The following is an 84,341-nucleotide window of genomic DNA, read 5'->3' as shown; positions in this document are numbered from 1 at the left end:
TTTCTTATTCAAGTTATCTACCATTCTATCTAGTGGGCTTTGTATTTTATCAACGGCTGTTTTGGTCAAATGCGTGTAAATAGTAGTGGTTTTTATACTTGAGTGTCCCAAAAACTGCTGTATGTAGCGTATATCGGTACCGTTTTCTAATAAATGCGTGGCAAACGAATGACGAAGCGTATGCACAGTTGCTTTCTTTTCCAATCCTGCTTTTTTTAAAGCTATTTTCATTACCTCTTGCACGCTTCTAGTGCTGTAGGGTTCAGCGGCAAACTGCCCTTCAAAAACATAGTGTTTGCCTTTGTACAAGTCTTTATAAATTTTCAAAGATTGTACTATTGAATAGGGCAACATCACAAAACGGTCTTTCATTCCCTTGCCATTTTTGATATGAATTTTATGCTCCTCAAATAATATGTCTAGCCATTTCAGGTTCACTATTTCGCTTACTCGCAATCCGGCGCCATAGCCCACCAGCAGTAACATTTTATGCTTTGGGTTATCTATCACTCTAAAAATTTGTAAACATTCGTCCATGGTCAATACAGTGGGTAGTTTTTTTTCTTTTTTTGGTCGAGGCAGTTTAAATTCATACTCCTTTTTGTCCATTACTTGGTAAAAATAAAACTGCAACGCATTGACCATAGTATGTCCAGAAGCTGCAGATAATCCTCTTTCCATGAGCGATGCCAAGTAGGAAATAATTTCTTTTTGGCTAATACTTTCAGGATTTCGATACTCAAAATACATCAAAAACTGAACAAATGCCTGCGTATAGTTTTGCATAGTAGAAGCACTATAGTTGTTTGCCATTAGCCTATTTATAATGTCTTGAACTGCTACTTTTCCTTTTTCGGGCGTTTTGGAGAGCAAACTTTCTTTGGCAGTAGTCAAAGCTTGTTTCTTTTTGTTGGGCAAATGTTTCGCCTGTAAATAGCCTTTGGGCAATTCATTCAAAACCAAAACTTCTAAAGTCTCCATTTCTAAAAGAATTGCTTCAAGTACCAATGGAGCAGCTGGTAGCATGTAGCAATCGTTAGTTTTGCTATATCGAGCCATCGAAAATCGTTTCAATTTTTCATGAATCTGCACTACTCTAGGCACATGAACTTCCATCCAAGTTGCATCTTCTAGATGTGGCAAAACCTGAATTTCTTGACCTTTGAAGCTTTTGTCTTTTTCCAAAAAATCAGTACCAAAAAAAGGCTTCGTTTCTAGCAAGGTTTCTATAGCATCTTTCACTTTTGGGTGTCGCAATGCCATGTAACATTTGTAATTCTTGTTCCAATAAACTCCTTTGATTTGCAAAAGAGATTTGCTAATTTGGAAATGATAATTGAGCTTAAAAACCCAATATTTCCCTAGGTTATCCAACAAGGTAAGGTGCAGTTTTTGAGCAAGAGTAACTTCTTTTGCTCTATGTTCAGGATTATTTGCCGTGGGCAAATCTAACTGATGGTTGCTTGTAGCTATGGGTGAAATGTCACGAGTAGTCTCGGTCACCGTTGGCGCTAGTGTTGAATCTTTGGTACTAATAGTAAAAGTAGTAAATGTATTTTTAAAATGTTGATAATTCTCTGCAGAATAATCTAAATACCAGCAGCGATGCGTTTTGCTAAAAACACCTCCAATATATTTAACTTTTTTTACAATTGAAGCATCATAGTCAAAAAAAATGCCTATTCGAAATGCTTCTTTATGCCAAATCTTTTTTATTGTCATTTTTTCAAAATCTTTGAGTAGTAAAGGTATAAAAAAAACCATCCTTAACTCGAAATCTAAAATCTAAAATCTAAAACCCTATATTTGCTTAAAAATAGGTAATATGCAACACCTCATCGACCGTTTTATCAGCTACGTTATCATCGATACCGAATCGGATGCTGACTCTACAACAACGCCAAGTACCAAGAAACAATTGGTTTTAGCCAAGAAACTAGTAGCCGAGCTAAAAGCTATTGGGATGACAGAAGTTACCATTGACAAAAACGGTTATTTAATGGCAACTTTGCCTGCTACTATAGATGAGGCTGTGCCAACCATTGGGTTTGTATCGCACTATGATACCACTCCCGATTTTACGGGTAAGGATGTAAAACCTCAAATAATTTCTAATTATGATGGTAAAGATATTGTGCTCAACGAAGAGCATAATATTGTGTTGTCGCCATCTTATTTCAAAGATTTATTGATATATAAAGGACAAACCTTGATTACAACGGATGGTTTAACGCTGCTTGGCGCCGATGATAAAGCCGGAATTACAGAGATTGTCACCGCCATGGAATATTTAATAAACAATCCGCAAATCAAACACGGAAAAATTCGTGTAGGGTTTACACCCGATGAAGAAATAGGTCGCGGTGCCGATTTATTTGATGTTGAAAAATTTGGTGCCAACTGGGCTTACACCATGGACGGCAGTCAGATAGGTGAACTAGAGTATGAAAATTTTAATGCGGCAGGCGTAAAAATTACCTTCAAAGGCAAAAGCGTGCATCCTGGTTATGCTAAAGGCAAAATGATAAATTCTATGCTCATTGCCAATGATTTTATCAACGAATTGCCAAAGCACGAAACACCGCAAGAAACAAAAGGTTACGAAGGGTTCTTTCATGTTACACAATTACAAGGAAGCATTGAAGAAACTAAATTGGAATTAATCATTCGAGATCATGATCGAAAAAAATTCAAAAAGCGTAAAGAGTTAATTCACAAAATTACAAAGAAGTTCAACAGGAAATTTGCAAAACAATTTGGCGAGGCTATAGTAATCACGACCATCAAAGACCAATATTACAACATGAAAGAAAAGGTTGAACCGGTACTATTTATTGTCGATTTGGCAGAAAAAGCTATGAAATCTTTAGGCATCAAACCGCTGATAAAACCTATCCGTGGCGGAACTGACGGTTGCCGATTATCTTATATGGGATTGCCATGTCCCAATATTTTTGCTGGCGGACATAATTTTCATGGTAAGTATGAGTACGTTCCGGTAGAAAGTATGCAAAAAGCTGTAGATGTCATTGTGAGAATTGCAGAACTTACGGCAACGACTGATTTTTCTAAAAAGAAAGAGAAGAAAAAAAAAAGTAATAGTAAGTCAAAACTAAAAGAATAAAACCGCAATTTCATAGATTAAAATTACTTAAAGTAATAAAATCATCTTAAAATTTGCGGTTTTTTTTTGATGTAAACACTATACTTTATTATTTAAAGCTGCGGTAAGTTCTAACGAAATGGCGGAACGTTCAATTTTTAGTTTTCCAGACATGGTTTCAATAATTGCAGATGCCTCTGATAATTCACTTATTTTTCCATGAAAACCACTTTTGGTAATAATTTTATCGCCCACTTTCAAGGCTGATTCGAATTCTTTTTCTTGTTTAACTTTCTTTTGTTGTGGTCTGATCATGAAAAAATAGATGACCACAAACATTAATAAAAACGGCAAAAACTGACTTATTTGTCCCATAATAAATTATTTTAATTTTGAATTAATCCTCTTCCTGTTTTTTGGATTTTATTTTCGTGTTGAAATTCTTTTACTAAATTATCTAAAATTCCATTGATAAAAAGACTGCTTTTTGGAGTAGAGTACTCTTTGGCAATTTCAAGATACTCGTTGATGGTTACTTTTACAGGAATAGATGGGAATTTTAAAAATTCACAGATAGCCATTTTTAAAATAATCGTATCTATTTCGGCAATTCTTTCGGCATCCCAATTGGGTGTTTTATCAATATATTCTTTGGCTAAATCTATTTCGTTGAGAACTGTTTTTTTAAACAACAAACTCACAAACTCTTTGTCTTCGTCGTCTTTATACAATTTAGTGACTCTGAAATCTTGTGTGTCGGTGACTTGTTTAAGCTGCTTTAAAATTTGTGTATTAACCAGCGGAATATCATCAACCCAGGTAAGTTTATGATCTTCAAGATATTCGTATAATTTGTCGTTTGGCGCAATCAATTCGGTAAACATGTCTATTACAAAATCTTTATCCTCCTCAAAAGATGATTTTTTGTTCATCATATATTTTGCATACAGGGAACTTTGTTTGATTTCGTGTAGTAAAATCAAAATATAATCATCGTTCAACTCCCAATTATTGATTTTTCTTTTCGCAATAGCACTGCGCACAGTTGCGCTATCCTCTAATAATAGTAGAACAGCATTGTTGGCAAACTTTTGGTTGGGGTTTTTTTCTTCGGTTGTGGCCAAATGTTTTTTGCTCGAAGTTTCCAGGAAGATTACTTCTTTCTTTCTGATTTCTATCAAACACGAGACCATGATTAAATACAAATCTTGAATGCTATCGATGCTGTGAAGCAAAAACTTCTCTTCTTTTTCAATATCATCAGAACTTTTTTGATGTAATGCATAAATAGATTGCATTACTTTTACACGAATATGTCTTCTGTTTAACACCTGAAAGAACTTTTAAAATTAACAAAGCGAAAGAATTTCTTTCGCTTTGCAAAAATAGGAATTATTTTATTTTGAAACGGCTTTATTTTGCAGCGTTTTCTTTTTTTCTTTGGTTAATTCTGTTTTCTGCAATTTGCATGGCAGCTTGTTGTGTGGTCAAATTATTTTTATCAGCAAAACTAAAAATTTCAAGTGTAGTGTTATAGATGTTTTCTGTTTTTCTGATTGCCTCACCGTCAGTATATTTATATAATTCGCCATACACATTGATGATTCCCCCAGCATTAATCAAGAAATCTGGTGCATAAGTAATGCCTCGTGCTTTTAAAATTGATCCGTGAAAGGCTTCAACGGCTAGTTGATTATTGGCTGCACCAGCAATAACTTTAGCTTTGATTTTATAAACAGTATCGTCATTGATGGTGGCTCCCAAAGCGCAAGGCGAATAAATATCAACATCTGCACTGTATATATCTGCACCTGTGAAAATTTTGGCACCGTATTTTGAAACCATATTCTCCATTTTATCCTGATGAATATCCGATACAAAAACAATGGCACCTTCCTTTACCAAATGACTGATTAACGTTTCGCCCACATGACCGGTTCCCTGTACCAAAACTTTCTTACCCTCTAAATTATCAGAACCATATTGATGCTTGGCTGCTGCTTTCATTCCCATAAAAACCCCATAAGCTGTTACGGGAGAAGGATTGCCTGAACCTCCTTTTTCTATAGAAATTCCAGTAACAAATTTGGTAACTTCATGAATTCTGTCCATGTCTTCTGTTGTGGTTCCTACATCTTCGGCAGTAATGTATTTTCCACTTAATGAGTTGACAAACTGACCAAAACGGGTTATCATTTCCGGAGTTTTATCTGCTTTAGCATCGCCCATAATCACTGCTTTTCCACCACCAAGATTCAATCCTGTAATGGCTGACTTATAAGTCATGCCACGTGAAAGTCGCAAAACATCGTTCAATGCTTCCCATTCGTTAGCATAATTCCACATTCTTGTTCCGCCCAGTGCAGGTCCCATCACTGTATTGTGAATTCCAATAATCGCTTTTAATCCTGTATCTTTGTCATTACAAAAAACAATTTGTTCGTGATTATCAAAAGATAGCTGACCAAAAACTGGATCCATTTTTTTAAGCTCAAGTGGTGTGATGATTTCAGATGTCATAATGTAAATTATTAAGTAAGGTTATCTTAAGAAGTTCAAACAAAATTAAAATTATATTCAATAAAATTTACTAAAAGTAATAAAAATTAGTAATTTGTCACTAAAATCAGTTTTAATAGAGAATATGATAATTAAACAATGTTCAGCTTTTTAACAACAATTTGATTTTAAAATCTAATTCTATTAAATTTCTATGAAAGAACTTCAGTATTTAAACAAATACTTTGTTAAATATAAATTCCATTTTTTATTAGGAATTGGTATCACTATTATAGCACAAATTTTTGCATTATTCACACCTAAACTCATTAGTAAATCGTTCAAGGCCATTGAAGATTTTCATAAAAATAACTTGAGTATTGAACTCATTAAAAATGAATTAATTCATAATATTTTTTGGATTATTGGCACCACACTTATTGCTGGTGTTTTAACATTTTTGATGCGGCAAACCCTGATTGTAATGTCGCGGAACATAGAGTTTGATTTAAAAAACGAAGTCTTTAAACATTATGAAGTTTTAGACCAAAATTTTTATAAGCGCAACCGCACGGGCGATTTGATGAACCGTATTAGTGAAGACACTGCAAAAGTTAGAATGTATGTTGGACCAGCGGTAATGTATACCATTAATACGTTCATAAGATTTACAGTGGTTATAGTATATATGTATGACGTATCACCACGATTGACATTGTACACTATTTTGCCGTTGCCAATATTATCTTTCATCATTTTCAAATTGAGTAAAGAAATTAACAAACGCAGTACTATTTTTCAACAATACTTGTCGAAAGTTTCCAGCTTTACACAGGAAATTTTTTCAGGAATTCGTGTCGTGAAAGCCTACGCTCTGGAAAAACAATATCAAAATAATTTGAATGATTTGGCGCACGAAAGTAAAACTAAAAGTATGAGTTTGGCAGGTGTACAATCGCTGTTTGGCCCGTTAATGATAGCATTAATTGGTGTAAGTAACTTAATTGTTATTTATTTTGGTGGAATGATGTACATAAATGGAACCATAAAAAGTATTGGAACCATTGCTGAATTTATTTTATATGTCAATATGTTGACTTGGCCCGTAGCATCAATTGGTTGGGTTTCGTCTTTAGTTCAAGAGGCAGAAGCATCACAAAAACGAATTAATGAGTTTTTAAAAATAGAACCCGAGATTAAAAATAAAGCAATAGGAAACACCACTATTTTTGGAGATATTGAATTCAAAAACGTCACTTTTACGTATCAAGACACAGGTATTGTTGCTTTACAAAATATTTCGTTTGAAGTAAAAAAAGGAGAAACGTTGGCTATTTTGGGCAAAACAGGTTCAGGAAAATCAAGTATTCTTTCGTTGCTTACTAGAATGCACGACATCAAACAGGGTAGCATCACGATTGACGGCAAAAAGATTGATGAAATCAATTTATACGATTTGAGAAAATGTATTGGCATTGTACCTCAAGATGCTTTTCTTTTTTCGGATACCATAAAGAATAACATCAAATTTGGCAAAGAAAATGCTACAGATGAAGAAGTAAAATTTGCAGCAAAAAATGCAGTGGTTCACGATAATATTATGAACTTCAATACACAATATGAAACTATTTTGGGCGAAAGAGGTATTACACTTTCGGGTGGACAAAAGCAACGAGTTTCTATTGCTCGGGCGATTATCAAAAAACCAAAAATATTACTTTTTGACGATTGTCTTTCAGCTGTGGATACTGAAACCGAGGAGCAAATTTTGAATAATTTTCTAGAAATATCTAAAGATACGACCACGATTATTGTAAGTCATAGAGTTTCTTCGGCAAAAAATGCAGACAAAATTATTATTATTGACGAAGGTCAAATCATCCAAGAAGGTTCTCACAATCAGTTACTAAACCAAGATGGTTATTATGCCAAATTGTATGCAAAACAACTTTCGGAAAAAGAATTAAACTAAATGTTGTTTAGTAACAAAAAAATTACCATTTTTGAACTGATTAGAAATAATATTAATTGACTTAAATAATTATGAGAGAAAATGATATGTTAGAAAAAGATGAGATTTTTTCTAAAGTTTTAAGAGCAGGAAGAAGAACCTACTTTTTCGATGTGAGAGCTACCAAAGCAGATGATTACTACATTACCATTACCGAAAGTAAAAAGTTTACCGAAGAAGATGGTTCATTTCATTTCAAAAAACATAAAATTTATTTATACAAGGAAGACTTTGTTGCTTTCTCTGAAATTTTAGAAGAAATGACGGCTTATGTTTTAAACCACAAAGGCGAAGAAGTAATCTCTGAAAGACATCAAAAAGATTTCAAAAAAGAATTTAACCCGGATACTGCTGAAGAAAAACCAGCTTCAGAAAAAAGTTTCACGGATATAAATTTTGAAGATATTTAAAGCAATAAGAATTGAGCTTAACAGATTATGTCCAAAAATCGAATAGATTTTTGGACTTTTTTTTATAAATTATAATTGAAAATAAACAAAAAGCAAATTTCACCACAAGTGTTAAAACTACTTTTCAAAGTATTACAATAAAATGCTTTACGTAAACTTAAAAGAACCTTCACGGCAAAAAAATTAAAATAAAAAAACTCCGAGTGAATTTCGGAGTTATTATTAGAAACTAAGATAAAAACTACACTTTCACTGTCCAACCAAAAGTGTCTTCTGCCAGTTTATATTGAATTTTGGTTAACGTGTCTTTTAGCAGTAAGGCAATAGAATTTTGTATAATTGGTAATTCATAATACTGTTCTTGGTACTGAAATCCAACAATTGGACTAACTACGGCAGCAGTACCTACCCCGAAAATTTCTTTTAAAGTACCGTCTTTAGCACCTGAAACAATTTCATCAACCAGTACTGTTCGTTCTTCTACTTTTATTCCGTCACGTTTTGCAATAGCAATCAAACTTTTGCGTGTAACACCGTCCAAGATTCTTTCACTAGTTGGCGCAGTATATATGGTATCATTAATTCTAAAGAAAACATTCATAGTGCCCGCTTCTTCGAGTTTCGTATGCGTAGCATCATCTGTCCAAATGATTTGTTGGAAACCTTTTTCCTGTGCCAATTTTTGGGGATAAAACTGCGATGAATAATTACCTGCCGCTTTCGCTGCGCCAATTCCGCCATTAGCAGCTCGACTGTAGTGTTCCGCAATAATTACTTTCACTTCGCCTGAATAATAAGAACGGGCTGGTGATAGAATAATCATAAACTTATATTGTGTGGAGGGTTGGGCAATAACACCAGAACCAATAGCAATCATAAACGGTCTAATATATAAAGTGTTACCCAAACCTTTTTTTACCCAATTGCGTTCAAGATCAACAATAGTTTTTAAACCACCAATGAAGATGTCTTCAGTAATCTCGGGCATTGCCATTCGCACCGCAGATTTGTTAAAGCGATCCAAGTTTTGGTCGGGTCTAAAAAGCCAAATAGCATCATTTTCGTCACGATACGCTTTCATACCCTCAAAAATGGCTTGACCATAATGGAAAACTTTTGCCGAAGGATCTATTAAAAAGGGTTCGTATGGTTTAATAATTGGTTTTTGCCATTGCCCGTCTTTAAAATCGCAAACCAACATATGATCCGTAAATACATTTCCAAAGGCAAGATTTTCAAAATCGATTTCATTAATTTTAGAGGCTTTAACTCTTACTATATCGATTTCGGAAGTAGTTTTTAACATCATGTATTGATAAATTTAATTTAGAAAACAATTCAAAACTCTGATAATTAGTATTTTATAGTTTGTTTTCTAAAAATTATAGCAGTGCCATTCATTTTTGTAAAACTAATAAAAATATGTTTCCTTTTTGCATCAGGAAAAGAAATTGAATACTTTTTTTGAAAAGTTAATTTTTGTCTCACTTTAAGAATTAATTCAGCAATAAAAATTAAAAAAAGATGTCATTTCAACACCTATATTTACTATTCTTTTTACATTTGCATTTCAATAAAAAACACATGAAAAAAATAAATTGTACTCTAATTATGCTATTATTATTTGTTGTAACAACAATAATGGCGCAGTCTGGAAAGAAATTCAATACTTCATATTATACCTTGTTTGGTGAAAAGTTTAATGTTACTAAAATCTTAACTAAAGATGAAATGCTCAAAAAGTATAAAAACCTAAAAAAAGGAGATACCATCGTAGTGCAGTTTCAGTCAACAATCAAATCGGTTTGTAAAAAGAAGGGCTGTTGGATGAAAATGGAACTAAAAGATGATGATAATTCCTTTGTACGCTTCAAGGATTATGGTTTCTTCGTTCCGTTGAATGCTGATCATAGTTTGGCAATCGTAAACGGAAAAGCGTTTGTAGATGTAGTTTCCGTTGAAGAATTAAAACATTACGCAAAAGATGGCGGAAAATCAGCTTCTGAAATAGCAAAAATTACCAAACCAGAAACGACGTATGCCTTTACTGCAAATGGTGTTTACATCAAAAAGTAAGACACGGAATTAATTTAAAATCAATGAAAAAAACAATTCTTTTGTTTCTTGTTTTTAGTTTGTTGAATTTATTTAGTTCGCTTACACTTGTGTCTTGTCAAAAAAAGGAAGCTAAAAAAGTAGAAGAAAAAAAATGCATTCCTAAAAAGAAACTAGAAATGTATCAATTGTCAGAAATGGCAGCTTTAATGGAACAAATGTATATTGAGAATCAACGTTTAAAAGAGCGTATTACAACAGGAGATACTCTTGGTGATTTTCCAAAACATTTTTTAAATATTTACACCGCCAAATTCACAGACGAAACCGATAACGATTTATATTTTAAAACGAAAGTCAAAGAATTTATTACAGCACAACAATTGATATACAGTGACCAAAAAAATGAAAAAAAGCACTTTAAAGCATCTATTGACGCTTGTATAGCCTGCCATCAGGAAAAATGTGGCGGACCAATTCAGAGAATAAAAAAACTTTATATAAAAGAATAAATTTGAAACGTGAAATTATTAAAACCAATGATGGTTCAACAACAATTTATTTACCCGAACATAACGAAAGTTATCACTCTAAACATGGCGCAATTCAAGAAGCGTATCACGTTTTTATAAAAAATGGTTTATCACTTTTTGAAGCAGAATCCATTGCTATTTTAGAAATAGGTTTTGGTACGGGCTTGAACGCTTTTATCACTTTCGTTGAAGCTAAAAAAGTGAATCAAACCATTACTTATACTGCGCTAGAAGCCTACCCAATAGTTTTAGAAGAAGCTTTGCAAATGAATTATGCCGCAGAAATTGATAGTGATCAAACTGACCTGTATCAACAATTGCATGAATGTACTTGGGAACATGAAAATACATTATCGGATAACTTCAAATTAACCAAACGTAAGCAGTTTTTTCAGGATATTAAAGATGAAAATGCTTTTGATTTGATATATTTTGATGTCTTTGGTTTCAGAGTGCAACCAGAGTTATGGTCGGACGAAATTTTTGAATCTATGTTTAAAGCTTTGAAACCAAAAGGAGTTTTGGTAACCTACGCTTGTCGAACAACTATAATCAAATCGATGTTATCAGCAGGATTTTCTGTAGAAAAATTATCTGGTGCACCTGGCAAACGAGAAATGTTGCGCGCCACCAAAGCAATCTGAAAAAATTAACTTTTTGTGTAGTTATATTTAACGTACAAAAAGTGCCTTCTAAGAAGAAATAATTTTACTTTTGAGATATTAAAAACGTTCTTATCTAATCATTTAATTCTAACTAATTACATTTTATGTCAAAGTCAATGTTAGACTACACCAAGTCTGTATTGAAAAGAGTAAGTTTTGATGTGTCACTTTTTACCAAAGAACTCGAAAAAGCGTGCAGAGTTTTATTACCTTATGAATTGGAAGAATTGGTTGTATGGCTTACTAAATTTATAAAAGAAAAACCAGAACTGCAGCATTGTATGTTGCTTATTAGTAATAAATAAAGCTAAAGGAACTTAAAAGGTTCCTTTTTTTTATGACCTTTAATTATAAGTACGTAATTACTTATTAAAATTGTTAATAAATGTATATTATCGATAAAATACGCGCTTAAACGATGTAGTTTATCGATTTTATTTGGTAGAAGTTTTTAATTGACATATTTTTACAACACGTTCTTACAATAAGATAACCCCAAATCTTAACCATTATGCCTAGAATGATATACGATTACACAAAATCAGTGCTCGAAAGAGTAAGTTTCGATCCAATTCTTTTTGCTAAAGAGTTGAAAAAAGCAATAAAAAATTTATTGCCGTACGAAGTAGAACAATTAAAAAGATGGTTGCAATTCTTCACGAGTGAGCATCCCGAGTTAAAGCAATGTTTATCTGTAGTTAGTTAGCAGAAGAAAATAAGGAGTTGGTGCAACAACTCCTTATTTTTTTTGCTGCAACGGACTTATTATTTGCACGTTTTGAAATACAATTGCACCTTTAACGACGCCAGAAATTGTAGTTCTCAAAGCATCAATAATATGAATTTTCAATTCGTTTTTTGGAAAGATAAGACTCACTTCTCGTGCTGGTTTTGGCTCTTTGAAATGACGAAGTTTTGGCTGGTCTTTTTCTTTTAAATCTAGGGTATGTAAATAGGGCAGGAGTGTAGTTCCTAAACCTTCATCTGCTAATTTTATTAATGTTTCGAAACTTCCACTTTGTATTTGGAAATGATTTTTATCCTCGGATTTTAAATTTTTGCAAAGATTCAAAATACCATCTCTAAAACAATGACCATCTTGAAGTAGCAGAATTTCATTGATATTTAAATCGCTGATTTCAATTTCCTTTTTTTCAAAATGCTGATGCTTTTCAGGTATGTAGGCTACAAATGGCTCAAAGTATAATACAATTTCTTTAATTTTTTCTTCTTCAAGCGGTGTTACTGCGATTGCGGCATCTAAATGACCATTTTTTAGCTTTTCTATAATATCAACGGTATTGAGTTCTTCAATAATGAGTTGTACTTTAGGATATTTTTTTATAAAATTATTTAAGAACATTGGCAAAAGCGTTGGCATGACAGTTGGAATAATTGCCAGTCTAAATTCGCCACCAATAAACCCTTTTTCTTGATCTACAATGTCCTGAATTCTATCGGCTTCTATGACTATATTTTTGGATTGATTGACAATTTTTTGACCGATTTCTGTGAGTTGAATAGGTTTTTTTGTTCTATCAAAAATTTGAATTCCAAGTTCTTCTTCTACTTTTTGAATTTGCATACTCAATGTAGGTTGAGTGACAAAGCATTTCTCGGCAGCTAAAGTAAAATTTTTATTTTCGGCGACAGCCAAAACATATTTGAGTTGCGTAATGGTCATATATAGTATATTTTGATGCAAATATAAAAACTATAATTTTATCTTATAATATTTGGATTTAATTATTTTCAATTTTAGTTTCTTATTATTTTATGAGGGTTTGGTGCAAATAGTTACTTTTTATTTAAGTTTTTGTTTGATTCTACTATTCTGTTAAGTGCCTATTTTGCTCGTTCGGATGCCTTATTTACTTTGGCGGTTGCATTATTTACTTTGGCGGAAGATCAGCTATTGATTTTTCTAATTTCGTTTTGTGTTTCGGGATCAAAATTTTCTTCTTGAGCTCGGTATAATCGGTCATTAAGGCTTATTCCGACTCCTTTTTCTGGAAATTTTTCAGCTATAATTAAGTCAAATCCTGCAGCATCAAGGTGATGCATTGCGGCATACAAGTTTTGGGCTGCTTCGTTTAAATTTTCGGTTATTGTCAGTTGGATTATTTTTTGAGATTTTTCATAATTTATGTTTGAAAAAACAAGAAATCCTACTGCTTGATTTTTGCATTTTTCGATATCAGCAGAAATGTTATTTGAAACTATGAATTTTGTACTTGGGGAATAGTGTTTGGTGAGCATTCCTGGCGCATCTGGTGTTGCGGTGGCTCTTGTTTTTTGTTTAATTTTTCCTATTAGGTTTTCGATTTCTTCTTTTGAAATAGCACCAACTCTATAAAGCATAGGTTCATTATTTTCGAAGCCAATTATGGTTGATTCAATTCCTTTTTCGCAGTTGCCGCCCTCTAAAATATATGGAATTTTGTCGCCCAATTGTTTTTGAACATGTGCCACACAAGTTGGGCTAATGTACCCAAAAAGATTTGCGCTGGGTGCTGCCAATGGAAAATCTAGTTGTTCCAACAGTTTTAAAGTTACGGGATGCGACGGAACACGGACGCCAACGGTATTTTTGCCAGCGGTTACACTATTTGGAACAATATCTTTTTTTGGTAGTACTAGTGTTAGAGCGCCGGGCCAAAAATGGCGGGCTAAAATCATCGCTTTTGCTGGTATTTTTGTTGCTACTTTTTGTAAATCATCAACAGATTTGATATGTATTATAAGTGGATTGAATCGTGGTCTTTGTTTGATTTCAAATATCTGGCTAACGGCATTTTCATCAAAAGCATTTGCCGCTAATCCGTAGACCGTTTCGGTGGGAATGGCAACTACTTTTCCTTGTTGTAATAAAGCGGCAGCTTTTAATATTTCTAAATCCATTGTTTATGGGTTACAATGATCACAATACATTGGGTCTTCTGTTTTCTTGTCATTGGGATACATTTTTTCTTGCTCAAAAGTACATTTTTGACATCGATAGGTGTGGGATTTTGTGGAATTTGTTGGCGAACCACACCATTCGCAGGGTAAACCTAGATTGGTTCTTACGACACCAAAACCTGGAGTGTTGCATTGTGGGCAACAGGATTTTATTTTTTCAACCAGTTTTTGAGTAGCTTTCTTAATAACTTTCATGCGTGTAGGATTGTACAGGGCACGCATATCGGTTTCTGCAACAACTGGGGAATTATTAGTTGCTAGTTTATTGTAACTTTCTTCTAATAATTCCCAGGATTGGATACCTTTTACAGTAAAATTGGAATTTGCATCAGCATTTTTTAAAATTATTGCATGTTCTGGAAATCCGATCCTATTTACCAAATTAACCAAATTTTGAAAACAGTTTATAGTTGTTGCATTAAAGTTTGTATCGAGACTTAATTCTCGTACTATTATTTCTAAATTATTTTTTTTATCAATAAAAACTAAAAATTCATCATCAGCATGTGCCATAAAAATGGTTGGGTGAGGTCCAAAAGAACCTTCACTGGCGATGCCCAAATCACAACTTGTTTTTTGCATTGCCAGAAGACATTTTTGCCTAGCAGTTGATAAGGCATCTTCTTTTCTATTTATTTCGCCTGTAAAAGTGCCCAATGCATCTGTATCAAAATCATTTGGCACAAAACATTGAACACCCAAATTTTGCTCAAGTAATGGGGCGATTACGGCTTCTTTTTGATGCTTTGTGGCTATGACTAATTTTCTTCCTTCAAAAATTTCCAAATGTTTTTGACTTAAATTAATTCGATTATGATATCACTTTTAATATTTAATTTCATACCATTTTTTTCAGCTTCTGCTATTAGTTTGATGATATTTTCTCGTGTTTGCGTAAGTGCTTCTATTCTAGATTTTGAAGTGTTTATTCCCGAATTATTTCTGATACCATCACTAAAAGCATTCAAGTTGTGAAAATCAATTTTACTATTGATTAAAGACATAATAATTTTTTTTGCCTCATCAGTCGAAAACACACCATTAACTAATTTAAATTCGTTCATAATTTGATTAAAATGTAATAGTGCACGAAACAGCAATCAGCTCGTCTTTAAGTACAAGATATTTTCTAGCTTGTCCTAGTTCGCCTTGAAGAAATTTTATTTTATTTTCTCTCATTTTTATATCTTCTTCGTTGTGAGAACTCATAATCTTGTCTTCGTGAAATTTTATTCTCATTTCAAACATTTGAGTTACCATGTCCAAAGTTTCTATTTTGCTAAATTCTCCAGTTACTAATTGTACAGTCATATCTTTCTATTTTATTGTCCTTGTCCAAGTGAAAATCCCATTTTGCCATCAAAAAGATATAAATTTTCAGTCTTTATGGTATCAATTTCGTTTTGAATGCACTGCTGAAGCAGCATGATAATTTCGTCTTTGTTGATTGTCTTTCCTTCTTCGGCTTTAAATCTGCATCGCCAATGATCGGTACAAAATGTTTGCGAAAATCCTTCGGGCCACACTTTTATACCTCGGTTGGTTATCATGTTTAGCTTTACATTGTGAGTGCCAATTTTTGACATTTTTGCAGCCAATTCGTTTGGATTCGTTCCATTCCAATGTACAAAGACATCGTGACCAATAAGCTCTTTTTTTGCTTGAGGTTTCTTTTTATATTTAGGTAACTTTAAAGCTTGACCATTTTCATAATTTACAGAAGCTAAAGTTTTTGGTTTTTGACCTAAATTAGCAATAACTGCTTGAGCAAATTCTTTTGTTCCCACTTTTTGAGTACTGCTGCCTTCTATGAAAATGTCATAGGTATGAATGCCGTCTTCGAGTGTTTTTAACCAAGCGTTATGCACTTTTGTAGCAATAACATTTTGTCCTAAATGGTTTAGCATCATCACTGCACCTTGTAATAAACCAGATGGATTTGCTAAATTTTGCCCAGCCCTTCTAGGTGCCGATCCATGAATGGCTTCAAACATAGCACACTCCTCGCCAATATTTGCCGAGCCAGCTAAACCAACGGAACCAGCGATTTGTGCGGCAATATCAGAGAGTACGTCGCCATATAAATTTAATGTGACGATTACATCAAAAGCTTCGGGTGTGTCACTCATTTTTGCAGCACCAATATCAATAATCCAATGTTCGTTTTCAATTTGTGGATATTCTGCCGCAATTTCATCAAACACTTGATGGAATAATCCATCGGTTTGTTTCATAATATTGTCTTTGGTAAAACAAGTTACTTTTTTTCTGCCGTATTGTTTGGCAAACTCAAAAGCATAACGAACAATCTTTTCACAACCTGGACGGCTGATGATTTTCAAACATTGCACTACTTCGTCTGTTTGTTGGTGTTCGATTCCGGCATATAAGTCTTCTTCGTTTTCTCTTATAATCACCATATCCATTTTAGGATGTTTGGTTTTTACAAAAGGATGTAAACTCATACATGGTCTGACATTGGAATACAAACCTAGAAATTTTCTTGTGGTTACGTTTAAACTTTTATAACCGCCCCCTTGTGGGGTTGTGATTGGGGCTTTTAGAAATACTTTATTTTTAATAATAGTATCCCAAGATGATTTGGCAATGCCGGAGGTGTTTCCTGATAAATAAACTTTTTCACCTACTTCAATTTCGTCATACTCTAGTTGTGCACCAGCTGCTTTAATAATTTCTAGTGTAGCGTCCATGATTTCCGGACCTATTCCGTCTCCTTTAGCGATAGTTATTCTTTGCATAATTTTTTTGGTTAATTTGTATGACAAATCTAGGCGGTTGTATTTATATATTTTTATTTATATTTGTTATCATTTACATTAAATATATTTATGCATTGTACGCTACATCAATTACAGATATTTTTAAAAATAGTAGAAACGAAGAGTATTACTAAAGCAGCAGAGGAATTGAATTTAACGCAACCTGCTGTTTCAATTCAGTTAAAAAAACTACAAGATCAATTTGATATTCCGTTGACCGAAGTAATAGGAAGGCAACTTTACATTACTCATTTTGGTGCTGATATTGCTCTTACAGCTCAAAAAGTATTAGATGAAGTTGCGACGATTACTTATAAATCTATGACTTTTAGAGGTAAATTATCAGGTAAATTGACCTTGTCAGTAGTATCTACAGGAAAATATGTTGTTCCCTATTTTCTGACTGATTTTCTTAAACTCAATAAAGGAATTGATCTTGAAATGGATGTTACCAATAAATCCAAAGTAGTTAAAAGTTTAGAAAATAACGAAGTTGATTTTGCATTAGTTTCTATTTTACCCAATGATTTGAAAATTCATTCTGAAATTTTACTTGAAAACAAGTTGTATCTGGTAGGAAATCAAAACGCAACAACAGAAATTGAAAATAAAAACACTGATTTATTTTCAGAATATCCATTAATTTTTAGAGAAGAAGGTTCCGCTACGCGATTAGTGATGGAGAATTACCTGCATAGAAATAGTTTACAATCTGTAAAAAAAATTCAGCTTACTTCAAACGAAGCCGTCAAACAAGCTGTTATTGCTGGCATAGGTTGTTCTATCATGCCTATCATTGGATTAAAGAACGAACTTGAAAGTGGCGAACTGAAAATTATACCCATGAAAGGTTTTCCCATAATATCCAATTGGTATCTTGTATGGTTAAAAAATAAATCTTTAAGTCCCGTTGCCGATTCATATTTGAAATATGTTAGAAACGAAAAAAATAATCTGAAAAACATCTTTTTTTCATGGATTGATAACTACTGAAATTAAATAATGTAAATTAGCTTCGCTAAAATTTTTTGCAAATGCCTGATTTTTATAAAAAAATAATTGAAAACAATAGGGAATGGGTCGAAAAAACCTTAGAAAATGACCCTAATTATTTCAAAGATTTAGCCAAAGGACAAACGCCGCCACTCTTATGGATTGGTTGTTCAGACAGCCGTGTTCCTGCTAATGAAATTATTGGTGCCAAACCAGGAGAAGTATTTGTACACAGAAACATAGCCAATATGGTGGTTCATTCCGACATGAATATGTTGAGCGTTTTAGATTATGCAGTTAACGTATTGAAAGTAAAACACGTTATTGTTTGCGGACATTATGGTTGTGGTGGCGTGAAAGCTGCGATGGGAAATGATTCTATTGGGATTATAGACAATTGGATACGACATATTAAAGATGTGTATCGTTTGCATCATGCTTTTTTGAATGCTATTCAAAATGAAGACGATCGTTTCAATGCTTTTGTAGAACTCAATGTAAAAGAGCAAGTTTTTGATTTGGCTAAAACATCTATTGTGCAATCAGCATGGAGAAGTGGTCAAGAAGTAACTTTGCATGGTTGGGTTTACGGTTTAAATTCGGGTTTTGTAACCGATTTGGATGTGAATATTAGTTCGAACACCGATTTGGACGAGGTCTATCAATTGAAGTTTTAAAAATAAATTTTTTCTTTTTTTATTCTCTTTCTTCATTTTCGTTAAATGAAGAGGGCAATAATTTTGGAATAAATTTTATCAAAATGGGTAATAATAAACTTCCACCAGGCAAAAGAAATATGGTCAAAGAAGGTACGGTTTTACAAATATCGAGTAATTGTTTTTTTATTTTTTTCTTTTCCTCTTTGTCTAAATCTTTATGAGTAGATTTTGCTAAAAGTTGCATCAATTCTTTGCTTTCGCTGATTTCTTTTATGAATCTATTTTTATTTCTTTTGATAAGAACAGCAACGTTATCTGTGGTGTGTTCATAGAAGTTTTTTACTGGATTGGAATTATTAAAATAAGGGATTTCGGTTTTGTATTTGAAAATAAAATCATTGATAAAACCAATACTATTTTTGATAAAAATTTCAGATACATTCAGTTTTTCTCCCAATTTAAATAAGAAATAGCGTTCTTCATTTTCTACTTTTTCATCGCTCCACAAACTAATTCCAGCCAAATCAATCATATAAAATCTTTCTAAATTATTGCTCAAATTACTCACATCTAATTCATCTATAGACGTAATTCCGTTGTAAGAAAACTTGTTATAGCGTACCGATGATTCAAAAAGTTTTTGAAGCAAATCATCATGAATTGAAATTCCGGTTTTAGACTTTAGCGAAAGCGACACAATACTGGTTACAATATGTTCAATTCGGTTAAAATATTTATCAGGAAGTGAGCCATTTTCCAAGTGTTTTTTAAATGCCAAAACATCTACAAAAAGCAAGGCATTGGTAATGACATGAGAGAAATTTTTGCTAAACAAGTCTTCATTCGTTTGCACTCTGTCATGAATAATTTTCTCAAGTTTAGTAGCATCAGAACTTGTGGGAAGCATTTTTTGCAAAGGATTAAAACCTTTGGGCGACAGTAAATTGTAAAAAGCAACAGCTTCTTTTATAAAGTTATTGGTATCTTGGTTGGTCAAACAATACATTTGATACAAGGTATTGAGTAGCCCAATTTTTGAAATTTCTTGCGGAAGTCTACCGGTTATTGGTATAGGAATTACTGAATCAAAACTAACGATGTGTCCAAAAATAAAACCTGTTTTTCTTGTTTGCAGATAAAACTCTTCATTTGAAACTACAGAAAATGGTTCGTTTGTTTTTTGATCGATAAAAAACTTATCAATCCAACCTGATGCAGAAGGATTTATCATAACATAAATTTGAATTACAAAACTATGTATTTTTACAGATAATTCTAATCAGGATTTGCCATTACTTTAAATAGTTCTGCATTTGAAATGAGAAACCTATTTTCTAACGCAATTTTTACTAGTTGAGAATTAACCAAATTGTTTTCGCGAGTATTTATTAAAAAAATGGAACTTTCGCCAAACGAAAAAAGACGCTCCTCCGAGTTGAGCATGGTTGCATAATCTGTAACCAATTCTGCAACAAGTTTTCGTTGTTTATCTAACGAAAGAATTTCGGTTTGCTGGGCAATTATTTTATTTTTTAATTGAACTTTTTCTAAATCTAAAGCAAATTGTGTGTCCTGAATTTTGAATTTAGCTAGTTTTAAACTGCCTCTTTCTTTTCGTAAAAAGATGGGAAAATAAAAATTGACGCCTAGTCTATAATTTTTGGCGTTAGAATCTTTAAAAGCGTTGGATTCTGATAAATAATGATAACCAACATCCATTTTAGGCAATATTTGATTGGCTTTTAATTTTCGTTCGACATCCAAAATGGCAATTTTATTTTGCAGTGCATTAATTTTTGGATGAGTATCTATAGACAGTTTCGTTGTTAAAAAATCATTGGTTTTTAGAACGTCCTGAATGGAATTAGCAATGTTTTCTTGGGGCAAAACTGTATCTTGAAGTTCCAATGGAATATTGTTTTCCAACCATAAAAAATTAGATAACTCAAGTTTTGCTTTTGCTAATTTTAATGTAAAATCTTCCAGAGAAAGTTTCCGGTTTCTAACAATTATTCCAGCTTCTACGCTATCAATAGCGGGTTTATCACCATTTAAGATTAAACTAGCAACGCCTTTGTATCGTGTTTCGGCATTTTGTAAATAAGAATTATAGAGTTGGACTTCGTCATAATTTTTCTTCCAATTAAAATAACTTACTGCAGCATCGTACAAAACCATAATGGCTTGAAGTTTTCTTTCTGATTGGCTTAACTGAAGTTGAATTTTTGCTTTTCGCAAATCTGTCATACGTTGATTTATAAAAAGCCCTTGACCTACAGGAACTGTAATTCCAAGTGAGGTTAATCCTTTATTGGGCGTCGTATTTTCTGGATTTATAAAAAATCCTTCGCTGTTATCAAAACCAGCTTTAACTTCAATACCATACCAAGTTGGAATTTTAAAACTGCTTTTTAAAATAGAATAGTATTCTTGGTCTTTGAATTGTTTTTTGTTGTAATCAATTTCAATTTTTGGATCAAATCCGCCACGAGCTATCATCAAATTGGCTTGTGCATTACTTATTTCTAGGTTGGCACTTTTTACCATGGGATGGTATTTTTTCACATAACCCAAATATTCTGTAAAAGTCAGTTCTTTTAAATTGGTATTTTGACCGCAAACAGTTGCACCGAAAAAGAGCATTAAAAGGTACTTTTTCATTATTTTTTTACTTTTGTTGCAGTATTTTTAGGTTGGTAATAATTAGGCGGAAATCCGTTGAGTGTTCGCCAAATTTCAAACCATACGGGAACATTTTCTAACAAAGCTAATGTTTGCGCACCCGAACCCATACTAACTTGTTTCGGCCAAGGCGATTCGTCTTTATCGGGAGAAATCAAAACTCTAAATTTACCGTTGTCGCTTATAAAGTTTTCGATAGCTACAATTTTACCACCAAAAGTTCCGTAACTCATATTGGGCCAACCCGAAAAAACTATTGTGGGCCAACCATCAAACCATACGCGTACTTTTTCGCCTTTGTGAACTAGCGGTAAGTCGTTTGGACTTACATAGGTTTCTACCGCAATGTCATATTTTGATGGCATGATGCTCACAATTTGAGTTCCTTCTTTAATAGTTTCTCCAATTCCCGATTGCAATGCACGGTTTACATAGCCACTTTGAGGTGCTTTTATGTAATACATTCCATTTCTGATTTTATAATTATTGTATTGATTTTCCAGTTTTGTAACTTGAGCTTTAGTGTCATACTGATTGCTAATTGCCGTAAACTGATCGCTTCGTGCTTTCGAATCTTTCTCGGCATATTCAGCAGCAATTCTGTTGATTTCTACTTTTGCATTTATTAATTCGTTTTCGCTAGTAATAAATTTGTTTTCTTGTGTAATGATTTTTGCTTCACATTCTTGCAACTTTAAACGCTTTTCTTCCACATCGGTGAGTGGTTTTAAACCTTCTTTATTGAGTGTTAACGAACGATTGAACTGTGTAGTGGCAATTTTTACTTGCGTTTTTACCGCAATTAAATCAATGCTATCGCTTTTTACTTTTAGGAAAGCTTGTCTGATTTTATTTTTAGCTTGTTTAAGTTTTAAATTTCTTTCGTTCTCAATGGCTTGAATTTGTCCCGAAAGCGAAGTTACTTTTCCACCATAAGATTGTTGCGCCATTTTTTTTGCATCAACTTGGTTTTTGGTGTTTTCCATCAAATTGGGGTCAAGATAATCTTCTTTTATTTCGGAAATAAAGAGAATAGTGTCTCCTTTATTTACAAAATCACCTTCCTTTACAAACCATTTTTCTATTCTTCCCGCTATTGCTGTTTGAACGGTTTGGGGTCTTTGGTCTGGTTTTAAAGTAGTAACTGAACCTGAACCTGAAATATTTTGTGTCCAAGGAAAAAAAAGTATGATCAGTCCAGTAATAGAAACTCCGAGAATAATTTTATTCAATATTTTATAATGAGGTCTTGTGCTCAAATCCCTGATAGTACTGAACTGATCAATATTCTCGATAATTGGATTTTTTTTGGAAATGTTTAGCATGACTATTGTATTTTAGTATTTGAAACTATTTTCCCTTGGTTCATAGTAATAATTCTTTGACATTTTTGTTTCCAATATGCATTTTTGGATGATACAATAACAGACCACTTATTGTTAGGATTAGTAATGAAATCAATGATTTCATTAGCAATTTTTTCATCCATTTTACTCAAAGGATCTTCATAAAATAATAATTTTGGTTTGTTAATAATGCTACGAGCCAATACTATTTTTTGAGCATTTGACGAAGATAATTGCCTTCCTTCTGGAAAAATTTTGGTATCCAATCCTTCAGGAAGTGATTTTATGAATTCGCCCAATTTTACATTTTCAATAGCCCATTTAATGTCATCTTGGCTCACCGAAGGATTATTGAAAGTGATATTTTCTAAAATAGTTCCTTCAAAAGGAGTTTCGCCCTGTATGATTGTGCCAATATGAGAACGGTAGTGGGTCAAGTCAATTTTTCTGTACGTATCATCATTTATAAAGAATGAGCCTGATGTGGGCTGCAGAAGTCCTGATAATATTCTGATTAAAGTTGTTTTGCCAGAACCGTTTTCTCCTTCTAAAAATATTTTTTCAGCGGGTAATACTTGTAAATTAATTTTTTCTAAAACATAATCAGTAGCGTCGGGAAATTTAAACCTTAAATTTTCGGTTTCTAAACTGATGTTAGTAAAGCAATAATCAGCTTCTTTACTATTAAAATCTTCGGTTTTTAAATCTGATATTTGACCTATTTTTTCTATGGCAGTAATAACATCATAAAAAGTTTCTAGACCAACAATTATTTTTTCAACAGAATTTATGACCAATAAAATTATAATTTCGGCAGCCACAAATTGTCCGATATTCATTTGTTGATTTAGCACTAAAAAGCCTCCAATAAGCAACAATCCCGCGGTGATAATGACTTTAAAAATAATTAATTGAATAAACTGTCTTTTTATAACTGCAAAATGCTTTTCTCGATAAGTTAAATATTGACTAACCAAATCGTTGTTTTTTGATAAAGCAAATTCAAAATTATCTTTTTTGCGAAAGCTAAAATTATTTCGGGCTATTTCTTGTAACCAGCTTACTACTTTATACTTGTATTTTGACTCTTTTAAACTTGTTGATAATCCAGAATTATAAGAAAATTTAAAAATAGAGTAGAGTAGTACTAAAAGCGCAAATCCGAAGAAGATAAAAAACGGATGGTACAAGGATAATAAGACTATTCCGAAAATAATTTGTAAAAAAGCTGTCGAGAAGTCTATTAATAATTTTGAGGTACCCTTTTGAATGGTTAACGTGTCAAAAAACCGGTTGGCTAATTCCGGAGGATATTGGTTGTAAAGTTCTTCAAATTTAATTTTTGGCAATCGGTAACTAAACTCGAACGAGGAGCGAACAAATATTTTTTGCTGCAAATTTTCAGTAATTCGTAACTGCATTAAGGAAAGAATACCAACTAGAGCAACTCCAAGAACCACGACTAAAACTAACACAATCCATGAAACACTGACTCTTCCTGATTGTATCAAATTGATAATAGCTTGGATGCCTAACGGCAATGATAAACTCACCAAACCAGCAAAAATGGCATAAAAAAATACTTGTAAAATATCTTTTCTATCGAGTTTTAAAAAACTAAAAAAGCGTTGTAATGGCGTATCATTCATACTATTTTATCTTAAAATGTTTTCAATCATATTAATATAAAAAGCTGTCGGCGAGATATTTTCGTCACAGTTGGTAATGCTTTTTAAATGTTCCTTTAAAAAATGCTGATGCAGGGAACCTTCAACAATTGAAGATGCTAAACTTTTAGCAAATGGATAATTAGAATTTAAATTACTAATCAGATCGATAATCCGATTAATCACTCTTTTATAGACTTTGAAAAAACCAATTTTGTTTTCATCATCTATTTCTTTGGTCAACAAGGTTTTGGTAAATTCCGCAATAATAATTTTGTTTAATATAGCTTCGTTAATATGAAGTGTTAAGGAATCGTCTTCTACTTTTGCTGTAACAATGGTAATGGCTTGTTTTAATTTTTCTTTTGGATTTGTGATATTGGCAGTACCAAAAACCAGTTTGTATTCTACCCAACTCCAGTACCAAGATGAAAGATACAAAAGTAGTTTGTGCTTGCTTTCAAAATAGCGGTAAATAGAGCTTTCATTAGATCCAATGAGTTCACCTAATTTTTTGAAAGTAAAGTTTTCAAACCCAATTTCATCTATCAATAAGATACTATGTTCAATGATTTTCTTCCCTAATTCTGAAGATTCAGGGTTTTTTACATATAAATTTTCATTTACAGTTATAGTTAAATTGGAAAGTATGTCTTGCATAAATTAATAATATTTTATGCAAATATAATAGTATTACTATTATAAATGAAATTTTAACTTTTATTTACAAAAAATAATTTTTAAAAATTGGAATTATGTGATTGAGCTTCTCAAAATGTGCCTCTTGATTTAATGTTTTGCTCACAAAGATTTATGATTTCAACAATCCTATCTTGTCTCGTTTGCTGTCTTTTAGCTTGATTCAGCCAGTAGAGATAGTTTTTTCTGTAGGATGGACTAAAACTGTTATAATTAGTAAATGCAGTTTTATTATTGAAAAATGCAACTTCTAAATCTAAAGGTATTTCGAGGTTTTCAACCGCATCCAAGCTTTCCCAAGAACCGTTTAGTTTGGCAGTTTCAATTTTCTTGAAGCCGCTTTGGTGCATTAAATTATCTGAAATCAATTTTTGGATGTACGTTTTATTGAGTTTACTCCAAACGCTTTTATCTTTTCTGGGAGAAAACATTTGACGTCTACGTTCATCATCCAATTTTTTTACAGTAGAATCTATCCAACCGAAGCAAATAGCTACTTGAACGGCTTCTTCCCAGCGCATACTTTCGAAAGAACTATCTACGCGATAAAAAATTAAATAAACTCCCGTTGAGATTAAATGATTTTCATGCAACCATTCTGTCCATTCTTGGGCATTCTTGAAGTATAAATGTTCCTTTTCTTCCAATTAACCATTTATTTTATGATTGCAGAACAAGCAACTCTAGCACCAGCTGCACCTGTTGGTTGTGTTACAAAATCATCTGCTTTATCATGAACGATTAATCCTTTTCCTAAAATATCTTTCGTAGCATCACCACAACCAATGCACCATTCATCTGTTTTTAGAGTTATGGTTCCGTTTCCGTTTTCATCGGCTGTAAAATTGCCAATATCGCCTTTGTGATGTTCGACATCTGTCCATTTACCATGTTTTTTGAATGTTGGGTTCCAGTGACCACCTGCTGATGCAGCATCTGCGGCAGAACAATCTGCTTTTTCATGAATATGAATGCCATGAATTCCTGGTTTTAGTCCAGTGAGTTTTGCAGTTAAGGTTACCATTCCATCGTTCTCTACAAAAACCGCTGTACCTTTAACGAAACTTCCACTTTTGGATTCGAAATTAAGTTCTATTTTTTTTTCATTAGTATTGGTGTTAAAGCTTTTGCAACTTAAAATCACCACAATCAATAATGCTATGCCTAAAATTATTTTTTTCATATTTATAAAATTTATTTTGAAATATAAAAGTAAACAATTGGTAAATGAAACTGCCTGTATTTTAGTTAAAATTTATTTTGTTTTCTCTCCAACAAAATAATCAGTCTGTGATTTGAATAACACATTGAAAGTAGTCAAACTGCCATAAATACGGGTAATGTACTGCTGCAATTCTACTTTTTCAATTTCTTCAATATTACTGGTATTAATTTTTTGTTCCATTACTCTTAAACGGTCTCGGAGCATAACTATTTTATGAAAAAACACATCAATAGGCACATCTTTACTTGCTAAACCTGCTAGTCCGGGTTCAAGTTTGATATTGCCGCCTTTCCATTTATCACCAATAGCAACAGGTGCACCTATTCCATTCCATTTTTTTAAGATGGATAATAAACTTTGTTCAACATCGTAGAAACTTATAGTATCTACTTCATTTTCGGAAGCTTCGATAACTTCAAAGTTGCTATCGATTGCAATTGTTTCTAATCCGCTCTCAATAAAGGTAACCCAATATTCTTTAGATGAAACATTGGTAACTACACCTTTACCATATTCTACATGATTAATTCGAGAGCCAATTCCTAATAATTTCATAGTTATATATTTTGACTACTAAAATAGGAATTTGGATGATATAAACAAATTTTTTGGTCTTTCTACCACAATTACAGATTAGGATACCAATTGACTTTGGTTTCTAAACACCAATTGACTATCAAAAGCATCGAGCAAAATAATACTATCTGTAGTTACTTTTCCAGCTAATATTTCTTTAGATAATTGATTAAGAACCTCTCTTTGAATAACTCTTTTTACTGGTCGCGCACCATATTGCGGATCGTAGCCTTTGTGTGCCAAATATTCTATTGCTTCTGTTGTAGCATCCATAGTGATGTTTTGTTGTGCCAGCATTTTGGTTACACTTTTTAATTGTAAGCTTACAATTTGCTTAATATTAGCGGCTGTCAATGGTGTAAACATTACAATTTCGTCAATTCTATTGATAAACTCCGGACGAACAATTTGTTTTAGCAAACCAAGCACTTCTATTTTTGCTGCTTCGGTAGCGGCATCTATACTTACTTTTAGGTTTTCAAATTTCTCTTGTATAATAGCACTTCCCATATTAGAAGTCATGATGATAATAGTGTTTTTAAAATCGGCAACGCGACCTTTGTTATCCGTCAATCGTCCTTCATCCAATACTTGTAACAAAATATTAAAAGTATCAGGATGTGCTTTTTCAATTTCGTCTAACAAGATTACAGAATAGGGTTTTCTTCGTACGGCTTCTGTTAATTGTCCGCCTTCATCATAACCTACATAACCTGGAGGTGCACCAACTAATCGGCTTACACTATGGCGTTCTTGGTATTCGCTCATGTCAATTCTTGTCATGGCATTTTCATCGTCAAATAGATATTCGGCTAATGCTTTTGCTAATTCGGTTTTACCAACACCTGTTGTTCCTAGAAATAAGAATGTGCCAATAGGTTTTTTCATATCTTGCAATCCGGCACGGCTTCTGCGCACAGCATCGCTCACTGCCTCGATAGCTTCTTCCTGACCCACGACTCTGTGATGCAAATCATCTTCTAGTTTTAGTAATTTTTCTCGTTCACCTTGAAGCATTTTCATTACAGGAATTCCAGTCCACTTGGCTACAACTTCGGCAATATCTTCTCGAGTTACTTCTTCTTTAATTAAGGAAGTTCCATCTTGATTTTGGGCTAATTGCGTTTGTAAAGCATCTAATTGCCCTTGGGCTTCTTTGATTTTTCCGTAACGAATTTCGGCTACTTTTCCGTAATCGCCATTGCGTTCCGCTTGTTCGGCCTCTGTTTTGAAATCTTCAATTTCTTGTTTGATGTTTTGAATGTTATCTATCACATCTTTTTCAGATTTCCATTTGGTAAAAATTTTGTTGCGTTCTTCTTTTAAGTTCGCCAAATCCATGCCGAGACCTTTCAATTTGCTTTCGTCATTTTCTCTTTTGATAGCTTCTATTTCTATTTCCAATTGCATAATTTTTCTATCCAAAACATCTAATTCTTCGGGTTTTGAATTGATTTCCATTCGTAGTTTAGAAGCCGCTTCGTCCATCAAGTCAATGGCTTTATCAGGCAAGAAACGATTGGTAATATACCGTTGCGATAACTCAACAGCTGCAATAATTGCATCGTCTTTAATTCGTACTTTATGATGAGTTTCATATTTTTCTTTGATACCGCGAAGGATGGAAATGGCGCTTTCGGTATCAGGTTCATCGACCATAATTTTCTGAAAACGTCTTTCGAGTGCTTTATCTTTCTCGAAATATTTTTGATATTCGTCTAATGTTGTTGCACCAATTGCAAGCAGTTCACCACGAGCTAAAGCAGGTTTTAAAATATTCGCCGCATCCATAGCGCCTTCGCCACCACCAGCACCAACCAAAGTATGTATTTCGTCAATGAACAAAACAATATCACCTTCGGCAGAAGTTACTTCTTTTACTACTGATTTTAATCGTTCTTCAAATTCACCTTTGTATTTCGCTCCGGCAATTAACGCACCCATATCTAGCGAATACACTACTTTATCTTTTAAATTTTCGGGCACATCGCCGTCAACAATTCTATGTGCTAAACCTTCTGCAATAGCAGTTTTACCAACACCTGGTTCACCAACTAACATTGGGTTGTTTTTTGTTCTTCGCGTTAGAATTTGCAATACGCGACGAATTTCTTCATCACGACCAATTACTGGATCGAGTTTGCCATTTTTAGCTAGTTCGTTTAGGTTTTTAGCATATTTATTTAAAGCATTATAGGTTTCTTCAGCCGAAGCAGAAGTTACTCTTTCGCCTTTGCGTATTTCGTCAATCGCTGCTTGTAAACCTTTTTCCGTAACGCCTTGATCTTTTAAAATTTGTGCGACTTTGCTTTTCGATTTGAAAATGGCTAAAATTAAATGCTCGATAGAAACAAATTCGTCGTTCATTTTTTTGGCGATAATTTCAGCTTCGTTTACTGTTATTGAAGCATCGCGAGAAAACATAATTTCGGTTCCCGAAACTTTAGGAAAACTTTGAATGGTGCCGTCTAAAATCTTTTTGAAAAGCTCCACATTTACATTGAGTTTTTTCAAAATAAAAGGTGTTACGTTTTCATCGACTTCTAATATGCCCTTGAAAATGTGCTCGTTCTCGAGCTGTTGCTGTCCAAAATTTTGTGCAATTTGCTGTGCTTGTTGCAATGCTTCTTGCGATTTGATGGTGAATTTATTGATGTTCATAGTGTATGTTTTTAATAGTCGAGTTTTTAAACTTCACTTGTATTTGGCAACTTGTGTTCCACTTCAAAAATGGAGACAAAATGGCTTTTAACAAATATTTTTTTAATTAAAATAAGACAATATGTCTTAAAATAAGATTGTTAGTTTTCATTCTGGAAAAATAGCAGCAGTTTGAAATAAAAGTTTTAAAACAGTAATGCTATCAAAATAATCTGTGAATTATTATTGAGTAGATTTTTAATAATTAAAATATTAACTTCCTTAAAAGAGTAAAACTTTTATTACTTCTTTTTTTATTATAATGGTTTGGTCGTAACTTGTTTTGTGGCTATGGCTGACACTTTGTTATCGGAATTAATAGTTACCCTTAATTCTCTTTTAAAAAGTTTTTTTTCGTAGTCAATAGTATAATGAAAAATGTAATCCTTCTTCGATTTACTGTAGGTGACGTCAATGAGGTTTAAACCTAAAAACCTTCCGTTTCGCTGATTAATTTTTTTACAGATGATTGCTATTTTTTCTGGAGTGGCGTTTTGTCTTACTTTATCAGTAGCTTCACTAGCAGAAAAAGCTTTAAACCGCGATGTGTTGCAGGATTCTAACAATCTTTTTCCGAGATCGTAAGCTCTATTTTTCTTGGTAAGATTTAAATCTTCTAGTTTAACAAATACCGTTGTTTTCTCAACAGCTACGGCTTTTTTACTTTTACAAGAAAAAATCAATCCAAGGCATAAAAAAAAAATTATTTTTCTCATTGCGATGTTCTGAATTATAAATGAACTGCAATTTACCGCTTTTCATTGGTTTTTACTAGTAGATTAACGTTTAGTAAAACAATTGAAATAATTCATTTTTTTTTCTTAATGGTTTTCACAACCGAATTTGTATTTTTGAAAAGCAAAAAAAAAATTCAATGAAAATAGTACTATCACCTGCCAAATCCTTGAATTTTGATAAACAGTTGCCCACTTATAATTACAGTGAACCGCGGTTTTTGAAACAAGCAACTACTATTCAAAATACGTTAAAAAAGAAAAATCCAAAAGCATTATCACAACTTATGGATATTTCAGATAAGTTGGCTGAACTTAACTGGCAGCGCAATCAACAATGGATAACTCCGTTTACGCTCGATAATGCCAGACAAGCTATTTTTGCTTTTGATGGCGATGTATATGCAGGTTTGGATGTTTACAGTTTGCCCCTTGAAAAATTACCCTCGTTGCAGGATAAACTCTATATTTTATCAGGTTTGTATGGTTTATTAAAACCATTAGATTTGATGCAGGCTTATCGTTTAGAAATGGGAACTTCACTAGCTATTGGTAAAAACAAAAACTTATATGAGTTTTGGAAAAAAACGATTACCAAAACTTTAAATGAAGAATTACAAAAAGAAGAATTATTTATCAATTTAGCCAGTAATGAATATTTTAGCGCTGTTGATACCAAAAAATTAAAAGTTCCTGTAATCACTCCTGAGTTTAGAGATTATAAAGATGGTAAACTGAAAATGATAAGTTTTTTTGCAAAAAAGGCGAGAGGTATGATGGTTCGTTACATTATAGATGCCAATGTTGAAACGATTGATGATTTAAAAGAATTTAATTATGAGGGTTATGCTTTTGATGCTAATTTAAGTAAAGGAAATACATTGGTTTTTACGAGATAATAGTTTTTATTGTCGATGATTTTTATTTCATATAAAAGTATTCTTCATACTCCATACGAGTTTCGCTTGACATTTTTCTTTGATCACGCGCTAATTCTCTCATAGCTTCGACACCTTTTTTGGCACAGCGCTTCACTTTGTTCAACCTACTAGAAAAATCAATTAATTTAACGGCATCTTCGGGACTTAATTTAGTTTTAAGCTCCTCTACAAAATTTGAAAATTCTTGCACAACTTCTTGGTTTTCATCGTAATCTGTTTTTAAATCGTCGAGCAAATCAGCTATTTCTTTGCTGATTTCTTTACAATGATTTTCATTTTTTTTATGAAGTTCCTCAATGATTTTTTTTTCTTTATTACCAAAAAGTCCCATAATGTTTTGATTTAAAGTTGTATTTAATCAAATTTATGGAATTGTTTTCTAAATACACACAAAATGTTAATAACTTGTAAATTAGTTAATTAATGTATGGCTTCAGGAATAGCTGCATTCTTTTTACCTTTTTTAACCAATAGAATAAACGGAATGCAAACCAAGAATAAAAGGCCGAGATAAAGAAAAATATCCATGAATGCTAGAACCGAGCTTTGTTTGGTTACCCCAAAATCTAAAATTTTATACGCTTTCTGCAATGCTGTTTCTGCGCTAAAACCTTTTGACATAAAACCTTTTTGCAGGACATGAATTCTGTTTTGTACATTGACTTTGGTACTGTCTAAATGGGCAATCAAGTTGACACGATGCGTTTGACTGAATCGGGCGATAAAAGTTGTTATAATTGCAATACCAAATGACCCTCCTAATTGTCGCATCATTCCGGTAAAAGCCGCACCTTCACCGATACTTTTTCCTTTTAAAGCCGATAGCGAAAGTGTTGTAATGGGCACAAATAATAATCCCAGTCCTAAACCACGAACAATTAACGGCCAAAAAAGATGCTCTGTGCCGGTATCGGGCGTCATTACGTTATGCATCCAATACGTAAAAACAAAGAAGGCTAAAAATCCTATTGCCACCAAATAGGTTTGTGGTACGCCACGTTGTATCAGTTTACCAATCATTGGCATCATAAAAGCTACCGTTATTGAACTCGGAACTAAAAGTAAACCAGCATCTGTGGCTGTCCAACCAAGAATAGATTGGGTGTAAATAGGAACAATAAATGTTGTGCCATACAAACCAAACCCCATAATGAAGCTCATTACTACGCCAACTTTAAGATTGCTATCTTTAAGAACATTTAAGTTTACAATAGGATACTTATAAGTAAGTTCGCGCCAAATAAAGAAGAATAATCCAAACAAACTGATAACCGATAAAGTAAAAATAGTGACATCGTTAAACCAATCGTCTTGCTGCCCATGTTCTAAAATGTATTGCAACGAACCAATAAATGCAGCCAATAATACGATTCCCAACCAATCTACCTGATGGGCTTTTAGTTTCTCACCATATTTTGGACTTCTCACAAAAGATAATGTTAATAAGGCAGCAATAATTCCGATGGGTAAATTGATGTAAAAAATATAAGGCCAAGAAAAATGGTCAACGATATATCCACCTAATGGGGGGCCGAGCGTGGGTCCTACAATTACGCCCATACCATAAATAGCTTGCGCCATGCCACGTTTTTCCATAGGATAACTTTCGGTTATTATGGTTTGTGCAGTTACTAATAATGCACCACCACCAAGCCCTTGTATGAATCGAAAGGCTACTAATTCCCATATCGTAGAAGCATTGCCACACATAAAAGAAGCAACCGTAAAAATGATAATCGAAGCAGCAAAATAATTCCGCCGTCCAAATTGCTGTGAAAGCCAACTCGTCATGGGAATCACAATAACATTCGCAATAGCATAAGCGGTGATTACCCATGCAACATCTGTAAGCGAAGCGCCAAGACTGCCACGCATATTGTTTAACGCTACGTTTACAATAGTGGTATCTACAATTTCCAGTAAAGCACAAAGCACTGCCGTAATGGTAATGATGGTGCGTCGAAAACCATATTCTACTAAATCTTCTTGAACTATTGGTGTTTTAGCCATTTTTTAATTTTGAATGGTAAATTGTGAATTATTTTAAGATTACGTCAACATCAGCATTCATTCCAGAGCGTAACATTTGTAATTTGTCTTTCGGATTGTTGTTTGTAAAGTTTATTCTAACGGGGAGTCTTTGAACGGTTTTTACAAAATTTCCGCTGGCATTATCAGGAGGCAAAAGAGAAAATTTAGAACCTGTCGCTGGCGAAAAAGAACTTACTTCGCCTTCAAAATCGGTATCGGGAAAGGCGTCTATTTTGAGTTTTACTTTTTGACCCGCATGCATTTTGTCTAATTGCGTTTCTTTAAAATTAGCCACAACCCAAGTTTCGGTATTGTTGATGATATAAAATAGCGATTGTCCGGCTTGCACCAATTGTCCTGGCTGCATATCAATGGTAGAAACTTGTCCGTCAATAGAAGCAGTGACGATGGTATAACTCAAATTCAAATTGGCAGCATCCAAAGCCGCTTGAGCTTTTTTTACATTGGCAACAGCCACTTGAACCTGTTTGCTACTCACATTGTTTCTTGCAGTAGCAACATTTCGCTGAAAAGCAGATGCTTTTTGTTGGTCTTGAATTATTTGCAGCTGACTTTGAGCTTCTTGTTTAGTAGCTTCGGCTTGTTCAAATTGTTGTTTGGTAATTGAATGATTTTTATACAAATTGTTATAACGCTCAAAATCGGAAGATGCTCGGCGCAATCTAATTTTAGCCGTTTCGATGGTTCCATTTGCGGATTGCACATTGGCATCAGAAACAGAGACATTGGCTTGCGAAGTTCCAATATCTGCTTTTGAAACTTCTACACTGTTTTCTGCTGCCGCTAAATTTGCTTTTGCCTCTTCCACACGAACCAAATAATCACTTTTATCTATCACGAAAAGCGTATCTCCTTTTTTTACAGCAGCATTATCTTTTACCAAAACTTTGTTAATATATCCTGAAACTCTAGAAATAATTGGGCTCATTTTTTTCGCTACTTGAGCGTCATCTGTCGTTTCGTGTGACAACGAATGGATGTATTTGTATCCACCATATACTATTCCTATTGTTGCCAAAGCAATAAATATTAGCGAAAATTTTTTATTTGTTTTTTTAGCTTCCATGGTTTTTAAAATTTAGTTTTTTTGAGTGCTGTTTAATGATGAGGTCAATGTTCCTTTGGCAAATTGCAATTCGTAATATTTTTGTGCTACATCTGCTTTTGATAATGCTTGATTGATTTTGGCTTGTAATTGTTGAAAATCCGCTTCCAATAAATCATTAGTATCCGAAAGATTGTTTTCGTATTTATCTTTTACAATTCGATAATTTTCGTTGGCTTGTTCAACAGCGCTCTCATATACTAAACTTTGTTTGACAGAAAGTTTATAATTTTCCTGCGCTTGAAACACTTCTTCTTTAATTTGATTTGTCATCAATGTTAAAACAATTGCTGTTTCTTTGGTTTTGTTTTGCGCTAATTTGACTTGCTTTCCATTTTTGAAAAAACTTGATAAATCATACGAAAATCCCAAGCCAACATTTAAAGCGTTGGTAACCGTCAGCGCGTTGTGTAAATCAAAGGCAATGTAACCGCCGGTTAAAGATAAAGAGGGATAATAATTGGCTTTAGCTATTTTAATACTGCTTTCGGCAGCTTGTTTTTTGAGTTCTAGTGCTTTCAAATCGTTTCTTTCGCCTTGTTCACTATTTCCTTGATTGGTAACCATATCTCTTTTTATGGCTTCAATATCAATGTCAACTTTTGTGTTTTCGGGTAATTTGAGAAGTGTAATCAGTTTATAATTTGCAATGGCAGTATTTTTATTTGCGTTATCCAATGACAATTGAACATTAGATTGCTGCAATTGCGCTTTTAACAAATCATTTCGAGCTATCAAACCATTTGCTTCCATGGCGGTGAAATCTTTTACACGTTGCTCCGCGGTTTTTACATTGTCTTGAATCAAATCTGTCATTTGCTGGGCTTTGTATAAAGTGGCAAATAATTCTACGACTTCAAGACCAATTTGTTCTTTGGAATGCTTTTCGTTAAAAGCTTCTGCTTTATACATATTTTCGGAAGCAACGATGCTGTTTTTTAATTTAAATCCATTAAAAATGGGCACAGACGCAGTGACTTGACCTAAAAGTAACTGATCAATTTTCAGAGGAGCTGCATTTGCAGAAGAATTAGAAGTTTGCAAATTCGAAACCACATGGGCAGTCGATAAACGTAAATATTGTCCCGATGCTTTGACATTGGGATAACGGTTGTTTTTAGTGATTTCTAGTTCCAGTTTTGACGTTTCGACTTTGGTTTTCGCTAACGAAGCTGCATCACTATTGGTAGCGGCTATTTCAACAGCTTCTTTTAAAGTCAGCAGTTTTTTTTCTTGAGCGTAGTTTTTGGTGACAACCAAAAGAAAAAATGCGAGAAGCTTAATTTTATTAATTTGCATATATTAAAAGTGCTTTTATGGTTTTTTGAATGTGAATGGTTAAATCATTTAAAATATACTGTTCAAATGCTGTATCATTTTTCAAATTTAAAATTTGTTGATAGTATTTTTTGTTCATGTGAAAGTGTATAAAACTTCCAATAATAATTGGAGGGAGCAATGCCACATTAATATTAGGTTGGAACAATCCTTGACTTTGTCCTTCTTTAATAATATTTTCAATGAGTTTAAGGTTGTTGTTTTTTACTTGGGTAAAAGCATCAAGGTTGATTTCTCTTTTTTTGCTCGAAAGTTCAAAATGCAGAATTTGATACATACAACGATTAGTATTTATACGTTGAATATAATACGCAATTAACTTTTCAATTTTTTCAATAGGAGCGATGTTTTCGTGATATAGATTTTCGAGATCTAAACTCATTCCAGAAATACGATGCAATACCAAAGCTTCTAGAAGTTTTTCTTTGGATCCAAAATAGTACGAAATCATGGCGATGTTGATAGCTGCTTTTTTGGCGATAGTTCTGATAGTAGTTCCATCAAAACCAACTTCAGCAAATAGCTGTTCGGCAACTTGTAGAATTTCAATTTGCTTTTCATTAAAGTCGGTCATCGATACACTCTTTTAAATAAGTCACAAAATTAAACGATTGTTTAAATTAAACATTTGTTTGATTTAATTTTAACGTTTATTTAACTCAAAAAGTCATGATAGATAAATTCTATATTGAATAATTTAAATATTGATTATCAATACTATAAATTTTATTAACTAAAGTATATTTCGGATAAAATTAGAAATAGATGTTATTTCATTTTTGCTGATAAATTCGATAAAACTACTGCCAATGATCGCTCCTTTTTGAAAATTTGTAGCTTGTTGGAAGGTAGTTTTGTTGCTAATTCCGAAGCCAACTATCTGTGGGTTTTTCAAATTCATCGAAGCAATTCTTTCATAGTAGTTCATCTGATTTTGGTCAAAAGTATCTTTGCTTCCTGTTACACTAGCACTACTAACCATATAAATAAACGAGTGGGAATTGTCGTCAATTAATTTAATTCTTTCATCAGAAGTTTGCGGTGTAATTAAAAAAATCATCGCAATACCGAGGCTTTCAAAAAGTTTTTTATATTCTAAAAGGTAAATTTCAAGCGGCAAATCGGGAATAATCAATCCATCTATACCTGTTTCTTGACATTTCTTAAGAAAATTTTCAATTCCAAATTGTAGCATCGGATTAAAATAACCCATAATTATGAGCGGAATTTCCACTGTTTTACGAATATCTTTCAGCTGTTCAAACAAAATTTTAGTGGTCATTCCGTTCTTCAACGCTTGAGTCGAACTTGCTTGAATAACAGGACCATCTGCTAAAGGATCGCTAAATGGCAAACCAATTTCTATCATATCAACACCTTTTTTTGTTAAATTTTCTATTAAACTTTTGGTATCGTTTAAATTAGGAAAACCTGCTGAAAAATAGATAGATAATATTTTTTTATTTTCTGATAATTTAGATCGAATTCGACTCATTTTTATAAGTTAAAATAATTTATATACGTATTCAAATCCTTGTCGCCACGACCAGATAAATTAATGACTACAACATCATTTGGTTTAAATTTTTTATATTTCAAAACCGCAAATGCATGAGCCGTTTCTATCGCAGGAATAATCCCTTCGGTTTGCGCTAATTCAATACCAGCTTGCATGGCATCTTCATCAGTAATGGCAATGAATTCGGCTCTTTGCATTTGATGTAAATTGGCATGCATAGGTCCCACACCAGGATAATCTAATCCTGCAGAAATAGAATAGGGCTCCGTAATTTGTCCATCACTGGTTTGCATCAACAATGTTTTACTGCCATGAATAATTCCAATTTTTCCCAAAATAGAAGTTGCCGCACTTTCGCCCGAATCAATTCCTTTTCCAGCTGCTTCAACAGCAATTAATTGTACGTTTTCATCATCCAAAAAATGATAGAATGCACCAGCAGCATTGCTGCCGCCACCAACGCATGCAATGACGTAATCAGGATTGGAGCGATTTTCTTTTTCTAGTAGTTGGATTTTGATTTCTTCCGAAATCACACTTTGAAATCGTGCTACCATATCAGGATAGGGATGAGGTCCAACCACAGAACCTATAATGTAAAAAGTATCTTCGGGATTGCTAATCCAATCACGGATGGCTTCATTAGTAGCATCTTTCAAGGTTTTTGAACCCGAATGTGCCGGACGAACTTCGGCGCCCAGCATTTTCATTCGGGCAACATTTGGAGCTTGACGTTCAATATCAACTTCGCCCATGTAAACGATGCATTGCATACCCATGAGCGCACAGACGGTTGCCGTAGCTACGCCGTGTTGACCGGCACCCGTTTCAGCGATAATTCTAGTTTTTCCTAATCTTTTTGCAAGTAAAATTTGCCCAATGGTATTATTAATTTTATGTGCACCGGTATGACATAAATCTTCACGTTTCAAATAAATTTTAGTATTGAACTGCTCTGACAAACGTTTTGCGAAATACAAAGGCGTAGGTCTACCAACATAATCTTTTAAAAGCGCTTTAAATTCTTTTTGAAAAGAAGGTTCTGCGCTTATGGTTAAGTATTGTTGACGCAAGGTTTCCACGTTTGGATATAGCATTTCTGGAATGAATGCGCCACCAAAGTCTCCATAAAAGCCATTATTATCTACGTTATATTTTGAGATCATAACTATTGTTTTAAGTTTTGAATAAATTCATTTAATATTTTTACGTTTTTTATTCCAGGTGCGTTTTCAAATTTACTGTTGAGGTCAATGGCAAAACAATTTTTAGCATATTCTTTTTTTATAAAAACTTTCACTTGGTCAACGTTTTCTAAACCAATTCCGCCGCTCAAAAAATAAGGTTTGTCTAAAGTATACTTTTCTAAAATGGTCCAGTCAAAAAGTACTCCATTACCACCATATTGATTTCCTTTAGTGTCAAATAAAAAATAAGAACAAAAATTTTTATAATTATCTAAATCATTAAAATTAAATTTATTATCTACCGAAAATGCCTTAATAACATTAACTAAATTACCTTCAATTTTAGCGCATAATTCCGGATTTTCCTCACCATGCAATTGCACTAAATTTAAGTGATATTGTTGTACTTTTTTTTCAATTTCTTCAAAAGAAGCATTTACAAAGACACCTACTTTTTGAATGGATGAATCTACATTTTGAATATCATTATTACAATATCGCTCTGATTTTTCATAAAAAATAAAGCCTAAATAATCAGGATTTAAAAGTGAGATTTCAGCAATATTTTCTGAAAATTTCATTCCACATATTTTAATTTTTAGTGGCATCATGATTTCAATTGATTAATAAAATGGAACAAACTATCTCCGGGATTTTCAGTTTTCATAAAATATTCACCAATTAAAAATCCTTGAAAACCATAGCTTTTTAGCAGTTTAACATGTTCAGCAGTATTTAATCCGCTTTCTGAAATTTTAACAAAATCGTTAGGTATTTGGTCAACTAGATCAATACTGTTGCTCAAGTTCAGTTCAAAAGTTTTAAGGTTTCTATTGTTTACACCAATAATATCAAGGCTTGGCATAATACTTTTTTCTAACTCTTCCTGATTGTGAACCTCTAATAAAACTTCCAAGTTAATAGAATGTGCCAACTCCGAAAGCGATTTGATTTCATCTTTTGTTAATACCGATGCAATCAATAAAATTGCATCCGCTCCAAAAGCTTTGGCTTCTAAAATTTGATAATCATCAATAATAAATTCTTTGCGTAATAAAGGCGTTTTTACACAAGCTCTGGCCAAAATCAAATCATCCAAACTTCCACCAAAATACTGATTATTGGTAAGTAAAGATAGTCCACTTGCACCTGCATTTTCATATCCTTTTACCACTTCTTCCACAGATAAACTATGATTAATATTCGTTTTTGAAGGCGAACGACGTTTATGTTCAGCAATTATTCCGAAAGGTGAATTGAGAATAGATTTACTTAATGAGATGGTTTGTGAATTGAATAAATCAGTGTTTTCCAATTGTTTTAGGGAAACTACTTTTTTCTTCAACGCTACTTCTCTTTTTTTACTAGCAATTATTTGATTTAAAATGCTCATTAGGCTTGGCTTATTTGTTGTAATTTATTTAATTTTTCTAAAGCTTTTCCTGATTTTAAACTTTCTTTGGCTTTTGCAAAAGCTTGTAATACAGTGCTATTTTCAACCAATGAAATGGCTAAAGCTGCATTAGCGCAAACCACGTTTTCTTGCGCTTCGGTTCCGTTTCCTGATATAATGTTCATAAAAATATTTGCGGATTTCGCTACAGTTTCTCCACCTTTAATTTCGTTAAAACGAAGTTTTGAAAGTTGAAAATCATTTGCAGACACTATATTTTCAGTGTCTCTACTAATGACTTTTGCATCAGCGGTTAATGAAATTTCATCATAACCATCCAAAGCGTGTAGAATCGTATAATTTATTTCGGTATGTTGATATAAATAAGCATATATTCTGGCTAGCTCCAAGCTAAATACACCAACCAATTGATTTTTGGGAAACGATGGATTCACCATGGGGCCAAGCATGTTGAAAAATGTTTTAACGCCTAATTCTTTCCGAATTGGACCTACATTTTTCATTGCAGGATGGAACAGCGGTGCATGTAAAATGGCAATATTGGCTTCTTCGATACATTTAATTAAAAAACTACTGTCATTACTGAATTTTACTCCCAATGTTTCCATTACATTACTAGAACCTGAAATAGATGAAACCCCATAATTTCCGTGCTTGGCAACGTGAATTCCCGTTCCGGCAGTTACAAATGACGCTAAAGTAGAAATGTTAAAAGTATCTTTTCCGTCGCCGCCAGTACCACATAAATCTATCGTATTGTAAGCAGAAAAATCGAGAGGAATACAAAGTTCTAGTAACCCTTCTCTAAAGCCCGTAAGCTCTTCGATAGTAATGTTTCGCATCATAAAAACAGTCAAAAATGAACTAATCTGACTTGGATTGTATTGCCCTGTAGAAATGTTAATCAAGACTTCTTTGGCGGCTGCTTTTGAAAGCGTTTCGTGATTTATTAATCTGTTTAAAATTGTTTTCATGAGTTAATCCAGTTTTCTATAATTTGTTTTCCTAATGGCGTCAAAACACTTTCAGGATGAAATTGAACACCTTTTATATCTAATATTTTGTGCCTTAATGACATTATTTGTCCGTTTTCATCTGTCGAAGTAATTTCTAAAACTTCAGGAAATCCTTCATTGGCAACAACCCATGAATGATAACGTCCCACTTCAAAGTCAATGGGTAAACCTTTAAAAAGTATTTCATCAGTCACCGATTGTGTGATTTTTGATGCAACGCCATGATATACTTTGTCTAAATTAATTAAGCTTCCGCCAAAAACTTCGCCAATAGCTTGTTGACCCAAACAAACTCCTAAAATGCTTTTGCTCCCGGCGTATTTTGAAATAACGGCTTTCAATAATCCTGCTTCATCGGGAATTCCGGGTCCAGGCGAAAGCAAAATTTTATCAAAAGATTGTAATTCTTCTAGTTCAAATTCATCGTTTCTAAAAACGGTAACTTCAGCATTCAAATCTTCTAAATAATGAACCAAATTATAAGTAAAACTGTCGTAATTGTCGATGACTACTATTTTTTTCATGATTTTTATATTTTTTCGGCTAATTCTAGTGCTTTATTTAGTGCGCCTAATTTGTTATATACTTCTTGTAATTCATTATTTTCTTCCGAACTTTCTACTATTCCTGCTCCAGCTTGGTAGTGTAATTGATGATTTTTGGATAAAAAGGTTCTAATGATAATGGCATGATTATAATTACCTTCGAAATCCATGAAGCCAATAGCACCTCCATAAAATGTTCGGTTTCTGTTTTCTATATTTTCTATTAATTGCATCGCTTTGTGTTTAGGAGCCCCGCTTAAAGTTCCGGCTGGAAAAGTATTAGCAACTAAATTCATAGAACTTTCTGTTAATTTTCCGGTAACTTTGGAAACCAAATGAATGACATGTGAAAAGAACTGAACTTCTTTGTATTTCTCTACTTTTACTCTTGTACAATTTCTACTTAAATCATTTCGAGCTAAATCGACCAACATTACGTGTTCACTGTTTTCTTTGCTATCTTGGGATAATTTTTTTGCTAATTCGGCGTCCTGCTCGTCGTTGCCTGTTCGTTTAAAAGTTCCAGCAATTGGATGAATTTCGGCATTTTTATCTTTGATAACGAGCTGTGCTTCGGGTGAAGACCCAAATATTTTGAAATTTCCGTAATCAAAATAAAACAAGTATGGCGACGGATTAATATTGCGCAAAGCTCTATAAACATTAAATTCATCGCCTTTAAACGCCTGCGAAAATCGTCGGGATAATACGAGTTGAAATACATCGCCACGATGACAGTGTTTTTTGGCTAAAGTCACGTTGGTTTTAAACTCGTCGTCGGTCAAATTGGAAATCGCATTTCCTTCAGCAGTAAAATTATAACTCGCAAAGGTTTTAGTTTGTAATAATTGTTCAATTTCTTTGATATTATTGGCATCATCAATGCTATTACAAAAAAGGTAGGCTTCGTTTTTGAAATGATTTATGGCAATAATATTTTGGTAAACGGCATAAAAAAGTTCGGGAATGGATAAATCTTTTTCTTTTTTTGAAATTGCAATTTTCTCAAAATAGCGCACTGCATCATAACTTGTATAGCCAAAAAGTCCGTTGTTAATGAATTTGAAATTTGTTTTTTCGGGCTTGAATTGAGCCGCAAATTCTTCAATTAATTTTGGAACATTTGAAGTTGACAAAATTGTTGTTTCTTCCAAAATTCCATCGGGGTAACTTTTTGAGAGTATTCCGTTTTCAATTTTTATACTAGCAATAGGATTGCAACAGATGTAAGAAAAACTATTATCGGCAGTGTGGTAATCGCTACTTTCGAGCAAAATACTGTTAGGAAACTTATCTCTAATTTTGAGATAAATGCTCACTGGCGTTATGGTATCGGCCAAGATTTGCTTGTAATGAGTATGTAATTGATATGTTTTCATAATTAAATTTTTAGCATAAAAAAAAGACTTGTCGTGAATGACAAGCCTTTATTTGATATTTTGATTTTTAAAATATACTTACAGCAGACTAACTCACGACGATTGACGTAAACTGTTCCACCACCAAGTATTGTTTAATATGGTTAACATTGTTGCTTTAATAATTAACAAATATAGCAAGTGTTTTTGATTTAAAAACAAAAACAGCAAAAAAAACAAGAAATATTTTCTCTAAAATTTTTAACAAACCTACAAGTGTTGAAATTTGGTTACACCAAAAAAACTTTTTTATTTCTGTTACTTTTCTTTTGATATTAAAGAAAAATGACACTTCCGTTATGACTAGGCTAACTATTTTAACTGCAAAATTAACATTTAAAAATTTTGTCAATATCCTATTGATAACTTCTGATTTTTGAACTTTAATTTTCACTACAATTCGACTATATTAGCACCAATTCGATAATTTTCAAATGCAAGAACAAAATCAATATACAGAAGACAATATCCGTTCGTTAGACTGGAAGGAGCACATTCGTATGCGTCCCGGAATGTACATCGGAAAACTGGGTGACGGTTCTTCGCCCGATGATGGAATTTACATTCTACTTAAGGAAACTATAGACAACTGTATCGATGAGTTTGTCATGGGAGCAGGAAAGGTGATTGAAGTGACAATCAAGGACAAGCTTGTTACTGTACGCGATTATGGTCGTGGCATTCCGTTAGGAAAAGTGGTCGATGTGGTTTCTAAAATGAATACAGGTGGGAAATATGACTCGAAAGCATTTAAGAAATCAGTCGGTCTGAACGGAGTTGGAACAAAAGCTGTAAATGCATTGTCGTATTATTTTCGTGTGGAATCGGTTAGAGATAACCAACAAAAAGCGGCTGAATTCTGCGCCGGAAATTTAACTATAGAAGAAGATATTATAGAATCAACCAAGCGAAGAGGAACAAAAGTATCTTTCGTTGCCGATGAGACTATTTTCAAAAACTACAAATACCGTAATGAGTACATCATCAAGATGCTCAAGAATTACTGTTATTTGAATACAGGCTTAACGATTTATTACAATGGTGAAAAGTATTATTCGGATAATGGGTTAAAAGATTTATTGGAAGAAACCATTGCCAAAGAAGATACCGTTTATCCAATCATCCATTTGTTAGGAGATGATATAGAAGTGGCGTTAACACACAGCAAATCACAATATTCAGAAGAATATCATTCGTTTGTCAACGGTCAAAACACCACACAAGGTGGAACGCATTTAGGAGCTTTCCGGGAAGCGATTGTCAAAACCATCAAAGAGTTTTACAACAAACCGTTTGAGGCTTCTGATATTCGTAAATCAATTGTTTCGGCAATTGCCGTAAAAGTAGAAGAACCAGTTTTTGAATCACAGACTAAAACCAAATTGGGTTCTACTGATATTGGTCCGAAAGGTCCATCGGTTCGAACCTTTGTAAATGATTTCATCAAAACAAAACTTGATAATTTTTTGCATAAAAATCCAGAAGTTGCTGATTTGCTTTTGCGTAAAATTCTTCAGGCAGAACGCGAGCGAAAAGAACTTTCGGGCATTAGAAAACTAGCTAAGGAAAGAGCCAAAAAATCAAGTCTGCACAATAAAAAATTACGCGATTGCCGAGTACATTTAACCGATGCTAAAAACCCAAGAAGTTTAGAAAGCACGCTTTTTATTACTGAGGGAGATTCGGCATCGGGTTCTATTACTAAAAGCCGTGATGTGAATACGCAAGCGGTTTTCAGTTTACGTGGAAAGCCTCTGAATTCGTACGGAATGTCAAAGAAAATTGTTTACGAAAACGAAGAATTCAATCTACTTCAGGCAGCTTTGGATATTGAGGAAGACATGGGTGATTTGCGCTACAACAATATCGTAATCGCTACAGATGCCGATGTGGATGGGATGCACATTCGATTGTTATTGATTACATTCTTTTTGCAGTTTTTCCCCGAGTTAATCAAGGACGGACATCTATACATTTTGCAAACGCCATTATTTCGTGTGCGAAATAAAAAAGAAACCATCTATTGTTACAGCGACCAAGAACGTGTTGATGCCATTGAAAAACTAAAGCCAAAACCAGAAATTACACGATTTAAAGGATTAGGAGAAATATCGCCCGATGAATTCAAAAATTTTATTGGCGAAAGCATACGATTGGACCCTGTAATGTTGGATAAAGCTACGTCAATAGAAACTTTGCTCGAATTTTATATGGGTAAAAATACGCCTGATAGACAGACTTTCATTATCAATAATTTGAAAGTGGAATTGGATGTGGTGGAGAAAAATTAAATAGTTGATTTATGAAAGAGAAAATAAAAGTAATAGAATTGTTTGCTGGTGTTGGTGGTTTCAGACTTGGACTTGAAGGATGGGAAAATAAATCTGCAACATCAAATTATAAAGACAATTTCGAAAGCGCATATGAAGTTGTCTGGAGCAATCAATGGGAACCATCAACTAAAACTCAATATGCTTCTGCCGTTTATGAAAGAAGATGGGGAATGGACAATCATTCTAATCAAGATATTTCAATTGTCCCTACGGAGATTATTCCTGACCATGATTTATTGGTAGGAGGATTTCCTTGTCAAGACTATTCAGTTGCCACCTCTTTAAAAAACTCAAAAGGTTTGATTGGCAAAAAGGGAGTTTTGTGGTGGTCAATTCATAAAATTTTGAGTGAAAAAGAAAGAAAACCCAAGTATTTATTTTTAGAAAATGTTGATAGACTATTAATATCTCCATCAACTCAACGAGGTAGAGATTTTGCAATTATACTCAAAAGTTTAAATGATTTAGGTTATGCAGTTGAATGGAGAATTATTAATGCTGCAGATTATGGAATGCCGCAAAGAAGAAGAAGAGTTTTTATACTAGCATATCATAATGAATCTAATATCTATACTCAAATTAAAAATAATTCAAGTATTGAATGGATTTTAAAGGATGGAACTCTCGCTGATGCTTTTTCAATTGTAAATGAAAGTGTTGTTATACCAACTGTTTTTGAACTAGAAAACGATTTAGTTGAAGTTTCGATAAATTTTAATAAAAAAGGAAATAAGTCTTTATTCGAGAATACTGGGATTATGATTGATGGAGTTGTTACAACTTTAAAAACAAAACCAGATTATGAAGGAAATTATACAATACTAGGAGATATTATTCAAAATGGAGAAGTAACGGAGGAGTTTTTCATAGATGATATAGATTTAGATAAATGGTTTTACTTCAAAGGAGCTAAAAAAGAAATTAGGAAAAATGCTGATGGTTTTGAATATAATTATAGTGAAGGAGGAATGATATTTCCAGACCCACTTGATAAGTCCTCGAGAACAATAATAACAGGAGAGGGTGGAAAGTCTCCATCTCGATTTAAACATGTTATTAAAACATCGAAAGGATTAAGAAGACTTTCTCCAGTTGAATTAGAAAGGTTAAATATGTTTCCTGATAATCATACTGAAATGACAGGAATTACAGATGCTAAACGTGCTTTTTTTATGGGTAATGCTTTAGTGGTTGGGGTTATTGAAAAAATTGGGCTTGCTTTAAAGTATAAAATAAATTCAAATGACACAACAAGAAAAAGAGAATTGGTCTAATACGACTAGTGTAAATTTATTTGTAACAAAAGAGTATTTTCATCACCATGCTTTTGAAATAATTAATGCGTATACGGAGTTAAAAAATAAATTTTTATCTTCATTATCTAACAAAATTAGGATTTCACCCAGAGTAAAAATGACTAGAGGTTATGAAAGTCGTGCTATTGAAGCAGGTGAATTAAATATTGTTATTAGAGAACTACTTCAAAGAATAAAAGACATTGAAATAAAATTTGAAGTATATGAAGAAAATGGAGTCTTCTACTTTAGTTCTGAAAAAAGTTCAATTGGAGGTTTTGATTTTGCAATTTTAAATCATTACAATAATATTTTAGCATTAAGAAACTTATGTTTTGGTAATTTACAGTATTCTGATGGAGAGATTAGATGGGAAAATTTTTTAAAGAAAAATCCAGACTTAATTGAAATTGCTAATCATTTGAAAAATAGTGAAGGAAGAGGAAAGAATATTTCCGTTACTCATGAAGAAAACTCGACACCATTGATAGTAGGAGAAATTCAGTTTGGAAATTGGGCATTGGCATATAGAGATTTTTTTAAAGTACTTAAAGCCGATGTTCAAAATTCTGTTGATTGTTTAATTTACATAGTGCCAACAGGAAATCTGGAAAAAATGTTAAGTGATGGTATTGTAACTTTTGATAAGACTAAAAGAATAATGGAAGAATTTTCAAAAGTAATTTCTGTGCCAGTTTGGTTAATAGGTATAGATGTAGAATAACGAATAAATTATGAACAACGAAGAAGAAGACGATATAATTCCAAACGAAGACGAGCAGAAGAACAGCGAATCGTTAGATGAAATTACCGACGAAGGTTTTGAGGATATCAAAGCTTCGGGAGGAAATCATTTTTACGAAAACGTAGAAAATCCCGAAGACACCATTACTAAAGTTACAGGAATGTACAAGGATTGGTTTCTTGATTATGCTTCCTATGTAATTCTTGAGCGTGCCGTTCCTGCGATTGAAGACGGTTTTAAACCAGTACAACGTAGAATCATGCACTCGATGAAAGAGTTGGATGATGGACGTTACAACAAAGTGGCGAACATCGTTGGTCATACGATGCAGTATCATCCTCACGGTGATGCGAGTATTGGTGATGCGATGGTGCAAATTGGTCAGAAAGATTTGATTATCGACATGCAGGGAAACTGGGGAAATATCCTCACTGGCGACAGTGCTGCGGCTTCGCGTTATATTGAGGCTCGTATTTCAAAGCTTGGTCACGATATTTTATTCTCTCCAAAAATTACCCAATGGGGAATGTCCTATGACGGTCGACGTGCTGAACCGATTAATCTTCCGGTAAAGTTTCCGTTGTTATTGGCGCAAGGTGCAGAAGGAATTGCAGTTGGTTTATCCACGAAAGTGTTGCCTCATAATTTCATCGAGCTTATAGATGCTTCGATTAAGATTTTAAAGAATAAACCATTTACATTATTTCCTGATTTTCCAACAGCGGGTATTGCCGATGTTTCTAATTACAATGACGGACTGCGTGGCGGACGTGTTCGTGTTCGTGCCAAAATAGCACAATTGGATAAACAAACGTTGGTCATTACCCAAATTCCTTTCTCAACCAATACTTCAACCTTGATTGATAGTATCCTGAAGGCGAATGAGAAAGGAAAGATTAAAGTCAAAAAAATAGAAGACAACACGGCTGCCGAAGTGGAAATTCTAATCCATCTTCCACCGGGAGTTTCTCCTGATAAAACCATTGATGCGCTGTATGCGTTTACTGCTTGCGAAACTTCGGTGGCCCCTTTAGGTTGCGTAATTGAAAACCATAAACCCTTGTTTATTGGTGTTTCTGATATGTTGAAAATCTCAACCAACAGAACAGTTGATTTACTGAAACGTGAGTTGGAAATTCAATTGGACGAACTCGAAAACAAATGGCATTTTTCTACGCTCGAAAAGATTTTCATTCGTGAAGAAATGTACATCGATTTCAAATTGTATCACGATAGAGAAACGCTTTATGTGTATATATACAATGCTTTCAAACCTTTTCTTAAATCGTTTGTGCGCGAAATTAACGATGACGATTTACAAAAGCTGACACAGATTCCGATGATTCGTATTACGCGTTTCGATTCGGATAAAGCGGATGATGCGATTTCTAAACTGGAAGCTGAAATGGAGGAAGTGAAACATCATCTAAATAATATCATTGACTTCGCTATCGACTTCTTTCAAAAGCTAAAAGACAAATACGGTAAAGGTCGAGAGCGTCAAACGGAGTTAAGAAGTTTTGATAACATTCAAGCCACTAAAGTTGCTTTAAGAAATACCAAACTCTATGTAAACAAGGAAGAAGGTTTCTTTGGAACCGGTTTGAAAAAAGACGAATACGTTGCTGATTGTTCTGATATTGATGATGTGATTGTCTTCCTTCGTGACGGAAAAATGATGATTGCCAAAGTAGACGATAAGAAATTTGTTGGTAAAGATATTATTCACATTGCGGTTTTTGATAAAAACGACAAGCGTACAATTTATAATATGATGTACCGCGACGGAAAAAACGGCTCAACGTTTATAAAGCGTTTCAATGTTTCTGGAGTTACCCGTGATAAGTTTTATGATTTAACGCAGGAAAAGGCCGGTTCCCAAGTATTGTATTTTTCCGCAAATCCGAATGGAGAAGCAGAAGTTATCACGATATTATTACGCCAGGTTGGAAGCATCAAGAAACTGAAATGGGATTTAGATTTTACTGATATCGCCATAAAGGGAAGGGCTTCGCGTGGAAATACCGTAACCAAATATCCAATCAAGAAAATTGAATTAAAGGAAAAAGGAATTTCGACCTTGCGTCCGAGAAAAGTGTGGTTTGATGATGCAGTTCAGCGTTTAAATGTGGATGGAAGAGGAGAGTTGCTTGGCGAATTCAGGCCAAATGACAGGTTGCTATTAATCAATCAATTCGGGAAACTAAAAACTATTATTCCGGAACTCACGACGCATTTTGATGAAGACATCGTCGTGATGGAAAAATGGAATCCGAACAAACCAATTTCTGCCATTTATTATGATGGGGAAAAGGAGCGTTATTTTATCAAGCGTTTCTTGGTGGAAAACGAGAACAAGGAGGAAATTTTTATCACCGAACACGAGAAATCCCAACTGGAAATTGTTTCTACCGATTGGCGACCAATGGCGGAAATTTTTTATGCCAAAGTTAAAGGTGTTCAGAAAGATTCTCAAACCATTAACCTAGAAGAATTCATTGCGGTAAAAGGCATCAAGGCATTGGGCAACCAGCTGACTTCGGATAAACTTAAACAAGTGAATCTATTGGAATCATTGCCATATGAAGAACCGGAACCAGAACCTGCCGAAGAAATTGAAGTAAGTGATGCAAGCGATGTTTCAGAGGACATTCAGACAGAAACCAATGACGACGGGCAAATCACGTTGTCGTTAGAATAAACACTATTGTTAAGCAAGGTTTGAGGATTTAGTCTTTTGGAAAGGTATTGTAAAGGCTACGTTTGTTGGAGATTTGGCTTGTTATTTTTGTATGATACCAATACTTTTTGACAGTAATACATTTTTTTAGCACAGTTCAAAGCTAGGAGAATTTTGCAGCGGATGTTAAAAATATTGGCTTGTTGTGTTGTATCACGTGTATTTTTTCATGGATTAATTAAAAGTATTGCTACTAACTACCTGCTTTTTGTTGGCATTACTACAATAACAGTTAATTTATTTGCATGAACGTTTGTAAACTTTTGCGTAATGCGCAATAATTAAAGATTATCTTGCGGCATTATTAAAAACAATTTAAATACAATATTTATGAGAACGAAATTTTTTTTAATTACAATGGTACTAGTTTTAACGGGCGGATTTTTGAATTCTTGCTCCAAAAGTGATGCTACACTTCCGACTATATCTTTTACTCAAGCGGAAGGAGTTGCTGATTCCCAAGGCGAATATACCATGCGTGGACATATACATTCAGATATTAGACTTCGTAAGGTTATCATCACAAAACAAGGTGCTGCTACGCCATTTTTAACGGATGACTCGACGGCAAATAATAAAACGGAGTATGATTTTACGTATTTAATTACGGGTATTACTACTGATACTTATATGATTGTAGATATTTATAATCAAGATAATGGTAAAAAAACAGTACAGTTTTTGATTCATCCTTAAGTATAGTTTGTTCTACGTTGTTGATTTTTTTATAGCGTAGGGATCACCCTGTCGCTATCGTCAGTTAGTTTAGGAATTACAACTGTTACTTTAAAAATAACCTCGTTGGAACTTGTTTCAACGAGGTTATTTTTTGTAATGATTTAGTTTTTTTGGTAAGGTTGATCATTGGTAATTGGTGTCAGTTGCTGGTCTATTGGTTATTGTAATTCTATTTTTTATAATCTGATTGTTATTGGTTTAAAAGCTGCGGTATTATAATTTCTCATTTGTATTTTCTTTGGCATCTCTGTTAACTTAAAGCCTATTTTGAAATTTGTTTTTTCTAAAGCCCCACACTTTAAGTTAATTTTCATTTTAACTAAACTTTTTGGTTTCTATCTCAAAAACTAACCATCGTCTAAAAGCTTTTTCATAACTAAAATTCTCGTCAGTTCTTTCAAAATAATCTGAAACTCGGTACTCCTTTTTTAATGTTTCCATTTTTATTTTGGGTTTAAAAATGTGTCAAGTTTTTTCAGGATATGACACTAACGTCTTGTTCGATTATGCCATTTGACCGCTACTAAAATTACTTGGTTTTGGGTTTAGAAATGTGTCATTTATTTTTAGAAGAAGACAATTACTACACGTAAAGAATAAGATGTTTATCCTATCTGCAATCCGTTCTCGACCTTGCAATCAGAAGTCAACAACACAATATCATTATCATTTCCTACACAGCCAAGTACAAGGCATTCACTCCTAAAATTTCCTATTTGCTTTACGGGAAAGTTAAGTACCGCCACAATTTGTTTACCAATTAAAGCTTCTTTAGCATACAGTTTGGTTATTTGCGCCGATGATTTTTTGATGCCTATTTCATTTCCAAAATCTATGGTTAGTTTAAAGGCAGGTTTTCGGGCTTCGGGAAAATCGTTGACAGTGAGAATTGTTCCAATGCGCATTTCAAGTTTTTCAAAATCTGACCAAGAAAGGTTTTGTTCCATAATTTTTAGGTATAAAAAATCCCGAGTAATCGGGATTTAAAATTAGTTCATAGTTGCATAGTTATAAATTCGTTGTCCTTGCAAATCATCAAGATGCGCTTTTTTTTGCATACGTGCAACGAGAGGTTTCCATTCCTCGCTAGAAAATTCTTTTGTATCGTACAACCTATGACATTTGGCACAATTATTTTCATAAAGTAATTTGCCTGCTGCTAATTCTGCGGATAACTCTTTTGGGAGCGTTGAGACTGCAGCAATTGACTCTGTTTTTTTAACTTGTGTGGTGGGCACACTCGATTTGGAAGCGCACGAATTTAGGAATAAGACTAAAACTAGTAGCGCTACTATTTTATATTTCATAGTTATTTTGTTAGTTGAGGGTAAATATAAAAAATTCCAAATATATTTTTATTGGGAATTTAATTTTAACTAAATGTTAGTTGGTTTTAGATTCCGAAACAAGTTCGGAATAAGTGACTCACATAATTTTATTTCTCAAAATTGGTTTTCTACTTATTTCACGTCCATTAATTCTACATCAAAAACTAAAGTCGCATCTGGCGGAATTACGCCACCGGCACCGCTAGAACCGTATCCTAAATAAGAAGGAATCACAAAACGTGCTTTATCGCCCACTTGCAACAAAGCAATTCCTTCGTCCCAACCTTCTATCACCTGACCTTGACCCAATCTAAATTCGATTGGTTTTTTTCTTGGATATGAACTATCAAAAACTTTTCCGTTTTCAAGCGAACCTTCATAATGCACCGATACTGTTTTGCCGCTTTCAGCTTGTTTTCCGTTTCCTTTTTGAATCATTTTATAGCGCAAACCACTTTGTGTTTTATCAAAGCCGGCAGCCAATTTTTCCATCGATTCTTCGGCCAATTTTTTAGCTTCTTCTATTTTTTTAAAACGAGCGCCTTCAAAAGTTTTAAAGGCTTCGATGGCATTCCATTTTTGTGCTTCTTCACCTATTCTAACAATTTCTAAACCTTCAATCAAGTCGCCTTGTGCAATGGCATCTACAACATCTTGTCCTTCGATAACGTTCCCAAAAACGGTGTGTTTCCCGTCTAACCAATTTGTAGGAACATGGGTAATAAAAAACTGCGAACCATTACTTCCTGGACCTGAATTTGCCATCGATAAAACGCCGGGTTTATCGTGTTTTAAAGTAGGATGAAATTCATCTTCAAAGCTGTATCCTGGTCCACCGGTTCCTATTCCTTGTGGACAACCACCTTGAACCATAAAATCGGGGATTACTCTGTGAAACTTTAATCCATCATAATACGGTTTTCCCATTGGTTTAGCTGAATTTTCTAATTGTCCTTCGGCTAATCCAACAAAATTCCCAACTGTTCCTGGTGTTAAATCGTGTGTTAGTTTTACTAAAACAGTACCTTTTGTGGTATTGAATTTAGCGTATATTCCGTTTTCCATTGTGTATATTTTTAAAAATGCAGTGCAAAGATACTATATAAAATTGTATTTTTGGCTACCAATAAAACGAAACTATGAGCTCTATTTTTAATAAAAATGACAACGAAATTATTATTGCGAGAATCAATAATCTTACGCCAGAAAGTAAAGTACAATGGGGGAAAATGAATGTTGCTCAAATGTTATCGCATTGTCAGGCGCCAATGGATGTTGCTTTTGGGATGCTAGCGTTGCAATCCAATTTTTTTATGCAATTGCTTGGGAAGTTTTTTAAAAATAAAATAATTTCTTCTAAAGAATTTAAAAAGAATAGTCCAACGGCTCCCGCTTTTATTAGAAAAGAATCTTGTGATTTTCAGAAAGCCAAGCAAGAACTTATTGAAAAGATTACTCATTTTTCAACACTAGGCAAAAACGCAATTAAAAATACACAACATCCTTTTTTTGGTAAAATGACTTATGACGAATGGGATACATTGCAAAGCATGCATTTAGATCATCATTTAAGACAATTTGGTGTTTAACAAAATTAAATCCTAGCCCCGATAGTAGTGAAAATCATTTTTTATTATCCTGTAGCAAAGCGGAGGGAAATAAAAAATATTGCAACGGATAGCGGGAAAGAGCTCCTAAAAAAAACTATTATCTTTGCGCCATGAGAATTGATATTATAACGATTTTACCCGAATTAATGAAAAGTCCTTTTGAAGCCTCAATCATGAAAAGGGCAATCGAAAAAGGATTGGTCGAAGTATATTTTCATAACTTAAGAGATTATACGACCAATAAACAAAAATCGGTGGATGATTATCCGTTTGGCGGTGGCGCTGGAATGGTGATGAATATTCAACCTATTGACGATTGTATTTCGTTTTTAAAAAATCAAAGAAATTATGATGATGTAATTTATATGTCGCCAGACGGGGAAACTTTGAACCAAAAAATGGCAAACACGGCTTCGATGTATGAAAATATAATCATATTGTGCGGACATTATAAAGGTGTAGATCAGCGTGTTCGCGATCATTTTATAACCAAAGAAATTTCGATTGGAGATTATGTTCTTTCTGGTGGCGAAATTGGTACTATTGTTTTTTGTGATGCCATAATTAGATTAATTCCAGGGGTTTTAAGTGATGAAACCTCGGCGCTGACAGATAGTTTTCAGGACGGGTTGCTTTCTGGTCCAATTTATACGCGCCCAGCAGATTACAAAGGATGGAAAGTCCCCGAAGTCTTATTAAGCGGTCATTTTGGCAAAATTGATAAGTGGAGAGAGACTATGGCGTTTGAACACACAAAAAATAGACGTCCAGATTTGTTAGATAATGGTGAATTGTGTATTGTGAATAGTGAATGAATTAGTAGATTGATGAATTACAGTATTTTACATATTAAAAAAAGGTAAAAAAAAATTCACAATTCATAATTCACAATTCACAATTCTTTTTTATATTTGTTCCCATATTTGACTAACCTCTGGCGAAAACCGTAAATGTTGCTCAAATTTAAACCATAATACTAAAAAAATGTCAAATTTAGTTGATTTCGTTAATAACGAGATATCAGTAAAAAAAGATTTCCCTACGTTTGGAGCTGGTGATACAATCACTGTTTTTTACGAAATTAAAGAAGGTGAAAAAACAAGAACACAGTTTTTTAAAGGAGTTGTTATTCAAAGAAAAGGTTCTGGAATTACTGAAACTTTTACTATCCGTAAAATGTCGGGTGCTGTGGGTGTAGAGCGTATCTTTCCTGTAAACATGCCAGCTTTACAAAAAGTTGAAGTTAATCAAAGAGGTAAAGTTCGTAGAGCTCGTATTTACTACTTTAGAGAACTTACAGGTAAAAAAGCAAAAATTAAAGAAAGAAGAAGATAATTCTAATTTTCTAATCATACTAAAAGTCTTCTCGTTCATAGAATTGAGAGGACTTTTTTTTGGCTTGATTTTAACTAGTTTTTTATGAAATCGATAATTTGTCGTCCGTAAAATGACGATTTCATAATTCAATAGGTTTTAGATGTCTAGACAACCAAATTTCTCACTTATTAATTATATTTGTTGTCGCAAAAATTTTGAATAACAAACCACAAGAATATGGCAAAAATTAAAGTAGCCAATCCAGTAGTAGAATTGGATGGCGATGAAATGACACGAATTATTTGGAGTTTTATTAAAGAGCAATTAATACTTCCTTATTTAGATTTAGATATAAAATATTACGACTTAGGGATTGAAAGTAGAGAGGCAACCAAAGACCAAATCACTAATGACTCTGCGGAAGCTATCAAAAAATATAATGTAGGCATCAAATGTGCTACCATCACACCCGACGAAGAACGCGTAAAAGAGTTCAACCTGTCAGAAATGTGGAAATCACCCAATGGCACAATCCGTAACATTGTGGGCGGAACGGTTTTTAGAGAACCAATTATTATGAAAAATGTACCGCGCTATGTTCAAGGTTGGACAAAACCTATCGTGATAGGGCGTCATGCTTTTTGTGACCAATACAAAGCCACTGATACTGTAATCAAAGGAAAAGGAACTTTAACAATGGCCTTTACCAACGAAGTGGGAGAAACAACCACATGGAATGTATATGATTTTAAGGGAGATGGTGTTGCCATGTCGATGTACAATACCGATGAAAGTATATACGGATTTGCGCACTCCTCTTTTCAAATGGCATTGACAAAAAAATGGCCCTTGTATCTTTCAACCAAAAATACCATTTTGAAAGCTTACGACGGAAGATTTAAAGATATTTTTGAGGAAGTGTATCAAAGCACTTATAAAGTAGATTTTGATAAAAACGGAATGACATACGAACACCGACTTATAGACGACATGGTAGCATCAGCAATGAAATGGAATGGTGGATTTGTTTGGGCTTGTAAAAATTATGATGGCGATGTTCAGTCGGATACGGTAGCGCAAGGATTTGGTTCGTTAGGATTAATGACCTCTGTGCTGGTAACTCCCGACGGAAAAACGGTAGAAGCGGAGGCAGCTCACGGAACAGTGACACGTCATTACAGAATGCACCAACAAGGCAAGAAAACTTCTACAAATCCTATTGCATCAATATTTGCATGGACTCGTGGTTTGGAACACAGAGGTAAATTAGACAACAATCAAGATTTAATCAAATTCTGCGGGGCATTAGAAACCGTTTGTATTGAAACCGTGGAGAGTGGCAAAATGACTAAAGATTTAGCTATGTTAGTTAAACCTGTGGCTTTAACCGATGCTGATTATCTTTCTACCGAAGATTTTCTGCAAGCGTTGAAAACTAATTTAGACAAAAAATTAGCGTAAGTTATTGCGGAATACTATATAGAAAATCGACCAAAAATTGGTCGATTTTTTTTATTTTTTTTCTTCTAGTCCATCAATCCTGTTTATTTTAACAATGGCTTTATATCCTGTATTCAAATCCCAATTTTGATTGGTAATAATTTTTTCATTTCCATCAATGAAAAGAAACTGACCCGTATTTGGAAATACTTCGCCAACATTTAGGGCTTCTATTTGAATGGAATTCAACCCTTTTTTTAATTTGAATTCATAATTTTTGAATCCACCCAATAAACCTATGTAAGGAACTACTCGTTCGTTATTGATCCAAATACAAACATTATCACCATCTACAGCAGAGTTGTCTCTACAGGCAATAATTAATTTTTCGGTAAAAATTTTGAACTCTCCAAGATATAAATCGCTGTCAACATTTTCTCTTGTCATTCCTTCCATTTTCATCTTATTATTCATTTTATCCGTATATTCTTTTGCGGGACTTGCAAATTGTTCTTTTTCAAAAACACTTTTTGCTTCTTCAGGTTTTTTTTTGAGTAACGAAACAGAAGACAATACCTTATCCTTTTTATCAAAAATACTCGGATAATTTATAACTTTAGAACTCATTGGAGCTATAGTTCCTTTTGGGTTTGAAATAGGCGCAATGTTGAGGGTACGTTTTGGAGTTTCAAACTGCGCAAACCCTTTGCATAGAAATAATATTAAAAATAAAAAAGCAAAAGTTGCTTTCATAAACTTTGGATTAAGTGGTAAAAGTATTCAATTTCTTTTCAAATAGTGTCCAGAATTAACCATTGATTAACATAAGATTGGTAACATATAGTATCTTTAAACGTCAAAAGAATAATTTTAACAGAATCATCAACTATATGCAACAAAAAGTATTGCTAATGTTATTGTTTTTAACAACAACGCTGGTATTTTCTCAAGAAAAATTTACGTTAAGCGGAACTATTTCTGATTCAAAAACAAACGAAACCTTAATTGGCGTGAATGTTTTTTGTACTGAATATAAAGTTGGAATCATCACTAATGAATATGGTTTTTATTCAATTACCCTGCCCAAAAGTGAGTATAAAATTCAAATTAGCTATCTCGGCTATCAATCAGTCACAGAAACCATTGTGCTTACACAAAACATCAAGAAAAACTTTGCTCTTACTGAAACTGGTCAGCAATTAGATGAAGTAATCATTACCGAAAAAACAGCTACCAATATTAGAAGACCTGAAATGAGCGTCAATAAACTTTCTATTGGAACTATCAAAAAAATACCTGTGGTTTTGGGTGAAGTCGATATAATCAAAGCATTGTTGACACTTCCAGGAGTTACTAATGCGGGTGAAGGTCAGTCAGGATTTAATGTTCGAGGTGGTGGTGCAGATCAAAACTTAATTTTGCTTGATGAAGCTACAATTTTTAATTCGTCACACTTGTTTGGTTTATTTTCTGTCTTCAATCCTGATGCGATTAAGGATTTGAAATTATATAAAGGGGGTATTCCTGCACGTTTTGGCGGAAGAGTTTCCTCTGTTTTAGATATTTATCAAAAAGATGGCAACAGCAATAAATTCAGTATGAATGGTGGTGTAGGCATAATCTCAAGTCGAATTCTTGCTGAAGGACCGCTTGTAAAAAATAAAGGTTCGTTTATTTTTGCAGGAAGAGCTTCGTATGCCCATTTGTTTTTAAAATTAACAAACAACAAAAATTCGGCGTATTTCTATGATTTGAATACCAAAATAAACTACAAACTCAATCAAAATAATAATTTATTCCTGTCGGGATATTTTGGTCGCGATGTTTTCAGTTTAAGTAATAGTTTTGTAAATACTTATGGAAATGCTACTTTGAACTTGAGATGGAATCATTTGTTTTCTGATAAATTATTCTCGAATCTTTCCTTAATTTATTCTGATTATTATTATGGTTTGGATTTAAATTTATTAGGATTCTTATGGAATTCAGGCATTAAAAATTACAATATAAAATACGATTTCAAACATTATGTTGCAGATAAAATCAAACTGAATTATGGTGTAAACACTAATTATTACGCTTTTAATCCGGGAACTATTGAACCTTCAAATACTACATCGGGAATTAATTATAGACAGCTCGAAAAAAAATATGCCTTTGAACCTTCTATTTATTTTGATGTTGAACAAAAAATAAATAACGATTTGTCACTTTCTTATGGCTTGCGTTATAGTATGTTTTATCGTTTAGGAAGTTCCACAGTGAATCTTTATGCCAACAATCAGCCCGTTATTTTCAATCAAGAACTGCAGATTTATGAAAAAGCAACGCCCATTGGCAGTAATTATTACGACCACAATAAAGTGATAAAAAGCTTTGATAATTTTGAACCGCGTTTTGCGGCTTCGTATCAATTAAATACTAACGAATCTGTAAAAGCTAGTTATAACAGGATGATTCAGTATTTGCAATTAATCTCCAATACAGCGTCACCTACACCTTTAGATGTATGGACACCAAGTGATAACTATATAAAACCTCAAATTCTTGATCAAGTAGCCTTGGGTTATTTCCGAAATTTTAAAGACGATAAATATTCATTGGAAGTAGAAACTTTTTACAAAAAAATAAAAAATAGAATTGACTATATTGATGGTGCAAATTTAATTGCTAATGAAGCTATAGAACAAGCTATTCTGAACGGCGAAATGAGAGCCTACGGATTGGAAGTTTTATTGCGAAAAAATACTGGTAAGCTTACTGGTTGGATTTCCTATACGTTATCAAAATCAGAACAACGTACTCCCGGGAGAAATGCCAATGAAATCGGAATAAATAATGGCAACTGGTACCATACTGGTTATGACAAGTTACATAATTTGTCGATTACCGGTTCGTATACTTTCAATCCTAAATGGACTTTTGGAGCCAATTTTGCTTTACAATCAGGTCAACCTGTCACATATCCCGACGGACAATATCAATATCAAGAGATTACCATTCCCAGTTATGGTTCCAGAAACGGTAACCGACTTCCGGCGTACCACCATTTAGACTTTTCAGCAACGTATGTGCCAAAACCCAATAAGAAAAAAGGTTGGCAAAGCGAATGGGTTTTCAGCATCTATAACGTTTACGGACGAAAAAATACTGCCTCTATTCGCTTCAGACAAAATGAAACGAAAGGTATGAACGAAGCGATTCGTTTGTCAATTTTTGGGATAGTGCCGGGTATAAGTTATAATTTTAAATTTTAATACTATGAAAAAATTCAATTATGTATTTGCCTTTATCATAGCTATACTAATGATCAGTTGTGAGGATGTTATCAAAGTAGATCTAAATACTGCTGCACCAAGATTGGTGGTTAATGGTTCTTTACAATGGCAAAAAGGAACGTTGGGCAACGAACAAAAAATAAAATTATCCACTACAACAGGATTTTATGACACGACCATTCCAACAGTTTCTGGAGCGTTAATTACGGTAACCAATAGTAGTAATGTCGCTTTTAACTTTACCGAAGAAGTGCCCAATTCGGGAGTGTATTTATGTCATAATTTTATTCCAGAAATAAATCAAACTTATGTAATGAATCTTGTTTTAAACGGCGAGACTTATACAGGAACTGAAACTCTTAAAAGCGTATCTCCAATAAATACGATAACACAAAATAATGCAGGTGGATTTAGCGGTACAGATGTCGAAATCAAAACCTACTATACTGATCCAGCAAATATTGCTAATTATTATCTGTTCAAATACAAATCTAGTACTAATGTTGTACCTTCTTTTCAAGTTTCTGAAGATGAATTTTATCAAGGCAATCAATTTTTTGGATATTATACCAACGGAGATATTAAAACGGGGGATAATCTAGACATTACCATTTATGGTGTTTCCAAACGGTATTTTGACTATATGAGCAAATTGATTTTGATTTCAGGAGGAAGCAATGGTCCGTTTTCAACGCCTCCCGCTACTGTTCGCGGAAACATTATCAACCAGATCAATCCTAGTAATTATGCTTTGGGTTACTTTAGTGTTTCCGAAACCGATTTTAGGAATTATATAATTCAGTAAATTACGATTTACGACGTTCAAGGTATGAACTAGAATTTATTTATATTTACAAATTATAACTCGTATATCATAAATCGTACTTAAGAATGTCTTCCCACCATATTGTTCGCGACGACCAAGAACCAGCTTTGATTATTGCCAATGGTGAAGCATGCAGTCAGGAATTATTGGAACAATTACTCGAATGGTCGCCATTAATCATTGTTTTAGATTCGGCTGTAGAACGGGTTTTTGAATTAGGCATTAAAATAGATGTGCTGTTAGGTGATTTTGACAGAGGTTTTGATGTCAATTATTACAAAGAAAAACAATATCCTATCGAGATTGTTCACACACCCAATCAAGACAAAACCGATTTAGAAAAAGCTTTTGATTACCTTATAGAAAAAAAACATAAAGCTGTTAATGTCATTTGGGCAACCGGAAGACGCGCCGATCATACAATTACCAATTTAACGAATATTGTGGCATACAGAAACCTGCTAAAAATTGTAATTCTTGATGACCATTCCAAAGTGTATTTGTTGCCAACTAAATTCGAAAAATGGTACACCGCCAATACAATTCTTTCCTTAATTCCTATTGGAAAAGTTAGGGGCATCACTACCGAAAATCTTTTTTATACCTTGCATAATGAAGATTTAACTATAGGTTATCGAACCGGAAGTAGCAATCAAACCATCCAAGATGGCATTGTTTCTATAACCCACAAAAACGGCGATTTATTATTAATGGAATGCTGGGATTAAACCAAAAAACAACTTGAAAAAAATAAATACAACTACTGAAAAAACCGATTTACATCCCAAAAATCTGCATCGGTTTCGTTATGATTTCGCAGCTTTAATCAACGTTTGTCAAGAGTTGCAGCAGTTCATATCACTCAATGAGCATCAACTAGAAACTATAGATTTTAGCAATCCTGATGCCGTAAAAGCACTCAACAAAGCATTGCTCATTGCAACTTACGAAATTCATAACTGGGATATTCCGGCCAATTATCTTTGCCCATCAATTCCCGGAAGAGCAGATTACATTCATTATATCGCTGATTTATTAGCCAATTCCAACAACGGAACAGTTCCGCAAGGCGAAACTATTTTAGGTTTAGATATTGGCATTGGTGCCAATTGTATTTATCCCATCATAGGAAATGTAAGCTATGGTTGGAGTTTTGTGGGAACCGATACCGATGAAAATGCGCTTCAAAATTGCAAAAAAATTATCGCTGACAATCCAAAATTGATGGAGGCAATAAGTTTACAATTGCAAACTGAACCAAGATATATTTTCAAAAATATTATGCTGCCCGAAGATAGATTTGCTTTTACCATTTGCAATCCGCCATTTCATAATTCGCCCGAAGAGGCTGCGAAAAGTGCGCTGCGCAAAATCAATGCTTTAGAGAACAGCAAAATAACAAAACCGGTCTTAAACTTTGGCGGTCAAAATAACGAATTATGGTGTAAGGGCGGCGAAATGGGATTTATTACCCAAATGATTTATGAAAGTGTCAAATACCCCCTGCAATGTTTGTGGTTCACGACATTGGTATCTAAAAAAGATAATTTAAAAACAATTTACAAACTGCTAAACAAAGTAGGCGCTGTAACTATAAAAATTATTGATATGGCACAAGGACAAAAAATAAGTAGGGTAGTGGCTTGGACTTTTTTAAGCGAAACCCAACAGAAAGACTGGAAGTTTAACACAGAATGATAGGCATTTTTATTAAATTTGTGTAAAATTTTTAGAACAGGAATACCCTTAAAATTAATAAAGTTTCTTTTTTACCAATGATACTTTTTCTTGCCCCAAAATAAAAATGAAATTCCAAGTCGTATCCGATTATATTCCTACCGGCGATCAGCCGCAAGCCATTGAAAAACTCTCAAACGGAATCATCAATGGCGAAAAATATCAAACGTTGCTCGGGGTAACCGGTTCGGGGAAAACATTTACTGTTGCCAATGTGGTTCAAAATGTTAATAAACCTACTCTGGTATTAGCACATAACAAAACCTTGGCGGCGCAATTATACTCTGAATTCAAACAGTTTTTTCCAAATAATTCGGTTCAGTATTTTGTTTCCTATTACGATTATTACCAGCCCGAAGCGTTTATTCCTGTTACAGGAACTTACATTGAGAAAGATTTATCCATCAATGAAGAACTCGAAAAACTTCGTTTGAGCACCAGCTCGGCTTTACTTTCGGGTCGGCGCGACATTATTGTAATTTCATCGGTTTCTTGTATTTACGGTATTGGAAACCCTGTAGAATTTCAAAAAAATGTGGTATCCATTGCCAAAAATCAAATTATTTCACGCACCAAATTGTTACACCAATTAGTGCAAAGTTTATATTCAAGAACCGAAGCCGATTTTACGCCCGGCACTTTTAGAATCAAAGGCGATACGTTAGACATTTTCCCAAGTTATGCCGATGAGCCGTACCGAGTTCATTTTTTTGGTGATGAAATTGAAGAAATTGAAGCCTTTGATGCTCGAAGTTCAAAGGTTTTAGAACGTTACGAACAATTAAATATTTATCCCGCTAATATGTTTGTGACTTCGCCCGATGTATTGCAAGCCGCCATTTGGGAAATTCAACAAGATTTGGTCAAACAAGTCGATTATTTTAAGGAAATTGGTAAACATCTTGAAGCAAAGCGCTTGGAGGAACGCACCAATTTTGATTTAGAAATGATACGCGAATTGGGCTATTGCTCTGGCATAGAAAATTACTCGCGTTACCTTGACAGGCGATTGCCGGGAACGCGCCCTTTTTGTTTATTGGATTATTTTCCCAAGGATTTTTTGATGGTCGTTGACGAAAGCCATGTTACCATCTCGCAGGTGCATGCCATGTATGGTGGTGATCGCAGCCGTAAAGAAAACTTGGTAGAATATGGTTTTAGACTGCCCGCTGCCATGGACAATCGTCCGTTGAAATTTGAAGAATTTGAAAGCTTGCAAAACCAAGTAATCTATGTATCGGCGACACCAGCCGATTATGAATTGCAAAAAAGCGAAGGAATTTATGTAGAACAAGTCATTCGTCCTACAGGATTATTAGACCCAATAATAGAAGTGCGCCCTAGTTTGAACCAAATAGACGATTTAATAGAAGAAATACAGCTGCGTTGCGAAGCCGACGAACGCGTTTTGGTCACTACTTTAACCAAGAGAATGGCAGAAGAACTCACCAAATATTTGACCAAAGTTTCCATTCGTTGTAGATACATTCATTCTGATGTAGATACGTTAGAACGTGTAGAAATTATGCAAGATTTGCGCAAGGGTTTCTTTGATGTTTTAATAGGCGTAAACCTCTTGCGCGAAGGGTTAGATTTGCCCGAAGTATCACTAGTAGCCATTCTTGATGCCGATAAAGAAGGATTTTTGCGCAGCCATCGTTCGCTCACTCAAACAGTAGGTCGTGCTGCACGAAACATAAACGGAAAAGCCATAATGTATGCCGACAAGATTACAAACAGCATGCAAAAAACCATAGACGACACCACATACCGTCGCGAAAAACAAACCGCTTACAACACCCACCACGGTTTGCAACCTACAGCTTTAAACAAAAGTTTAGGAAGTGCCTTGAGCAATAATTCTGTATCTACACAATATTACGAAAACCAATCCCTCAAAGCTGCCGAGCCCGAAAGCCTGTACTTATCTAAACCCGAAATCGAAAAGAAAATTAAAGAAGCGCGCAAAGCCATGGAAAAAGCCGCTAAAGAACTCGACTTTTTGCAAGCCGCCAAACTGCGTGATACCATTAAAGCATTACAAGAAAGAGTTTAAACAAAAACCAAAACGCATTTCGTTTACCTTCTCCTGACCTCGGTTGGTGTTAGACGCAGTGCGTTTACAAGCATGTTAGTACGAAAAGTATACAACAAATAAGAAGCCCGTTTGAAGATTTGTAAAAGATGTTTACTGTATTTGATTTTAAATAAAAGTGATGTTTATCACACATATACGCCCAAAAACAGATGGCTTTGTGTGATTTTGTCATACGTATATAAAAGTTAGGCACAAGCTTTAAACCAAAATTACCAATGCGCGACAAAGCAATAACAAAGAACTATTATTCAAACATTTTAAATTTTCAAAGTGCTAGGAGATTATGATGATTATTTGATTGTTGGCAAAGACGAAATAGAATTACATTTTTTTACGTTTAAGGAACTTAATCCAACAGAAAACTATGGAGGTGTTTATATTAGAACCGACGATATTGATAAACTTTACCAATCATTGCTCGATAGTAAAATAAGCATTCATCCAAATGGAAATTTAGATATCAAACCTTGGGGTCAAAAAGAGTTTGCTTTACAGGATTCAGACAATAATTTGCTAACTTTTGGACAAAGTCTTTAAATAACGGGGTAAAACAACAACTGCTAGCAGCCGTAATTGTTGCACAACTTCTCCGTATAACTAATTTTTAAAATCAAATCAACAAGTTACAATTCTATTTTTTTCAATTCCTTGTAGTTTCTGTTCAATTTTCGGAGTAAGATGCCATACAACAATCGGTAAAACAACCAAAAGACAAAAACAATTACTAGTATTGTTAAGAGCATAATTCCCAGAGTAACACACAAAGTATGATAGTTAGTTTCTTGAGCAATTTTGTTTTTGAGCAACTCCATTTTTGGGTTGTAAGCAAAAGCAATAGTAAATCCGGCAATAAGACTCAATACAATCATCGTCAAATTATACCATACATAATATTGCACCGTTTTTCGCGTTTTTAGTATGTCATGCATCAATTGTTTGGTTGAAGCTGTGGTCGAAATCTTAATGTAGTTTTTATAAAAGTTATAAATAAACCACAAGATCACTGCATAGTTTATAAAATTCAAGGCTTTGAAATACATTATCATTTTTTCGGCATGCAGCTTTTTCATATAATCATCTGTATTGTAACAAACGCTCATGGCTGTCCAAAACAAGACTTCTATGATACTAATAATCAAAATCCATTTTACAATAGAGGATGATTTGGTATGCAACATTTTATAAATCTCGTTTTCTGAAACCTGGTCAAACATATGGTTGTCTTTTTGCCACGCTTTTTTTAATAAATCCAACTCTTCCATAATCCTTAAGGATTTAATATTTTTTTTAATTTTCCTTTTATTCTATTTATTTTAACACGAGCATTTACCTCGCTAATACCCAATGTTTCTGATATTTCTGTATAATTTTTGTCTTCCAGATACAAGAAAACCAATGCTTTTTCAATATCATTTAGCTGTTGCACCGCTTGGTACATCAACTTGATTTGTTCCTCTTCTTCAAAGTTATATTCTTCCTGCGGTAAGAAATGTTTTTGCGCTTCGTAGCTTGTCGTAGCAATGCTTCGCGTACTTTTTCGGTAAAGTGTTATGGCAGTATTTAAGGCTACACGATACGCCCAAGTTGAGAATTTAGAATCGCCTCTAAATTTTGGAAAGGCTTTCCAAAGCTGAATGGTAACTTCTTGAAACAAATCTTTATGTGCATCTTCATCATTGGTATACAACCTACATATCTTGTGAATAATGTTTTGATTGTCCTTTAATTGTTTTACAAATACCTGTTCTAAATGGTCACTCATAGCCAGATTAGTATAGAATATATATGATTTGTTACACTTGCAAAACTACATATTTGTTTAGGAGTTTAAAGTAGTTCATCCACAATTGCACGAATATTTTTTATTGGTATTATAAAATATTCGTGTATTCATGACAAAAAAAGAATAACCTATATTTGCAAATCAAATTTTACAAGCAGTCAAGATGCAAATAGGACACTATAATACGCTCAAAATAGCACGAGAAACCAAAGTCGGACTTTTTTTAACCGACGGAAAAGACGATGTCCTGCTTCCTGTAAAATATGTTCCAAATGAATATGAAATAGGCGAGGAGCTTATAGTATTTGTATACCTCGATCATGAAGAACGACCTGTGGCAACTACATTAGAACCCTACATATTGTTAGACGAATTTGGGTTGCTACGGGTAAATTATGTCAATAATATTGGTGCTTTTTTAGATTGGGGATTAGAAAAAGATATTCTTGTTCCTTTTAAAGAACAAGCGCGACCTATGGAAAAAGGAAAGCGATACCTTGTATTTGCCTATATGGATGAAAAAACCAATAGAATAGTTGCCTCCAGTAAAACAAATCAATTTTTGAACAACGAAGAAATAACCGTTGCCGAAGGCGATGAAGTAGATTTAATCATTTCGCACATCACCGATTTAGGTATAAATGTCATCATCAACGAAATTCACAAGGGATTACTCTACAAAGATCAGGTATATGATGATATCCGAACAGGTGATAGGCTTACAGGATATATAATAACCATTCGCCCAGATAATAAAATAGATGTTTCATTACAAAAATTAGGGTACGAAAATATTGAACCCAATGCCGAAAAAATTATCAAAGAACTAAAAGCCAGCAGAGGTTTCCTTCGATTGAATGACAATAGCAATCCCGAAGATATTAAGACCGTGTTGAAAATGAGTAAAAAAACATTTAAGAAAGCAATTGGTTCGCTTTATAAAGACAAACTCATCGAAATTAAGGAAGACGGAATTTATTTAATTAAACAATAATTATTCGCCAAGTTCCATTTCTGTGGGCAACGGAGTTTCTATTGCGGTTTTCTTTTTATAAAAAAGACTACTCACCATACTCAAAGTCGAATATGGTCTGTTTGAAAATTTATTTCCCAAACACACCACCGTAACAGTATCTTTTTTTATGGGAACAAATGAAGTATTGTTGCCGTGCCACCAGCCGTTATGGTAAATCATTTTTTCACCTGTTGGCGGTAAAAATCGCATGCGCATTCCCAAACCATAATCCTTAACAGGTTTTGACACAAGACCAGCACTGTAACCAAAATATGCTTCTTGTAAAAGCTCTGGTTTGATAAAATCGGGGGAATAACTACCCAAATCAAATTTTACTAAATCTCTTGGTGTTGAATAAATATTTTTATCACCATACAAACCATCAAATTGATCCCACGCAAAAATGGTATTACCTCTATAAGATTTGGATGCCGTTTCCCGATTTGTTTCATAATTGAAAACATAAGTGTTTTTCATTCCCAAAGGTTTAAAAACCAATTCTTGCATGGCTTGACGAAAGTTTAAACCCGTCGCTTTTTCAATAATAAGAGCCAACAGTACATAATTGGTATTGCAGTAATCAAAGTGGGTATCATTTGGTGTGCGCAACTTAAAATTATTGGCCACCAACAAATCCAAAATATCTTGATTAGTAAGTATTTTATATTTGTTCCATCGTTTTTTCATCAACGTAGGGAAGTTGGCATAATGTTGTATACCACTTCTATGATTGAGTAGCGTACGGATGGTAGTATTTAGATAGGGAAATTTTGGAAGCCAATCGGTTACCTTTTGATCTAGCATAATATTGTCTTGTTGCACCAATCTTAAAATTGCCATACAAGTTAAAACTTTGCTTACCGAAGCTAGATGAATAGGAGTAGAAGCCGAAATTTTTTCGCCAGTTCTGGTATTCGAATATCCTTTATAATCTTCATAAAGAACTCTTCCATTTTTTACGACAATGAAACCGCCGCTGTAAAAAGGGGAATTGATATTTTTATTGTAAAAAGAATCTATAAAATGTCTTTTTTCTGCGATATATTTTTCAGAGACATTTCCCATCTTTATCGGAAAAGAAGAAGTTACGTGTAGGCTGTCATCTTGAGGATTACCGTCATTAGAATTCACAAAATCAACACCATTTTTTGGGCAGATAAAATAGAATAATGTTGCTAAAAGGAAAGTAATTGGGATAATCTTCATAATTGCAATAATACCGATATTTGGTCAAAATAAAAGCCTTTAGGTTCTAAAAGTTTTAGATTAGTTATTAAAAATAATAAACCTGACAAGTTTTTTAATCCTGGTCAGGTTCAAGGGCAAAAATGCAATAATAACTAACTTAATTTTCTAAAGAGCCACTTTTATCGGAAGCGTATAAAGCGTTCTCATTTTGTCACCGTCTTTATAACCTGGTGACCATTTAACTTTTAGTGATTTCAGTACACGAATAGCTTCTACCTCCAGTTTTTTATCAGAACTTCTTAACACTTTAATATTACTCATTACGCCATCTTTTTCAATAACAAAAGACATAATAACACTTACAGCACCCAAACCTTCATCAAGATTAGGTTTTTCAAAATTATTCCCAACATATTCGTAGAATTTTTTAATGCCGCCAGGATATTCCGGAAGTCGATCTAATTCGCTAGTTGATACCACATCAGTAAAAATAACTGGAGCAGTAATCGTTGTAGCTGAACCATCGTTTCCAGTTTTTGGCGTATCAGTTCCAATACTGGATGTAGTACTTTGATTTGTTGGTAAATTATCGTTCTTTGAAACATCCATTGCAAGTGGAGTGGCAGTTACAACCATATGTGAAAAGTTAGTTGGTTTGACCACACTTTGACTTTGAGAAGCTTTTGTTTTTGGTACGACAGGTTTATCAGGTTTTTGATAATGAAAATCTGTTATCGTAATAACGGTACCATCTTTAGTTGGTACAATAATAGGGTGCTCACCAAAGGACGAGATTAATAACCACAAACCAATTAAAGAAAAGAGAAATAGAATGCCACCAAAAAAGGCAAATAGTGTAATTTTTGGATTTTCCTTTCGTAACTTATATGCACCATAAGTTTTGTTTCTATCTTCGAAAACTAGATCTATCCAGTTTTTTTCATAAATACTAACGTTTGACATGATTATTTGTTTTTGAGTTAAGTATTTAAGCTACATAATCGAAAAGTTTTCATTATATAACGAAGGAAATTATAAAATAGTATATTATTTTATAAAATTTTTAAACTAAAAACACTGAACGTAATTAAACTCAATGTTTTTAATATATTTTTTCACAAAAAAGAAAGAATTATTTTTTGCTTACGATAATTTCAGCCAATAGTTTTTTGGCACGAAGCAATTTGATTTTAACGTTGCTCAAGGGTTCGCTTAATTGGTCGGCAATTTCTTGATAGCTCATTTCCTGAAAATAACGAAGCTGAATTACTTCTTGATAATGTGGTTTTAATTCTTTGATGAAATGTAATAAGCGCGATAAGTTTTGCTCTGTTATCAAGGCATCTTCTACAGATGGAGAAGTATCGGCAACATTGTATGCTTGCTGGTCTTCTTCGTCTGTGATTTCAACAAGATGTGATGATTTTTTTTTTCGAAGTAAATCAATATGTACATTTTTGGCAATGGCAATCAACCAAGTATTAAATTGAAATTCGGGATTGTATGTTGCAATTTTATCAAAAGCTTTCGAAAAAGTTTCAATAGTTACATCTTCAGAATCGGTTTCGTTCTCGGTACGTTTAAGCATAAAACCATAGACCTCATTCCAATAATGATTAAGCAAATAAGTAAAGGCAACTTGATCTCCTTTTTTGGCTTTTTCTATATGTAAATTTATTTCCAATGTACGGGTTTTGAAAAAGTGTTACTAACAAAAACATTCAATTGGATAAAAACTAAAAAAAATTCAATAATTGGGAACCAATACATTACATCTTTTTCTTTGAGTTTACCCGCAGCAAATCCCACTGCAATCCAAGAAAAAATATAACGAAAACCTATAATGCTCAAGACGGAAATCCACTGAAATTGGAAGGATAATAAAATGATAGCTGCTACAATAAATAACAATTGCGATAAGTAGAACAAGCCCAACTGATTTTTATCAAATAGTTTATAATAATTTGCTGTCGATAGGTGACGACGCTTTTGAATAAACCATTCTTTGAACGTTTTTTTTGGTTTTGAATAGGTAAAACTTTCTGGCAAGAAACATATAGTCGTGTTTTTAGCTTCTGCCGCCTGATTGATGAATAAATCATCATCGCCCGAACGTATTTTCATGTGATCTATAAAGCCACGTACTTTAAAAAACTCGTCTCTTTTATAGGCTAAATTTCTGCCAATTCCCATATAAGGCTTACCCATTTTTGCCCAAGAAAAATATTGTAAAGCTGTCAATAAAGTTTCAAAGCGAATTATTTTATTTAGAAACGAACCACCAATTTTTTCATAAGCACCGTACCCTAAAACAATTGTTCTTTCTGCGGTAAATTGCGAACTCATTGTTGCAATCCAATCCTTTGAACTAGGCACACAATCAGCATCTGTAAATAATAAATAGTCATGTTTTGCTGCCTTAATTCCTAGGGTCAGTGCATATTTTTTGTTACCCCAAAAGGCTTCGTTGTTTTCTACTTTGACTAATTTGATGTTGGAATGTATCTTTGCATATTCTTCAAAAATCTCCAACGTACTATCGCTTGAGGCATCGTCAATTAAAACAATTTCAAATTGTGGAAAATTTTGGTCTATTAGAAGCGGAATAAGTTTTCTAACGTTTTCTTCCTCATTTTTTGCACAAACAACTACCGAAACTGGAATTCTTTTTGGCGTTATAGTTTGTGGTTTAGCAAACGAGAATTTCCCAAAAACAACAATATAATAGAGGAATTGAACAACAACAACAACAATAAACAAGCAGAAAACAGTTAATAACATAATACTTTTATAACTTTAAAAAAGGACTACAAATGTACGTAAACGAATTATGAAATTTGAATTATAAATTATGAATTTTTAAGGCTACAATTTCCTATTTTTCTTCATTTCGTCAGCAACTGCTATCGCTTGATTGTCATTAGTTTTTTCTAATTCGGTGATGATAGTTTGGTAGTTTTTATCGTCTCGATTTTGCGATAGTTTTTTTTGTGCTTCAATAGAAGTTATTTCGATTTCAAAGGAAACAATTCCTTTTGCTTGTAGCATTGTTTTTTTAGACAAATCGTCTATACGAACAGGTTTTTCTGAATTAGTTTCGTATTTATTGACTAATCTCCTTAAGCCTTCGATGGTTTCTTCTAACGAATGAAGTTTCACTTTTCCATAAACGTGAACGGCGAGATAATTCCATGTAGGTACATTTTCGTGGTCGTACCACGATGAAGAAACATAGGAATGTGCACCCAAAAATATGGCCAAAACTTCTTCGCTATCCTTAAAAATCTCGGCTTGTGGATTTTCTCTCGAAACGTGTCCAACTAGAATTTGCTTACCGTTTTTTTCCTCCATTAAAAACGGAATATGTGTCGCCCAAAGCTTTCCAACTGTTTGATTTACCAAAATTCCAAACCCATTATTATGAATGAATTTTTGAATGTCTTTTTGGTTTTCGTTTTTATAAAGTTCGGGGATATACATTTTGAATTAACAATTTTTATCAATCCAATCGTAAAGTTCAGAGATAGTTTTTCCCATAGTTGTCAAATGCATTGCAGGAATTTCTTTGTCTTTTTCACGATGTGTAATCGTTCGGAAACAACCCGAACATTTATAGTGATCATGTGAAGCCTAGGTTCTTATGTAACTACACTTATTTACTTCTAAAAAGGCAACACAATATTTAGTCTTTACTGGTCTATTGTTTCCCATCTCAAACGAAACTTAATTAAAGTGTAGTTTCTAACATTGAGGTTTTTAATGTTCATGCTTCGAAACCTTGTAAAATACCATTTCCATCAACATAAGATTTTGAATAATTTTTATTATGAAATTTTACTTTAGCGAAACAAAGTTTTACTAGCTCAATCTCTCTTTATTCATGGGTTAGTTTCATCAAATCTTGGCAAAAAAGGGTTATGTTTTATTGAAAAGATTCTTCTGCTTCTTTTTCATTAGTTACATAGCCACTTACAAGTATGGCAGGAGAAACAACAATAAAGTGGTCACCTTCTTTTCCTGACGCAACAATAGCTTTAATAAATATTTTACTATCCTTAATTCTAATTGTCTCAATTATATCTTTAAAATTAATTTTCATAATTAAACTATTCTTTAGAGCAATTCAAATTTAGTGTTATTTTTTTGTAAATTCCAAATATTAATTTTTAAATCACATTGACCTCTACTTCTATTAAAATACCAAAACCCTTTAAAATTGTAGCTTGAATAGTTCTTGAAACATTCAAAATTTCTTGTCCTGTCGCATTGCCATAGTTTACCAAAACTAGGGCTTGATTTTTATGAATTCCGGCATCACCAAAACGTTTACCTTTAAATCCTGCTTTTTCAATTAGCCAACCTGCAGGAACTTTCACTTCGGTTTCTGAAACTACATAGTGCGGCATATCTGGGTGCAAAGCATGAATAGTATTGTATTGAGCTTTGGGAATAATTGGGTTTTTAAAAAAACTCCCACTGTTTCCCAGTTCTTTTGGGTCTGGTAATTTACTTTGTCGAATGGCTATAACAGCATTGGAAACATCTTTTAATGTAGGCGTAGCTATGTTTTGGTTTTCCAATTCTTTAGTAATATCACCGTAAGAAGTATTGATTTTATGATTGCGTTTAGTCAGTTTAAAAATCACTGAAGTAATGATAAACTGGTCTTTGACTTCGTGTTTAAAAACACTTTCTCTGTAACCAAAATGACACTCCTCTTTAGTAAAGGTTCTCATTTCTTGAGTTGCAATATTCATCGCTTGGCAGGAAACAAAAGTATCTTTAATTTCGGTGCCATAAGCACCAATATTTTGAATTGGAGTTGTACCAACGTTACCTGGAATAAGTGACATGTTTTCTAATCCGCCAAAATTTTGGTCAATAGTCCACAACACAAATAGATGCCAGTTTTCACCAGCCATACATTCTACCCATACAAAATTATCTTCCTCTCTAAGGATTTTTTTTCCTTTCAAATCAATATGTATGACTAAAGCATGAATATTTTGTGTCAACAACATGTTACTTCCACCACCAAGAATAAATTTTGGTAGTAATTTATTTTCTTGCAGAAGCGTTTTTAAGTCTTTAATAGTGTTAACAGCAACAAATTGTTTAGCTTTAGCTTCAATACCAAAAGTGTTGTATTTCTTGAGGGAAAAATTAGTTTGGATATTCATGTTTATAAAATCGGTACATCGACAAAAGTAAATCAAAGATTTTTTAAACGAATTTATTATAATAATTTTTTTGCCATTCGTGAAGCATAAAAATTGGCATAAAATAGGGTAAAATTTTAGTATTTCCTTTTCTGACTTCAGCAACTAATTTTTGTCCATCCAAATTTTCTAACATGGGCATATTAAAAATTTCGCTATTCGCAAAATTGTCTAATTCGTTTGTAAACATTGGAAAACTTAATAAATAACTTCCCCATGGCGCACTTAATCCTATTTTTCTAAAGTCAACAACTTCTTTCGGAAGTCTCGTTTCCATGGTTGATTTTAAGATGAATTTTCCTTTTTTACCTGTAAACATCCATTCATTATCTAACGTTCCTAATCCTGCAACTAATCGCTGGTCTAGAAAGGGTTCTCTGCATTCAATAGAAGTTCCCATAGTGCAACGGTCGTTTCTATCGAGCAACGAACATAAATAGGTATGTTGGTCAAAATATAAAGCTTGGCGCTGCAAACTTGCAGGATACAACTCTTTGGCTTCTTCTAGAATCTGATATCGATATTCATTGATAGGCTTATCATGGCAACCATAAAAAGTTTCAATATCGTTAGGATATACATTGGAGCCATTAAACAGAATCAAATCTGCAGGATTATCTATTTTTGAATAGCGAAGTAATTTATCGTATCGTGGCTTTTTATTAAAAGTTTCAAATTTGCTAATTTGTGAAATTACCTTTAACAAAGATGGATTTTTCAAAGCTTTATAGCGAACATAACCACCCATCAACTCATCGGCACCTTCGCCCGAAAGCAGTACTTTTACTTTTGGCTTGGCCATTTTTGCAATAGCTAATAAATGTGGTTCATTAAGATGCATTAACGGTTCGTCCTGATAATAGGAACTTTCTATTAAGTTTTGATACAAACTTTCATTTTCCAGTTTAGTGTGATTGAAGGTGTAGTTGTATTCTTCGGTTATTTTTTTTGCTAAATGATATTCATTATGTTCGTCTTCAGAAAAGCTTATATTAAAGGTTTCTATCTGATTAAACTTTTGTTCGTGAAGTGATGATAAAATTGAGCAAGAATCCAGTCCGCCACTTAACAAAACTCCAACAGCAACATCACTTACCATTCTTAACTTTACCGACTCAAAAAAGATTTCTTCAAACCATTTTTTTGGATTTAAAATTTGCGCGTGGTTTTGAATTTTTTCTTTTAAATTCCACCATCTGGTGGTTTTGGTCTTGCCGTTTTCATCTATAACCATGTGATGTCCTGGCAATAATTTTTTAATGTCGGTGAATAACGTTTCTTCTCCAGCAACAAATCTGTTAAAGATGTATTCTTCCATACTATTTTCTGAAATTTCAACCGGAACACCAGCAGCAAAAATAGCTTTCTGTTCTGATGCAAAATACAAAGTACTTTTGTAAATGCAGTAATACAAAGGTTTAACTCCCATCCGGTCTCGACACAGCGTAAGTTTCTTTTCTTGAGTATCCCAAATAGCAAAAGCAAACATACCATTCAAACGATGAAGCATTTCTAAACCATAAAGTTCGTAAAGTTTTAACAAAACTTCGGTATCTGAACTCGATTTTAAGATGACACCTTTGCTTTTCAGTTCAGGTATAAAAGATTGATAGTTGTATATTTCTCCGTTAAACACTAATACATATCGTCCGTTATTAGAAATATAAGGCTGATGCCCAGCTGACGATGTATCTATAATAGATAATCTTCTGTGGCCAAATCCGATATTGTTATTGATGTAAATTCCTGCATCGTCTGGACCACGATGTTCAAGAATGTCTCTCATTTTGATAAGTTGATTTTGGTCAACTTGTTTAAAGTTTAAATGGAAAATTCCATTTATGCCGCACATAATCGTTAGGTGTAAGTAGATTTAACAGTAATTAAATCATGATAAGAATTAGCAATTTTTTTCATGTTTGTTTTGTAGTTGGCATTTTCTTCTACAAAGGTTCGATTATTGGTTATCGCTTTTTTTGTAAAATCAGGATTGTAAAATGCCCACTCCAATTCTTGTGCTAAATTAAACTCATTTTTGATACTTACAAGTATTCCGTTAACTTTTTGTTGTATCCAACATCTATTTCCAGGTAAATCACTTACAATTGGAAAACAGCCGCATGCCATAGCTTCAAAAAGGGATGCAGATACTCCTTCGGTGATAGGTGTACTGATATAAAAATTTGCTTTTTGCAAAAAATTTGGGATGTCACTGTTCTTGATTCTTCCGGTAAAAATAACTTCTCCTTCTATCTTTAATTCTTTTGCTAGAGATTTCAATTTTTTCAATTCAATTCCGTCACCAATGATGGTCAGTTTGAAAGGAATTTTATGCTTTTTAATAATTGAAAACGCTTTTAAAATCAAATCATGCCTGTATTCTGGTTCGAGTGAACGCGTTACTGTAGCATTGATAATTTTATCATCGTGAGTATCATTAAATTCAAAATAATCTAAATTTATCCCTTTAGGCAGCACCATTACTTTATTCATATCGACATTACTATCTTTAATGTGGTCTTCCATAACTTTTCCCCAAGCATGTATTAAATCTGCCTTTTTAAAAGCATAATCTTGAAGTATTTTTTTGAAAACATATAAAGGAGAATTTGTTGGCCATAAATCGGTAATGCCTTGTTGTGCAATGGCTAAAGGTCTTATTCCTGAAATGGCTGCTAAATAACCATAACTTGTTGTTCGTTCGGCAATTACCATATCGGCATTAAACTTTTTAGCGATACTTTTTATCGTTAGAATGGCATTTATGAGTTCGATTAATCGATTAATTCTATTGACACCATTGCTACTTGTTTGAAGTTCCCAAGTTACGATTTCAAAATCGCCAAATTCCTGGAGACCATTCATCCATGTAATGGCATCAGCACGATAGGTTTCGCCCAAAAAAAGAATACGTTTTCTTGACATTATGGTTTATTCTTCGGTTTCTAACGCTCTAGTTAAAAAGTCATTAAATGGTTTTAAAGCAATTAGTTTTTGTGAAACAATTTTACTAAAATTGGTGTCCAAAAATAATTTGTCGTCCAATTTTATTGAAGCTGTAAAACTTTTTAGTTTTAAAAACTCAATCGCAGGATGATTTGGTTCAAAATCTTTAGGTGCTTTTTTAAGCGAATTACTTTCATCTTTGCTGATAGCACCAAATTCTGATTTGAACTTTTTATCGGCAACAATATTCTTTAAATCGTCGTAAAAAAAAGCAATTTCTTTTCTGATTTGCTTGAGCTCATTTGGTTCGGGGCACCAACAACCGCCGGCTATAAAGGAATTTCCTTTTTCGAAATGAATATAATAACCTGGAGCATTTTTTCTGTTTTTATTTTGAGACAGCCAAACACCAATATTGGTTTTATAAGGCAATTTATCTTTTGAAAACCGAATATCTCTGTTGATGCGGAACGTGCAGTTTTTAATTTCCAAAGGTTCTAATTTTTTGTCTAATGGTTTCATTTCTGCTAAAACCGAAGCAATATAATTGTGGTAGTCTTTTTTATAGTTTTCATACCTTTTTTTGTTGGCATGCATCCATTCGGTATTGTTGTTGGCAACTAAATCTCCCAGAAAATCAACAGCTTCTTTGGTTATCATAAAAAATAGTTTTTATCAGTGATAATTTGTGCAATCTGCGTTTTTACAGATGTTTTTTGAGATCTTCTTCCGAAATATAACCTACGTTGCGCCATACTTCTTTTCCTTTTTCGTAAACAATTATGGTTGGTAATCCCTCTAATTTCAATTGTTCTACAATGGTTTTGTTTTCATCGGCATCTAATGAAACAATTTTAATTTTGTCTTTCATTTCTGTCTCCATTTTCAAAATATAGGGTTTCATTTTTTGACAAGGAGCACACCATTTGGCATTAAAATCAATCATAACTTTATCACTCGATTTTACTAATTCACCAAATTCCTGATCACACATTCCGATAATTTTGTCGCTTGGTTTGGCACTGCCAGCAGCATTCCATTTCATGATGCCACCATCCAGATTGTAAATTTCTTTGAACCCCAGTTCGACCAATTTATCTGCAGCTTGAGCGCTTCTTCCACCCACTTTACAATACACAAAAATTGGCTTTGATTTATCAAATTTAGTAGCTTTATCAACAAAATCATTTCCATTCCAATTTGCATTCACTGCATTTTCAATATGATCGTTACTGTATTCTTCGGGAGTTCTAACGTCTACTAACTGGGGATTTTGAGTAGTTTTTAGCTTTTCTGCAAATAATTTTGCATCAATAGTTTTAACAGTTTTTGACGATTGTCCTTGACAATTTATAAATAAAAAAGGAAGTAATAATAAGGAAAGCAAATTGATTTTCATAATTTAAAATTTAATACAAAATTACAAATTTGAGCGATACTAAAGCGCAAATATTTTATAACTCTGAAGTGTTGATTTTACAATATTTTCCGTGCGTTCGGCATGCGTGTCTGAAATAAATAACTGTCCAAATTCTTCTTGATTTACCATTTCAATTATCTTGCCTACGCGAAATTCATCCAACTTATCAAATATATCATCAAAAAGTAGAATTGGTTTTTCACCGCTTTGTTTTTTTACGAAATCGAATTGTGCTAGTTTTAAAGCTATTAAAAAGGATTTTTGTTGTCCTTGTGAACCAAATCTTTTAATAGGATAATTGTTTATTTCAAAAGACAAATCATCTTTATGAACACCCACTGAAGTATATTGTAAAGCCCTGTCTTTTGTAAGATTTTTTTCTAATAAAGTCAAACTGTCACTTTCAAACAAATCACTTTGATATATTAATTGAACGGTTTCGGCTCCAGTGGTTATGTCATGATGGTATTTGTTAAAAATCGGAACAAAATCGGTTATAAATTCTTTGCGCTTTTCAAAAATAGCTTGCCCTAAAACATTTAATTGTTCGTTATAAATATCTAAAGTATCGCTTTCAAAAACATGATTTAAAGCAAAGTACTTGAGCAAAGCATTACGCTGGCTGATGATTTTTTGGTACTTAATTAGTTGTTGTAAATAGGAATTGTCCAGTTGGGAAATCACGTTGTCCATAAATTTCCTACGAGTTTCGCTGCCTTCTACAATCAAATCGCTATCGGCAGGAGAAATAATCACCAGAGGAATAAAACCAATATGATCTGAAAATTTTTCGTAAAGCTTGCTGTTGCGTTTCAGTATTTTCTTTTGCCCTTTTTTTAAGCTACACAGAATTTGCTCGAATCTTTCATTCTTTTCAAATTCGCCATCAATTACAAAAAAATCCTCACCATGTTTTATATTTTGCACAGCCAACGGATTGAAATAACTTTTTCCGTTTGCCAAATGATAAATTGCATCGAGAATATTTGTTTTTCCGATACCATTTTTTCCAACCAAACAATTGATTTTGGTATCAAAATCAAAGCATGCTTCCGAAAAATTTTTATAATTGAATAAAGAAATTTTTTTTAAATACATCTGTGATGACTAACTAATACTAGGAAAAGTGAAATTTTGGAGTGCCTTTATTAGGACGTGCAAATTATTGAAAAATATCGATAAAAAAGGCTTTCAAATTTTTTCTTTTAGGGTTATTTTGTCTTTGAAAAGAAAGAACCTTTGTCAAAAAAAAATAATTTCAAGATGTTTACATATTAAATCAGTTTTTTTTGTGTCGGTTTGAATAAAAATTTTATTTTTGCGCACACTAAATTAAAAATAGATGGCAACTTTTAACAAAAGAGGATATAAATCACCAAAGGAAAAAGCGGAAAAATTAGATAATAATTATATCGAAGATGTCAACGTAGACGTAAAGGACAGTGCAACGGCAAAAGCTTTTGACACATTAGATCAATCTGCTTCGAGAGCGGAAGATTTTGTCGCTAAAAATCAAAAATACATTTTAGGATTTCTTACTTTTGTTGCGGTTGTTACGGTGTCTTATTTATTATATCAAAAATTTATTGCAGAACCAAAACAAGAAGAAGCTGCTAACGAATTATTTGTAGCACAACAAAATTTTCAGAAAGCGCTAGATGATGCCACTGGAACGAAATCAGATTCTTTATTTAATTTGGTTTTAAAAGGTTCTGAAGGTAAATTAGGTATGGTGAAAATCTCGAATGATTATTCAGGAACTGCTGCCGGTAATTTAGCCAACTACTACACAGGTATTGCTTATTTGAATACAAAAAAATATCCTGAAGCTATAAAGTCATTAGAAAAATTTTCTTCAAATGACGTTATGTTAAGTACTTTGGCAAAAGGAGCTATTGGGGATGCATATGCGCAACAAAATAAGCAAAAAGAAGCATTTGATTTTTATATTAAAGCAGCCGATGCTAGCAAAAACGATTTTACCAGACCTCGATATTTATTAAAAGCAGGTAAAACATCTTTATTACTAGGAAACAAAGCGGATGCAGTAAAATATTTCACCGATATTAAAGATAATTACGATGCATCACCAGAAGCCCAGCAAATTGATGCTTTGATTGGATTAGCGCAGTAAATAATTACGAATTTCAAATTACGAATTTCGAAAGTATAAGGATTCCTAATTCCTAATTAAATTATGGCTACAGCAAACAAAAATCTATCCAATTACGATAAAAACACAATCCCAAACGTGAAAGATTTTCGGTTTGGTATTGTTGTTTCAGAGTGGAATAATCATATCACAAACGGTCTTTACAACGGAGCAGAAGTGGCTTTACTGGATTGTGGTGCATTACCAGAGAACATTATTAGGTGGGATGTGCCCGGAAGTTTTGAACTGATTTATGGAGCAAAACGCATGATTGTTACTCAAGACGTAGATGTTGTTGTTACTATTGGCTGCGTGATAAAAGGCGAAACGATGCATTTTGAATTTGTTTGCGAAGGCGTAACCCAAGGCATAAAAGATTTAAACCTCCAAACCGATGTTCCTGTGATTTTTTGTTTACTGACCGATAATACGGAACAACAATCTATTGATAGAAGCGGAGGTATTTATGGCAATAAAGGAACCGAAGCTGCCATTGCTGCAATAAAAATGGCACATTTAAGAAAAAAGACTTCATAAATACAAGACAAAACAATTGGTAGCTTACAATTTATGAAAACCAATACAAACATTTGTGTTTTTAGATATTAATGTTAGATTTACAATCTATTTTTATCAAAAACTATTTTATGAGCATAAAATTCAGATTGACAATAATGAGCTTTCTCCAATTCTTCGTTTGGGGAGCGTGGTTGATAACTGTGGGTAATTATTGGTTTGCAACAAAACAATGGAGTGGTGCCGACTTTGGAGCCATTTTTTCTACACTTGGAATCTCGTCTATCATCATGCCAGCTATAACGGGAATTATCGCTGATAAATTTGTAAATGCTGAAAAATTATATGGTGTGTTGCACATTCTTGGAGGATTAGCACTATTATATATTCCTCAAGTAGACAATCCCACTACATTTTACTATGTTATTTTTGCGGCAATGCTTTGCTATATGCCTACGATTTCGTTGTCTAATTCAGTTGCCTACAATATCTTGAAAAGCAATGATTATGACGTGGTAAAGGTGTTTCCGCCCATCAGAGTTTGGGGAACGATTGGTTTTATCGTGGCCATGTGGATTACAAACCTGACTGGAAATAAAGCATCGTATAATATGTTCTATTTGTCTGCTTTTGCAGCCTTTGCTTTGGGAATTTATTCTTTTACTTTACCCAAATGTACTCCGCAAAAATTGATATCTAAAGATGCATCTGTGTTCGAAAAACTAGGATTGAACGCATTCAAGTTATTTGCAACGTACAAGATGGCTTTGTTCTTTTTGTTCTCGATGTTTCTTGGCGGAGCGCTACAGTTAACCAATATGTATGGAGATGTTTATCTTTCGGAATTTGCTAAGGTCCCCGAATATGCGAATTCATTTGTTGTAAAATATTCTACGATTATCATGTCGATTTCACAAATCTCTGAAACCCTATTTATACTGGCGATTCCTTTCTTCCTAAAACGATTTGGAATCAAACAGGTAATGTTAATCTCAATGCTTGCTTGGGTTTTGCGTTTCGGATTATTTGCGTATGGAAATCCTGTTGACGGGTTATGGATGATTATCATGTCTTGTGTAGTATACGGAATGGCATTTGACTTTTTTAATATTTCAGGTTCATTATTTATTGAAACTACCACTGACGCCCGAGTTCGTTCTTCTGCACAAGGTTTGTTTATGATGATGTCCAATGGTTTTGGTGCTTTCTTTGGCGGGTTGTTAAGTGGAATGGTAATAGATAAATATTTTACTCACGCTGGTGTGAGAGACTGGCATAACATTTGGCTTTCGTTTGCTGGTTATGCTTTAGTCATTGCGATATTGTTTGCTGTGATGTTTAAGCATAAGCACAATTCTAATGCTGTGGCGAATGGGAGTCATTAAGTTATTTAAGCTTCTCATTTGAAAGGGTTTTTAGTTGCACAAAATTTCGCTGTCTAGCCCCGATAGAAGCGGCACCTGCCTGACGGCAGGCTGGCGGAGTAAAGCGGATAGCGGGAAAATGGAAACCAAGAAAGCCCGAAGCATTCGCTCCTAAAACAAAAATCTTTTATCTTTCTTCTTTGCTCTATTTTCTTCTTCTAAATATTTTGTTATAAAGAAATTATGCTTACTTTTGCCAACCTTTTGGCGAAGAAGAGTTTCCTTTAGGTATTAAATATTTATATACAAACACTGTTGTGTTTTTATTGCATCAAGAAACTCAAGAAACACAGCATACAAATTATTTTATTAGCATGGCTGTATTAAACAAAGAACAACAAGAGTTTTTAACTGATTTTAACTGGCACAATTACGCCGAAGGAATTGATCTTGTAGATGAGAAAAACCTGCAAGAGTTTGAAGAATTAGTTACTAAAACATTTATTTCAACGGATCAAGAAGAAGTAGTAGAAGGTGTTGTGGTTAGAATTACTGACAGAGACGCAATTGTTGACATTAACGCGAAATCAGAAGGAGTTATTTCTTTAAACGAGTTCCGTTATAACCCAGGATTAAAAGTGGGTGACAAAGTAGAAGTATTAATTGACATTCGTGAGGACAAAACAGGTCAGTTAGTATTATCTCACAGAAAAGCAAGAACTATCAAATCATGGGATAGAGTTATTTCTGCAAACGAAACAGGTGAAATCGTTACTGGTTTTGTTAAATGTAGAACTAAAGGCGGTATGATTGTAGATGTTTTCGGTATTGAAGCATTCTTACCAGGTTCACAAATTGATGTGAAACCAATCCGCGATTACGATGTATATGTGAACAAAATGATGGAATTCAAAGTGGTGAAAATTAACCATGAATTTAAAAACGTTGTTGTTTCGCACAAAGCGCTTATCGAAGCAGATATCGAAGTTCAGAAAAAAGAAATCATTGGTCAATTAGAAAAAGGACAAGTATTAGAAGGTGTTGTTAAAAACATTACTTCTTATGGTGTTTTTATTGACCTTGGTGGTGTTGATGGATTAATCCATATTACTGACCTTTCTTGGTCAAGAATCAATCACCCAAGTGAAGTTCTTGAATTAGATCAAAAATTAAACGTTGTAATCCTTGATTTTGATGATGAGAAAACAAGAATTCAATTAGGTTTAAAACAATTGAACGCTCACCCTTGGGATGCTCTTGATACAAAATTAGCTATTGGAGACAAAGTGAAAGGTAAGGTAGTTGTAATCGCTGATTACGGTGCATTTATTGAAGTAGCTGAAGGAGTTGAAGGTTTAATCCACGTTTCTGAAATGTCTTGGTCTACGCACTTGCGTTCGGCTCAAGATTTTGTAAAAGTAGGCGATATTGTGGAAGCAGTTATCCTGACACTTGATAGAGATGATAGAAAAATGTCTTTAGGTATCAAGCAATTAACGCAAGATCCATGGACAGATATCACGGCTAAATACCCAGTAGGTTCTAAACACACAGGAATCGTTAGAAACTTTACAAACTTTGGAATATTCGTTGAGTTAGAAGAAGGTATCGATGGATTGGTTTATATTTCTGATTTATCTTGGACTAAAAAAATCAAACACCCATCAGAATTTGTAAACGTTGGTGATAAATTGGATGTAGTAGTATTAGAGTTGGATGTTGACGGACGTAAATTATCTTTAGGTCACAAACAAACCAATGAAAACCCTTGGGACAAACATGAAGATACTTACGCTGTTGGAACTATCCACAACGGAACCATTGCTGAAATTGTTGATAAAGGTGCTACAGTAGATTTTGGAGATGATGTTGTTGCTTTTATTCCAACCCGTCATTTAGAAAAAGAAGATGGTAAGAAATTGAAAAAAGGCGAAACAGCTGAATTCAAAGTAATTGAGTTTAACAAAGAGTTTAAGAGGGTTGTAGCTTCGCATACAGCTATTTTTAAAGAAGAAGAAGAGAAAAATGTTAAAGCGGTTGCAGAAGCAGTTGCCTCAAACAATAACGCACCAGCTTCGACTCTTGGCGATAATAACGAAATTCTTGCTGGCTTAAAAGCTAAAATGGAAAAGAAAGAAAAAAAATAATTTTTGTTTCTTCCTAAATTAAAACTCCCGATGAAAGTCGGGAGTTTTTTTGTTAAAGAATCTTAAGTGCTAAAAAGTGTGTTTCTTTATTAAATGTTAGTGTTGCTATTTTATAAAACAATCAAATAAATTTGGCTTTAGTCTAAAGAATATATTTATTATCTTTGTTTTATGAAAGATACCATTTTAGCACAAATATCGGAATTAAATCAAGAAGAGAAATCTCGATTATATAAAATTATAGAAGGCTTTTTGTTTGATAATGAAATAGAT

83 protein-coding genes are annotated in these 84,341 nt (G+C 33.5%); 31 read left to right on the top strand and 52 right to left on the bottom strand.

Translation table 11 applies throughout. The features are described 5' to 3' along the window. Positions 1-1,722: tyrosine-type recombinase/integrase (locus Q0Q96_RS08115; protein ID WP_293873462.1), on the bottom strand; the 1,722-nt coding region annotated here is incomplete at its 3' end. 103 nt (positions 1,723-1,825) lie between these two features. Here Q0Q96_RS08115 and pepT point away from each other — a divergent pair. Continuing rightward, a complete protein-coding gene (pepT, locus tag Q0Q96_RS08110) occupies positions 1,826-3,124 on the top strand; it encodes a peptidase T (RefSeq protein ID WP_293873459.1) in 1,299 nt (432 codons plus the stop codon). Positions 3,125-3,202: 78 nt separating this feature from the next. Here pepT and yajC read toward each other — a convergent pair whose 3' ends face one another. The 3 genes from yajC to Q0Q96_RS08095 all read right to left on the bottom strand — a co-directional run bounded on the left by yajC (position 3,203) and on the right by Q0Q96_RS08095 (position 5,623). Beyond that, positions 3,203-3,478 carry a preprotein translocase subunit YajC gene (gene yajC, locus Q0Q96_RS08105; RefSeq protein ID WP_293873456.1) on the bottom strand — a complete coding sequence of 92 codons (276 nt, stop codon included), beginning with the start codon at positions 3,476-3,478 and terminating at the stop codon, positions 3,203-3,205. 11 nt (positions 3,479-3,489) lie between these two features. Continuing rightward, a complete protein-coding gene (nusB, locus tag Q0Q96_RS08100) occupies positions 3,490-4,401 on the bottom strand; it encodes a transcription antitermination factor NusB (protein ID WP_293873468.1) in 912 nt (303 codons plus the stop codon). Between the two features lie 115 nt (positions 4,402-4,516). Next, on the bottom strand, positions 4,517-5,623 hold the full coding sequence (locus Q0Q96_RS08095; RefSeq protein ID WP_293873453.1) for a Glu/Leu/Phe/Val dehydrogenase: 1,107 nt from the start codon (positions 5,621-5,623) through the stop codon (positions 4,517-4,519). A 193-nt stretch (positions 5,624-5,816) separates the two neighbouring features. On the opposite strand from Q0Q96_RS08095, the gene Q0Q96_RS08090 reads away from it, so the two are divergent. Together Q0Q96_RS08090 and Q0Q96_RS08085 are read left to right on the top strand one after the other, a co-directional pair. After that, positions 5,817-7,574: an ABC transporter ATP-binding protein gene (locus Q0Q96_RS08090; protein ID WP_293873450.1), complete on the top strand. Its 1,758-nt coding sequence runs from the start codon at positions 5,817-5,819 to the stop codon at positions 7,572-7,574. 71 nt (positions 7,575-7,645) lie between these two features. Next, positions 7,646-8,023, top strand: coding sequence for a PUR family DNA/RNA-binding protein (locus Q0Q96_RS08085; protein WP_293873448.1), 378 nt, complete (start codon positions 7,646-7,648; stop codon positions 8,021-8,023). 241 nt (positions 8,024-8,264) lie between these two features. Here Q0Q96_RS08085 and Q0Q96_RS08080 read toward each other — a convergent pair whose 3' ends face one another. Further along, positions 8,265-9,332: a branched-chain amino acid aminotransferase gene (locus Q0Q96_RS08080; RefSeq protein ID WP_293873446.1), complete on the bottom strand. Its 1,068-nt coding sequence runs from the start codon at positions 9,330-9,332 to the stop codon at positions 8,265-8,267. Positions 9,333-9,607: 275 nt separating this feature from the next. Here Q0Q96_RS08080 and Q0Q96_RS08075 point away from each other — a divergent pair, with 275 nt between their 5' ends. The 5 genes from Q0Q96_RS08075 (at position 9,608) to Q0Q96_RS08055 (ending at position 11,982) form a co-directional block, all read left to right on the top strand. After that, positions 9,608-10,099 (top strand): DUF4920 domain-containing protein, encoded by a 492-nt coding sequence (locus Q0Q96_RS08075; RefSeq protein WP_293873444.1) that lies wholly within the window; start codon positions 9,608-9,610, stop codon positions 10,097-10,099. A gap of 23 nt (positions 10,100-10,122) precedes the next feature. After that, on the top strand, positions 10,123-10,590 hold the full coding sequence (locus Q0Q96_RS08070; protein ID WP_293873442.1) for a hypothetical protein: 468 nt from the start codon (positions 10,123-10,125) through the stop codon (positions 10,588-10,590). Positions 10,591-10,592: 2 nt separating this feature from the next. Further along, positions 10,593-11,255, top strand: coding sequence for a tRNA (5-methylaminomethyl-2-thiouridine)(34)-methyltransferase MnmD (mnmD, locus tag Q0Q96_RS08065; RefSeq protein ID WP_293873439.1), 663 nt, complete (start codon positions 10,593-10,595; stop codon positions 11,253-11,255). Positions 11,256-11,380: 125 nt separating this feature from the next. Then, complete coding sequence (locus Q0Q96_RS08060; protein ID WP_293873438.1) at positions 11,381-11,581, top strand: hypothetical protein; 201 nt, start codon at positions 11,381-11,383, stop codon at positions 11,579-11,581. Positions 11,582-11,787: 206 nt separating this feature from the next. Then, positions 11,788-11,982 carry a hypothetical protein gene (locus tag Q0Q96_RS08055; protein ID WP_293873436.1) on the top strand — a complete coding sequence of 65 codons (195 nt, stop codon included), beginning with the start codon at positions 11,788-11,790 and terminating at the stop codon, positions 11,980-11,982. A 33-nt stretch (positions 11,983-12,015) separates the two neighbouring features. Here the strand turns inward: Q0Q96_RS08055 and Q0Q96_RS08050 are convergent, their stop codons facing one another. The 6 genes from Q0Q96_RS08050 to Q0Q96_RS08025 all read right to left on the bottom strand — a co-directional run bounded on the left by Q0Q96_RS08050 (position 12,016) and on the right by Q0Q96_RS08025 (position 16,996). Then, positions 12,016-12,960, bottom strand: coding sequence for a LysR substrate-binding domain-containing protein (locus tag Q0Q96_RS08050; protein ID WP_293873433.1), 945 nt, complete (start codon positions 12,958-12,960; stop codon positions 12,016-12,018). A 224-nt stretch (positions 12,961-13,184) separates the two neighbouring features. Beyond that, on the bottom strand, positions 13,185-14,177 hold the full coding sequence (locus tag Q0Q96_RS08045) for an L-threonylcarbamoyladenylate synthase (protein ID WP_293873430.1): 993 nt from the start codon (positions 14,175-14,177) through the stop codon (positions 13,185-13,187). A gap of 3 nt (positions 14,178-14,180) precedes the next feature. Continuing rightward, a complete protein-coding gene (locus tag Q0Q96_RS08040; protein ID WP_366069195.1) occupies positions 14,181-15,023 on the bottom strand; it encodes a DUF6671 family protein in 843 nt (280 codons plus the stop codon). Positions 15,024-15,034: 11 nt separating this feature from the next. Then, on the bottom strand, positions 15,035-15,301 hold the full coding sequence (locus Q0Q96_RS08035) for a hypothetical protein (RefSeq protein ID WP_293873427.1): 267 nt from the start codon (positions 15,299-15,301) through the stop codon (positions 15,035-15,037). 7 nt (positions 15,302-15,308) lie between these two features. Next, positions 15,309-15,548, bottom strand: a complete 240-nt coding sequence (locus Q0Q96_RS08030; RefSeq protein WP_293873424.1) for a hypothetical protein — start codon at positions 15,546-15,548, stop codon at positions 15,309-15,311. Positions 15,549-15,559: 11 nt separating this feature from the next. Beyond that, a complete protein-coding gene (locus Q0Q96_RS08025) occupies positions 15,560-16,996 on the bottom strand; it encodes an NADP-dependent isocitrate dehydrogenase (protein WP_293873421.1) in 1,437 nt (478 codons plus the stop codon). A 90-nt stretch (positions 16,997-17,086) separates the two neighbouring features. On the opposite strand from Q0Q96_RS08025, the gene Q0Q96_RS08020 reads away from it, so the two are divergent. Then, on the top strand, positions 17,087-18,010 hold the full coding sequence (locus Q0Q96_RS08020; protein WP_293873418.1) for a LysR family transcriptional regulator: 924 nt from the start codon (positions 17,087-17,089) through the stop codon (positions 18,008-18,010). Between the two features lie 41 nt (positions 18,011-18,051). Then, positions 18,052-18,687 (top strand): carbonate dehydratase, encoded by a 636-nt coding sequence (can, locus tag Q0Q96_RS08015; protein ID WP_293873416.1) that lies wholly within the window; start codon positions 18,052-18,054, stop codon positions 18,685-18,687. Positions 18,688-18,706: 19 nt separating this feature from the next. Here the strand turns inward: can and Q0Q96_RS08010 are convergent, their stop codons facing one another. The 10 genes from Q0Q96_RS08010 to Q0Q96_RS07965 form a co-directional block, all read right to left on the bottom strand. Then, positions 18,707-19,900 (bottom strand): LETM1-related biofilm-associated protein, encoded by a 1,194-nt coding sequence (locus tag Q0Q96_RS08010; protein WP_293873414.1) that lies wholly within the window; start codon positions 19,898-19,900, stop codon positions 18,707-18,709. A 44-nt stretch (positions 19,901-19,944) separates the two neighbouring features. Further along, positions 19,945-21,330 (bottom strand): TolC family protein, encoded by a 1,386-nt coding sequence (locus tag Q0Q96_RS08005; protein WP_293873412.1) that lies wholly within the window; start codon positions 21,328-21,330, stop codon positions 19,945-19,947. After that, the gene (locus Q0Q96_RS08000; RefSeq protein WP_293873410.1) at positions 21,330-22,676 is read right to left on the bottom strand and encodes an HlyD family efflux transporter periplasmic adaptor subunit; all 1,347 of its coding nucleotides are present in this window, start codon (positions 22,674-22,676) and stop codon (positions 21,330-21,332) included. Before Q0Q96_RS08000 ends, Q0Q96_RS08005 begins: the two co-directional genes overlap by 1 nt. 2 nt (positions 22,677-22,678) lie before the next feature. Continuing rightward, a complete protein-coding gene (locus Q0Q96_RS07995; RefSeq protein ID WP_293873407.1) occupies positions 22,679-24,346 on the bottom strand; it encodes an ATP-binding cassette domain-containing protein in 1,668 nt (555 codons plus the stop codon). Positions 24,347-24,352: 6 nt separating this feature from the next. Beyond that, positions 24,353-25,024, bottom strand: coding sequence for a TetR/AcrR family transcriptional regulator (locus Q0Q96_RS07990; RefSeq protein ID WP_293873404.1), 672 nt, complete (start codon positions 25,022-25,024; stop codon positions 24,353-24,355). Positions 25,025-25,134: 110 nt separating this feature from the next. Further along, positions 25,135-25,710 (bottom strand): YdeI/OmpD-associated family protein, encoded by a 576-nt coding sequence (locus Q0Q96_RS07985; protein ID WP_293873402.1) that lies wholly within the window; start codon positions 25,708-25,710, stop codon positions 25,135-25,137. Between the two features lie 8 nt (positions 25,711-25,718). Then, positions 25,719-26,246 carry a superoxide dismutase family protein gene (locus Q0Q96_RS07980; RefSeq protein ID WP_293873399.1) on the bottom strand — a complete coding sequence of 176 codons (528 nt, stop codon included), beginning with the start codon at positions 26,244-26,246 and terminating at the stop codon, positions 25,719-25,721. Between the two features lie 72 nt (positions 26,247-26,318). Beyond that, complete coding sequence (locus Q0Q96_RS07975; RefSeq protein ID WP_293873396.1) at positions 26,319-26,843, bottom strand: hypothetical protein; 525 nt, start codon at positions 26,841-26,843, stop codon at positions 26,319-26,321. A 78-nt stretch (positions 26,844-26,921) separates the two neighbouring features. Further along, the gene (gene clpB, locus Q0Q96_RS07970; protein WP_293873393.1) at positions 26,922-29,525 is read right to left on the bottom strand and encodes an ATP-dependent chaperone ClpB; all 2,604 of its coding nucleotides are present in this window, start codon (positions 29,523-29,525) and stop codon (positions 26,922-26,924) included. A gap of 296 nt (positions 29,526-29,821) precedes the next feature. Further along, positions 29,822-30,280 carry a hypothetical protein gene (locus tag Q0Q96_RS07965; RefSeq protein ID WP_293873390.1) on the bottom strand — a complete coding sequence of 153 codons (459 nt, stop codon included), beginning with the start codon at positions 30,278-30,280 and terminating at the stop codon, positions 29,822-29,824. A 158-nt stretch (positions 30,281-30,438) separates the two neighbouring features. Here Q0Q96_RS07965 and yaaA point away from each other — a divergent pair, with 158 nt between their 5' ends. Beyond that, entirely contained in the window at positions 30,439-31,197 is a 759-nt protein-coding gene (gene yaaA / locus Q0Q96_RS07960) for a peroxide stress protein YaaA (RefSeq protein WP_293873387.1), read from the top strand. A gap of 22 nt (positions 31,198-31,219) precedes the next feature. Here the strand turns inward: yaaA and Q0Q96_RS07955 are convergent, their stop codons facing one another. From Q0Q96_RS07955 to Q0Q96_RS07900, 12 genes are all read right to left on the bottom strand, one after another. Then, on the bottom strand, positions 31,220-31,570 hold the full coding sequence (locus tag Q0Q96_RS07955) for a hypothetical protein (RefSeq protein WP_293873384.1): 351 nt from the start codon (positions 31,568-31,570) through the stop codon (positions 31,220-31,222). Between the two features lie 89 nt (positions 31,571-31,659). Continuing rightward, on the bottom strand, positions 31,660-33,249 hold the full coding sequence (locus Q0Q96_RS07950; protein WP_293873381.1) for an MDR family MFS transporter: 1,590 nt from the start codon (positions 33,247-33,249) through the stop codon (positions 31,660-31,662). A 28-nt stretch (positions 33,250-33,277) separates the two neighbouring features. Continuing rightward, positions 33,278-34,357, bottom strand: coding sequence for an HlyD family secretion protein (locus Q0Q96_RS07945; protein WP_293873378.1), 1,080 nt, complete (start codon positions 34,355-34,357; stop codon positions 33,278-33,280). Positions 34,358-34,369: 12 nt separating this feature from the next. Next, a complete protein-coding gene (locus Q0Q96_RS07940; protein WP_293873375.1) occupies positions 34,370-35,695 on the bottom strand; it encodes a TolC family protein in 1,326 nt (441 codons plus the stop codon). Then, complete coding sequence (locus Q0Q96_RS07935) at positions 35,685-36,308, bottom strand: TetR family transcriptional regulator (protein ID WP_293873372.1); 624 nt, start codon at positions 36,306-36,308, stop codon at positions 35,685-35,687. The genes Q0Q96_RS07940 and Q0Q96_RS07935 overlap by 11 nt, the downstream gene beginning before the upstream one ends. A 159-nt stretch (positions 36,309-36,467) precedes the next feature. After that, a complete protein-coding gene (gene trpA / locus Q0Q96_RS07930; protein WP_293873369.1) occupies positions 36,468-37,229 on the bottom strand; it encodes a tryptophan synthase subunit alpha in 762 nt (253 codons plus the stop codon). Positions 37,230-37,231: 2 nt separating this feature from the next. Next, positions 37,232-38,419 carry a tryptophan synthase subunit beta gene (gene trpB / locus Q0Q96_RS07925; RefSeq protein ID WP_293873366.1) on the bottom strand — a complete coding sequence of 396 codons (1,188 nt, stop codon included), beginning with the start codon at positions 38,417-38,419 and terminating at the stop codon, positions 37,232-37,234. A gap of 2 nt (positions 38,420-38,421) precedes the next feature. Next, on the bottom strand, positions 38,422-39,021 hold the full coding sequence (locus Q0Q96_RS07920) for a phosphoribosylanthranilate isomerase (RefSeq protein WP_293873363.1): 600 nt from the start codon (positions 39,019-39,021) through the stop codon (positions 38,422-38,424). A 26-nt stretch (positions 39,022-39,047) separates the two neighbouring features. Then, on the bottom strand, positions 39,048-39,833 hold the full coding sequence (gene trpC / locus Q0Q96_RS07915; RefSeq protein WP_293873361.1) for an indole-3-glycerol phosphate synthase TrpC: 786 nt from the start codon (positions 39,831-39,833) through the stop codon (positions 39,048-39,050). After that, entirely contained in the window at positions 39,833-40,828 is a 996-nt protein-coding gene (gene trpD / locus Q0Q96_RS07910; protein ID WP_293873359.1) for an anthranilate phosphoribosyltransferase, read from the bottom strand. The genes trpC and trpD overlap by 1 nt, the downstream gene beginning before the upstream one ends. Beyond that, positions 40,825-41,394 (bottom strand): aminodeoxychorismate/anthranilate synthase component II, encoded by a 570-nt coding sequence (locus Q0Q96_RS07905; RefSeq protein WP_293873356.1) that lies wholly within the window; start codon positions 41,392-41,394, stop codon positions 40,825-40,827. The genes trpD and Q0Q96_RS07905 overlap by 4 nt, the downstream gene beginning before the upstream one ends. Positions 41,395-41,399: 5 nt before the next feature. Next, positions 41,400-42,794 carry an anthranilate synthase component I family protein gene (locus Q0Q96_RS07900; RefSeq protein ID WP_293873353.1) on the bottom strand — a complete coding sequence of 465 codons (1,395 nt, stop codon included), beginning with the start codon at positions 42,792-42,794 and terminating at the stop codon, positions 41,400-41,402. Between the two features lie 473 nt (positions 42,795-43,267). On the opposite strand from Q0Q96_RS07900, the gene Q0Q96_RS07895 reads away from it, so the two are divergent. The 5 genes from Q0Q96_RS07895 (at position 43,268) to Q0Q96_RS07875 (ending at position 50,642) form a co-directional block, all read left to right on the top strand. After that, complete coding sequence (locus Q0Q96_RS07895) at positions 43,268-45,124, top strand: DNA topoisomerase IV subunit B (RefSeq protein WP_293873350.1); 1,857 nt, start codon at positions 43,268-43,270, stop codon at positions 45,122-45,124. An 11-nt stretch (positions 45,125-45,135) separates the two neighbouring features. Beyond that, positions 45,136-46,440, top strand: a complete 1,305-nt coding sequence (gene dcm / locus Q0Q96_RS07890; RefSeq protein ID WP_293873347.1) for a DNA (cytosine-5-)-methyltransferase — start codon at positions 45,136-45,138, stop codon at positions 46,438-46,440. Beyond that, positions 46,409-47,185, top strand: coding sequence for a BglII/BstYI family type II restriction endonuclease (locus Q0Q96_RS07885; protein WP_293873345.1), 777 nt, complete (start codon positions 46,409-46,411; stop codon positions 47,183-47,185). Before dcm ends, Q0Q96_RS07885 begins: the two co-directional genes overlap by 32 nt. Positions 47,186-47,195: 10 nt before the next feature. Beyond that, positions 47,196-49,907 (top strand): DNA gyrase/topoisomerase IV subunit A, encoded by a 2,712-nt coding sequence (locus Q0Q96_RS07880; RefSeq protein WP_293873342.1) that lies wholly within the window; start codon positions 47,196-47,198, stop codon positions 49,905-49,907. A 396-nt stretch (positions 49,908-50,303) separates the two neighbouring features. Continuing rightward, positions 50,304-50,642 (top strand): hypothetical protein, encoded by a 339-nt coding sequence (locus Q0Q96_RS07875; protein WP_293873339.1) that lies wholly within the window; start codon positions 50,304-50,306, stop codon positions 50,640-50,642. Between the two features lie 357 nt (positions 50,643-50,999). On the opposite strand, the gene Q0Q96_RS07870 is transcribed toward Q0Q96_RS07875, so the two are convergent. The 4 genes from Q0Q96_RS07870 to Q0Q96_RS07855 all read right to left on the bottom strand — a co-directional run bounded on the left by Q0Q96_RS07870 (position 51,000) and on the right by Q0Q96_RS07855 (position 53,077). After that, the gene (locus tag Q0Q96_RS07870; RefSeq protein ID WP_293873337.1) at positions 51,000-51,125 is read right to left on the bottom strand and encodes a hypothetical protein; all 126 of its coding nucleotides are present in this window, start codon (positions 51,123-51,125) and stop codon (positions 51,000-51,002) included. Positions 51,126-51,289: 164 nt separating this feature from the next. Next, positions 51,290-51,631 carry a tRNA-binding protein gene (locus tag Q0Q96_RS07865; RefSeq protein ID WP_293873334.1) on the bottom strand — a complete coding sequence of 114 codons (342 nt, stop codon included), beginning with the start codon at positions 51,629-51,631 and terminating at the stop codon, positions 51,290-51,292. A gap of 42 nt (positions 51,632-51,673) precedes the next feature. Then, complete coding sequence (locus tag Q0Q96_RS07860) at positions 51,674-51,991, bottom strand: c-type cytochrome (RefSeq protein ID WP_293873331.1); 318 nt, start codon at positions 51,989-51,991, stop codon at positions 51,674-51,676. 153 nt (positions 51,992-52,144) lie between these two features. Continuing rightward, a complete protein-coding gene (locus Q0Q96_RS07855) occupies positions 52,145-53,077 on the bottom strand; it encodes a peptidylprolyl isomerase (protein WP_293873328.1) in 933 nt (310 codons plus the stop codon). A 74-nt stretch (positions 53,078-53,151) separates the two neighbouring features. Between Q0Q96_RS07855 and Q0Q96_RS07850 the strand changes: the two genes are divergently transcribed. The 4 genes from Q0Q96_RS07850 to Q0Q96_RS07835 all read left to right on the top strand — a co-directional run bounded on the left by Q0Q96_RS07850 (position 53,152) and on the right by Q0Q96_RS07835 (position 56,400). Next, complete coding sequence (locus Q0Q96_RS07850) at positions 53,152-53,601, top strand: DUF1569 domain-containing protein (RefSeq protein ID WP_293873321.1); 450 nt, start codon at positions 53,152-53,154, stop codon at positions 53,599-53,601. A 131-nt stretch (positions 53,602-53,732) separates the two neighbouring features. Beyond that, positions 53,733-54,437, top strand: a complete 705-nt coding sequence (trmD, locus tag Q0Q96_RS07845; RefSeq protein ID WP_293873318.1) for a tRNA (guanosine(37)-N1)-methyltransferase TrmD — start codon at positions 53,733-53,735, stop codon at positions 54,435-54,437. Between the two features lie 169 nt (positions 54,438-54,606). Further along, positions 54,607-54,957: a 50S ribosomal protein L19 gene (rplS, locus tag Q0Q96_RS07840; RefSeq protein WP_293873315.1), complete on the top strand. Its 351-nt coding sequence runs from the start codon at positions 54,607-54,609 to the stop codon at positions 54,955-54,957. Between the two features lie 219 nt (positions 54,958-55,176). Then, positions 55,177-56,400, top strand: a complete 1,224-nt coding sequence (locus tag Q0Q96_RS07835; RefSeq protein WP_293873312.1) for an isocitrate dehydrogenase (NADP(+)) — start codon at positions 55,177-55,179, stop codon at positions 56,398-56,400. 51 nt (positions 56,401-56,451) lie between these two features. Here the strand turns inward: Q0Q96_RS07835 and Q0Q96_RS07830 are convergent, their stop codons facing one another. Next, positions 56,452-57,132 (bottom strand): hypothetical protein, encoded by a 681-nt coding sequence (locus Q0Q96_RS07830; protein ID WP_293873309.1) that lies wholly within the window; start codon positions 57,130-57,132, stop codon positions 56,452-56,454. Between the two features lie 137 nt (positions 57,133-57,269). Here Q0Q96_RS07830 and Q0Q96_RS07825 point away from each other — a divergent pair, with 137 nt between their 5' ends. From Q0Q96_RS07825 to Q0Q96_RS07800, 6 genes are all read left to right on the top strand, one after another. Next, positions 57,270-59,636, top strand: coding sequence for a TonB-dependent receptor (locus Q0Q96_RS07825; protein WP_293873306.1), 2,367 nt, complete (start codon positions 57,270-57,272; stop codon positions 59,634-59,636). A 4-nt stretch (positions 59,637-59,640) separates the two neighbouring features. Continuing rightward, positions 59,641-60,462 (top strand): DUF4249 family protein, encoded by an 822-nt coding sequence (locus tag Q0Q96_RS07820; RefSeq protein WP_293873303.1) that lies wholly within the window; start codon positions 59,641-59,643, stop codon positions 60,460-60,462. An 86-nt stretch (positions 60,463-60,548) separates the two neighbouring features. After that, positions 60,549-61,211 carry a thiamine diphosphokinase gene (locus tag Q0Q96_RS07815; protein WP_293873300.1) on the top strand — a complete coding sequence of 221 codons (663 nt, stop codon included), beginning with the start codon at positions 60,549-60,551 and terminating at the stop codon, positions 61,209-61,211. Positions 61,212-61,224: 13 nt separating this feature from the next. Beyond that, the gene (gene rlmF, locus Q0Q96_RS07810; RefSeq protein WP_293873297.1) at positions 61,225-62,181 is read left to right on the top strand and encodes a 23S rRNA (adenine(1618)-N(6))-methyltransferase RlmF; all 957 of its coding nucleotides are present in this window, start codon (positions 61,225-61,227) and stop codon (positions 62,179-62,181) included. Between the two features lie 106 nt (positions 62,182-62,287). Then, on the top strand, positions 62,288-64,276 hold the full coding sequence (uvrB, locus tag Q0Q96_RS07805; protein WP_293873294.1) for an excinuclease ABC subunit UvrB: 1,989 nt from the start codon (positions 62,288-62,290) through the stop codon (positions 64,274-64,276). A 312-nt stretch (positions 64,277-64,588) separates the two neighbouring features. Beyond that, complete coding sequence (locus Q0Q96_RS07800; protein WP_366069182.1) at positions 64,589-64,855, top strand: VOC family protein; 267 nt, start codon at positions 64,589-64,591, stop codon at positions 64,853-64,855. A gap of 86 nt (positions 64,856-64,941) precedes the next feature. On the opposite strand, the gene Q0Q96_RS07795 is transcribed toward Q0Q96_RS07800, so the two are convergent. Further along, complete coding sequence (locus Q0Q96_RS07795) at positions 64,942-65,580, bottom strand: hypothetical protein (protein WP_293873291.1); 639 nt, start codon at positions 65,578-65,580, stop codon at positions 64,942-64,944. A 5-nt stretch (positions 65,581-65,585) separates the two neighbouring features. Next, positions 65,586-66,080, bottom strand: a complete 495-nt coding sequence (locus Q0Q96_RS07790) for a sigma-70 family RNA polymerase sigma factor (protein ID WP_293873288.1) — start codon at positions 66,078-66,080, stop codon at positions 65,586-65,588. Positions 66,081-66,264: 184 nt separating this feature from the next. On the opposite strand from Q0Q96_RS07790, the gene Q0Q96_RS07785 reads away from it, so the two are divergent. After that, the gene (locus Q0Q96_RS07785; RefSeq protein WP_293873285.1) at positions 66,265-67,095 is read left to right on the top strand and encodes a S1-like domain-containing RNA-binding protein; all 831 of its coding nucleotides are present in this window, start codon (positions 66,265-66,267) and stop codon (positions 67,093-67,095) included. Here Q0Q96_RS07785 and Q0Q96_RS07780 read toward each other — a convergent pair whose 3' ends face one another. From Q0Q96_RS07780 to recF, 12 genes are all read right to left on the bottom strand, one after another. Next, positions 67,096-68,322 carry a serine hydrolase domain-containing protein gene (locus Q0Q96_RS07780; RefSeq protein ID WP_293873282.1) on the bottom strand — a complete coding sequence of 409 codons (1,227 nt, stop codon included), beginning with the start codon at positions 68,320-68,322 and terminating at the stop codon, positions 67,096-67,098. Between the two features lie 147 nt (positions 68,323-68,469). Continuing rightward, positions 68,470-69,267: an energy transducer TonB gene (locus Q0Q96_RS07775; protein WP_293873280.1), complete on the bottom strand. Its 798-nt coding sequence runs from the start codon at positions 69,265-69,267 to the stop codon at positions 68,470-68,472. 169 nt (positions 69,268-69,436) lie between these two features. Next, positions 69,437-69,988: a sigma-70 family RNA polymerase sigma factor gene (locus Q0Q96_RS07770; protein WP_293873278.1), complete on the bottom strand. Its 552-nt coding sequence runs from the start codon at positions 69,986-69,988 to the stop codon at positions 69,437-69,439. Continuing rightward, positions 69,979-71,085, bottom strand: coding sequence for a glycosyltransferase (locus tag Q0Q96_RS07765; RefSeq protein WP_293873276.1), 1,107 nt, complete (start codon positions 71,083-71,085; stop codon positions 69,979-69,981). Before Q0Q96_RS07765 ends, Q0Q96_RS07770 begins: the two co-directional genes overlap by 10 nt. Positions 71,086-71,169: 84 nt before the next feature. Beyond that, the gene (locus tag Q0Q96_RS07760) at positions 71,170-71,784 is read right to left on the bottom strand and encodes an FMN-binding negative transcriptional regulator (RefSeq protein WP_293873274.1); all 615 of its coding nucleotides are present in this window, start codon (positions 71,782-71,784) and stop codon (positions 71,170-71,172) included. Between the two features lie 442 nt (positions 71,785-72,226). Further along, positions 72,227-72,403: a hypothetical protein gene (locus tag Q0Q96_RS07755; protein WP_293873272.1), complete on the bottom strand. Its 177-nt coding sequence runs from the start codon at positions 72,401-72,403 to the stop codon at positions 72,227-72,229. A 67-nt stretch (positions 72,404-72,470) separates the two neighbouring features. Beyond that, positions 72,471-73,484: a UDP-N-acetylmuramate dehydrogenase gene (gene murB, locus Q0Q96_RS07750; RefSeq protein WP_293873269.1), complete on the bottom strand. Its 1,014-nt coding sequence runs from the start codon at positions 73,482-73,484 to the stop codon at positions 72,471-72,473. A 43-nt stretch (positions 73,485-73,527) separates the two neighbouring features. Continuing rightward, positions 73,528-75,375 (bottom strand): asparagine synthase (glutamine-hydrolyzing), encoded by a 1,848-nt coding sequence (gene asnB, locus Q0Q96_RS07745; RefSeq protein WP_293873266.1) that lies wholly within the window; start codon positions 75,373-75,375, stop codon positions 73,528-73,530. Between the two features lie 5 nt (positions 75,376-75,380). After that, positions 75,381-76,448 (bottom strand): glycosyltransferase, encoded by a 1,068-nt coding sequence (locus Q0Q96_RS07740; protein WP_293873263.1) that lies wholly within the window; start codon positions 76,446-76,448, stop codon positions 75,381-75,383. Positions 76,449-76,454: 6 nt separating this feature from the next. Then, on the bottom strand, positions 76,455-77,129 hold the full coding sequence (locus Q0Q96_RS07735; RefSeq protein WP_293873260.1) for a DUF2461 domain-containing protein: 675 nt from the start codon (positions 77,127-77,129) through the stop codon (positions 76,455-76,457). Between the two features lie 43 nt (positions 77,130-77,172). Beyond that, positions 77,173-77,868 carry a rhodanese-like domain-containing protein gene (locus tag Q0Q96_RS07730; protein WP_293873257.1) on the bottom strand — a complete coding sequence of 232 codons (696 nt, stop codon included), beginning with the start codon at positions 77,866-77,868 and terminating at the stop codon, positions 77,173-77,175. 39 nt (positions 77,869-77,907) lie between these two features. Further along, on the bottom strand, positions 77,908-78,987 hold the full coding sequence (gene recF, locus Q0Q96_RS07725; RefSeq protein WP_293873254.1) for a DNA replication and repair protein RecF: 1,080 nt from the start codon (positions 78,985-78,987) through the stop codon (positions 77,908-77,910). 244 nt (positions 78,988-79,231) lie between these two features. Between recF and Q0Q96_RS07720 the strand changes: the two genes are divergently transcribed. The 4 genes from Q0Q96_RS07720 to rpsA all read left to right on the top strand — a co-directional run bounded on the left by Q0Q96_RS07720 (position 79,232) and on the right by rpsA (position 84,068). Next, positions 79,232-80,023 (top strand): tetratricopeptide repeat protein, encoded by a 792-nt coding sequence (locus Q0Q96_RS07720; protein ID WP_293873251.1) that lies wholly within the window; start codon positions 79,232-79,234, stop codon positions 80,021-80,023. A 63-nt stretch (positions 80,024-80,086) separates the two neighbouring features. Beyond that, positions 80,087-80,578: a 6,7-dimethyl-8-ribityllumazine synthase gene (ribH, locus tag Q0Q96_RS07715; RefSeq protein WP_293873248.1), complete on the top strand. Its 492-nt coding sequence runs from the start codon at positions 80,087-80,089 to the stop codon at positions 80,576-80,578. 110 nt (positions 80,579-80,688) lie between these two features. Next, entirely contained in the window at positions 80,689-81,942 is a 1,254-nt protein-coding gene (locus tag Q0Q96_RS07710; RefSeq protein WP_293873245.1) for a nucleoside permease, read from the top strand. 353 nt (positions 81,943-82,295) lie between these two features. Then, complete coding sequence (rpsA, locus tag Q0Q96_RS07705; protein WP_293873242.1) at positions 82,296-84,068, top strand: 30S ribosomal protein S1; 1,773 nt, start codon at positions 82,296-82,298, stop codon at positions 84,066-84,068. The last annotated feature ends 273 nt before the right edge of the window (positions 84,069-84,341 follow it).

This window comes from Flavobacterium sp. (genome assembly GCF_025352015.1).
Taxonomy (GTDB): domain Bacteria; phylum Bacteroidota; class Bacteroidia; order Flavobacteriales; family Flavobacteriaceae; genus Flavobacterium.
The sequence above is the reverse complement of the archived record's forward strand: the minus strand, read 5'-3'. Positions and strand labels throughout refer to the sequence as shown.

Excerpts from the sequence above, each read along its gene's own strand:
- pepT (WP_293873459.1), top strand. The coding sequence starts at position 1,826 with ATGCAACACCTCATCGACCGTTTTATCAGCTACGTTATCATCGATACC.
- yajC (WP_293873456.1), bottom strand. The coding sequence starts at position 3,478 with ATGGGACAAATAAGTCAGTTTTTGCCGTTTTTATTAATGTTTGTGGTC.
- nusB (WP_293873468.1), bottom strand. The coding sequence starts at position 4,401 with ATGCAATCTATTTATGCATTACATCAAAAAAGTTCTGATGATATTGAA.
- Q0Q96_RS08095 (WP_293873453.1), bottom strand. The coding sequence starts at position 5,623 with ATGACATCTGAAATCATCACACCACTTGAGCTTAAAAAAATGGATCCA.
- Q0Q96_RS08090 (WP_293873450.1), top strand. The coding sequence starts at position 5,817 with ATGAAAGAACTTCAGTATTTAAACAAATACTTTGTTAAATATAAATTC.
- Q0Q96_RS08085 (WP_293873448.1), top strand. The coding sequence starts at position 7,646 with ATGAGAGAAAATGATATGTTAGAAAAAGATGAGATTTTTTCTAAAGTT.
- Q0Q96_RS08080 (WP_293873446.1), bottom strand. The coding sequence starts at position 9,332 with ATGATGTTAAAAACTACTTCCGAAATCGATATAGTAAGAGTTAAAGCC.
- Q0Q96_RS08075 (WP_293873444.1), top strand. The coding sequence starts at position 9,608 with ATGAAAAAAATAAATTGTACTCTAATTATGCTATTATTATTTGTTGTA.
- Q0Q96_RS08070 (WP_293873442.1), top strand. The coding sequence starts at position 10,123 with ATGAAAAAAACAATTCTTTTGTTTCTTGTTTTTAGTTTGTTGAATTTA.
- Q0Q96_RS08060 (WP_293873438.1), top strand. The coding sequence starts at position 11,381 with ATGTCAAAGTCAATGTTAGACTACACCAAGTCTGTATTGAAAAGAGTA.
- Q0Q96_RS08055 (WP_293873436.1), top strand. The coding sequence starts at position 11,788 with ATGCCTAGAATGATATACGATTACACAAAATCAGTGCTCGAAAGAGTA.
- Q0Q96_RS08050 (WP_293873433.1), bottom strand. The coding sequence starts at position 12,960 with ATGACCATTACGCAACTCAAATATGTTTTGGCTGTCGCCGAAAATAAA.
- Q0Q96_RS08045 (WP_293873430.1), bottom strand. The coding sequence starts at position 14,177 with ATGGATTTAGAAATATTAAAAGCTGCCGCTTTATTACAACAAGGAAAA.
- Q0Q96_RS08035 (WP_293873427.1), bottom strand. The coding sequence starts at position 15,301 with ATGAACGAATTTAAATTAGTTAATGGTGTGTTTTCGACTGATGAGGCA.
- Q0Q96_RS08030 (WP_293873424.1), bottom strand. The coding sequence starts at position 15,548 with ATGACTGTACAATTAGTAACTGGAGAATTTAGCAAAATAGAAACTTTG.
- Q0Q96_RS08025 (WP_293873421.1), bottom strand. The coding sequence starts at position 16,996 with ATGCAAAGAATAACTATCGCTAAAGGAGACGGAATAGGTCCGGAAATC.
- Q0Q96_RS08020 (WP_293873418.1), top strand. The coding sequence starts at position 17,087 with ATGCATTGTACGCTACATCAATTACAGATATTTTTAAAAATAGTAGAA.
- can (WP_293873416.1), top strand. The coding sequence starts at position 18,052 with ATGCCTGATTTTTATAAAAAAATAATTGAAAACAATAGGGAATGGGTC.
- Q0Q96_RS08010 (WP_293873414.1), bottom strand. The coding sequence starts at position 19,900 with ATGATAAATCCTTCTGCATCAGGTTGGATTGATAAGTTTTTTATCGAT.
- Q0Q96_RS08005 (WP_293873412.1), bottom strand. The coding sequence starts at position 21,330 with ATGAAAAAGTACCTTTTAATGCTCTTTTTCGGTGCAACTGTTTGCGGT.
- Q0Q96_RS08000 (WP_293873410.1), bottom strand. The coding sequence starts at position 22,676 with ATGCTAAACATTTCCAAAAAAAATCCAATTATCGAGAATATTGATCAG.
- Q0Q96_RS07995 (WP_293873407.1), bottom strand. The coding sequence starts at position 24,346 with ATGAATGATACGCCATTACAACGCTTTTTTAGTTTTTTAAAACTCGAT.
- Q0Q96_RS07990 (WP_293873404.1), bottom strand. The coding sequence starts at position 25,024 with ATGCAAGACATACTTTCCAATTTAACTATAACTGTAAATGAAAATTTA.
- Q0Q96_RS07980 (WP_293873399.1), bottom strand. The coding sequence starts at position 26,246 with ATGAAAAAAATAATTTTAGGCATAGCATTATTGATTGTGGTGATTTTA.
- Q0Q96_RS07975 (WP_293873396.1), bottom strand. The coding sequence starts at position 26,843 with ATGAAATTATTAGGAATTGGCTCTCGAATTAATCATGTAGAATATGGT.
- clpB (WP_293873393.1), bottom strand. The coding sequence starts at position 29,525 with ATGAACATCAATAAATTCACCATCAAATCGCAAGAAGCATTGCAACAA.
- Q0Q96_RS07965 (WP_293873390.1), bottom strand. The coding sequence starts at position 30,280 with ATGAGAAAAATAATTTTTTTTTTATGCCTTGGATTGATTTTTTCTTGT.
- yaaA (WP_293873387.1), top strand. The coding sequence starts at position 30,439 with ATGAAAATAGTACTATCACCTGCCAAATCCTTGAATTTTGATAAACAG.
- Q0Q96_RS07955 (WP_293873384.1), bottom strand. The coding sequence starts at position 31,570 with ATGGGACTTTTTGGTAATAAAGAAAAAAAAATCATTGAGGAACTTCAT.
- Q0Q96_RS07950 (WP_293873381.1), bottom strand. The coding sequence starts at position 33,249 with ATGGCTAAAACACCAATAGTTCAAGAAGATTTAGTAGAATATGGTTTT.
- Q0Q96_RS07945 (WP_293873378.1), bottom strand. The coding sequence starts at position 34,357 with ATGGAAGCTAAAAAAACAAATAAAAAATTTTCGCTAATATTTATTGCT.
- Q0Q96_RS07940 (WP_293873375.1), bottom strand. The coding sequence starts at position 35,695 with ATGCAAATTAATAAAATTAAGCTTCTCGCATTTTTTCTTTTGGTTGTC.
- Q0Q96_RS07935 (WP_293873372.1), bottom strand. The coding sequence starts at position 36,308 with ATGACCGACTTTAATGAAAAGCAAATTGAAATTCTACAAGTTGCCGAA.
- trpA (WP_293873369.1), bottom strand. The coding sequence starts at position 37,229 with ATGAGTCGAATTCGATCTAAATTATCAGAAAATAAAAAAATATTATCT.
- trpB (WP_293873366.1), bottom strand. The coding sequence starts at position 38,419 with ATGATCTCAAAATATAACGTAGATAATAATGGCTTTTATGGAGACTTT.
- Q0Q96_RS07920 (WP_293873363.1), bottom strand. The coding sequence starts at position 39,021 with ATGAAATTTTCAGAAAATATTGCTGAAATCTCACTTTTAAATCCTGAT.
- trpC (WP_293873361.1), bottom strand. The coding sequence starts at position 39,833 with ATGAGCATTTTAAATCAAATAATTGCTAGTAAAAAAAGAGAAGTAGCG.
- trpD (WP_293873359.1), bottom strand. The coding sequence starts at position 40,828 with ATGAAAACAATTTTAAACAGATTAATAAATCACGAAACGCTTTCAAAA.
- Q0Q96_RS07905 (WP_293873356.1), bottom strand. The coding sequence starts at position 41,394 with ATGAAAAAAATAGTAGTCATCGACAATTACGACAGTTTTACTTATAAT.
- Q0Q96_RS07900 (WP_293873353.1), bottom strand. The coding sequence starts at position 42,794 with ATGAAAACATATCAATTACATACTCATTACAAGCAAATCTTGGCCGAT.
- Q0Q96_RS07895 (WP_293873350.1), top strand. The coding sequence starts at position 43,268 with ATGCAAGAACAAAATCAATATACAGAAGACAATATCCGTTCGTTAGAC.
- dcm (WP_293873347.1), top strand. The coding sequence starts at position 45,136 with ATGAAAGAGAAAATAAAAGTAATAGAATTGTTTGCTGGTGTTGGTGGT.
- Q0Q96_RS07885 (WP_293873345.1), top strand. The coding sequence starts at position 46,409 with ATGACACAACAAGAAAAAGAGAATTGGTCTAATACGACTAGTGTAAAT.
- Q0Q96_RS07880 (WP_293873342.1), top strand. The coding sequence starts at position 47,196 with ATGAACAACGAAGAAGAAGACGATATAATTCCAAACGAAGACGAGCAG.
- Q0Q96_RS07875 (WP_293873339.1), top strand. The coding sequence starts at position 50,304 with ATGGTACTAGTTTTAACGGGCGGATTTTTGAATTCTTGCTCCAAAAGT.
- Q0Q96_RS07870 (WP_293873337.1), bottom strand. The coding sequence starts at position 51,125 with ATGGAAACATTAAAAAAGGAGTACCGAGTTTCAGATTATTTTGAAAGA.
- Q0Q96_RS07865 (WP_293873334.1), bottom strand. The coding sequence starts at position 51,631 with ATGGAACAAAACCTTTCTTGGTCAGATTTTGAAAAACTTGAAATGCGC.
- Q0Q96_RS07860 (WP_293873331.1), bottom strand. The coding sequence starts at position 51,991 with ATGAAATATAAAATAGTAGCGCTACTAGTTTTAGTCTTATTCCTAAAT.
- Q0Q96_RS07855 (WP_293873328.1), bottom strand. The coding sequence starts at position 53,077 with ATGGAAAACGGAATATACGCTAAATTCAATACCACAAAAGGTACTGTT.
- Q0Q96_RS07850 (WP_293873321.1), top strand. The coding sequence starts at position 53,152 with ATGAGCTCTATTTTTAATAAAAATGACAACGAAATTATTATTGCGAGA.
- trmD (WP_293873318.1), top strand. The coding sequence starts at position 53,733 with ATGAGAATTGATATTATAACGATTTTACCCGAATTAATGAAAAGTCCT.
- rplS (WP_293873315.1), top strand. The coding sequence starts at position 54,607 with ATGTCAAATTTAGTTGATTTCGTTAATAACGAGATATCAGTAAAAAAA.
- Q0Q96_RS07835 (WP_293873312.1), top strand. The coding sequence starts at position 55,177 with ATGGCAAAAATTAAAGTAGCCAATCCAGTAGTAGAATTGGATGGCGAT.
- Q0Q96_RS07830 (WP_293873309.1), bottom strand. The coding sequence starts at position 57,132 with ATGAAAGCAACTTTTGCTTTTTTATTTTTAATATTATTTCTATGCAAA.
- Q0Q96_RS07825 (WP_293873306.1), top strand. The coding sequence starts at position 57,270 with ATGCAACAAAAAGTATTGCTAATGTTATTGTTTTTAACAACAACGCTG.
- Q0Q96_RS07820 (WP_293873303.1), top strand. The coding sequence starts at position 59,641 with ATGAAAAAATTCAATTATGTATTTGCCTTTATCATAGCTATACTAATG.
- Q0Q96_RS07815 (WP_293873300.1), top strand. The coding sequence starts at position 60,549 with ATGTCTTCCCACCATATTGTTCGCGACGACCAAGAACCAGCTTTGATT.
- uvrB (WP_293873294.1), top strand. The coding sequence starts at position 62,288 with ATGAAATTCCAAGTCGTATCCGATTATATTCCTACCGGCGATCAGCCG.
- Q0Q96_RS07795 (WP_293873291.1), bottom strand. The coding sequence starts at position 65,580 with ATGGAAGAGTTGGATTTATTAAAAAAAGCGTGGCAAAAAGACAACCAT.
- Q0Q96_RS07790 (WP_293873288.1), bottom strand. The coding sequence starts at position 66,080 with ATGAGTGACCATTTAGAACAGGTATTTGTAAAACAATTAAAGGACAAT.
- Q0Q96_RS07785 (WP_293873285.1), top strand. The coding sequence starts at position 66,265 with ATGCAAATAGGACACTATAATACGCTCAAAATAGCACGAGAAACCAAA.
- Q0Q96_RS07780 (WP_293873282.1), bottom strand. The coding sequence starts at position 68,322 with ATGAAGATTATCCCAATTACTTTCCTTTTAGCAACATTATTCTATTTT.
- Q0Q96_RS07775 (WP_293873280.1), bottom strand. The coding sequence starts at position 69,267 with ATGTCAAACGTTAGTATTTATGAAAAAAACTGGATAGATCTAGTTTTC.
- Q0Q96_RS07765 (WP_293873276.1), bottom strand. The coding sequence starts at position 71,085 with ATGTTATTAACTGTTTTCTGCTTGTTTATTGTTGTTGTTGTTGTTCAA.
- Q0Q96_RS07760 (WP_293873274.1), bottom strand. The coding sequence starts at position 71,784 with ATGTATATCCCCGAACTTTATAAAAACGAAAACCAAAAAGACATTCAA.
- Q0Q96_RS07755 (WP_293873272.1), bottom strand. The coding sequence starts at position 72,403 with ATGAAAATTAATTTTAAAGATATAATTGAGACAATTAGAATTAAGGAT.
- murB (WP_293873269.1), bottom strand. The coding sequence starts at position 73,484 with ATGAATATCCAAACTAATTTTTCCCTCAAGAAATACAACACTTTTGGT.
- asnB (WP_293873266.1), bottom strand. The coding sequence starts at position 75,375 with ATGTGCGGCATAAATGGAATTTTCCATTTAAACTTTAAACAAGTTGAC.
- Q0Q96_RS07740 (WP_293873263.1), bottom strand. The coding sequence starts at position 76,448 with ATGTCAAGAAAACGTATTCTTTTTTTGGGCGAAACCTATCGTGCTGAT.
- Q0Q96_RS07735 (WP_293873260.1), bottom strand. The coding sequence starts at position 77,129 with ATGATAACCAAAGAAGCTGTTGATTTTCTGGGAGATTTAGTTGCCAAC.
- Q0Q96_RS07730 (WP_293873257.1), bottom strand. The coding sequence starts at position 77,868 with ATGAAAATCAATTTGCTTTCCTTATTATTACTTCCTTTTTTATTTATA.
- recF (WP_293873254.1), bottom strand. The coding sequence starts at position 78,987 with ATGTATTTAAAAAAAATTTCTTTATTCAATTATAAAAATTTTTCGGAA.
- Q0Q96_RS07720 (WP_293873251.1), top strand. The coding sequence starts at position 79,232 with ATGGCAACTTTTAACAAAAGAGGATATAAATCACCAAAGGAAAAAGCG.
- ribH (WP_293873248.1), top strand. The coding sequence starts at position 80,087 with ATGGCTACAGCAAACAAAAATCTATCCAATTACGATAAAAACACAATC.
- Q0Q96_RS07710 (WP_293873245.1), top strand. The coding sequence starts at position 80,689 with ATGAGCATAAAATTCAGATTGACAATAATGAGCTTTCTCCAATTCTTC.
- rpsA (WP_293873242.1), top strand. The coding sequence starts at position 82,296 with ATGGCTGTATTAAACAAAGAACAACAAGAGTTTTTAACTGATTTTAAC.